This window comes from Pseudomonas sp. E1BtOHC1 (assembly GCF_058744285.1).
The window spans coordinates 341124-450687 of record NZ_CP196023.1 but is presented as its reverse complement, the minus strand read 5'-3'; the positions used below and the strand labels follow the sequence as shown (position 1 = coordinate 450687).

The window sequence follows — 109564 nt, the reverse complement described above, 5'->3', positions numbered from 1 at the left end:
GCTTGAGGTGGTCGATGCTGGCGCGCCAGGCCACCTTGACCGTGTCGGCTCGGCTTTCACGCTGGGGCGTCGTGCGGTTGTCCCACCAGGGGGAGTCGGGATCGGCCGCCAGCCGGGGCAGGGCGGCATCCACCACCCGGGCTTGGATCAAGGCGTCGAAGTAGGCGTCGCCGAGCTTTTCATGAAAGGTGGCGTCGGCCAGGTCGAACAGGAACTGGTTGAACAGGGTGGCATTGGTGGAGTCCAGGGGGTAGTCGCCCTGCCACTTTGCCAGTTGCTCCAGCAGTTTCAGTTCTTCGGGATCGCTGACCACTTCCCGCAGCACTGGCAGCAAGGGAGCCAGCAGACGCGGGCCGTAGGCGGTGGTGGTGCCCAATTGCAGTTTCTGGGTGTTTTCCAGGTCCCATTTCACGCTTTTGTCACTGAGCTGACGGTCCAGTTGCTGGCCCCGGTCGGCGAGGTTGTAGTAGCCGGGGATCTCCATGCCGGTCGGGGAGACGGGCTGGAAGTTGGCGGAGACGATATAGCCCCGGGCCGGGTTCTCTTCCTGTGGGTTGGCGCTGAAGGGGTAGAAGCCCTCCTTGTCAGCCATGGCGTTGCTGCCATCGAGAATGAACGCCGGTTTGGCCCCGGCCGGACGCTTGGGCAGCAGCGCCGCTGCCCACCAGCCGATATCACCCTTGGCGTTGGCCCAGACAATGTTCAGTCCGGGGGCGTGGACTTTGGCGGAGGCCGCGCGAACCTTGGCCAGGGTATCGGCGCGGTTGAGCTGGTAGAAACCATCGAGGATCGGGTTGGGGGTTTCCAGAAACCCCCACCACATGGCTATGGGGGCCTTGCCCACGGTGGTGCCGAGCATGTCGTTGATGATCGGGCCGTGGGGCGACTGGCGCAGGGTCAAGGTCACCGGCGCCTGGCCCTTGACCGCAATCTGTTGCTCGCTGCTGATCAGGTCGACCCATTTGTCATGGAACCAGACCTGGTTGGGATTCTCCGGGTTGACCTTCTCGGCGATCAGGTCGAGATCGTCGTTCTGGAACATGGTCAGGCTCCAGCCGAAATCCAGGTTGTGACCCAGGAAGGCGAAGGGCACCAGGGCCTGGTGATGGCCGTAGAGTTCGAAACCCGGAGCCGAAAGTTGCGCCTCGTACCACACCGACGGCAGGGAGTAGCGGATGTGTGGGTCGCCGGCCAGCAGTGGGCGTCCGCTCTTGGTCCGAGCGCCGGCCACGGCCCAGGCGTTGCTGCCTTCGAATTGCGGCAGTCCGGCCTCGCTCAGGGCTTGCAGGCTCAGGAGGGCGATCTGCCCCAGGTCCTGCCAGTCGACAGCGGCCAGTGGCAGGGACGGTTGCGGCTTGCCCTTGGCCAGCACGCCCTTGGGCTGCCAGTCGAGGTCGAAGACTTTCAGGTAATCGTTGCCCAACTGGTCGCGGATATAGGTCAGCAGCGGTTCGGTACGAAAGGCCATGGCGAAGCTGTAGGCCATGAAGCCGGCAACGCTGACGGTGTCTTCTGCCGTGAATGGCCGCTTGTGGATGCCCAGGACATCGAACTCCATGGGGCTGGCGTGACTGTCCTGATACTGGTTAATGCCGTCCAGATAGGCTTCCAGGGCCTTCCACGCGGGAGACTGACGGTCGAGCCCGGCCACATAGCTGTCGGCGCGCTCGCGGATGCGCAGGCTGCGGAACAGTTTGTCGGTGTCCAGCAGCTTGGGCCCCAGAACCTCTGCCAGTTCGCCCCGGGACAGGCGCCGCAGGACTTCCATCTGGAACAGCCGGTCCTGGGCGTGGACGTAACCCAGGGCGCGATACAGGTCGGCTTCGTTTTCCGCGCGGATATGGGGCACGCCGCGCTCGTCGTAACGCACAGTGACCGAGCCCTGCAGGCCGCGGACTTCCACCTGGCCCTGACGCGTCGGCTGCTTGCTGTAGAGATAGCCGACGACACCCGCCAGCAGGGCGAGGATCAGGACGGCAACGACGGTCAGGCTGCGTTTCATGCGGGCTCCTTGCTGTTGTTTTCAGTGCCGCCTTGGAAGAGCTGCAGAGATTTAGCACAAGTCATGGGCATCGCGCAGGAGGCAGTCCTTGAATAGGCGCGAATGCCTTTAATTGGCAGTGGCTGGCCAGGGACAGTAGCAGCCTACCGCCAGGGTGTGGGTGGCATTGATCTGGCGATGGTTCTCCAGCGCCTGGAGGATGGGCTCGATAAAGCTGTTGCTGGAGTTGCAGGTCAGGCCTTCGCTGTAGGGCCCGAAGTAGGCCAGCTTGCCGTTGCGATCCCAGATCGCCACCGCCGGACTGGCGGGAATCTGTTCGGCACCGGGCAGGCTGTCGAGGGTCTTCAGGCGGCCCAGGGTGGCAGGCAGTTGGCCGTGGCTGCCGGGCTTCTGCACGGAATAGAACTCCACGCCCCGCGGGCCATAGGCTTCGATCAGCTCGGCCAGGTGCTGCTGGTTGCCGACGTTGCAGGGGCAGGCCGGGTCCCAGAAGTGCACCAGGCGGATGGCGCCAGGGCCGGCCAGCTCGGCGGGCAGTTGCAGTGGGTCGCCGGAGAACACCGCCGTGTGTTCACTGAAGGCCCGCAGATAGCGTCCCTGGAACCAGTCGTAGGCGCACCACAGCACCACGGCGCAGATCAGGACGAGCAAGCTGGCAATCAGGGGCGTGCGGTAAGACTGGCGCATTAAGATCGGTCCTCGAAGGTCGCGTAGCTTGCCATGCTTGCCGCGACAGATGAATATCGCAGGCCTAGAAAGCCTGTTTTGTCCTCGGTACCCCCCCGTTTTGGAAAACTCCATGTCCGTGACCTTCGACCCCGACCACCTGCGCGCCAGTCTGCAACCCCTGGTGGCTGGGCAGCCCTTGTCGGTGGAGGCTCAGGCCTATCAGCGCTTCTATGGGCTGGACTTCGCCGGGCGTGCGCTGGTGCCACGCAGTCGCCTGGGGCGCTTTCACGTGGAGGGCTACGAGGTGGTCACGCAGGTGTGGTGGCCGGAACAGCCACAGGCAACGCTGTTTCTGTTCCACGGCTTCTACGACCACATGGGCTTGTACCGGCACGTGATCGAGTGGGCCCTGCAGCGCCGCTTCGTGGTGATTTCCTGTGACCTGCCCGGGCATGGCCTGTCCAGTGGCGAGCGCGCCAGCATCAATGATTTCGCGGTGTATCAACGGGTACTGCAAGGCCTGTTCGCCCAGGCGCGGTCCCTGGACTTGCCCCAGCCCTGGCACTTGTTCGGGCAAAGCACCGGTGGCGCGATCATCATGGATCACCTGCTCAACCAGGGCGCCGAGAGCCCGGCCCAGGGGCAAGTGGTGCTCCTGTCACCCTTGGTGCGACCTCGTGCCTGGGGTTGGTCGATGCTCAGCTATTACCTGCTGCGGCCATTTGTCAGTGGCATTGCCCGGCGCTTCAGCGAGAACTCCAACGATGCGGATTTTCTCGCCTTCCTTCAGGCCGACCCGTTGCAGCCACAACGTTTGCCCACTGCCTGGGTCGGCGCGCTGGCACGTTGGATCAAGCAGTTGGAAGCAGCTCCGCGCAGTTCAAGGCAGCCGCTGATCGTCCAGGGGCAGGCGGACATGACGGTGGATTGGGAGCACAACCTGCAAGTGATTCGCGGCAAGTTCACCGCACCTGAGGTCTTGATGCTGCCGGAGGCGCGGCATCACCTGGCGAATGAAATTCCCTTGTACCGCGATCAGTACTTCGCCTTTCTTACCCAGCACCTTTGATCCGCGTGCCCGGCCGCGCCGCCGTGCAGCCTGAGCCCAGGGGTCAGGGCGTGAGGCTGGAGGTGCTCTGGCCGACCGCCAGGCCGGCGCGAATCGCTGCCAGGGCTGCCTGGTAATAGGCCTTGCCCTCACTGGATTCGGCGAAGGTCGCGAATTCTTCCAGCTCGGTGTCGGACAGGTCCCGATAAACGTACAGCAGGGTGTTGTTCAGGTCGTTGCCGATCTGCTGCATCAATCGCTGGCGCTGACCGTTGAGCATGCCCTGGGCCTGCCCCCCTCCCAGCAGGCCGGGAATCATCTGGCTCAGGCTGTCTGCGGCGACTCCGGCGATCGCCAGGCTGACTTCCGCGCCGGCTTCCTTGGCCGGTAGCGCCTGGGCCAGGTGGCCGATGATCAATTGGCGGTTATCACTGACCTGCATCTTCGGCAGGCCCTGGGCATTCTTGGCCAACTGGTCGCGACGGGTGGCCAGCAATTCGGCGGCGACGATCTTGCGGCCCAGGGGCGACTGGAAGAAGGCCAGGGCGGGAGCGGGATTGGCGAGATGCTGGCGCAGTTGCTCTTCGGCGCGACGGTCCACGGCCTGGGGCGCGAAGCGCTGGTTGCTGTTGTCCACCAGGGCCTGGTAGACCGCTGGCGGCAAGCTGTTCTGGTAGCGCTGCTGGGCGGCGCTCAGGGCATCGTTGAAATGCGCGCGCTGTTCCGGCCAACCGGCGACCTTGTACAACTGGTCGTGGCTGTCTGCCCAGGCAGGCAAGGCGCAGAACATCAACAGTGAGAAAAGCAAACGGCGCATAAGGACTCCTGTCAGCAGGCGACTATTCTCCGGGGCAAGGCGATGGTTGTCGAGAATTCGTATCAGGATCGCCCGCTAAAGTAATGAGTGGAAAGTGCATTGGAAAAAAATGCGTAATCCTCCGCTCTGTGGCTCTGTCAGATTTATCTGATGCTGGATACTATGCGCGCCATGCAAATACCCTCTGATCATCCGCTGTTGTTGCGTATCGTCGACGACCTGGCCGCCTGTGGCTGGTCGCAGCAGAATGTTTTCCTGTCCGAGGGTCTGACCCTCGAACTGGCGGCTGAGTGCCGTAAACGTGCGATAGAAGGTGAGCTGGCGCCTGCGGCGGTAGGACGTGGCCCGGCTCAGGAAATACGCGAGGGTATTCGCGGCGACCATATCCAGTGGCTCGAGCCCGGCCAGGCCGAGGCTGTCGATACCTATCTGGGGTTGATGGACAGCCTGCGCGAGGCCCTCAATCGAGGCTTGTTTCTCGGGCTTGAGGACTTCGAATGCCACTTCGCAATGTACCCGCCGGGGGCATTTTACAAGCGCCACGTGGACCGCTTTCGCGATGATGATCGGCGCATGGTCTCGGCGGTGATCTACCTCAATGAGCAGTGGCTGCCCGATCACGGCGGGCAATTGCGCATGTACCTCAATGACCAGGGGCAATACGATGTGGTCCCTGTCGGGGGGCGGCTGGTGGTGTTTCTTTCCGGTGAAGTCCCCCATGAAGTCCTGCCCGCGACGCGGGATCGCCTGTCCCTGACCGGCTGGTTCCGGCGTCGTGGTAACGAGCCGTTCTGAATATGCACAAGATCCTGGTCAGCCGCTGCCTGTTGGGCCACCGCGTGCGCTACGACGGCGGTGCCAGCGGCCCGTTCGATCAACTGGCCGCCTGGCTGCAAGAGGGGCGGGTGGTTGCGCTGTGCCCGGAGGTGGCCGGCGGCTTGCCGACGCCACGGGCGGCGGCGGAGATTCCTGGTGGGCAAGGCGTCGATGTGCTTGAGGGCCGGGCACCGGTGATGACCACGGAAGGCGAAGATGTCAGCGCCGAATTCCTCTCTGGTGCTCGGCAGGCCCTGGAGTTGGTGGAAAAGCACGGGATCCGCATCGCCGTGCTCAAGGCCAACAGCCCGTCCTGCGGCAATGTGCTCACCTATGACGGCACCTTCAGCGGCATCAAGGTTCAGGGCGAGGGCGTGACTGCGGCGCTATTGCAGCGCCATGGCGTGCAAGTCTTCAGTGAGCTGCAGTTGCCCGAGGCTACTGCTGCCCTGGCCGCCCTGTAGCCGCAGCTTGCGGCGGCTATCGGGCAAGGATTACTGCCCGGCTTCAGCCTTGGGCGGTTTGCTCGCATCCATGCCGAACCACTTCTCCGACAGGGCCATCAGTCGCCCATCTGCCTTGATCCGCTGCAGGGCGCTGTCCAGGCTCGCCTGGAACGCCGGGTTGCCTTTCTGGAAGGGAATCGCCAGGCTCAGGGTCGGGCCCACCTTGGCTCCTTCCTTTACCGGCAGGCGACTGTCGCGAATGGCGTAGGGAATCAGCAGGCGGTCGCTGATGGCCGCGTCGATCTGTTTGTCCGCCACATCCTTGATCGGTTGCTGGGCATCGGCATAGCTGCGCAGGTTGATGCCTTCCACGGTCCGTGCCTGATCAACGAACTGGCTGCCCTGAGCCACGCCCAGCGCTTGCCCACGCAGGGCCTGGAGGGAAAACAGCGGGCGTTGTTCTTCCTTGCGCACGATCAACTGGGCACTGGAATAGCTGTAGGGCTCGCTGAAGTCGAAACGATCCTTGAGTTCCGGGGTCACTGCTATGTGGTTGATGGCCACGTCGAACTTGCCGCTCTCCACACCTGGCAGCAACTCGGCCGCCGCAGTCACCACGAAGTCCGCGCGCACGTCCAGTTCACTGGCCAGCAACTGCCCCAACTCCACCTCGAAACCGGTGAGTTTGCCGTCATCCTTGAAGTTGAAGGGCGGCGTATCGGCTTCCAGGGCGATGCGCAGTTCCCCGCGGTCATTGATGTCGTCCATCAGTTCGGCTTGAGCGTAAGTGCTCACAAGGGGCAGCAAAAGTAACAGGCCAGGCAGGAAACGCATGGTCACTCCTTGAATTTATATGAGCGATGCGCCGTTCAGGCTCGCTTTGCTAAGGTGTTGAGTGCCTTCGACAACGAATCGCCACGAAGTTGTCATAACCGTAAAAGATTTGCGGAAAAACTGGAGAAGATAATGAAAATTTTTATGTCGCGTGCTGCATTGGCCGGTCTGTTGCTGGGAGCTTCGATGCTGGCCGGCGCAGCGGAAATTCCTCGTACTGAGGCACCAGCGGGCGCCAAGGTGTTTATCGTTTCCCCGGCCGATGGGGCCACCGTCGACAAGACCTTCAAGGTCAAGTTCGGCGTTGAAGGCATCGCCCTGGCCCCTGCCGGCGACCAGACCGCCAACACCGGCCACCATCACCTGCTGATCGATGTCGAGCAACTGCCAGCGGAAAACCTGCCAATCCCGATGGATGCCAATCACCTGCATTTCGGCAAGGCGCAGACCGAAACCGAAGTGACCCTGACTCCGGGCAAGCACACCCTGCAGTTGGAGCTGGGTGACAAGAACCACGTGCCGTTCAACCCGGCAATCGTCTCCAAGAAGATCACAGTGACAGTGAAATAATCGTAAACGCGATAAAAAAGGGAGCCCAGAGGGCTCCCTTTTTTGTGCCGCCAAGACTTCTTAGAACAACACGCGGCAACGGATGGTGCCGTTGATGTGCTGCAGCTTCTCTTGCGCCAGGTCCGAGTACTCGGCGTCGACGTCGATCACCACGTAGCCGACCTTTTCGTTGGTCTGCAGGAACTGACCGGAGATGTTGATACCGTTTTCGGCGAAGACCTTGTTGATCTCGCTCATCACGCCCGGGATGTTCTCGTGGATGTGCAGCAGGCGGTGCTTGCCAGGGTGGGCAGGCAGCGCCACTTCCGGGAAGTTGACCGAGGAGACCGAAGTACCGTTGTCGCTGTACTTGACCAGCTTCTCTGCCACTTCCAGGCCGATGTTGGCTTGGGCTTCAGCGGTGGAGCCGCCGATGTGCGGAGTCAGGATCACGTTGTCCAGGCCGCGCAGCGGGCTTTCGAACTCTTCGTCGTTGGAGCGCGGTTCAACCGGGAACACGTCGATGGCTGCGCCGATCAGGTGCTTGTCCTTGATGGCATCCGCCAGGGCGTCCAGCTCGACCACGGTGCCACGTGCGGCGTTGATCAGGATGCCGCCTTTCTTGATGGCACGGATTTCCTTTTCGCCGATCATCCACTGAGTGGCCGCAGTTTCCGGCACGTGCAGGGTGACGATGTCGGACATGCCCAGCAGCTCGTGCAGGTTGCCCACCTGAGTGGCGTTGCCCAGTGGCAGCTTGGTCACGGTGTCATAGAAGAACACCTGCATGCCCAGACCTTCGGCCAGGACCGACAGCTGAGTACCAATGGAGCCGTAACCGACGATACCCAGCTTCTTGCCGCGGATTTCGAAGGAGTTGGCTGCGCTCTTGATCCAGCCGCCACGGTGGCAGGAAGCGTTTTTCTCAGGGATGCCACGCAGCAGCAGGATGGCCTCGGCCAGTACCAGCTCGGCGACCGAACGGGTGTTGGAGTAAGGCGCGTTGAACACCGCGATGCCGCGCTCGCGAGCGGCGGACAGGTCAACCTGGTTGGTGCCGATGCAGAAGCAACCCACTGCGACCAATTTCTTCGCGTGGTCGAAGATCTCTTCGGTCAGTTGAGTGCGGGAGCGAATACCGATGAAGTGTGCATCGGCGATCTTTTCCTTGAGCTGGGCTTCCGGCAGAGAACCGGTGAGGTACTCGATGCTGGTGTAGCCGGCGGCCTTGAGGACGTCGACAGCGGATTGGTGGACGCCTTCGAGGAGAAGGAACTTGATCTTGCTCTTATCGAGAGAAGTCTTGCTCATCTGCGTAAACCTGTGTCCCGGAGAAAAATGGCAGGGAAATGGACAGCTTGAGCTGACCTGGACGGCATGAAACCGCCACCGCAGAAAGGCCCTTGGGCACTCTCCTGCGGGGGCGGTATGCTAGCATACGCGCCCCGCTAAACACTCATTCCTGCGACGTGAAGCGTTCTCAGGATGACCATGAATTGTTCGAGAGTTCTGTCGATGACCAATCCTGCCCTGATTGATGAGCTGAAGACCCTGGTTGAGCCTGGCAAGGTGCTGACCGACGCTGACTCCCTGAATGCTTACGGCAAGGATTGGACCAAGCATTTCGCCCCGGCCCCCACGGCCATCGTTTTCCCCAAGACCACCGAGCAGGTCCAGGCCATCGTGCGCTGGGCCAATCAGCACAAGGTTGCGCTGGTGCCTTCGGGCGGGCGGACCGGGCTCTCGGCCGCTGCCGTGGCAGCCAACGGCGAAGTGGTGGTGTCCTTCGACTATATGAACCAGATTCTCGACCTGAACCTGACTGACCGCACTGCGGTGTGCCAGCCGGGGGTGGTCACCGAGCAACTGCAGAACCTGGCGGAAGAAAACGGTCTCTACTATCCAGTGGATTTTGCCTCTGCCGGCTCCAGTCAGATTGGCGGCAATATCGGCACAAATGCCGGCGGGATCAAGGTGATTCGCTACGGCATGACCCGCAACTGGGTGGCCGGCATGAAGGTGGTCACCGGCAAGGGCGACCTGCTGGAGTTGAACAAGGATCTGATCAAGAACGCTACCGGCTACGACCTGCGCCAGTTGTTCATCGGCGCGGAAGGCACTCTGGGCTTCGTGGTCGAGGCCACCATGCGCCTGGACCGGGCGCCGAAGAACCTCACCGCCATGGTGCTCGGCACCGCCGACTTCGACTCGATCATGCCGGTGCTGCACGCTTTCCAGAGCAAGCTCGACCTGACCGCCTTCGAATTCTTCTCCGACAAGGCCCTGGCCAAGGTCCTGGCCCGTGGTGATGTGCCGGCTCCATTCGAGTCCGACTGCCCGTTTTACGCCCTGCTGGAATTTGAGGCCACCACTGAAGAAGTGGCCAACCACGCCCTGGAAACCTTCGAGCATTGTGTCGAACAGGGTTGGGTGCTGGACGGGGTGATGAGCCAGAGCGAAACCCAGCTGCAGAACCTGTGGAAGTTGCGGGAATACATTTCCGAGACCATCTCCCACTGGACTCCGTACAAGAACGATATCTCGGTCACCGTTTCGAAAGTGCCGGCTTTCCTCAAGGAAATCGACGCCATCGTCGGCAAACACTACCCGGACTTCGAAATTGTCTGGTTCGGTCACATTGGCGACGGCAACCTGCACCTGAACATTCTCAAGCCGGACAACCTGAGCAAGGACGAGTTCTTCGCCAAGTGCGCCACGGTCAACAAGTGGGTGTTCGAAACCGTCGAGAAGTACAACGGTTCGATCTCCGCCGAGCATGGCGTGGGCATGACCAAGCGTGATTACCTGACCTACAGCCGCTCGCCGGTTGAGATCGAGTACATGAAGGCGGTCAAGGCAGTATTCGATCCGAACGGCATCATGAACCCGGGCAAGATCTTCGCTGCTTGAATGCAAGCAGCGCCCTGATGAAGCACAAGAGCAGGAGTCGGTAATGAGCTATCAGCACCAGTATGTCGACGGTACCCGGATTCATTTCCCTCTGGGCAAGGTGGTATGCATCGGTCGTAACTACGCCGAGCATGCCAAGGAGCTGGACAACCCGGTTCCCACTGAGCCCCTGCTGTTTATCAAACCCGGCAGTTGCGTGGTGCCGCTGGAAGGTGGTTTTGCCATTCCCACCGAGCGCGGCTCGGTGCACTACGAGGCGGAAATTGCCGTGCTGATCGGCAAGCCGCTGTCTACCAATCCCAGCCGCGAAGAAGTGCTGGACGCCATCTCAGGCTTCGCCCCGGCACTGGACTTGACCCTGCGGGACAAGCAGGCCGAGCTCAAGGCCAAGGGTCTGCCTTGGGAAATCGCCAAGTCGTTCGATGGTGCGGCGGTCATCGCGCCATTCGTGGTGGGCAGCAGTTTTGCCGACCTGAGCGATATCGGCATTCGCCTGACCATCAATGGTGAGGTGCGCCAGGACGGCAACAGCCGCGATATGCTCAATCCCATAGTGCCGATGATCCAGTACATGGCCGGCTGCTTTTCCCTGCAGGCCGGCGATGTGATTCTCACCGGTACCCCGGTTGGCGTCGGGCCGCTGAATGTCGGTGATGAGCTGGTGCTGGAACTGCCGGGCGTCAGTCGCTTCACCAGCAGCGTCCGTTGATCGGGAACTTTCTGCGAGGGCCCGGGAATCCGGGGCGCCTCGTAGAAAGCTCATGGCCTTTAACCGTTTTTTCACATTCGTTCCGGATAATTCCTAAGTTTATGGTTCGCCGATCTGAAAACTGCGTGCTATTAACTATGGCCGACCTCTGGAACTCTTGTGATGGACGCCGCTCCTCTGACTAAGCCTCTTGGCAATCGTCTGTCGCGTATTCGCCTGCGCATGCGCTGGTATTCCTGGCTGCTGCTGGCGGGGGTGATCTGCTATGGCGTTGCCAGCCTCATGCATTGGGACGACCGGGGAGCGCTCTGGGTGCAGGAGCGGTTTGTCAGTTCTTCCGAGCGCAGCGCCAGCATCTGGCTGCCCGGTTATCGCGTGGTCATCGATGCCAAGGCGCTGCCTGGCATGGAGCGTGATGAAGCCTCCGATCTTTCCTACAACCCACAGACCAAGACCCTGTTCTCAGTGATGGGCAAGCATCCGTTCCTGGCGGAACTGACCCTGCAAGGCGACGTTCTGCGCAAGATCCCCCTAGTGGGCTGGAGCAACCCGGAAGGGGTGGCCGTTCTGGAGAACGGGCTGCTGGCGATTGTCGACGAGCGCGAACATTCGCTGGTGATCGTCAAGGTCGATGCGGATACCAAAGAGCTGAATATCGCGGCTTTCCCCAAATACGACCTGGGCCCTTCGGAAGACCAGAACAAGGCTTTCGAAGCCATCGCCTGGAACCCGCGCAAGCAGCAGCTGCTGTTGGGAGAGGAGCGTCCACCGGCACTGTTCACCTGGAACAGCGATGGCAGTCAGGTGCTCACGGGCAGCAAGCAGAAGCTCTCCAGCGACGAACTCGACCTGCGCAACCTCTCGGCCTTGGGCATCGATCCGCGTACCGGTCATACCCTGGTGCTGTCCGCCGACTCCCATCTGCTGCTGGAGTTGGACGAGCAGGGTGAGCAAGTCAGCTTCATGGCCCTGCTCGGCGGCTTCAACGGCCTGCAGAACACCATTCCCCGGGCCGAAGGCGTGGCCATGGATGAGGCCGGCAACCTGTATATGGTCAGTGAGCCCAATCTGTTCTATCGCTTCGAGAAGCAATGATCTGCTGGTCCGGCGCCTTTGCCGGACCGTCGATTAAGCTTGAATTCAGACGGCTGTGATATTTCATCAGCCTGTCCTGATTTCGAGTTCGCCCGCAATGTTTCGTCTGACCCGCTTGCAACCTCTCTACCTGATCCTCTGCCTGATGGCCGTGCTGCTTGCCGCATTTGCCCATAACCATCGGTTGTGGCAGCGCGCCTGGTTCGATTGGCAATCCTACTGGCAAGTGACGACCCCCCATTCCCTGGGCCTGGGTGACTATCGAGTGGTGCTGGAGGCGCAGCCTATTGAGGGGCTGGATGAGGTTTCGGCGCTGACCTACGATCCGCTGCGCAACAGCCTGTTCACCGTGACCAACAAGAATTCCGAGCTGGTCGAGCTGTCCCTGGACGGGCAGGTCCTGCGGCGTATTGCTCTGCTGGGCTTTGGTGATCCGGAGGCAGTGGAGTTCATCAGCGCCAATACCTACGTGATCAGCGATGAGCGGCAGCACCGGTTGATCAAGATTCAGCTGGACGATGAAACCACCGTGGTGGATGCGGCAGAGGCGGAGCAGATCACGCTCGGCGTGCACCTTTCGGGGAACAAGGGCTTTGAGGGCCTGGCTTACGATTCACAAGGCCAGCGTTTGTTCGTCGCCAAGGAGCGCGACCCGATGCTGATCTATGAGGTGCAGGGCTTTCCCCATCACGATCCGGAAAAGTCCTACGGGGTGCATGTACTTAACAACCCCAAACGGGATGCCGGGCTTTTTGTCCGCGACCTCTCCAGCCTGCAATACGATGAGCGCAGCGGTCATCTGCTGGCCTTGTCGGACGAGTCGCGTCTGGTGGTTGAGCTGGACGTCGAAGGGCGCCCGCTGAGCACCCTGGCATTGGGCAAGGGCCGCCAAGGCCTGAGCAAGGCCGTGCCTCAGGCCGAAGGGATGGCGATGGATGACGACGGCACCCTGTATCTGGTGAGCGAACCGAACCTGTTCTACGTCTTCAAGAAACCGATGTAGGAGCTGGCTGGCCAGCGAAGAGGCTTGCAAAACCGCCTTCGCCCGTCCGCCGGCTCCTTCCCGCAGGGCTGGCTCAGGCCTTGAGGGTTTTTACCCCTTCGGCTGTACCCAGCAGCAGTACATCCGCAGGGCGCGCGGCGAACAGGCCATTGGTGACCACGCCGACAATCCCGTTGATCTGGCTTTCCAGCTCCACCGGGTTGGTGATCTGCATGTTGTGCACGTCGAGGATGATGTTGCCGTTATCGGTGATCACCCCTTCGCGGTACACCGGGTCGCCGCCCAGTTTCACCAGTTCGCGGGCTACGTGACTGCGGGCCATCGGGATCACTTCAACAGGCAGTGGGAAGTTGCCCAGGACCGGTACCAGCTTGCTGGCGTCGGCGATGCAGATAAAGGTCTTGGCCACGGCGGCCACGATCTTTTCCCGGGTCAGGGCTGCGCCGCCACCCTTGATCAGGTTCAGGTGCTCATCGCTCTCGTCGGCACCGTCGATGTAGAACTCCAGGTCGCTGACGGTATTGAGTTCGTACACGGGAATCCCGTGGCCCTTGAGGCGTGCGGCGGTGGCTTCGGAGCTGGCTACGGCGCCGTCGAAGGCGCCCTTGTGCAGGGCCAGGGCATCGATGAAGCAGTTGGCGGTGGAGCCGGTACCGACCCCGACGATGCTCTTGTCATCGAGTTTCGGGAGGATAAGGTCGACGGCGGCCTGGGCGACTGCCTGTTTGAGTTGATCCTGGGTCATGCGGGCTCCGAAGCGGGCAAGGGGGGCACAAAGGCCGGCATTATAGGCGCCGCGGCAGATCAGGTCATTGCCCGTTTGGCTTCTCGGCTCGTTCGGGGCGCGGCTAAAACCTCTGTATTCGTGTGGTCGTGCAGACAAACGCTGGGTTAGACTCCCTGGCCCTGCCCAACCCGCTCAGTGATGCTTTCCGATGCTCGAACAGTACGTCAAGAAGATCCTCACCTCGCGCGTTTATGACGTTGCCGTAGAAACCCCATTGCAGACTGCCCGCCAGCTCTCCGAGCGGCTGGGCAATCAGATCTGGCTCAAGCGTGAAGACTTGCAGCCGGTGTTCTCGTTCAAGATTCGTGGCGCCTACAACAAGCTGACCCAGCTCAGCGATGCCGAGCGCGCGCGCGGCGTGGTCACCGCGTCGGCGGGCAACCATGCCCAAGGCCTGGCCCTGGCGGCCAAGGTGCTGGGGGTCAAGGCCACCATCGTGATGCCCAAGACCACGCCGGAGATCAAGGTCGAAGGCGTGCGTTCCCGTGGCGGCAAGGTGGTGCTGCATGGCGACTCTTTCCCCGAAGCACTGGCCTATTCGCTGAAGCTGGTGGATGAAAAAGGCTACGTCTATATCCATCCTTACGACGATCCCCACACCATTGCCGGGCAGGGCACTGTGGCCATGGAGATCCTGCGTCAGCACCCGGGGCCGCTGGACGCGATTTTCGTGCCGGTGGGCGGTGGCGGGCTGATCGCCGGTATTGCCGCTTACGTGAAGTACCTGCGTCCTGAGATCAAGGTGATCGGTGTCGAGCCGGACGACTCCAACTGCCTGCAAGTGGCCATGGCTGCGGGTGAGCGGGTCGTGCTGCCGACGGTGGGCATCTTCGCCGACGGTGTGGCGGTGGCGCAGATCGGTCAGTACACCTTCGACATCTGCAAGGACTATGTGGATGAAGTGATTACCGTCAGCACCGACGAAATCTGTGCGGCAATCAAGGACATCTACGACGATACCCGCTCGATCACCGAACCTGCCGGCGCTTTGGGCGTGGCGGGGATCAAGAAGTACGTCGAGCAGCGCGGTATCACCGGGCAGACCCTGGTGGCCATCGATTCCGGGGCCAACGTCAATTTCGACCGCTTGCGCCACGTCGCCGAGCGCGCCGAGCTGGGCGAGGGCCGTGAAGCCATCATCGCCGTGACCATTCCCGAGAAACCGGGCAGCTTCAAGGCGTTCTGCGAAGCGGTGGGCAAGCGTCAGATCACCGAATTCAACTACCGGTACAACACCGGCAGCGAAGCCCACATCTTTGTCGGCGTTCAGACTCACCCGGAAAACGATCCGCGCAGTGCTCTGGTCGCCAGCCTGACCGATCAGGGTTTCCCGGTGATCGACCTGACCGACAACGAACTGGCCAAACTGCATATCCGTTACATGGTCGGTGGCCATGCGGAGAAGGTCAGCGACGAAGTGGTGCTGCGCTTCGAATTCCCGGAGCGTCCGGGGGCGCTGTTCAACTTCCTCAACAAGCTGGGCGGGCGCTGGAACATCTCCATGTTCCATTACCGTAACCATGGCGCGGCCGATGGCCGAGTGGTCGCCGGCCTGCAAGTACCGGCCGATGAGCGTCATCTGGTGCCGGCGGCCCTGGAGCAGATCGGCTATCCGTACTGGGATGAAAGCGATAACCCGGCTTATCAGCTGTTCCTCGGCTGAACGACTACGCTGAGGATCGGAGCCTTAAGGAAGCGAGAACATGGAAATACTGACCACGCTGAAGACGCTTCATGTGCTGGCTACCGTGCTGCTCTTGGGCAGTGCACTGGGCCTGGCGATCTGGGTCTGGCGCCTGCGCCGCCAAGGTGATGCGACGGTCTACAGCCGCGTGCTGCACCGTCCGGGGTTGTTCGGCTGGTTGCTGCTGGCGGTGGGCTTGCTGACCCTGCCATTCAGCGGCTGGTGGCTGGTGCATCTGGTGGGTTGGCCGCTGGGGCAGACCTGGGTTCTGGGCTCCAGTGTGCTCTACACCCTGGGGGCTCTGGCCTGGCTATGGCTGATGGTGCGCCTCAACCGTCTGCGTCAGGCCAAGGCCGCCAGTGGCCTGACCTTCACCCTGGTGCTGGCGATCTTCAGTGCGGTGTGTTTCGTCACCATTGCCGGTCTCATGGGCGCCAAGCCGGTCTAACCCTTAAGGATTGCCATGAAGGTTCTTCTGGTGGGGGCTACAGGGTTTGTCGGCCGTCATCTGCTGGCGGCGTTGCACGCCGCCGGCCATCAACTCATTGCCACCAGTCGCCATCGGCAAACCCGGAGTCTGCCTGGCGTGCAATGGCGGCAACTGGACCTCGATCGCCTGGGGCTTGAGCCGCAGCCTTTTGACTTGCCTGCTGATACCGACCTGTTGATCAATGCTGCCGGGCTGTTGAGCAATGATGCCCAGGCACTGACTCTGACTCAGGACCTGGGGACCCGTGCGCTGTTCGATCTGGCGGCAGCCCGGGGTGTACGGGTGTTGCAGATTTCCGCCTTGGGCGCCGGCCAGCAGCCGCAAGTGCCGTTTCTGGCGAGCAAGGCGGCTGCGGATGATTACCTGCTGCGCCTGGGTATTCCGGCCGTGGTGTTGCGGCCATCCCTGGTGCTTGGCGCGGGTGGCGCCAGCAGTGGCTGGCTGGCCCGGCTGTCGCCCTGGCCGCTGATTCCATTGTTGTCCGCCAAGGCCCGAATGCAGCCCCTGCATGTGGATGACCTGAGTGCTGCCGTGCTTGCGTTGATCGGGCAATGGCCTGCGCAGTCCATGGTGCTGCCGCTGGTTGGCCCTGAACGGATGACCATGGCGCAGTTGCTGGATCGTCTGCGTGCGGCCCAGGGCTGGGCCCCTGCGCGCTATTTCCAGTTGCCCTCAGTCGTCCTGGCGCTGGTCGCAAGGGTGGGGGAGCGCCTGGGCTGGCGGGCCCTGAACCGGCAGAGCCTGAGCATGGCCCGTTGCGACAACCTGGGGGACCCTGAAGTACTGGCGTCGGTCTGCGGTTATCACGCCGCGCCCCTGGCAGCCCGGCTGCAAGACTGGCCACAGGCCGCACAGAGCACTCAGTTGGCGCTGCGACCGCTAATGCTGGCGGTAATGGTGCTGATCTGGCTGGGTACTGCGGTGGTGTGTATCGGCCCTGGCTACGACTGGGGCTTGCGGATCATGGCCGAGGCCGGGGTGCAGGGCGCCTGGGCGGCATTGGCGGTGATCGTGGGATCGTTCTGCGACGCGGTGCTGGGTGTCGGTCTGCTGCTGCGGCGTTGGCGCCGGCGGGCTTTGCAGGCGCAGCTCGCACTGATGCTCGGCTATACCCTGATCATCAGTCTGATCCTGCCGCATTTCTGGTTTGACCCTTATGCCGCCGTGGCCAAGAACCTGGTGCTGATGGTGGCGACCCTATGGCTGTTGTGGACTGAACCCCGTCGATGAGCGCTTATCTGCTGTTGAAAACCCTGCATATCCTGTCCTCGACCGTTCTTTTCGGTCTCGGCGCGGGTTCGGCCTATTACGCACTGCGGGCCTGGCGCAGCGGCAAGCTGGAAGTGATTGCTGTGACATTCAAGCACTTGGTGTTCGCCGATTGGGCCTTTACTGCAACTACGGCGGTCTTCCAGCCATTGAGTGGGCTGGGATTGGTGCATCTGGCGGGTTGGCCGATCCAGCAAGCCTGGCTGATGTGGAGCCTGGGGCTCTATGTGTTGGCGGGCGTGTGCTGGTTGCCGGTGGTCTGGCTGCAGATCCGGGTGCACAAGATGGCTGAGCAGGCGCTGCGGGACGGCGTGCCGATGCCCTTGCGGGCAAACCTTTACATGCGCTGGTGGTTCGCCTTGGGCTGGCCGGCGTTTCTGGCCTTTATGGCGATTTTCTATTTGATGGTGGCCAAGCCGGTTTAGGAGCCTTCGCCGGCAAGCCGGCTCCTACGACCGCTTGTGCAGGAGCCGGTTGCCGCGAAGCGCTCAATCTCGCAGGCTGATCACCTGCCAGCCGCGTTTCAGAGCCTCGGCCCGCAGGTTTGGATCAGGGTCGACGGCCACTGGGGTGGCCACTTGCTCGAGCAGCGGCAGATCGTTCATCGAGTCGCTGTAGAAGTAGCTGCCTTCCAGGTCATGACCGGTTTCTTCCAGCCAGCGCTGCAGGCGGATGACCTTGCCTTCACGGAAGCACGGTACGTCGGTGCTGCGTCCGGTGTAGCGGCCGTCCTGCATTTCGCATTCAGTGGCGATCAGGTGTTCCACCCCCAGGCGCTCGGCGATCGGCGCCGTGATGAAGCGGTTGGTGGCGGTGATGATCACCAGCTTGTCGCCGGCCTCGCGGTGCTGGGCCAGCAGGGCCTGGGCCTTGGGCAGCAGGATGGGCTCGATGCAGTCGCGCATGTAGTCGCGATGCCATTGTTCGAGCACGGCCATCTCGGTGCGGCCGAGGATTTCCAGGCAGAAGTTCAGGTAGGCGGCGTTGTCGAGTTTGCCGGCCAGGTAGTCCTGGTAGAACTCGTCGTTGCGGGTCTTGTAGGCGACGGCGTCGAGGAAGCCCCGCTCGCACAGGTAGTCGCCCCAGGCGTGGTCGCTGTCGCCGCCCAGAAGCGTGTTGTCCAAGTCGAATAAAGCCAGGCGCATTGCAGTTACTCGCTGAAAAGTCGCGGAAAAAGGTGCCCAGAATACGGTCTTTTCACAAGAGTGCACATAAGGTAAGCAGCCTCGTTGCTGCATTCCCAAGCTTTGTGGAACAATGCGGCGACATGCGTTTGCGAGGTTGTAGCCGTGATCGACCCCGATGGTTTCCGCCCCAATGTCGGGATCATTCTGACCAATGATGCCGGACAGGTGCTATGGGCTCGCCGTATCAATCAAGATGCCTGGCAGTTTCCTCAAGGGGGCATCAACCCCGACGAGACGCCGGAAGACGCCTTGTATCGCGAGTTGAACGAAGAAGTAGGGCTGGAGCGCGAAGATGTGCAAATTCTCGCCTGCACCCGGGGCTGGTTGCGCTATCGTTTGCCGCAGCGTCTGGTCCGGACCCACAGCCAGCCGCTGTGCATCGGCCAGAAACAGAAATGGTTTCTCCTGCGCCTGATCTCCAACGAGCAGCGGGTGCGGATGGATTTGACCGGTAAACCGGAATTCGATGGCTGGCGCTGGGTCAGTTATTGGTATCCGTTGGGCCAGGTGGTGACATTCAAGCGCGAAGTGTATCGCCGCGCTCTCAAAGAGCTTGCCCCGCGCCTTTTAGTGCGCGACTGACGACGGAGTTCGACCCCGAGCCATGCTCAATACGCTGCGCAAGATCGTCCAGGAAGTTAACTCCGCCAAGGATCTCAAGGCGGCGTTGGGGATTATTGTATTGCGCGTCAAAGAGGCCATGGGCAGCCAGGTCTGCTCGGTCTATCTGCTGGACCCGGAAACCAACCGTTTCGTGCTGATGGCCACCGAGGGCTTGAATAAGCGCTCCATCGGCAAGGTCAGCATGGCTCCCAACGAAGGCCTGGTCGGTCTGGTGGGCACTCGGGAAGAACCTCTCAACCTGGAAAACGCTGCCGATCACCCGCGTTATCGCTATTTCGCCGAAACCGGTGAGGAGCGTTACGCCTCGTTCCTCGGCGCCCCGATCATTCACCATCGGCGCGTAGTGGGTGTTCTGGTCATCCAGCAGAAAGAGCGCCGCCAGTTCGACGAGGGCGAAGAAGCCTTCCTGGTGACCATGAGCGCGCAACTGGCCGGGGTGATCGCCCATGCCGAGGCCACCGGTTCGATCCGCGGCCTGGGGCGCCAGGGCAAGGGCATTCAGGAGGCCAAGTTCATTGGCGTGCCGGGCTCCCCCGGTGCCGCGGTAGGCAGCGCGGTGGTGATGTTGCCGCCGGCCGACCTGGACGTGGTGCCGGACAAATACATCACCGACATCGACGCCGAGTTGGGGCTGTTCAAGACCGCCCTGGAAGGGGTGCGCGCCGATATGCGGGCGTTGTCGGAAAAACTCGCGACCCAACTGCGCCCGGAAGAGCGCGCGCTGTTCGACGTCTACCTGATGATGCTCGACGACGCCTCCCTGGGCAGCGAAGTGAAGACCGTGATCAAGACCGGGCAATGGGCCCAGGGTGCGTTGCGCCAAGTGGTCACCGATCACGTCAACCGTTTCGAGTTGATGGACGACGCCTACCTGCGCGAGCGTGCCTCGGACGTCAAGGACCTGGGGCGACGGCTCCTGGCCTATCTGCAGGAAGAGCGCCAGCAGACCCTGGTCTACCCCGACAACACCATCCTGGTCAGTGAAGAACTGACCCCGGCCATGCTCGGCGAAGTGCCGGAAGGCAAGCTGGTGGGGCTGGTGTCGGTGCTGGGGTCGGGCAACTCCCACGTGGCCATCCTGGCCCGGGCCATGGGCATTCCCACGGTGATGGGCCTTGTCGACCTGCCGTACTCCAAGGTCGACGGCATCCAGATGATCGTCGACGGCTACCACGGTGAGGTCTACACCAACCCCAGTGACGTGCTGCGCAAGCAGTTCGCCGATGTGGTGGAAGAAGAGCGACAACTGGCCCAGGGCCTGGACGCGTTACGCGACCTGCCTTGCATCACCCCTGATGGCCACCGCATGCCGCTGTGGGTCAACACCGGCCTGCTGGCCGATGTGGCCCGGGCGCAGAAGCGCGGTGCCGAGGGCGTAGGCCTGTATCGCACCGAAGTGCCGTTCATGATCAACCAGCGCTTCCCCAGCGAGAAAGAACAGCTGGCGATCTATCGCGAGCAACTGGCGGCCTTCCATCCGCAGCCGGTGACCATGCGCAGCCTGGACATTGGCGGTGACAAGTCGCTGTCGTATTTCCCGATCAAGGAAGACAACCCCTTCCTTGGTTGGCGCGGCATCCGCGTGACCCTCGACCACCCGGAAATCTTCCTGGTGCAGGCCCGGGCGATGCTCAAGGCCAGCGAGGGCCTGAACAACCTGCGCATTCTGCTGCCGATGATTTCCGGTATCCATGAACTGGAAGAAGCCCTGCACCTGATCCACCGTGCCTGGGGTGAAGTCCGCGATGAAGGCACCGATGTGCCCATGCCTCCGGTGGGGGTGATGATCGAGATTCCGGCGGCGGTCTATCAGACCCGGGAACTGGCGCGCCAGGTGGACTTCCTCTCGGTGGGTTCCAACGACCTGACTCAGTACCTGCTGGCGGTGGACCGCAACAACCCGCGGGTCGCCGACCTCTACGACTACCTGCATCCGGCTGTGCTGCAAGCGCTGCAGAACGTGGTGCGTGACGCCCATGCCGAAGGCAAGCCGGTGAGCATCTGTGGCGAAATGGCCGGTGACCCGGCGGCTGCGGTGCTGCTGATGGCCATGGGTTTCGACAGCCTGTCGATGAACGCCACCAACTTGCCGAAAGTGAAGTGGATGCTGCGTCAGATCAACCTGAGCAAGGCCAAGGAACTGCTGGACGAGATGATGACCATCGACAACCCGCAAGTCATCCACAGCTCGCTGCAATTGGCGCTGAAGAAGCTCGGTCTGGCGCGGATGATCAATCCGGCTTCGAGCAAGACCCTGTAATCGAGGTGTTTTCTTCGCCGGCAAGCCGGCTCCTACGAAGGCCTGTGTAGGAGCCGGCTTGACGACGAACGCTTCACACCTTCAGCTCGACCTCTCCCAGGTGCCCGCCATAAGGGCCGAAACTGCGTTCCAGCAAATGCCGCGAACCGTCGGCGTTGACGATCAGCGCGGTACTGGCGCGAGTGCCGTAGCTGGGGCTGGCGATGAACACGCTGGACAGCAGGCTTTCAGTGGCCAACCCGACTCCAGTATCCGGCAGCTCGGCGAAGGGCGCGGTTTGCGGATCGCTCAGCAGCGCCAGCAGGGCCTGCGGTTGCGGATTGGGCAGCACTTCCTGCAGCGCGGCCTTGGCCTTGAGCAACTTGGGCCACGGCGTATCGAGTCCGGCATTGGACAGGCCGTAGACGCCGGGCTTGAGCAATTGCGGTTCCACATCCTGGGCGTTGTAGTGCCACAGTTGTTCTGCTGTGCCCAGCAACAGGTTGAAACCGGCGTACTCCACCGAGCGGCCCACCACATCGTGCAGATAGTCTTCCAGGGCCACGTCCCCGGCGAGAAAGCGCGCCACCAGTTCGCCCCGGGAGCGTCGTGCCGGGGGTTGATGAGGGTTGCGGATATTGGTCAGGGCGGCAAAGCGGCCATTGGCACCGACACCAAGCCAGGTGCCTCCCGCCTCCAGGTCGCGTCCGGCGTGGATCTGCGGCGACTCCGGCCATTGCCCCAGAGGCAGGCTGGGCCGGGCGTAGAATTCGTCACGGTTGGCCGCGACGATCAGTGGCTGAGCATGACCCGGCCGCCAGGCGAATACGATCAAGCACATTAAGGTGGCCCCCTGTGTGTTTTTGCCCACTTTACGCACAGATCCAATGGGTATCCATCGCCATCCAGTGGAGTCCGGGGCGGCGCATCCGTTACCATGCCGGTCTTATTTTCGGATGCTCCCATGGAATTTCTGCTCTATCTGCTGTTGGGCGCCTGCGCAGGCGTACTGGCCGGGCTGTTCGGCGTGGGCGGCGGGATCATCATTGTCCCGGTGCTGGTGTTCAGTTTTACCCTGCAAGGCTTCGATGCCTCGGTGCTGACCCATCTGGCGGTCGGTACCTCTCTGGCCAGCATCATCTTCACCTCGGTCAACGCCGTTCGCGAACACCATCGCCGTGGTGCGGTGCGCTGGCCAATCTTTGCGTGGATGGCCCTGGGCATTCTGCTGGGGGCCGGGTTCGGCGCGCTGACCGCCGAAGCGATTTCCGGCCCGCACTTGCAAAAAATCATCGGCGTCTTCGCCTTGGTGGTGGCCTTGCAGATGACCCTGGAGCTCAAGCCCAAGGCCAGTCGCCAGGTGCCCGGCAAGCTGGGTCTGGCGGCGGCCGGCGGGGTGATCGGCTGGGCCTCGGCGATCTTCGGCATTGGCGGCGGTTCGCTGACCGTGCCGTTTCTCACCTGGCGCAGCGTGCCGATGCAGCAGGCGGTGGCCACTTCATCGGCCTGCGGCTTGCCCATTGCCCTGGCCAGTGCCTTAAGTTTCATGATTCTGGGCTGGCATGATCCGCAGCTTCCGGCTCATAGTCTCGGCTACGTTTATTTACCGGCGCTGCTGGGCATCGCCCTGACCAGCATGGTGTTCGCCCGGATCGGTGCGCGCATGGCCCACACACTGTCGCCGCGACTGTTGAAGCGAATGTTTGCCGCGCTGCTGTTCTGCGTGGGGATCAGCTTCCTGTTCTGAACGGTGACGCAATCCTGGCTTAATCCTGGAGTGGCAATTTCGCCCGGGAATCTAGAGTTCTAACCCTTACGAGGAGTCGCAATGCTGCCTTACCCGCAGATTGATCCGGTAGCGCTGGCCATCGGCCCGCTGAAAATCCACTGGTACGGCCTGATGTACCTGATCGGCATTGGCGGTGCCTGGTTGCTGGCGTCGCGCCGGCTGAACCGTTTCGATCCGACCTGGAGCAAGGAAAAGCTCTCGGACATGGTGTTCTGGATGTCCATGGGGGTGATCGTCGGTGGGCGGCTGGGTTACGTGCTGTTCTACGACCTCAGTGCCTACCTGGCCAACCCAACCCTGATCTTCGAGGTATGGAAGGGCGGCATGTCGTTCCACGGCGGTTTCATCGGGGTAATGCTGGCGGCCTGGTGGTTCGGCAAGCGCAACAACAAGAGCTTCTTCGAGCTGATGGACTTCGTCGCGCCCATGGTGCCGATTGGCCTGGGGGCCGGGCGTATTGGCAATTTCATCAACGCCGAGCTGTGGGGCAAACCCACCGACGTGCCTTGGGCGATGATCTTCCCGCCGTTCAGCGATCCGGCGCAGTTGCCGCGGCATCCGTCGCAGTTGTATCAGTTCGCCCTGGAGGGCGTGGCGTTGTTCCTGATCCTGTGGCTGTTCTCGCGCAAACCCCGGCCGACCATGGCGGTTTCCGGTATGTTCGCCCTGTTCTACGGTATTTTCCGCTTTGTCGTCGAGTTCGTCCGGGTCCCGGATGCCCAGCTCGGCTACCTGGCTTTTGGCTGGCTGACCATGGGTCAGGTTCTCTGCGTGCCGATGATTCTCGGCGGCCTGGGCCTGATCTGGCTGGCTTATCATCGCGCTCCGGCCCAGAGCGCGGCGCAATAAATTCGAACCCCGGGGCGCCAGCCCCGGGTTCAAGGATGCAGGTAATTCATGAAGCAATATCTTGATCTGGTGGCCCACGTCATCAACAACGGCACCAAGCAGGCCAACCGCACCGGTGTGAACACCATCAGTTTCCCCGGGGCCATGCTGCGCTACGACCTCAAGGAAGGTTTTCCGGCCATCACCACCCGCAAGATGGCCTTCAAGTCGGCCATCGGCGAAATGGTCGGCTTCCTGCGCGGGGTGAACAACGCCGCCGAGTTCCGTGCCCTGGGCTGCAAGGTCTGGGATCAGAACGCCAACGAAAACGCCCAGTGGCTGGCCAACCCGTTCCGCCAGGGTGATGACGATCTGGGCGAGATCTATGGCGTGCAGTGGCGCAAGTGGCCGGCCTACAAGCAGATCAAGACCAGCAACCAGGCCGCCATCGACCTGGCGCTTAGCCAGGGCTACCGGCAGATCGCCGCAGGCGAGGAAGAGGGCCAGGGTTACGTGGTGCTGTACAAGGCCATCGATCAGGTCCGCCAGTGCGTTGACACCATCATCAACGACCCGGGCAGCCGGCGAATCCTGTTCCACGGCTGGAACTGCGCGCAGCTGGATGAAATGGCCTTGCCGCCGTGTCACTTGCTGTATCAGTTCCACCCCAATGTCGAGACCCGGGAAATCTCCCTGACCCTCTACATCCGCTCCAACGACCTGGGGCTGGGGACGCCGTTCAACCTCACCGAGGGCGCCGCGCTGCTGAGCCTGATCGGTCGCCTGACCGGCTACACGCCGCGCTGGTTCACCTATTTCATCGGTGATGCCCACGTCTACGAAAACCACCTGGACATGCTCAATGAGCAGCTCAAGCGCGAGCCGTTCCCGATGCCCAAGCTGGTGATTTCCGAGCGCGTGCCGGAGTTCGCCAAGACCGGCGTCTACCAGCCGGAATGGCTGGAGCTGATCGAACCGAGCGATTTCTCTCTGGAAGGCTATGAGCACCATGCGCCGATGACCGCGCCGATGGCGGTTTAAGTCTTTTAGCGCCTGCAACCAGGGGCCCCGAGGCCCCTGTCGATTTTCCCCGATGCCTTTATCGACCTTTGCCCGGGAGGTATTCCGGGCATCGTCGTGCCTGCCGGGCGACTAGCCTCTCAGGAGTGGTCCGGGAAAGCCTGGACGTCGTCCTTTTGATGTTGATCGCGAGCCCCTGAATGGAAGAACTCAATCGCAGCCTGTTCCTGGCCATCAATGCCAGCGCCGAGGCATCGCTGCCCATGCGTGAACTGGCGATCTTTATCGCCCAATGGGTGGTCCTTTGTGTCCCGCTGCTGCTCCTGGTGTTCTGGGTCTTTGGCGAGCGCCGGCAGAGAATGACCGTCCTGCTCGGGACCTCGAGCATTGTGGTCGCCCTGGCCTGCAATCTGCTGATCCGTGGCCTGTGGTTCCATCCGCGGCCCTTCATGCTGGAGTTGGGGCAGAATTTTCTCGCCCATGCGCCCGGAGCCTCTTTTCCCAGTGACCACGCCAGCGGCATGTTCGCCATGGCCTTTGCCCTGATCCTGGCGTCCCTGCGCAAGACCGGGCTGGCCATGCTGGCCCTGGCGGTGCTGGTGAGCTGGGCGCGGGTCTACCTGGGCGTGCATTTCCCCTTCGATATTCTTGGTGGTTGCCTGGTGGGGTTGTTCAGCGCGTGGCTGGTGCGTCTGGGCCTGGCCTGGCGGCAGCTGGATCAGCGGCTGCTGGATGTACTGGAGCTTGTATATCAGCGATTACTGGCGGTGGCGGGGCGCCGGGGTTCCTGAAACCACGGCGCCCAGCCTCAGGCTCAATGCCCGTGGCTGCGGCCGACATGGGACGGCTCGGCCTCGCTGGGGGCCACCGAGCCGCTGACTTCCAGACGCTGGAGGATGCCGCAGTGATCCAGGTCCGGCCCTTCGCTGCAGCGCTGGCGCAGGTCCAGCAGTTGCTCCTGGAGCACCAGTAGCCCGTCGATGCGCGCCTTGACGTGATGGATGTGCTCGTCGATCAGGGCATTGACGCTGGCGCACTGGCCTTCGGGGCTGTCCCGCAGGTTGAGCAGGCTGCGGATTTCTTCGAGGGTCATGTCCAGGCTGCGGCAGTTGCGGATAAAGGTCAGGCGCTCGGTGTGGGCCTGGGTGTAGAGGCGGTAGTTGCCTTCGCTGCGGGCCGGTTCCGGCAGCAGTCCTTCGCGCTCGTAGTAACGGATGGTCTCGACCTGACAGTCGGTGAGTTTCGCCAGTTCGCCAATCTTCATTGCCGTCGTCTCCGAATGGGTGCTTGACCCTATAGTGGCTACAGGGTGTTCACTTGGCAACAAGCACCTTTATTCGGACGCAACCCCCTATGAGCGACTCCATTCACAACCCGCGCAAGCCCGACGCCCAGCACGTCCATGCTGATCACGATCACGATCACGATCACGATCACGATCACGATCACGATCATAGCCATGGCCACTCCCATGCCCCTGTCTCTGCGGGCAAGCTGCAGCCGGTCAAGGCTCACGACCACGCCGCCCATGGCAGCTCCTGCTGCGGCTCCGCCGGCCCGGTGCTGTCCAAGGTCACCCTGAGCGAAACCCCGACTGCCGGTGCGCGTCTGAGCAGCTTCCGTATCGAAGCCATGGATTGCCCCACCGAGCAGACCCTGATCCAGAACAAGCTGGGCAAGCTGGCCGGGGTTCAGGCGCTGGAGTTCAACCTGATGAACCGTGTGCTGGGGGTGACCCACGACCTGCCGAGCACCGCGCCGATCATTGCGGCGGTCAAATCCCTGGGCATGCACGCCGAGCCTCTGGAGCAGGACGGCGCCGAAGTCGCACCTGCCGCAGCGCCGGTGAAGAAAGCCTGGTGGCCGCTGGCCCTGTCCGGTATCGGCGCGCTGGCCGCCGAAGTCATTCACTTCACCAATGCCGCACCCGACTGGGTCGTGGCGTTGGTGGCCCTGGTGTCGATCCTCAGCGGCGGCCTGGGCACCTACAAGAAGGGCTGGATCGCCCTGAAGAACCGCAACCTCAACATCAATGCCCTGATGAGCATCGCCGTGACCGGCGCCGTGCTGATCGGCCAATGGCCGGAAGCGGCGATGGTGATGTTCCTGTTCACCGTGGCCGAGCTGATCGAGGCCCGCTCCCTGGACCGGGCGCGCAACGCCATCAGCGGCCTGATGCAGATGACCCCTGAACAGGTCACGGTGCAGCAGGCGGATGGCAGTTGGAGCGAACTGGAAGCTAAAAGCGTCGAACTGGGCGCCCGAGTGCGAGTCCGCCCGGGAGAGCGCATCGGTCTGGACGGCGAGGTCGTGTCCGGCAGTTCCACCATCGACCAGGCGCCAATCACCGGTGAAAGCCTGCCGGTGGAAAAGACCGTGGGCGACAAGGTGTTTGCCGGCACCATCAACCAGGCCGGCTCCCTGGAATATCGCGTCACCGCCGCGGCCAACAACTCGACCCTGGCGCGGATCATCCACGCCGTGGAGCAGGCCCAGGGCGCTCGGGCGCCGACCCAGCGCTTCGTCGATACCTTCTCGAAAATCTACACCCCGGCGGTATTCGCCTTCGCCCTGGCCGTGGCGCTGATTCCGCCACTGTTGATGGGCGGCGTCTGGTTCGACTGGATCTACCGCGCCCTGGTGCTGCTGGTGGTGGCCTGTCCGTGTGCCCTGGTGATCTCCACCCCGGTGAGCATCGTCAGCGGCCTGGCGGCAGCGGCGCGCAAGGGCATCCTGGTCAAGGGTGGGGTCTATCTGGAGGGTGGCTACAAGCTCGACTACCTGGCCCTGGATAAGACCGGCACCATCACCCACGGCAAGCCGGTACAGACCGACTTCCTGCCCCTGGACCCGTTGGCGCAGGACACTGCCCCGGCCCTGGCCGCGAGCCTGGCGGGACGTTCCGACCACCCGGTGTCCCTGGCCATTGCCCAGGCGGCTGTGGATAAGCAGCTGGCGCTGCACGCTGTGGATAACTTCGAAGCCCTGACCGGGCGCGGAGTGCGCGGCGAAATCAACGGCCAGCTGTATCACCTGGGAAATCACCGCCTGGTGGAGGAGCTGGGCCTGTGTTCTCCGGCCCTGGAAGAAAAACTCTTCGCCCTGGAGAAGCAGGGCAAGACCGTGGTCCTGTTGCTGGACAGCAATGGCCCCCTGGCACTGTTCGCCGTGGCGGACACGGTCAAGGAGTCCAGTCGCGAAGCCATCCAGCAGTTGCATGAGCTGGGGATCAAGACCCTGATGCTCACCGGCGACAACCCCCACACCGCCCAGGCCATTGCGGCCCAGGTGGGCATCGATCAGGCCCGGGGCGACCTTTTGCCCACCGACAAGCTGCAAGCCATCGAGGCGTTGTACGCCCAGGGACATCGGGTGGGCATGGTCGGCGACGGCATCAACGACGCCCCGGCCCTGGCTCGGGCCGAGATAGGTTTCGCCATGGCCGCGGCGGGCACCGATACCGCCATCGAGACCGCGGATGTAGCCCTGATGGACGATGATCTGCGCAAGATTCCGGCGTTTATCCGCCTGTCGCGCCAGACCTCGGTGGTGCTCAAGCAAAATATCGCCCTGGCCCTGGTCATCAAGGCGATCTTTCTTGGGGTAACCTTTGCCGGACTCGCCACCATGTGGATGGCGGTGTTCGCCGACATGGGCGTCAGCCTGCTGGTGGTGTTCAACGGTCTGCGCCTACTGCGCAAATAAGCAATGAGAGAACCCTGTGCTGAGTGCCGAGCTGAAGGCTTTTTACATGGTCGCCCGCCTGGGCAGCATCACCCAGGCGGCGAAGAAGCTTGGCCTCAGTCAGCCGACGGTGACCACGCAGATCCGCAACCTGGAAAGCCAGTATTCGGTGGAACTGTTCTACCGCGGCGGTCGTCGCCTGAGCCTCAGCGATGAGGGCGCGCGTCTGCTGCCCATGGTCAAGGACCTGTTGCAGCAGGAGGCTGATATCGAGTTCTTCCTGCGCAACAGCGGCCAGGTGCAGGGCACATTGCGCATCGCCGCCACCGCGCCGTACTACATCCTCGATCTGGTGAAGACCTTCCGCGAGCGACTGCCCCAGGTCGAAGTGTCGGTGGAAATCGGCAACTCCCAGCAAGTCCTCGAAGCCCTGGAAGACTACCGGGTGGATGTGGCGGCCTCCTCGCAACTGCTGGAGGATGCGCGGCTGATCCGCCGGGTATTGGGCAGCGATCCGCTGGTGCTGGCGGTGCACCGCAACCACTCTCTGGCGGCGCTGGATCACGTGCCGCTCAATGCCCTGGCCGGGCATACCCTGTTGATGCGCGAACCCGGCTCCACCACCCGCAGCCTCACCGAAACCTTGCTCAAGGACGCCAACGTCAGCTTTGGCCCGCTGCTGGAGATCGGCAGTCGCGAATCGATCCGCGAGGCGGTGCTGCGCAATATCGGCATCAGCATCATTGCCCGTCAGGAAGTGCCCCACGATCCGCAACTGCGGGTGCTGACCATCGAGCATGCACCGCAGATCGTCGAGTACCTGTACTGCCTCAAGGAGCGCAAGAACGCGCGCCTGCCGGCGGCGTTTCTCGGATTGGCGCAGGAAATGGCTCCCGCCTGAAAGACCTGCATCGGTCAGATCAGCCAGCACATGCCTGACAAGTGAACCCAAATCCCTGAATACCACTATCGGTCGTTTTTGCCTTACTGCCATATGACCGACGCATTACAACTCTAGGATTTGCCTCATCTGCTAGATGAGGTCCGTCCATGAACCACTCCACTGCAACTGCCCTGAGCAACCCCGGCGCGCCGATGAAGGTGCGAGGCGTCCAGAAGCGCTTTGGCGCCTTCACCGCCCTGGACAACGTGTCCCTGGATGTCGCAGCCGGCGAGCTGGTGTGCCTGCTGGGCCCGTCCGGCTGTGGCAAGACCACGCTGCTGCGTTGCATCGCCGGCCTGGAGCGCCAGGACCAGGGCGAGTTGTACCTGGGGGATCGGGACGTTTCGCTGCTGGCGCCGCAAGCCCGGGACTACGGCATCCTGTTCCAGTCTTACGCGCTGTTTCCCAATCTCACGGTAGAAGCCAACATCGCCTACGGCCTGGCCGGTAGCGGCCGTGAGGAAGTGCGCAAGCGTGTGGCGCAAATGCTGGAACTGGTAGGGCTGACCGGCAGCGAGAAGAAATACCCCGGCCAGTTGTCCGGCGGCCAGCAGCAGCGCGTCGCCCTGGCCCGTGCCCTGGCGCCGTCACCGTCGCTGCTGCTGTTGGACGAGCCGATGTCGGCCCTGGACGCCCGGGTTCGCGAGCACTTGTGCACCGAGCTGCGTCAGCTGCAACGGCGCCTGGGGATCACCACCTTGATGGTCACCCACAATCAGGACGAGGCCATGTTGATGGCCGACCGCATCGCTGTCATGAACAACGGCAAGGTTGAACAGTACGCCACGCCCCAGGAAATCTACGATCGTCCGGCCACGCCCTTCGTAGCCGAGTTCGTTGGCCAGGGCAACTGGCTGCCCTTCAGCCGCAACAGCGACAGCCATGCCCAGGTCGGCGGAATGAATGTGCGCCTGGCCGACGGCTCGGCCAAGACCGCCTCGGGCCGGCTGTTCTGCCGTCCGGAGGCCATCAGCGTGAACCCGCTGGTGCATGAGGAAAACCTGTTTCCGGCCAAGGTCCGCGAGATCACTTTCCTCGGTAACCGCTGCCGCATGAGCTTCGAACTCAACCAACTGCCGGGGCATGCGCTGCTGGCTGAACTGGCACCGGAAGCCATGCCGCGTCTGGGGGCCCAGGACATCTGGGTCGCCTTGCCGCCGCGCAGCCTCCAGGTGTTTGCCTAAGATGAGCGTGCCAATGTCCCTGCCGCTACCTGCCAAGCGGGCGCGCCAGGCCTCTCGTGCCGAGATCGGCGACCGTATTTTTGTCGTCGGCGGCAAGGTTCTGCTCCTGCTCCTGCTGGGTGTAGCGGTGCTGTTGCCGCTGCTGGCGATCTTCTGGCGCGGTTTCAGTGCCGAAGCTGGACAGGGCGGTGGCTGGCTGGCGGCCCGTGAATTGGTGGCCAGCGCCAACTTCCACTGGTTGCTGGGCAACAGCCTGAAAGTCTCCCTCAGCGTGGCCGCCATCGTGGTGCCCCTGGCCTACCTGTTCGCCTACGCCCTGCAACGCACGCTGATTCCCGGCAAGGGCCTGTGGCGTGGCCTGTCGCTGTTGCCGTTGATGGCGCCGTCGATGCTGCCGGGCATTGCCCTGGTCTATCTGTTCGGCAATCAGGGGATGCTGCGTGGTCTGTTCGCCGAGAACATCTACGGCTTCTGGGGCATCGTCCTCGGCGAGGTCATCTACACCTTTCCCCATGCCCTGATGATCCTGCTCTCGGCCCTGTCCCTGGCGGATGCGCGGTTGTTCGATGCGGCGTCGAGCATGGGCGCCAGCCCCGCCAAGGCCTTTCGCAGCATCACTTGGCCGGCGACCCGGCAGGCGGTGTTCGCTGCGTTCTGCCTGGTGTTCACCCTGACCATCACCGACTTCGGTGTGCCGGTGGTGGTGGGTGGCGACTATCAGGTCCTGGCCCTGGAGGCCTACAAGGCGGTGGTGGGCCAGCAGCAGTTTGGCCGTGGCGCCCTGATCGGCATGGTGTTGCTGTTGCCGGCGTTGTTCAGTTTCGGCGTCGATGCCTGGTTGCGCCGCCGTCATGGCGATTCCATGAGCGGCCGCGCCCAGGTATTCAAACCGGCGCCGTCGCGGCTGCGCGACGCTTGCTACCTGGCTATCGTGCTGCTGATCTGCGCGGCCTTGTTGCTGGTGTTCGGCATGGCGGTGTATTCCTCCCTGGTGAAATTCTGGCCGTACAACCTGTCGCTGTCGCTGAACCACTACCAGTTCAACGACACCGCAGGGGGCGGTTGGCTGGCCTACCGCAACAGCCTGACCATGGCCCTGTGCACCGCGCTGATCGGCAGTGTGGTGATCTTCACGGGGGCTTACCTGATGGAGAAAACCAGTGGCCAGCGTGGCCTTAACCTGGCCTTGCGCATGCTCAGTTTCGTACCCATGGCGGTGCCCGGTTTGGTGCTGGGCCTGGGCTACGTGTTCTTCTTCAACCTCAACGGCAACCCGCTGCATGTGTTCTACGGAACCATGACTCTGCTGGTGGTGTGCACCATCGCCCACTACCTGACCACCGCACAGATGACCGCCACCACCGCCCTGCGCCAGTTGGATGCCGAGTTCGAGGCCGCCGCGCTGTCCCTCAAGGCGCCGCTGTACCGGCACTACCTGCGGGTTACCGTGCCGATCTGCCTGCCGGCGCTGCTGGACATCGTGCGTTACCTGTTCGTTTCGGCCATGACCACGGTGTCGGCGGCGATCTTCCTCTACAGCCCGGACACCATCCTCGCCGCCGTCGCTGTGCTGAACATGGACGACGCCGGCAACGTCGGCGGCGCTGCGGCCATGTCGACCCTGATCCTGTTCACCTCCGCCGGCGTTTCGCTGCTGCTGGCCTGGGCTTCCCGCGGGCTGTTGCGCCGCTCCCAGGCCTGGCGGCAGACCGCGCCGGGCCACTGATGCCTTGCTCACTCACCCTCTGATCTGCACTCACTAAGGAACCGCACCATGTTCAAGCCCCTGGCTCTTGCCGCTGCCGTCCTCTCTGCTGTCAGCCTGAACGCTTTTGCTGCGAAAACCGAACTGACGGTCTACACGGCCCTCGAAGCCGAGCAATTGAAGTCCTACAAGCAAGCCTTCGAAAAGGCCAATCCGGACGTGGAGATCAAGTGGGTGCGTGATTCCACCGGGATCATCACCGCCAAGCTGCTGGCGGAAAAAGCCCGGCCACAAGCGGACGCGGTCTGGGGCCTGGCGGCTTCCAGCCTGGCGATCCTCGATCAGCAGGGCATGCTGCAAAGCTACGCGCCCAAGGACCTGGGCAAGATCGGCCCGAACTATCGCGACGCCGCCAACCCACCGGCCTGGGTCGGCATGGACGTGTGGGCCGCGACCATCTGCTTCAACACCGTGGAGGCCGAAAAGCAGGGCCTGACCAAACCGGTGAGCTGGCAGGACCTGACCAAGCCCGAGTACAAGGGCAAGATCGTCATGCCTAACCCGGCGTCCTCGGGCACCGGCTTCCTCGATGTCAGCGCCTGGCTGCAGACCTTCGGTGAGAAACAGGGCTGGCAGTACATGGATGACCTGCACCAGAACATCGGCCAGTACGTCCACTCCGGCTCCAAGCCGTGCAAGCTGGCCGCCGCCGGTGAGTTCCCGATTGGTATTTCCTTCGAGTACCCGGCCGTGCAGCTCAAGCGCCAGGGCGCGCCGCTGGACATCGTCCTGCCCAAGGAAGGCCTGGGCTGGGAAATCGAAGCCACGGCGGTGATCAAGGGCACCCCTCATGAAGAGGCGGCGAAGAAGCTCGCCGACTTCTCCGCCAGCCCCGAAGCCATGGAGCTGTACAAGGAAAACTTCGCTGTCCTGGCCCAGCCCGGCATCGCCAAGCCGCAGACCGAACTGCCGGCCGACTACGAGCAGCGCCTGATCAAGAACGACTTTGCCTGGGCCTCGAAGAACCGCGACGAGATCCTCGCCGAATGGCGCAAGCGCTATGACGGCAAGTCGGAAAAGGTCGCCAAGCAGTAACCGATCAATCGCCTTCGCCGGCCAGCCGCTTCTACCGGGTTTGTAGGAGCCGGCTTGCCGGCGAAGGCGCTCCCCATCCAGGACACAACTCATGACCCATCACAGCGATCTGCTGATCGTCGGCGCCGGCATCCTTGGTCTGTCCCACGCCTACGCGGCTGCCAAGCGCGGTCTGCGGGTACAGGTATTCGAGCGCAGCGCCACGCCCCTGGGGGCTTCGGTGCGCAACTTCGGCCAGGCCCTGGTCACCGGGCAACCGCCGGGCATCATGCTGGAACTGGCCCGTGCCAGCCGCGATATCTGGGCCGACTGGCAACAGCTGGCGGGCCTGCCACTCAAACGCAACGGTTCCTACCTGTTCGCCCGCAGCGAAGCCGAGGAGCAGTTGCTCGAAGCCTTCTGCGCCGGCCGCGCGCGCGAGCACGGCTACCGCGTCGATCTGCTCCAGGGCGCAGCCCTGAATGATCTGTACGGCGGTCAATTCCGCCATCACCGGGCGGCGTTGCACGGTCTGGACGACCAGCAGTTGTATTCCCGGGAAGCCATCCCGATGCTGATCGACTACCTGCGCCGCGACCTGGGGGTGCAGTTCCACTTTTCGACCCTGGTGCGTGACATCGCGCCGGGGCAACTGCACAGCACCGCCGGCAGCTTCCACGCGCCACGCATCGTGCTGTGTTCGGGGCACGATTATCAGACCTTGCTGGCCGAGCAGATCGCCGCCTTGCAACCGCAGATCTGCCGCTTGCAGATGCTTCGCGCCCGGCCCCAGGTCAACCTGAACCTGCAACATGCGTTGCTCACCGGGCTCAGCTGCGTGCATTACGGCGCCTTTGCCGATCTGCCGGAAGCAGCCGCCGTGCAGGCGCAGATCCTGCGTGAAGCGCCGCACCTGCATGAGCACGGCATTCACTTGTTGATCAGCCCGACCCCCTATGGAGAGGTGATCATCGGCGATTCCCATGATTACGGCAGCGATCCGTCGCCTTTCAATGGCGAGCAGGTGGATGACTGGCTGATCGAGCTGGCCGAGCAGACCTTGGGCTGCAAGGTCCAGGTGGTGGAGCGCTGGCAGGGCGTCTATGGTGCTCGCGGGCCCGGACCGTTCTCCTTCCTGGAGGCCGCCCCCGGGGTCCATGTGGCCCTGATGCACACCGGGGTGGGCATGAGCGTCGGTCCGGCCATGGCCGAGGGCAATATCGCCCGGGTGCTGGAGGAAGCGTGATGAGTCGGCAGCAGGTGATTGATGAGGTTTTCGGCTTGTACGAGCGCTTTGGCGATCACGACTACATCGGCGAGCCGGTGTCGCAGATCGAGCATATGTCCCAGGCGGCGCAGTTGGCTCTGGCGGAAGGTTATGACGACGAAGTGGTGCTGGCGGCGTTCTTCCACGATATTGGGCATATCTGTCAGCAGGATGCCGAGAACATGCACGGTTTTGGCGTGGTCAGTCACGAGCGCCTGGGGGCGGACTATCTGCGTCGGGCGGGCTTCAGCGAGCGTCTGGCACAACTGGTGGAATACCACGTCCAGGCCAAGCGTTACCTGACCTTCAAGGAGCCGGGGTATTACCAGCGCCTGAGCGAGGCCAGTCGACGCACCCTGGAGTATCAGGGCGGGGTGATGAGCGCGGCAGAGGCGGCGGCCTTCGAGCTCGACCCGCTGTGTGCGGTGAGTTTGCGCATGCGCCACTGGGACGAGCAGGCCAAGGAGATGTGGGTGCCGGTGATGGACCTGCAGATCCTCAAGGACAAGGCCTTGGCGGTGTTGGCTTGAGCCCTTTCGCGGGCAAGCCGGCTCCTACAGAGCGCTGTAGGAGCCGGCTTGCCGGCGAAGGCGCTCTACGCCTGAACCAGCAAGGTTTCGGCCAGGGCCTCGATCTGCTCCTGACGCTCGGCCTGGCTCAGGCGCGCATGGGGATTGAGCGACGACCACTGCGGATGCGCCCGAGCCTTGCTCAGGGCTTCCGGTAATTTGCCCTCGCGCCAGCTCTTATCCTCCGGCGTGGCCAGACGGATGCTGTCCATGGCCGCATGCCCGCGCCGGTCCAGCGCCTGTACCAACTGCCGCTGACGCAACGCCAACAGCCGTAGCACGCTGTCGTCCACGGTCAATTCGCGCTGGCCCTTGAGCTTGCCCAGCAGGCGACTGCCGTAGCTGCGGGCGGTCTGCAGGGCGCCGCCGGCAATCGCTCCGGCCAACGCCGCGGCGCCTAGGGTCAAGCCACCTACCAACAGATCCACGCCGGCCCCGGCTGCCGCTCCCGCGGCGATCCCGCCACCGACACGCACCCCCAACTGCTTGAGGGTTTCCGGATTGAACAGGTCGTCGCCCCAACGTCCGTCCAACAGCGGCAGATCACTGGCCGAGGCGTCCTGAGGGCGGAAAGCGTAGAGCTTGAGCAGGGCTTCGACACAGCATTGCTCACGCTGACGGATGGCCTGACGGAGTTCGCCAATCGCCTGCTGCTCCTGTTGCGTGTCGCTGGCCACGCTGCGGCGGCAGGCGGCGCAGTCCACCAGCAGTTCGGCAATCAGCCGTGCCGCACTTTGCTGGCGCGCCAGGCGTTGTGCCTGCTGGTCGTCGATCAGCCGTTGCAGTGCCGGACGGGCATGCTCCAGCAGCAGGGACAGGCTCTCATACAGCCGTCGTTCGCCGTCTTCCGGCGGCGCCACGCTGTCGAAGCGCACCAGGGCATGCAATCCCAGGCGAGCCAGGGCTTCGCGCCAGTCGCCTTCGCGCTGTTCGTCGCTGCTGACGAAATTCAGCACCGGCAGCAGTGGCTTGCCACAGCCGCTCAGTACTTCAAGCTCATCCCGGTACTTGGCCAGCACCGGTTCCCGGGCGTCGATCACATAGAGCCCGGCGTCCGAGGCCAGCAGTTGGCGCAGGACCTTGGCTTCCTGCTCGAAGCGTTGCCGAGCCTCGCTGCCGTCGAGAAAGCGTGCCAGCCGGGCCGGGCCGTCCAGGCGTTCGCCGGGGCGTTCCAGGCGCTCCAGATAGTCCAGCAGGGCGATGGCGTCTTCCAGGCCCGGGGTGTCGTAGAGCTCCAGCAGGGGTTGGCCATCCACTGAGAGGCGAGCGCCTTCCACATGCCGCGTGGTGCTGGGGCGATGGGAGACTTCGCCAAAGCCCACGTCCCGGGTCAGGGTACGCAGCAATGAGGTCTTGCCGACGTTGGTGTGGCCGACCACCGCCAGTTTCAGTGCCCGGTGGCGTGGTTCAGTCATGACCGGTCTCCAGCCAGTTGAGGGGCGCGCAATCGGCGAACGGCAGCTCAAGTTGCTCCAGGGCAGCGTGCCAGTCGCCCAGGCGAGCCGAGTCCAGCGCTTGACCTGGAGGCGCTTGCAGCAGCCAGATTCGCGTCGCCGCAGCGTTGCGCGCCAGCTCGGCAATCAGCCCCAGGCTGCCGCGATCCGGCGAGCGCCGAGGGTCGCAGGCAATCACCAGGCGCGCCGGGGGAAAGCGGCTCATCTGCTCCAGCAGACGGTTGCGTGACTCTCGGTTGTCGAGGATGCCGGCGTCCTTGATGCTGTCTGGCAGTTGCGGTGGCCAGGAGCGCTGATGGTCCAGTTCGATGGCCACCAACAGCGCGCCGCTGCTGTCCTGGGCGCTGACGCCGGCTTCGACTCGATGCAGTTGCTCGGGGGCCGCGTCATTGACCCCAAGGCGTTCGCTGCTGGGCATCAGGCGTTCACGCAACTGGCTGTAGCCCGGCAACTTGAGGTCCAGTTGCAGGCGGGCCTGTCCGTGTTTCCAGCGCCAGCGGCAGAACAGCATCAGCAGCAGGCGCGGCAGCACGCCGTAGATCACCACTAGGACCACCAGCCAGATGGCCCAGGACTGACGGACCAGCTCGGTGTTGTAGACATCCCGGGTGCTGGCCTGGATGGTTGCCACACTCGGCGCGCCGAGGCCCAGGCCTCGGGGCAGGGCGCTGATGGCGTTGGTAATGGCAACGAAGGCATCGGCGCCCAGCAGGGTGCTTTCCCAGACAAAGCTGTAGCGGTGGGTGGTCAGCAGCAACAGCAGCATGACCACGGCGCTGAACAGGGCCAGGCACCACAGGCCGTTGACCAGGGCGCCCAGGGCCCAGCGATTGAGCTTGCGCCGCTGGAGCAACAGCAACAGGGCCGGTGGTAACTGCGCGGCTTTGGCGTCGCGGGAGAATTTTTCACTCAGCCATAGCCACAGCCGGCCCAGGCTGGCGCTGTGCTCGCCGGCGAACAGCAGGCCGATCAGCCAACTCAGCAGCAGGATCAGGTTCAGGCCCAGCAGACTGCCCAGTGCCCAGAACACATTGACCGGTTGCTGGGTGTTGCCCAGGGCGCTGAAGGCCAGGCCGGCGCCACTGAGTACGGCCAGCAGCGCCAGGGCAAGCAACGCCAGGCGTGCGCCTTGCAGCCAGTGCAGCAACGCGCTGTGCAGACCGTCGCGCTGGGCCAGCCACAGGGCACGGGTCTGGATGCGGGTCGCCAGGTCGCCGCCCTGGTTGCGGGCCAGGCGGTTGGCTTCCTGATCGTCCAGTGGCCCGGCGTGTTCCTCGCGCAGGCGCACGGTTTCGGTCAGCCACAGTCGTTGCAGGGGAGTCAGTGCAGTCACGCGTCATTCCATCGCTCAAAAGTGCGCTGAGCATAACTGCTGCAGCGGCGGTCGGGTGAAGTTGCCAGGCTTGGGCCCTCTGGTATCCTCGCCGGCATGAAAAAATCTCTCCCTCTCAGCCTGATCGCGGCCCTCGGTGAAAACCGCGTGATCGGCGTCGACAACAGCATGCCCTGGCACCTGCCGGGGGATTTCAAATACTTCAAGGCCACGACCCTGGGCAAGCCGATCATCATGGGGCGCAAAACCTGGGATTCCCTGGGCCGGCCCTTGCCGGGGCGGTTGAACATCGTGGTCAGTCGTCAGACCGATCTGGTGCTCGAAGGTGCCGAGGTCTATCCGTCTTTGGCGGCCGCGGTAGCGCGGGCCGAGGAGTGGGCTCTGGAGCAGGGGGCCGACGAGCTGATGCTGATTGGCGGCGCGCAGCTCTATAGCCAAGGCCTGGAGCAGGCGGATCGCCTGTATCTGACGCGGGTGGCATTGAGCCCGGAAGGCGATGCCTGGTTTCCAGCGTTCGATCTGGACCAATGGCAGTTGGTGTCGGATGTGCCGAATCCGCCGGAAGGGGATAAGCCGGCGTACAGCTTCGAGGTGTGGGAGAAGCGTTAAGCGCTTCGCCGGCAAGTCGGCCCCCGTAGGAGGGGGCTTGCCGGCGAAGAGGTCAATCAAGCCTGAGCCAGTTCCTCGTGCTCATCGGCGTCCAGCAATGCTTTGTCGGTTTGCTGCATCACCTGGCTGGTGATGGCGCCGGCCGTCATCGAACCGCTGACGTTCAGCGCGGTGCGGCCCATGTCGATCAGCGGCTCCACGGAAATCAGCAACGCCACCAACGACACCGGCAGGCCCATGGCCGGCAGCACGATCAGCGCGGCGAAGGTCGCGCCGCCACCCACGCCGGCCACACCCGCGGAACTCAAGGTCACGATGGCCACCAGGGTGGCGATCCACAGCGGGTCCAGCGGGTTGATGCCCACGGTGGGGGCAACCATCACCGCCAGCATGGCCGGGTACAGGCCGGCGCAGCCGTTCTGGCCGATGGTGGCGCCGAACGAGGCGGCGAAGCTGGCAATGGACTGGGGAATGCCCAGGCGCCGGGTCTGGGCTTCGATGCTCAGGGGAATGCTCGCGGCGCTGGAGCGGCTGGTGAAGGCGAAGGTCAGCACCGGCCAGACCTTGCGGAAGAAGCGCAGCGGGTTGATCCCGGCCAGGGCTACCAGCAGGCCGTGGACCACGAACATCAGGCCCAGGCCGAGGTAGGACACCACCACGAAACTGCCGAGCTTGATGATGTCCTGCAGGTTGGAACCGGCCACCACCTTGGTCATCAGCGCCAGCACGCCGTACGGGGTCAGTTTCATCACCAGGCGCACCAGACGCATCACCCAGGCTTGCAAGGTGTCGATGGCGTTGAGCACTTTCTGCCCTTTGTCGGCGTCATCCTTGAGCAATTGCAGCGCCGCTACCCCGAGGAAGGCGGCGAAGATCACCACGCTGATGATCGAGGTCGGCTTGGCCCGGGCCAGGTCGGCGAAAGGGTTCTGTGGGATGAACGACAGCAGCAACTGCGGCACGTTGAGGTCGGCAACCTTGCCCGCGTAATCGCTCTGGATCACTTGCAGGCGCGCCATTTCCTGGGTGCCGGCCACCAGCCCTTCGGCCGTCAGGCCGAACAGGTTGGTCAGGCCGATGCCCACCAGCGCCGCGATGGCGGTGGTGAACAGCAGGGTGCCGATGGTCAGGAAGCTGATCTTGCCCAGGGACGAGGCGTTGTGCAGGCGGGCCACGGCGCTGAGGATCGAGGCGAACACCAGGGGGATCACGATCATCTGCAGCAACTGCACGTAGCCATTGCCCACCAGGTCGAACCAGCTGATGGAGGCCTTGAGCACCGGGTTGCCGGCGCCGTAGAGGCTGTGCAGGGCGATGCCGAAGACCACGCCCAGCACCAGGGCCAGGAGGACCTTCTTGGCCAGGCTCCAGGTGGTGTGGCGGGTTTGTGCCAGGCCCAGCAGCAGGGCCAGGAACACCAGCAGGTTGAGGATCAGCGGCAGATTCATTGGGGCTCCGATAAGACTTGTGTCAATCGCGGCTCAGGGCGATTGCGAACCGGCAAGCCTAACAGCTTGAAATCTATTGAATTAATAACGATATCGCATGGCAACTGTCGTTTTTGGAATAAGCCGCTGACGCTCAGGCGCATGCGGTTGGCGCTCTCGGGACGCAAGCGGTCGCGTAGAGACGAGAACTGTCACAGGGATTTGTTAGCGTCGAACCTTTCACTCAGGGAGAAACCGCAGATGAAGTTCGCGCCGAAATTTCTAGCCGTTGCACTCTGCCTGGGCCTTGCCGGCCAGGCCTTCGCCACCGAGTTGAAGCACTGGCCGCAGGAGCAGGCCAAGCAACTGGACGCGATGATCGCGGCCAACGCCAACAAGGGTAACTTCGCGGTGTTCGACATGGACAACACCAGTTACCGCTACGATCTGGAAGAGTCCCTGTTGCCCTACATGGAAAACAAGGGGCTGATCACCCGCGAGACCCTCGACCCGTCGCTGAAACTGATTCCGTTCAAGGACACCGCCGAGCACAAGGAAAGCCTGTTCAGCTACTACTATCGCCTTTGCGAAATCGACGACATGGTCTGCTACCCCTGGGTGGCCCAGGTGTTCTCCGGCTTCACCCTCAAGGAGCTCAAGGGCTACGTCGACGAGCTGATGGCGTCCGGCAAGCCGGTGCCGAGCACTTATTACGACGGTGACGTGGTCAAGACCATCGAGGTCAACCCGCCCAAGGTCTTCACCGGCCAGACCGAGCTGTACAACAAACTGATGGAGAACGGCATCGAGGTCTATGTGATGACCGCCGCCTCCGAAGAGCTGGTGCGCATGGTCGCCTCCGATCCCAAGTACGGCTACAACGTCAAGCCGCAGAACGTGATTGGCGTGACCACCCTGCTCAAGGACCGCAAGACTGGCGCCCTGACCACCGCGCGTAAACAGATCACCGACGGCAAGTACGACGAGAAGGCCAACCTTGGTCTGGAGCTGACGCCTTACCTGTGGACCCCGGCCACTTGGATGGCGGGCAAGCACGCGGCGATCCTGACTTACATCGACGAGTGGAAGAAGCCGGTGCTGGTGGGTGGCGACACACCGACCAGCGACGGCTACATGCTGTTTCATGATGTGGACGTGGCCAAGGGTGGCATCCACCTGTGGATCAACCGCAAGGACAAGTACATGACCCAGCTCAACGGCATGATGGCCAAGCACGCCGCGGCCCAGGCCAAGGAAGGCCTGCCGGTGACGGCGGACAAGAACTGGGTCATCGTCAAACCCGAAGACATCCAGTAACCCGGCCCGCTGCACCGCCCCTCTGTAGGAGCCGGCTTGCCGGCGAACAGTCCTTTGGATCTGGCGTCGCCCTTGTGGACGCCTTCGCTGGCAAGCCAGCTCCTACGGTAAACCGGTCCGCCAAGCCGCCCTCATCCGTAGGCGTCGGCTTGCCGGCGAACAGGCCCTTGGATCTGGCGTCGCCCTTGTGGACGCTTTCGCTGGCAAGCCAGCTCCTACAAGGGGTGTCTGTCGTTCGGTGCGGAGCTGGCGTCCGCTATAGGCGGAGAATGTTTCAACTTGTGACTGCCGAAGCCCCTCTGCCATAATCGCGCCCGTTTCCACTCCTCCTGCCTGCTCTCCCTGTGCCGGGTTTGTCCCCGTCTGCACGTAATGGACTACGTTGTGAGCTATCTCTCGATCGAATTCGGCCTCTGCTTCATCCTGTTCTTCATTCTGTATTGGGGCCTGGGCTTCAGTCTGCGTCTGCAGAACGGCCTGCTGCTGGCCGCCAGCTACGCGATCCTCGCCAGCTTCAGCCTGAACTTCCTCTACATCCTGCTGGGCTACACGGCCCTGGTGTATCTGCTCGGTCTGTTGAGCCAGCGTTATCCCGGGCGGGGCTGGGTCAATGGCCTGATGTTGCTGCTGGTGCTCGGGGCTTTTTACCTGTTCAAGTACCAGGACTTCTTCACCAGCACGGTGCAGAGCGCCTTCGCCCAGTTTGGTGTGGAAGTGTCGCTACCGTTGCTGGAGGTGCTGTTGCCGGTGGGGCTGTCGTTCTATGCCTTCCACTCGGTCAGCTACCTGGTGTCGATCAACCGTCGCGAGCTGACGCCGGGCTCGCCCTTTGACCTGGCGCTGTACCTGGCGTTTTTCCCCAGCCTGATTGCCGGTCCCGTGAACCGGGCGATCCCCATGCTGGAACAGATCAACCCGCCGCAGTTGCGTCAGGTGCTGGAGCCGCAACGGGCCCTGGGCCTGATCGCCGTGGCGGTGGTCAAACTGTTCTTCCTCAGCTCCTGGCTGGCCAATGAATGGGTCGACCCGGTGTTCGACAGCCCGGTGGCCTTCTCGGCCGAGCAGATCCTGCGGGCGGTGTACGGCTATTCGTTCCTGATCTACTTCAACTTCAGCGGCTACACCGATCTGGTGACCGGTATCGCCCTGTTGCTGGGCTTTCGCCTGCCGTTGAACTTCAACTACCCCTATGCGGCGCGCAACCTCAAGGAGTTCTGGGGACGCTGGCACATCAGCCTGTCGACCTTTATCCGTGACTACGTGTATATCCCGCTGGGGGGCAACCGGGGGCCGGTGTGGCGCGGCAACCTGAACATGCTGCTGGCGATGCTGATCTCCGGCTTGTGGCACGGCGCCAGCGCCAACTTCATTATCTGGGGCGCGCTGCATGGCGTTGGCCTGGCGCTGTACAAACTGTGCAGCCCGTTGCTGGCCCGGGGGCCGAGCTGGATCGGCGCGGATCTGATGGCTCGCCTGCTGACCTTCCACTACGTGGCCTTTGCCTGGATCTTCTTCCGCTGCGCGACCTTGTCCGACGCCATGGACATGCTCAGTGGCCTGGGCGGCCTGTCCTTCAGCGGCCTGGCCGGCAGCGCCTTGAGCCTGTTGGGCTGCCTGTTGTTCGTCGCCTTCTACCCACGGATCGTGGCGCTGCTGCGCCGCCTGTTCGATGCGGCCACCGGCTTGCCGTGGCTGTTCTATCCAGTGCCGTTGGGGCTGTTCATCTGCGTGGTTATCTTCGCCTCACCGTCGGGCGTGCCGGGGTTCATCTATGCCAGTTTCTAACCGTTCGCCCTTGTCGGTCAGCTTCGGCAGCGCAGCCAAGGTGTTCTATGCCCTGGTGGTGACCAGCCTGTTGCTGGTGTGGTTCAACCAGCAGTCGATCCGTCTCTACTGCCAGCAGAAGTACCACGATGACTGCGAGATTCCGGGACTTTCGCAGAACCCGCAGTGGCGTTTTGGCGCGCAGCTCAACCAGGCCCTGGAAAATGCCCGGGTGGCCTTTGTCGGCAGCTTTGCCGCAACCGCCGACCTGAGCCTGGTGGCCCAGGCTGAAGCGGCCGCGGACGAAGAGCCTGCGCCGTTGCCGAAGGTCGCGGCCGCGCCAGAGCACCCGCCGCTGAGCACCGCTCACGCGGCCCCGGTCCATGTGGCTCCCCAGGCCCCGGTCCCGGTGCATCCGCAGCCAGTGGCCGTGGCTCCCGTGGTCAGCCATCCCCCCCAGGTCGAGCAGGGGCACGCGGCGCCGCTGATGGCCAGCCTGGCCACTGGGGATGAGGTGTTCTTCGTCGGTGATTCCCTGATGCAGGGCGTGGCGCCGCACATGGCCAACACCTTGCGCAAACGCTACAACGTCAAGAGCCTGAACCTCAGCAAGCAGAGCACCGGCCTTGCCTATCCAAGCTTCTTCAACTGGCCCAAGACCGTTGAGAGCACCTTGGCCAGCAATCCGAACATTCGCCTGATGGTGATCTTCCTGGGGCCCAACGATCCGTGGGACATGCCGGTGGTCAAGGGCAAGCCGTTCCTGCGCTTCAAGACCCCGGACTGGGAGGAAGCCTATCGCCAGCGCATCGATTCGATCCTCGACACCGCCCAGGCCCACAATGTGCAAGTGATCTGGGTCGGCCCGCCGAACATGGAGAAGCCCAAGCTGTCTACGGCCATGGCTTACCTGAGCGACCTGTACAAGAGCCAGATCGAGCAGTATCACCAGCATTTCGTTTCGGCCAACGAGATCCTTGGCTACCAGAGCGACGAATTTTCCTATTACCGCACCACCGGCGATGGCAAGAAGGTCAAGACCCGGGTCGACGACGGTATTCATTTCACCACCACTGGGCAGAAGCTGATCGCTGAGCGTGTGATCTCGCTGATCAACTTTCCCAGTCAACAATTGACGGAGCACTGATATGGGGCGACTGCAAGGCATTGCGCTGTTGCTGGGCATCACCTTGCTGAGCAGTTGCAGCCCGACCACCGAGGTCCAGGCCACACCGGCCTCGGCCCTGGCCAGGTCCGGAACCGGAGCGAAGAAGGTCGTGACCACTGGCAGCGACCCGAACCTGGCGTTGCTGGCACGCAAGTTCAGCACCTCCAACCGCACCCCCATCAACATTGTGCAACTGGGGGATTCCCACACCGCTGCCGACCTGTTCAGCGGTGAGGTGCGACGCCTGCTGCAAGCGCAGTACGGCGATGGCGGCATTGGTTTCGTGGCGGCAACACCGGTGCCCGGCACTCGCTATGAACGGGTGATCCTCGGGGCGGCCAAGCGTCAGTGGTCCCTGGTGTCGGCGCGTAACCAGCAGAGCACGCAGTTTCCCCTGGGGGGCTACCTGTCGCTGCCGATGACGCCGGGGGCTCGGGTGCATATCGCCGAGCGCCAGCCGAGCAACCAGCAGTACCGCATTTCCGCTCTGTACCAGGCGTCCAGCAACAACACCCTGACCGCCCGGGACAACCTCAACAAGAGCAGTCGCATGCTGGCCGCTACCGGTGGACAGTGGCGTTTCAGTCCGCCGTTCAACAACCTGACCCTGCCGCTGGACTTTAACGTGGCCAACAACCAGGGCCTGGCCCTGGGCGGCTGGAACATCCTCGGGCAGAAGAGTGCCGGGGTGATCTACTCCTCCCTGGGCATCAATGGCGCACGCCTGGATGTGCTGGACAAGTGGCAGCCCGGCTGGCTGGAAACCCTCAAGGCCCTGCGCCCGGACATGGTGGTGCTGGCCTACGGCACCAACGAGGCGTTCGATGACGATCTGGATCTGCAGCTGTACCGCAGTCAGTTGCAGGAAAAAGTCACGCTGCTGCGCAAGAACCTGCCCAAGACCGTGATCCTGCTGGTGGGGCCGCCGGACTCCATCAAGCGCCGCAATGCCGGGAGTTGTGCGGCATCGCAGCCGCAGCCGCTGCGGCAGATCGTGCAGATCCAGAAGGACGTGGCGAAGAACAGCCGCACGCTGTTCTGGGACTGGCAGGCGTTCATGGGCGGGGATTGTTCGATCAGCAAATGGCAGGGCAGCGACCTGGCGCGTAACGACCTGGTGCACCTGACCGCTGATGGCTATCGCAAGAGTGCCGATGGCCTGTACCGCTTCCTGCGCGGGCAGTTGGGCGAACGCATGCCCTGAGCCCCCGGCCACCGGCTTCAACGGTGGCGGCGCCACCACCCCGAATGCTGCTGTAGGAGCTGGCTGGCCAGCGAAGGCATCCGCAAGGGCGACGCAAGGCCAAAAAAATGCCCCGCACTTGGCGGGGCATTTTCATTTCAGGGCAATGCGATCAGAGGCCGTCGAGCATGGCCTTGTTGCGCACCGCACCCTTGTCGGCGCTGGTGGCCAGCAGGGCGTAGGCTTTCAGTGCCGTGGTCACCTTGCGTGGGCGTGCCTCCACCGGTTTCCAGCCTTTCTTGTCCTGCTCGACACGGCGGGCTGCCAGTTCCTCGTCGCTGACCAACAGGTTGATCGAGCGGTTGGGGATGTCGATCAGGACCTTGTCGCCGTCCTGCACCAGACCAATGGCGCCGCCGGCTGCCGCTTCTGGTGAGGCGTGGCCGATGGACAGGCCCGAAGTGCCGCCGGAGAAGCGGCCGTCGGTGAGCAGCGCGCAGTCTTTGCCCAGGCCCTTGGATTTCAGGTAGGACGTCGGATAGAGCATTTCCTGCATGCCCGGGCCGCCTTTCGGACCTTCGTAACGAATGATCACGATGTCGCCTGCTTTCACTTCGTCAGCGAGGATGCCGCGCACGGCGCTGTCCTGGCTTTCGAAGATCTTGGCGTTACCTTCGAAGACGTGGATCGACTCGTCGACACCGGCGGTCTTCACCACGCAGCCGTCCAGGGCGATGTTGCCGTAGAGCACGGCCAGGCCGCCTTCCTTGGAATAGGCATGTTCGACGCTGCGGATGCAGCCGTTTTCACGGTCGTCGTCGAGGCTGTCCCAACGGGTCGACTGGCTGAAGGCGGTCTGGGTCGGGATGCCCGCCGGGCCGGCCTTGAAGAAGTGATGCACGGCTTCGTCCGTGGTCTGGGTGATGTCCCACTGGGCGATGCCCTCGGCCATGGTCTTGCTGTGTACGGTGGGCAGGTCGGTGTGCAGCAGGCCGCCACGGGCCAATTCGCCGAGGATGCTGAAGATACCGCCGGCGCGGTGCACGTCTTCCATGTGGTACTTCTGGATGTTCGGCGCCACTTTGCACAGCTGTGGCACGTGGCGCGACAGGCGATCGATGTCCCGCAGGTCGAAGTCGATCTCGGCTTCCTGGGCAGCGGCCAAGAGGTGCAGGATGGTGTTGGTGGAACCGCCCATGGCGATGTCCAGGGTCATGGCGTTCTCGAACGCCTTGAAGTTGGCGATGTTGCGCGGCAGTACCGACTCGTCGTTGTCGCCGTAGTAGCGCTGGCACAACTCGACGATGGTGCGTCCGGCCCGCAGGAACAGTTCCTCACGGTCGCTGTGGGTGGCCAGGGTCGAACCGTTGCCCGGCAGGGCCAGGCCCAGAGCTTCGGTCAGGCAGTTCATGGAGTTGGCGGTGAACATGCCGGAGCACGAACCACAGGTCGGGCAGGCGCTGCGCTCGTACTCGGCAACCTTCTCGTCAGAAGCGCTGGAGTCGGCGGCGATGACCATGGCGTCCACCAGGTCCAGGCCGTGGCTGGCGAGCTTGGTCTTGCCGGCTTCCATCGGGCCGCCGGAGACGAAGATCACCGGGATGTTCAGGCGCAGGGCGGCCATCAGCATGCCGGGGGTGATCTTGTCGCAGTTGGAAATGCACACGATGGCGTCGGCGCAGTGGGCGTTGACCATGTATTCCACGGAGTCGGCGATGATCTCGCGGCTCGGCAGCGAATACAGCATGCCGTCGTGGCCCATGGCGATGCCGTCGTCCACGGCGATGGTGTTGAATTCCTTGGCCACGCCACCGGCGCGTTCGATCTCACGGGCGACCAGCTGGCCCAGGTCCTTCAGGTGCACGTGCCCCGGGACGAACTGGGTGAAGGAGTTGGCAATGGCAATGATCGGCTTCTTGAAGTCGTCATCTTTCATCCCCGTGGCGCGCCACAGTGCGCGGGCGCCGGCCATGTTGCGGCCGTGGGTGGATGTTTTCGAGCGGTAATCAGGCATGGAGCACTCCGGGCGGCTAATCAGGGAACAAATGGGGAGTGAGCTTCTATTGACCTCGGGAACACTCAGAAATGGCCGTGTGTCCGAAAGCTGCCGATGACGTCGCGGGATCGCCGCGCGCCTCAGCCTGAGCTCATAAACCCGCCGGGGGATGACTGGCGATGAATTTGCCGATTCTACACCGCTGGCGTCAGGAAGGAATGCCGTGGCCGCTCTGTGGCGTGCGATTGCCTGGATCTGACAGGGAGGCTGCCAGCCTGGCCGCTCCTGGTTTAGACTCGCCGCCCCTCGATCCCCTTCCAATGGAGCTGGAATGTCCGCGAACATGCGATCCCTGAGGTTCTACCTGGGCACTGGCCTGCTGCAGGGTCTGCTGCTGATGTGGCTGGTGCTCTACAGCGACTGGCCGGGCAGTGCCATGGCCGTGGTGGGCGCCGCGCTGCTGACGGGCGGCGGGTTCGTGCAACTGCTGGCCGGGCAACGCCGCCAGTGGCGCACCTGGCGAGCCGCCTTGCTGCTCGCCTTCGCGGCTGCGGTGCTGGTGCAGGCCTGCAGTGAATTGCCCTCCACCCGTGGGGTGATCTACAGCGTGGTGGTGCTCCTGCTGCTGATGACGCTGCTCAGCGCCACTTGGCTGCCGGGACGTGACGGTTTTAAACGACGGCTGTTGGGTGACGGAGCCTGGATGCTGGTGGCCCTTTCCGCTGCGTGGCTGGTGCAGGCGTTGTTCGATTTCTGGACCCACGAACACCATCTGGACCCCTTCAAGAGCGGGTTCCTGTCCTTGCGCTACTTCACCGGGCCACCCTTGGCATTCTCCTTTGTCCTGTACCTCAGGGATTTGTGCCGTTTGCGCGATCTTCAGACGCAAGCGCCCTGATAACGACGGTTGACCAGGCTGTTCAGGCCCAGGGCGGCAGCACTCAGCAGCAGAAAGCACAGGCCCAGCGCCGTCACCAGGTTGCTGCTGCTCAGGTTGATGAAGCCACTGATCAGGCCGCCACTGATAAAGATGATCATGTTGCCCGCCGAAGCCGAGGTTCCTGCGTTCTGCGGAAAAATGCCCATGGCCCGCGAGGTTGCCACCGGGCGGGTGATGGTGGTGCCGGCGGTGCAGATGATCATCGGCACCAGGACCGTGGCGACGGACCGCTCGAACGGCTGCAACAACAGCATCAGCAGGCCGGACAGGGCGATCAGCCCCAGGCCGGTGACGATCTGGGTGCTGGCTTGCAGGTAACGGTTCATCACCCCGGCGCCGATGCCGCCCAATACGTAGGCGGCTCCATACAGCAGCAGTGCCAGCGAGTACTGGTAGGGCGAGAGCTGCAACTGCTCCATGAAAATGATCGGTGAAACGACGATGAACGAGAAATGGCAGGCGAAGGCCAGTGCCGAGATCAGCCAGTAGCCGACGAACGACAGGTCGGCAAACACCAGCCGGTAGGCCGTGAAGATATTCCGCTGACGTGCCGCCGCCGTGCCTGGGGTGTTCTCCAGCAGGAAGCAGGCCTTGAGGATGACCAACAGGCTGAGGCCGACAAATACCTCGAAGCTGCCCTGCCAGCCCAGGTGGGCCTGCAGCCAGGTGCCTAACAGCGGTGACAGGGAAATGAAGAGACCGCTGGCGGTGACCATGGCGATGCGCAAGCGCTCCTGCTGCTTGCCGACGAACATGTCCTGCACCAGTGCCTGGGACAGCACGAAGCAGCCACAGCCGACTGCCTGGACCACGCGAAACAGCAGAAACCAGCTGTACTCACTGGCGGTCATGCAACCGAGCGCCCCGGCGATGGCCACGCTCATGCCTGCCAGTAGCAGCTTCTTTCGCCCTAGGGTGTCTGACAGCGGTCCGACCACCAACAGGGAAAATGACAAGCCAATGGCGAACAGGCTGATGGACAGCGCGATATCGACGCTGGAGGTCTGGAAGCGTTCGGCCAGGGCGGGAAAGGAGGGGAGGATGACGTCCAGCGGGAAAACCCCGAGCAGGGTCATGGTCAGCAGCAGGATGATCGCTGATGTCTTTTTCGCGGTGGCGGGGGAGTGGCCCATGGTGCGGCGTCTCGGTCCTTGAGAGGGGCCGAGAATCCAGTCGTGGCGTTGCAAAGTCAATCGGTGGCGCTGGCCATTCCCGCGCAGGGCGGGAATGGCCGTCGGCCCGGGCTCAGCTGTTGGGCAGCAGGCGGCAGGTGATGCTCTTGATGTAGCGGGTTTCCGGGATGGCTGGGTGCACCGGGTGATCCGGGCCCTGGCCGCCGCGTTCCAGCAGTTGGATATTGCGGTCCAGGTGGCGGGCACTGGTCAGCAGGATGTTCTGCAGGTCGTCCTCGGGCAAGTGCATCGAGCATGAGGCGCTGACCAGGATGCCGTCCTTGTTGAGCAGGCGCATGGCTTGCTCGTTCAGGCGGCGGTAGGCGCCTTCGCCGTTCTTCAGGTCTTTCTTGCGTTTGATGAAGGCGGGTGGGTCGGCAACGATCACGTCGAAGCGCTCTTCACTGGCTTTCAGCTCTTTCAGGGCTTCGAAGACATCGCCTTCGATGCAGGTCATTTTCTCGGCGAAACCGTTCAGCGCCGCGTTGCGCTCCACGCCATCAAGGGCGAAGGCCGAGGCATCGACGCAGAACACTTCACTGGCGCCGAACGCCGCGGCTTGCACACCCCAGCCGCCGATGTAGCTGTACAGGTCCAGCACGCGCTTGCCCTTGGCGTAAGGCGCCAGGCGGGCGCGGTTCATGCGGTGGTCGTAGAACCAGCCGGTTTTCTGGCCCTGGATCACCGGGGCTTCGAACTTCACGCCGTTCTCTTCCAGAGCAACCCACTCCGGTACCAGGCCGAACACGGTTTCGACGTAGCGGCTCAGGCCTTCGGCGTCACGGGCGGCGGAGTCGTTCTTGAACAGGATGCCGCTGGGCTTGAGCACCTGAGTCAGGGCCGCAATCACGTCGTCCTTGTGGGTTTCCATGGTCGCCGAGGCGATCTGTACCACCAGGATGTCGCCAAAACGGTCGACCACCAGGCCCGGCAGCAGGTCGGAGTCGCCGTAGACCAGGCGGTAGAACGGCTTGTCGAACAGCCGCTCGCGCAGGGACAGGGCCACGTTCAGGCGGTGCACCAGCAGCGACTTGTCCAGGGCCAGCTTGGCGTCCCGGGACAGCAGGCGGGCGCAGATCAGGTTGTTCGGGCTCATGGCAACCACGCCCAGAGGCTTGCCGCCGGCGGCTTCCAGTACCGCCTGGTCGCCTGCCTTGAAGCCGTGCAGAGGGGTGGCGGCTACATCGATTTCGTTGCTGTAGACCCACAGGTGGCCGGCGCGCAGGCGGCGATCGGCGTTGGCTTTGAGGCGCAGGCTTGGCAGGGACATGACGTCGCTCCGGAAAAAAGGGCGCGATTATACCCCTTCGCGGGGCCCAAGCGATGGCCAATGGACCTGCGGCCAGGGCCGTGTAACCAAGTCGCGGGGTAAAGTTCCTGTCCGTTCGCCCAACATTGTGTGGTTAGGGGTTAGAATCGCCGCCTCAGCCAGAGTGTGTACTTATGTCCCAAGAGCTATCAGCCGAACAGATTCAACAGGCCCTGCAAGGCATCAGCGTGCCGCCTCAACCGCAAATCATGGTGGATTTGCAGATGGAGCAGTACATGCCCGACCCCGACCTGGAAGTGATTGCCAAGCTGATATCCCAGGACCCGGGCCTGTCCGGCGCACTGCTGAAGATCGTCAACTCGCCGTATTACGGCCTGAGCAACAAGATCGCCTCGATCCAGCGCGCGGTGAATCTCTTGGGCAGCCGCTCGATCATCAATCTGATCAACGCGCAGTCGATCAAGGGCGAGATGAGTGACGAAACCATCGTCACCCTCAACCGCTTCTGGGACACCGCCCAGGATGTGGCCATGACCTGCCTGACCCTGGCCAAGCGCACCGGCTCCCAGGCGGTGGATGAAGCCTATGCCCTGGGGCTGTTCCACGACTGCGGCGTGCCGCTGATGCTCAAGCGTTTCCCCGACTACATGACCGTGCTGGAAGAGGCCTATGGCAGCGCCGGGCCGGAGCAGCGGGTGGTGGACACGGAAAACCGTGCCTTCAATACCAACCACGCGGTGGTGGGTTACTACACCGCCAAGTCCTGGCGCTTGCCGGAACATGTGACCAATGCCATCGCCAATCACCACAATGCCCTGGCGATCTTCAGCGACGAGTCCTCGCGCAACAGCCAACTGAAGAATCTGCTGGCGATCCTGAAGATGGCCGAGCACATCTGCGCGTCCTACCGGGTCCTGGGCAACCAGGTGGAAGATCACGAGTGGAACAGCATTGGCCATCTGGTTCTCGATTACGTCGGTCTGTCGGATTACGACTTCGAGAACCTCAAGGAAACCGTGCGCGAGCTGGGCGCACACTGATCGTTCATTTCGTGATGATTGCCAGGGGCGGATATGCCTGAATTACCTGAAGTCGAAACCACCCGGCGCGGGATCGCACCGCACCTGGAAGGCCAGAAGGTCAGTCGGGTCATCGTCCGTGACCGGCGTTTGCGCTGGCCGATCCCCGAGGATCTGGATGTGCGCCTGTCCGGGCAGCGCATCGTCCAGGTGGATCGTCGGGCCAAGTACCTGCTGATCAATGCCGAAGTCGGCACCCTCATCAGTCATCTGGGCATGTCGGGCAATCTGCGCCTGGTGGAAATTGGCCTGCCGGCGGCCAAGCACGAACATGTGGATATCGAACTGGAGTCGGGCCTGGCCCTGCGCTACACCGACCCGCGGCGGTTTGGCGCCATGCTCTGGAGCCTGGACCCGTTGAATCACGAGCTGCTGGCGCGCCTGGGACCGGAACCGTTGACCGACCTGTTCGATGGTGAGCGCCTGTTCCAGCTGTCCCGGGGACGTTCCATGGCGGTCAAGCCGTTCATCATGGACAACGCGGTGGTAGTGGGGGTGGGCAATATCTATGCGACCGAGGCGTTGTTCGCCGCGGGCATCGATCCGCGTCGTGAAGCCAAGGGCATTTCCCGGGCCCGCTATCTGCAGCTGGCGATCGAGATCAAACGCATCCTGGCGGCGGCCATCGAGCGCGGTGGCACCACCCTGCGCGATTTTATCGGCGGCGACGGTCAGCCTGGGTACTTCCAGCAGGAGCTGTTCGTCTACGGACGTGGCGGGGAGCACTGCAAGGTCTGCGGCACGGGGCTGCGGGAAATCAAGCTGGGCCAGCGGGCCAGCGTCTATTGCCCACGTTGCCAGAGCTGAGAAGCTTCGCCGGCAAGCCGGCTCCTACAGGTGTTTGTGGGAGCCGAAAGGGCGTCATATCACTCAAGCCTTGCCGGTGATCTTCCGGTACTTGGCCATCAACTCTTCTTCGGTTTCCGGACGCGCTTCGTCCAGTGGAATGCAATCCACCGGGCACACCTGTTGGCACTGTGGCTCGTCGTAGTGGCCGACGCACTGGGTGCACAGGTTCGGATCGATCACGTAGATCTCCTCGCCTTGAGAAATGGCCGCGTTGGGGCACTCGGGTTCGCAGACGTCGCAGTTGATGCAATCGTCGGTGATGATCAGGGACATGGGGGACTCCGGCCTGGGCGGCAGGCCCTGGCATGTAAAAACGAATGCGCGCAATTGTGCCGTATTGACGCCCGCAGTGCACGCGGGCGCGATGGCTGACGCCTGGCAAGGGCCCCTCTGCGGGGCCGCACGGCTTATTTCTTGAAGCGCAGGGTCAGTGCATCGGCGACGGCCGGATGGACGAACTTGGTGATATCACCGCCCAGGGCCGCGATTTCACGAACCAGCGTCGAGGAAATGAACGAGTAGCGCTCCGACGGAGTCAGGAACAGGCTTTCCACGTCCGGCGCCAGTTGGCGGTTCATGTTGGCCAGCTGGAACTCGTATTCAAAGTCCGAAACCGCTCGCAGGCCCCGCAGAAAGACATTGGCGTTCTGCTCCTTGGCAAAGTGCGCCAGTAGGGTGGAGAAGCCGACGACTTCAACGTTGGGCAGGTGCTTGGTCACCTCTTGCGCCAGTTCCACGCGTTGTTCCAGGGGGAACAGCGGGTTTTTCTTGGGGCTGGCAGCAACGGCGATGATCACGTGGTCGAACAGCCGCGAGGCGCGCTCGACCAGATCGCCGTGGCCCTTGGTAATAGGGTCGAAGGTACCTGGGTACAACACTCGGTTCATCGCGTCGTCCTGGCGGGAATCCGTTGGGGAGTCGGATGGTATCGCAGCCTTCCCGGTCGGCCAAGTCGCCTTTTAGGGAAGAAAGCACTATAGACGACGAAAATACACCGCTTTTTCACGCCGTTTTCAAGCGCTCCGCCAGGGCCGTGGCCAGTTGCGCCGTCAGGCCGTAGACCGACAGCTGTGGGTTGGCACCGATGCTGGTGGGAAACAACGAGCCGTCGTGGATCGACAGATTGCGCAGTTGATGGTGACGCCCGAGGCTGTCGGCCACGGCGTTCTTCGGGTCTTCGCCCATGGCGCAGCCGCCCATCACGTGGGCGCTGCCCAGGCGGGTGCGGTACAGCGCCAGGTCCAGGCCGTCGATCTGCGAGCGGACTTCATTCAGGGTCTTGGCGAAGCGGGCGTCGCTGTGCAGCGGCTTGACCGCCTTGGCGCCGCCGGCGAACTGGATCTCCGCCATGCTGTGGAAGGCCCGGCGCAGGCCGTCCCAGGCGTAGGGCGAGACCTGATAGTCGAGCGCCGGTGTGCCGTCGCTCCGCAGTTCGACGTTGCCGCCAGTGCTGTCGGGATGGAAGCCGTCCCGCAACAGGGCCAGCATGGCGTGGGTGTGGGGCAGTTGCTCCATGGACAACCCGCTCTGCGGCCCGAAACCGCCTAGCAGGGTACTGGCCAGGGCCGGTTGCAGGGGCGGCACTTCGAGTTTGTAGGACATCTTGCCGGTGGTGCCGTCCTGCCACTGGAAGTGGTCGGAGTAGATCGACTGGGGGGCGCCGTAGAACGGGTTGATCACCTCGTCGAACTGGCCGGCGGAGAAGTTTACCAAGTGCAGGAAGGTCCGCTTGCCCAGGCGCGAATGCGGGTCCGGGGCATCGGAGCGCAGCAGCAGGGCCGGACTGTTGATGCCGCCGCCAGCCAGCACGTAATGCTTGGCCTTGACGGTGATGGTTCGTCCCGTGGGCGCCACGCAACGGGCATCCATGGCCACACATTGCAGGCTGCTGACCTGGTCATCCTTGAGCTGCAGGCGATTGGCCCGGGCCAGGTACAGCAGCTCGCCGCCTTTCTCCAGGGTCGCCGGAATGGTGGTCACCAGCATCGATTGCTTAGCGTTGGTGGGGCAGCCCAGGCCGCAATAGCCCAGGTTCCAGCAGCCGCGGACGTTGCGCGGAATCACATGCCAGCTGTAGCCCAGGGCTTCGCAGCCCTTGCGGATCACGTCGTTGTTGGCATTGGGTGGCATGACCCAGGGCGCGACCCCCAGGCGCTGCTCCATCTTCTCGAACCAGGGCGCCATCTCGGCTGAGCTGTGGCCCACCACCCCGTGTTCCCGGGCCCAGTGTTCCAGGGTCGGGTCGGGAGTGCGGAAGCTCGATGTCCAGTTGATCAGCGTGGTGCCGCCCACGGCGCGGCCCTGGAGGATGGTGATGGCGCCGTCCTTGCTCATGCGCCCGATGCCTTCCTGATACAGGCTGGTATAGGCCTGGTCCTCCAGCATCTTGAAATCGTCGCTGGTCTTGAGCGGGCCTTCCTCGATCAGCAGCACCTTGTAGCCGGCGGCGCTGAGGATTTCGGCGGTGGTGCCACCCCCGGCACCGCTGCCGATGATGGCGACATCGGCTTCCAGGGTCAGGTCCTGCTCCAGCTGCGAGCCGTTGTAGGTTTTCCAGCCACGCTTCAGGCCTTCGCGGAACAGATCAGGTACGGGCATATTCGGTGCTCTCTTATTATGGATGGTGCGCCGGGACGAGTCGGATCAGACCTTGGGCGGCCCGGGGTAGCCGCAGTGGGCCCAGGATTCGGGGCGGGTGTACCAGGCCATCATCACCAGTTGCAGCAACGAGGCATGGCCCATGCGCAGCAGGGCCAGGAAGCTGTTTTCCCAGCGGCTGAGGAAGTTGCGGATGGCCTCGGCGCTGGCGTTTTCCCAACTGCCCCAGATCCCCGTCAGCGGGCCGCGGGTGACTGCCATGCCCAGCACATCGAACAACTGCTGGGTGAGCTTGAACATTTCCGGTGACAGGTGATTGAGGGCGTTGTCCAGGTTGGCCAGGGTGCCGTCGATGGCGGCGGGCATCTTGTCCGCCGCCACGGCGCCTTCAAGCATCACCGGGATCAGCGCCCGCAAAAACGGCAGGTCATTGCTGCGCAACAGGGTAAAACCGCTGGCGGGCGTGCTGGCGGAGCAACCGCTGAGGCTCGCGCCCAGCCCTGCGGTGGCCAGGAAAGCACTGGCGCAAAGGCTGATTTTCAGCAGGCCGCGCCGTGACAGCGCGGGTGTTTCAGACAGGCTAGGGGTCATTGTTGTTATTACCCGGCGATGTACTGGTTGAGGTTCTTTAGCGGATGAACAGCTTTTGAATGAGCTTCTGGATCGACTTGCCGTACGGCGGATAGATCAGGCGAGCTGCATTGAAGCGCTGCTTGATGAACACCCCCTTGGCCTTGCTGAAGGTCAGGAAGCCTTCATGCCCGTGGTAGTGACCCATGCCGGAAGGGCCGACGCCACCGAACGGCAGGTCATCCTGGGCCACATGCAGCAGGGTGTCGTTGAGGCACACGCCGCCGGAGTGGGTTTCGTTGAGTACCCGCTGCTGTTCGGACTTGTCGTAACCGAAGTAGTACAAGGCCAGGGGGCGCGGACGCTGGGTGATGTAGGCGAGGGCCTGGTCCAGGGTCTTGTAGGGCACGATGGGCAGGATCGGGCCGAAGATCTCGTCCTGCATCACGGTCATTTCGTCGGTGACATTCAATAGCAGGCTGTGGCCCAGGCGCCGCTCCTGGCTCTGTTCGAACAGCGACACCAACAGCGCGCCCTTGCTGGTGGCATCACTCAGGTAGCCGTTGAGCCGCGTCAGCTGGCGCTGGTTGATGATCGCGGTGTAGTCGGGGTTGTCCGCCAGGGTTGGGAAGAAACCGCGCACCACCTGGCGATAGGCTTCGACAAAGGCGCCGATTCGATCTTCAGGTACCAGCACGTAGTCTGGGGCGACGCAGGTCTGCCCGGCGTTCAGGGTCTTGCCGAAGGCGATACGTTCGGCAGCGTCCTTGAGGGGCACGGTGTGGGACACGATGGCCGGGGACTTGCCTCCCAGCTCAAGGGTCACCGGGGTCAGGTTCTCTGCCGCTGCGCGCATCACGTGCTTGCCAATACTGGTGGCGCCGGTGAACAGCAGATGGTCGAAACGCAGCTTGGAGAAGGCCATGCCCACTTCGGCTTCGCCCAGCACCACGCACACCAGATCCTCGGGGAACACCCGGGCCAGCAATTGTTTGAGCAACTGGCCGGTGGCCGGGGTGGATTCACTGAGCTTGAGCATCACCCGGTTGCCGGCGGCCAGGGCCCCTACCAACGGCCCCATGCACAGGTACAGCGGGTAGTTCCACGGCACGATGACGCCCACCACCCCCAGCGGCTGATAGACCACCTTGGCCGAGGCCGGCTGGAAGGCCAGGCCCACGGCGCGGCGAGAGGGCTTCATCCATTTTTTCAGGTGCTTGCTGGCGTAGTGGATGCCATGCAGGCTGGGCATCAGCTCGGCCAGCAGGGTTTCATCGGCGCTGCGGTTGCTGAAGTCCTGGCTGATGGCGTCGATCAGCGCCTGGCGTTCGGTGTCGAGCAGATTCTGCAGCGATTTGAGCCATTGTTGGCGTTGTGCGGCCGGTGGCATGGGATTGGCGGCGAAGGCCCGGCGCTGGGCCTCGAACAGCTCATGCAGCTCGTCCTGTTGCTCAAGGGAATCCTGCAGGTAAGCGATTTCGGCAGACATGGACGGGCTCCGGTTTTTATAGGGTGGCTAGTTTTTTAGAGCTTATGCTCTAAATTGTCAAATACCATCCGGTGCCGGTCGCGATTTATCCTCAGGGGGATAGAACGTAAGATGCACCTCAGCCTTCTGATTAAAGCCCACGCCCATGGCCCCACGCATAAAAACCCGTGAACGCATCGTTCAGTTCAGTCTTGAGCTGTTTAACCAACAGGGCGAGCGCAACGTCAGTACCAACCATATTGCGGCGCACATGGAGATTTCTCCGGGCAACCTGTACTACCACTTCCCCAACAAGCAGGCGATCATCGCCGTGCTGTTCGCCGAGTACGAGAGCCTGGTGGACAGCTTCCTGCGCCCACCCCCCGGGCGTGCGGTCACCGTGGAAGACAAGCGCTATTACCTGCAGGCGCTGCTGGCGGCCATGTGGCGCTATCGCTTCCTGCACCGCGACCTGGAGCACCTGCTGGACAGCGACGCCGAACTGGCGGCCCGCTACCGGCGCTTCTCCCAGCGCTGCCTGATCCAGGGCATGGCCATTTACGGGCGCTTCGTCGAGGCCGGGATCGTCGCCATGGACAAGGTGCAGATCGAGTCCCTGACCCTCAATGCCTGGATCATCCTCACGTCCTGGGTGCGCTTTCTGTGCACCACCCGGGAGAGCTCCACCCACCTGAGCGAGGAAGCCATCAAGCGCGGCGTCTATCAAGTGCTGGTGCTGGAAGCCGGTTTTGTCACCGACCAGGCCCGGGAAGCGGTCAACGGCCTGTTCGAAGAGTTTTACGTGCCCCTGGCCCAAGCCCTGGAAGAAGTGCAGTAGGATCAACCTCCGACTTATTCACAGGAGCCCGCTATGTCCCTCGCGCAGTTGATCAGCCCGCTTGCCCTGGACCAGAAGAAACAGCAGCCCGGTCTGGTGATTCTGGATTGTCGCTTTGCTCCGGAAGACCCGGATTACGGCCAGCGCAGTTACGCCGACGGGCATATCGCCGGGGCGCATTTCGCCGATCTGAACCGGGATCTGAGCGCGCCGGTGATCAAGGGCGTGACCGGCCGGCATCCGTTGCCGGAGCCGGCGCAGTTGGTGCTGCGCCTGCAGGCCTGGGGCATCGATAACGACAGCGAGATCGTGCTCTATGACGACGGCCCCGGCTCCTACGCCGCTCGCGCCTGGTGGTTGTTGGCCTGGTTGGGCAAGCGTGATGGCGTATTCATTCTCGATGGTGGCCTGAAAGCCTGGCATGCCGCCGGCCTGCCCCTGAGTCTGGATGCTCCGGCCGGCGTTCCCGGACACTTCAACGGTCAACCCGACCACAGTCTGTTGCTGGATGCCGAGCATTTGCGCAAGCGCCTGGGCCAGGCAGACCTGACCCTGCTGGATGCTCGTGGCCTGCCGCGTTTCCGTGGCGACGTGGAGCCCATCGATCCGGTGGCCGGGCATATTCCCGGTGCCCAATGTGCGGCATTCACCGACAACCTGGGCGAGGACGGGCACTTCCTTGCGGCCGACCAACTCAAGCAGCGTTTCGCGCAAAAGCTCGCCGGGCGCTCCCCGGAGCACTTGGTGGCTTACTGCGGCTCTGGCGTCACCGCCTGCCACAACCTGTTCGCCCTGTGCCTGGCCGGCTACCCCCTGGCGCGGTTGTACGCGGGTTCGTGGAGCGAATGGATCACCGATCCCCAACGGCCTGTCGCCACTGGCGACTGACGGGCAGCACTCTGCCGGCCTCTTCGTTGGCAAGCCAGCTCCTAGGGCCTGCAGGGCCACGCCGACCTGTAGGAGCGAGCTTGCTTGCGAAAGCCGCGCCGCCCTACAGAAGAACGGCGCTGCGGTAAGCCGCCGGCGCCACCCCATACACCTGCTTGAACTGCCGGCTGAGATGGCTTTGGTCGGCAAACCCCAACTGCGTCGCCACTTCCAGCGGCAGGCAGCCGTCGCGCAGCAAGGCGCGGGCCTTGGCAATGCGCTGCTGCATCAGCCAGGTGTGGGGCGGAATTCCGGTAGCCCGGCGAAACACCCGGGCAAAGTGGAACGGCGACAGGTTCACTGTCGCCGCCAACTCCTCCAACGACGGTGGCGCCGTCAACTGCGAGCGCAGCAATTCCTTGGCCTGCACAATCGCCCGGTGCTCTTGCCCGGGTTCGCCCAGCGCCCGGACCCCGGCATGACGCTGTAGCAGCAACAGCAGCATTTCCCGCCACTGGGTCTGTTGTTGCAGGGCGGTGGCCGGGCTTTCCAGCAGGTGGTGCAGGCGGGCAAAACCCTGCACCAGATCCGGGTCCCGATACAGGGTGGCGCCAAAGGCCGGCAGGCTGCCGCTGGGCAGTTCCAGTTCATCCAGCAAGCCGAGAATCTGCCGGTTGTCCGGGTAAAAGGCCCGATACAGCCAGCCGTCTTCGACGCCCTTGGCCCCGGTGTGCAATTCATCCGGGTTGATCAGCACCAGGGTGCCGCTGCCCGCCAGGTGCTCGGCCCCGCGATAGCGGTAGCGCTGGGCGCCGGCCATGATCATGCCGATCACGTAACCCTCGTGCACGTGGGGCACGAAGCGTTGTTCGATATAACGCGCGGCCAGCAATTCGACCCCGGCCAGGGGCGCGGTCTGCCAGAAGCGGATCGACTCCCGGGCGGACTTATCCATGGCGGCCCAGGCCGGTCAGCCATTGCGGAATGCGTTGTTCCAGGTAGTAGCTCGGGTGTTTCAGAGAGCCCCCGACAAAGCCCACGTGACCGCCTTTGGCCTGCAGTTCGAATTGGGTGCTGGCGGACAGTTCGCCGGCCTCGGGCAGGCTGTGGGGGAACACAAAGGGATCGTCCGCGGCCTGGATGATCAGGGTCGGGGTGCGGATCTCGCCGAGGAAATAGCGACTGGAAGCACGGCGGTAGTAGTCCTGGGCATCGGCAAAGCCATGCAGCGGCGCGGTGACCCGGCCATCGAAGTCCCAGAAGGTGCGCATCTTGGTCAGGGGGCCCAGTTGCGCCAGGGTCGCCAGGCCTTCATGGCGGCCGTCGTGCTGGAACTGGCGTTGCTTGTTCTTGATGTAGGCCAGCATCTCGCGCATGAAGTGGGCCTGATAGACCTTGGAGAACCCCTGGCCAATGCGGTCGGCGCACTGGTCCAGGCGAAACGGCACCGACACTGCCGTGGCCCCTTGCAGCGGGCTGGCGCTGCCGCTTTCCCCCAGGTACTTGAGCAGCACATTGCCCCCCAGGGAGTAGCCCACCGCGTACAGCGGTGCCTGGGGGCGCTGGGCTCGCAGATGGGCAATGGTCGAAGCCAGGTCTTCGCTGGCGCCGGAGTGGTAGCTGCGGGGCAGCAGGTTGGGTTCGCCGGAGCAGCCGCGCCAGTTCAGCGCCGCGCTGGCCCAGCCCTGGCTGGCCAGGGCCTGTTGCAGGCCGGCCACATAAGGTGAGTTGGAAGAACCGGTCAGCCCATGCAGCACCAGCACCAGTGGGGCCTCGGCGCTATGGGGGCCGTGCCAGTCAAGATCGAGAAAGTCGCCGTCATCCAGCCATAGACGCTCGCGCTGGCGCTCAAGGTGGGTAGTCGGGCGCCACAGCGGGCCCCACAGCGTCTGCAGGTGCGGGTTGCCAAGGCCGAAGGCGGGGGTGAAACGATCAGGTGAGTTGGGCACGGGGTGGGTCTCGATGCGGCGCAGCGCAGCCCGGGCGGGCTGCGCTCCTTGTTCCGGCCGAGCGTAAACAGGTTCTACGCGGGGCTGTCTGCCATACGTTGCCACAAGGAGTAATACACCTGCCCGGATTTTTGTTCACGGTGCAGGCGCCAGCTCCCGGGCAGGCCCAGGGTCGACGGTGCGGTTTCGCTTTCGGTGTAGATCCAGGCGTCGTCCGCCAGCCAGCCGCGCTCTTCCAGCAAAGCGCAGGCAGCGGGCAGCAGGTTCTGGTTGAACGGTGGGTCGAGGAACGCCAGGTCGAACGGCGTCGCCGGCTGGGTTTCCAGATAGCGCAGGGCGTCGGCGGTCTGCGCCTGGCCCACCGTGCAACGCAGGGTGCCCAGGTGCTCGCGCAGGCTGGAGATCGCCACGCTGCTGCTGTCCAGGGCCAGCCCCGTGGCGGCGCCACGGGACAGGGCTTCGAGGAACACTGCACCGCTGCCAGCGAACAGGTCGAGGACCTTGGCCCCGGCCACATAGGGCGCCAACCAGTTGAACAGGGTTTCACGCACCCGGTCGGGGGTCGGGCGCAACCCCGGCAGGTCGGGGAAGCTCAGCTTACGGCTGCGCCATTCGCCGCCGATGATGCGCAGCTGGCCCACGCCATTGTGCTGGTTGTGGACGGGCTTCTTGCTGGGACGGGCTGGACGGGCCATTAATGCTCCGGAACCCCGAGCGGCTGCTCGGCGGGTTTGTCAGTGGGGGGCGGCAACGGCTTTTGCGCGACGGTCGGGCCGGCGCTGACGATGACCATCTTGTCGACGCCGAGGTGCTTGTTCATGGCGGCCTTGACCTGTTCCACCGTCAGTTCCTGGGATTGACGCATGAAGTCTTCCAGGTAGCTCAACGGCAGATTATAGAAGCCCATGGCGCCCAGCTGGCCGACGATATCGGCGTTGCTGGCGGTGGACAGCGGGAAGCTGCCGGCCAGTTCGCGCTTGGCGTCGTCCAGCTCCTTTTGGGTCGGGCCGTTCTTCAGGTAGTCGGCAAACACGTCCTGCACCAGCTTCAGGGTGCCTTCGCTCATTTCCGCGCGGGTCTGCAGGTTGATCATGAACGGGCCGCGGGCCTGCATCGGGGAGAAGCCCGAGTAGACGCCGTAGGTCAGGCCGCGCTTCTCGCGGACTTCGCTCATCAGCCGGGTGCCGAAACCGCCACCGCCGAGGATCTGGTTGCCCAGGGACACGGCGGCGTAGTCCGGATCGTCACGGTCGATCCCCAGTTGCGCCAGCATCAGGTTGGTCTGGCTCGATGGGAACTCGATATGGCCGATGCTGGCCTTGGGTTCAGTGGGTTGCTCGATCTTCGCCAGGGCCGGGCCTTTGGGCAGGGCGGCGGAGACTTGTGCGGCAATCGCCTCGGCGTCGCTGCGGGACAGGTCGCCCACCAGAGCGATCACCACATTACCGGCGGTATAGGCCTTGGCGTGGAATGCTTGCAGTTGCGCCAGGCTAATGCTCGGAACGCTCTTGGCATTGCCTTCGCTGGCATGCGCGTAGGGATGGCTGCCGTACAGGCGCTGCATCAGCTCCAGGCTGGCCAGCTTGCCAGGGTTCTGCTTCTGGTACTCGAAACCGGCGAGCAACTGGTTCTTGATCCGCGCCAGGGAGTCGGCAGGGAAGGTTGGCTTGCCCACCACTTCGGCGAACAGCTTCAGGGCCGGTTCGCGTTTATCCACAGCGCTGAGGCTGCGCAGCGAGACCACGGCCATGTCTTTGTAGGCGCCGTTGCCGATATCCGCGCCCAGGCTTTCAAAGCCCCGAGCGATGGCGCCAACATCCTTGCCGGGCACACCTTCGTTGAGCATGGCGTTGGTCAGCAGGGCCAGGCCGGAAGTGTTGCCGTCCTGGCTGCTGCCGGCGGCGAAGATCAGGCGCATGTCGAACATCGGCAGCTCGCGGGCTTCGACGAACAGCACCTTGGCGCCTTCGGCAGTGCTCCAGGTCTGCACATTGAGGTTGCGGTGGCTGGGAGCCTTGCCATCCAGCTCGGCCAGGGACTGCAGCTTCTGGCTGGTCTTGGCGTTGTCCAGGGCCTGGCTGGCATTGCTCTCGCCGGAGCGCGACAGGTACAGGCCGCCGGCGGTGAGCAGGGCGACCAGGGCCAGGCCCAGCAGGACCGGTGAAGCATTCTTGCGCTTACTCATGAGCGGACTCCTCAGGCAGTACATGGGCCACGCTCATACGCTCCCGGGTGAAATAGGTGCGGGCGGCTTTCTGGATGTCTTCCGGGGTCACGCTTTGCAGTTCCGCAAGCTCGGTGTCCATCAACTTCCACGACAGGCCGACGGTTTCCAGCTGGCCGATGGCGCTGGCCTGGCTGGTGATCGAGTCACGCTCGTAGACCAGCCCGGCAATCACTTGGGCTCGGACCCGCTCCAGTTCCTCGGCGGACGGCGGGGTGGTCTTCAGCTGGTCCAGCAGGCGCCACAGCCCGGCCTCGGCCTGGGCGATGGTTTTCTTCTTCTGGCTGTTGGGGGTGGCCGAGAGCATGAACAGGCTGTCGCCCCGGCTGTAGGCGTCGTAGCTGCTCGAGCCGTTGGACAGCAACTCTTCGCCGCGCTCCAGCTGGGTCGGGATGCGGGCACTGTAGCCGCCGTCCAGCAGGGCCGAGGCCAGGCGCAGGGCGTTGACCGAACGCTTGTCTTCAGCCGTGGCGATGCTCGGCACGTTGAAGGCCAGCATCAGGCTCGGGAGTTGGGTCTTCACGTGCAGGGTGATCAGGCGCTCGCCGGGTTCGGCCAGCTCCAGGGGGATCTTCGCCGGTGGCACGTCGCGTTTGGGGATGGCGCCGAAGTAGCGCTGGGCCAGGGTCTTGACCTCATCCGGGGTGACGTCGCCCACCACCACCAGGGTGGCGTTGTTCGGCACGTACCAGGCTTGGTACCAGTGGCGCAGTTCCTCGACCTTCATCCGGTTCAGGTCGGCCATCCAGCCGATGGTCGGCGTGTGGTAGCCGCTGGCGGGGTAGGCCATGGCCTTGAAACGCTCATAGGCCTTGGACATCGGCTTGTCGTCGGTGCGCAGGCGGCGTTCTTCCTTGATCACTTCGATCTCGCGGGTGAACTCGTCGGCCGGCAGGCGCAGGCTGGCCATGCGATCGGCTTCCAGCTCCAGGGCCACGCCCAGGCGGTCCCGTGCCAGGACTTGGTAATAAGCGGTGAAGTCGTCGCTGGTGAAGGCGTTCTCTTCGGCGCCCAGGTCCCGCAGGATCAGGGAGGCTTCGCCCGGGCCGACCTTCTCGCTGCCCTTGAACATCATGTGTTCCAGGGCGTGGGACAAACCGGTCTGGCCCGGGGTTTCGTAGCTGGAGCCGACCTTGTACCAGACCTGGGACACCACTACCGGTGCACGATGGTCTTCGCGGACCACCACTTTGAGGCCGTTGTCGAGGGTGAATTCGTGGGTGGGTTGCGGGTCGGCAGCCAGGGCTGCAAGGGGCAGACAAACTGTGCTGAGCAGCAGGCCTGCGGCGCGGCGGGCTAGAGCATTCATTCGTTTTTAAACCTGTTGGGCTGCCCGCGTGTTCTTAGCGTCAGCGGGCGAGGAGGTGCTAGGATACTGATCCGTTTTACTGGCGGCCACGCCTATCAGGCTTGCACGGATCAGAGTGTGCTTGAGCAGGTTGTATGAGTTACCGGCAAAAAGCCTTGATTTGTCAGCTAAACTTCGACTTTTCGCCGATTTTGCCGTTCCAGTCCTTAAGTAAAATCGATCCTTGAAGTGCTTTTGGGCATTTCGACAACATGTTGCGCGTGAACAAGCTGGATGAAACACAGTCTGTTCTGCATCGAATATTTATTTACCGAAGCGCCCACTGGCGCATCGCTACCTTGAGATAGCCGTCTCCATGTTTGGTTCCAACGACGACAAAAAGACCCCAGCCGCGGCTGGCGAGAAGAAAGGCCTGTTCGGATGGCTGCGCAAAAAGCCGCAGGAACCCGTCGTCGAACAGCCGCAAGTGCCTGTCGAGCCGGCGTCGGCTCCTGCCATTGAATCCGCACCCAGCATCGCCCCGGCCGAACCGGTGGTGCTGCCGATCGCCGAACCGGTGTTGCAACCCCGGGTCGAGGCTGAGCCGGTAGCGGCCGCCGTGCCTGAGCTGCCGTTGACCCCACCCACGGAGCACAAGCCCTGGCCGCCTCTGCCGGTGGCGGAAGAGCCGGTGGCACTGGTGGAGGACGCTCAGGCGGAACATGTCACTCCACCGATTCCAGCCCTGACCGCTGCGCTTGAACCGCTGGTCGAAGCCCCGGTTGTCGCCCCGGCTCCGGTGTTCGAAGCGCAAACCCCGGTAGCACCGGTATTCGTTGCGCCGGAGCCTGTTGCTCCTGCTCCTGCTCCTGCTCCTGCTCCTGCTCCTGCTCCTGCTCCTGCTCCTGCTCCTGCTCCTGCTCCTGCTCCTGCTCCTGTAGCCGAGCCGGTTGCCGTGGCTGCGCAGGCCGAGCCCGTCGCCGAGCCTGTTCGCTCCAGTGAAGAGAGCAAGGTCGGTTTCTTCGCCCGGTTGAAGCAGGGCCTGTCCAAGACCAGTGCCAGCATCGGCGAAGGCATGGCCAGCCTGTTCCTGGGCAAGAAAGCCATTGATGACGAACTGCTGGAAGACCTGGAAACCCGTCTGTTGACGGCTGACGTCGGGGTCGAAGCGACTTCGGTGATCATCCAGAACCTGACCCAGAAGGTGGCGCGCAAGCAGCTCACCGACTCCGACGCGCTGTACGCCTCGTTGCAGGCTGAACTCACCGGCATGCTCAAGCCGGTGGAGCAGCCGCTGAAAATCGTCGCCCAGAACAAGCCCTTCGTGATCCTGGTGGTGGGTGTCAACGGCGCCGGCAAGACCACCACCATCGGCAAGCTGGCGAAGAAGCTGCAGCTGGAAGGCAAGAAAGTCATGCTGGCGGCCGGCGACACTTTCCGCGCCGCGGCGGTGGAGCAACTGCAAGTCTGGGGCGAGCGCAACAAGATCCCGGTCATCGCCCAGCACACGGGTGCCGATTCCGCCTCGGTGATCTTCGACGCCGTCCAGGCTGCCAAAGCCCGTGGTATCGATGTGCTGATCGCCGACACGGCGGGGCGCCTGCACACCAAAGACAACCTGATGGAAGAGCTGAAGAAGGTTCGCCGGGTGATCGGCAAGCTCGATGCCGACGCGCCCCACGAGGTGTTGCTGGTGCTGGACGCCGGTACCGGCCAGAACGCCATCAACCAGGCCAAACAGTTCAACCAGACCGTGGAGTTGACCGGTCTGGCCCTGACCAAGCTCGATGGCACCGCCAAGGGCGGGGTGATCTTCGCCCTGGCCAAGCAATTCGGTCTGCCGATCCGTTATATCGGGGTCGGTGAAGGCATCGATGATTTGCGTATTTTTGAAGCAGAACCCTTTGTCCAGGCACTGTTTGCCGAGCGGGAGCGTTCATGATTCGTTTCGAACAGGTCGGTAAGCGCTATCCCAATGGCCACGTTGGCCTGCATGAGCTGAGCTTTCGCGTCCGTCGCGGCGAATTCCTGTTTGTCACCGGCCATTCCGGCGCCGGTAAAAGCACCTTGCTGCGCCTGCTGCTGGCCATGGAGCGCCCGACTACCGGCAAATTGCTGCTGGCGGGCCAGGACCTGGGGCAGATCAGCAATGCACAGATCCCTTTCCTGCGGCGGCAGATCGGCGTGGTGTTCCAGAATCACCAGTTGCTGTTCGATCGCACGGTCTTCAACAACGTCGCGCTGCCGCTGCAGATCCTTGGTCTGTCCAAGGCGGAAATCGCCAAGCGCGTGGATTCGGCCCTGGAGCGGGTGGCCTTGTCGGACAAAACCGATCTCTACCCGGGTGATCTGTCCACCGGTCAGCAACAGCGCGTGGGTATTGCTCGGGCCATCGTCCATCGTCCAGCTCTGCTGCTGGCGGACGAACCCACGGGTAACCTCGACCCGCGTCTTGCGGCGGAAATCATGGGCGTGTTCGAAGACATCAACCGCCTGGGCACCAGCGTGCTGATCGCCAGTCACGACCTGGCGCTGATCGCCCGCATGCGTCACCGCATGCTGACCCTGCAACGCGGCCGATTGATCGGCGACGGGGAGGCCGGCGTATGAGTGCCACACGTACCCCTAAAGTGGCGGAGCGCGTAGCGCCCAAGGCATCCGAAGCACCGCCACCGAAGAAAAAACGCGACGAGGATGACGGTCCGGATTTCGGCACCCTGCTACACGCCTGGATCGAAAGCCATCGTGCCAGCTTGCTGGACAGCCTGCGGCGCCTGGGCAAACAACCCATCGGCAGCTTCTTTACCTGTCTGGTGATGGCCGTGGCCCTGAGCTTGCCCATGGGGCTGTCGTTGCTGCTCAACAACGTCGAGCGCCTGGGCGGCTCCTGGCAGCGGGCAGCGCAGATTTCGCTGTACCTGGATCTGGGGGCTTCTGCCAGCGAGGGCGAGAAGCTTGGCGAAGAGATCAAGGGCCTGCCCGGTGTGGCGGATGCCGAGTTCATCAGCAAGGAAAAGGCTCTGGAAGAGTTCCAGCAGCAGTCCGGTTTGGGTGAGGCTTTGCGCGAGCTGCCCCACAACCCGCTGCCGGGCGTAGTGCTGGTAACCCCGAACGAAGTGGACAAGGCAACCTTGGAGGCCTTGCGCCAGCGGTTGTCGGAAATGCCCAAGGTGCAACTGGCGCAGTTGGACCTGGTATGGGTCGAGCGGCTGGCGGCCATCCTCAAGCTGGGGGACCGCTTTGTCTTCGGCCTGACGGTGCTCCTGGTTTCTGCATTACTTTTGGTGATAGGCAATACCATTCGTCTTCATATTGAAAACCGCCGCACAGAGATAGAAGTGATTAAACTCGTCGGCGGCACAGACAGCTATGTGCGACGTCCCTTCCTTTATATGGGCGCGCTGTATGGCTTCGGTGCGGGGATTCTGTCCTGGGGCGTACTGGCGTTCGGCTTGAACTGGCTGAACGACGCGGTGATCGGCTTGGCCGGCTTGTACGGCAGTGATTTTGCCCTTGCGGGGGTGCCGGTTGCCGATGGTCTATCGCTCTTGCTTGGTGCGGTGCTGTTGGGTTATATCGGTGCGTGGATTGCGGTGGCCCGCCACCTGAGGGAGCTGGCACCGAAGTAATGTCTTTTTGCTTGTATTGACCTTTCAGAATATTTGGGAACTTGTTTCGCGGTTTCCGGTCAATTTTCGCAGTGCTGAACTGCACGAGTTATGTGAGTCGGAGGTTTTTTCGTATGACCACTTCTTTGCAACCTGCTTACGCATTGGTTCCAGGCGCAAACCTGGAGGCTTATGTGCACACGGTGAACAGCATTCCATTGCTGACGCCCGAGCAGGAGCGTGAACTGGCCGAGAGTCTCTACTATGAGCAGGATCTTGAGGCGGCTCGGCAGATGGTGCTCGCCCACCTGCGTTTTGTCGTACATATCGCCCGTAGCTATTCCGGCTATGGGTTGGCCCAGGCTGACCTGATCCAGGAAGGCAACGTTGGCCTGATGAAAGCCGTGAAACGCTTCAATCCGGAAATGGGTGTGCGTCTGGTGTCCTTTGCGGTGCACTGGATCAAGGCGGAAATTCACGAGTTCATCCTGCGTAACTGGCGGATTGTGAAAGTTGCGACCACCAAGGCTCAGCGCAAGCTGTTCTTCAACCTGCGTAGCCAGAAGAAACGTCTGGCCTGGCTGAACAACGAAGAAGTGCATCGCGTGGCTGAGAGCCTGGGCGTGGAGCCCCGCGAAGTGCGGGAGATGGAAAGCCGTCTGACCGGCCAGGACATGGCCTTCGATCCGGCTGCTGAAGCGGATGACGACAGCGCCTTCCAATCGCCGGCCAACTACCTGGAAGATCATCGCTACGACCCGGCGCTGCAGCTGGAAGATGCCGATTGGAGCGACAATTCCACCAACAACCTGCACGAAGCGCTGGAAGTGCTGGATGAGCGCAGCCGTGACATCCTCTACCAGCGCTGGCTGGCAGAAGAGAAAGCCACGCTGCATGACCTGGCGCAGAAGTACAACGTTTCGGCCGAGCGTATCCGCCAGCTGGAAAAGAGCGCGATGAACAAGCTGAAACTGTCCATCGCCGCTTGAGATTGCCAGGCACCACGCAAAACGCCCCGATCAACTCGGGGCGTTTTTGTTTGTGCGGTTGTCGTAGGAGCCGGCATGCCGGCGAATCCCCAGCCCAGCACCCAACTCGAACATGCTCAAGAAGAGCCGGCGCAAAGCCAGATCCGGGTTACTCCGCCCAGGGCGCCCTGCGCGACTCGTTCAGCCGATTCAGGTAATCGGCGCCACCCAACTGGCTCATCTGCCGCCGAACCCAGCCCGCCCGCTGCATCACGTAAGTGCTGGGCCGTGCTGCGCTCCACACCCTTGGATTGGGCAGGACAGCGGCCAGCAAGCTGGCTTGCTGGCGCGACAGGTTGGCCGCGCTGACACCGAAGTGATGGCGCGCCGCGGCTTCTGCCCCGAATACCCCTTCATCCCATTCGACACTGTTGAGGTAGACCTCAAGAATCCGCTGCTTGGGCCAGAACACCTCGATCAGCGCGGTGAACCAGGCTTCCAGCCCCTTGCGCAGGTAGCTGCGGCCGGACCAGAGGAACAGGTTTTTCGACACTTGCTGGCTCAAGGTGCTGGCGCCACGGATCGAGCCGCCCCTTTCGTTGTGGATCAACGCTGCCTGGATTGCATCGATATCGAAGCCCCAGTGCTCGGAGAATTTCTGATCCTCGCCGGCGATCACCGCCACCTTGAGGTTGTCGGAGATTTCATCCCAAGGCTTCCAGGTGCGCTGCAGGTCGATGGGATCGTTGTCGATCCAGGACTCGACCTTGCGTTCCACCATCAGGGCGGTGCCCGGTGGCGGCACGAAACGGAACAGCAGCACCAGCAGCACGCTGCCGACCACGAACCACATCAAGGCTTTTACAAGGCGACGAAACAGATAACGCAGCATAGAGATGGCTTGGCCGAACCCGTTGAGCGCGCCATTATACAGACCCTTTGCGCTGAATCTGACTGGAGTTCCTCATGTTGCGTGGCTTCCTGATGTTGGCCGCTTTCTTCGGTTTCACCGGGGTCGCCCTCGGCGCCTTTGCCGCTCACGGTCTGAAAAACCGCCTGAGCACCGAGTACCTGGCTATTTTTCATACAGGGGTCACTTACCAGTTGGTGCATACCCTGGCGCTGTTCGGCGTCGCCTTGCTGGCGGCCCATATTCCAGGGCGGCTGGTGACTTGGGCCGGCGTTGCGTTCACCCTGGGCATTCTGCTGTTCTCCGGTAGCCTGTATCTGCTGACCCTGAGCGGCATCAGCAAGTTGGGCATCATCACTCCCTTCGGTGGTCTGGCGTTCCTCATTGGCTGGTTCCTGCTGGGCCTTGCCGCCTGGCGCTTGCAAGGTGCCGGCTGACGCTTGTAGCTGACCTTTAGGTCATGATCGGGCTAGAATGCTGGCCCCTAAAAATGATGGCGGCCTTGGCATGCGCATTCAGTTGAACGGTGAATCCTTTGAACTGCCCGACGGCTCGACCGTTGCGGCCCTGCTGAGCCATCTTGAACTGACCGGACGGCGGATCGCGGTGGAACTCAATCTGGATATCGTTCCGCGCAGCCAGCACGCCGAGACCGCTCTCAACGAGGGCGACCAGGTGGAAGTGGTCCACGCCATCGGCGGCGGCTAGTCACTGGCGTCAATCGCGCTGCCACTTACCTGTGCAGCGCTCTGGCCCGGCTCCGGGCCTCTTCCATGGAAGAAGCGTTCACCGGCCCCGGAATGAGGGCTCCAGCGCCCCGGGCCTGAAAAAGAATTCTGCAAGAACCTCACCCCAACAGAGGATTTCCGATGAGCAACGTTCGTAGTGACAAGCCTTTCGTCCTGGCCGGTCGGACGTACCAGTCGCGTTTGCTGGTAGGCACCGGCAAGTACCGCGACATGGAAGAAACCCGCCTGGCCATCGAGGCCTCGGGTGCCGAGATCGTCACCGTCGCCGTGCGCCGGACCAATATCGGCCAGAACCCGGGCGAACCGAACCTGCTGGATATCCTGCCGCCGGATCGCTACACCATCCTGCCCAATACCGCCGGCTGCTATGACGCCGTGGAAGCCGTGCGCACCTGTCGCCTGGCCCGCGAACTGCTGGACGGCCACAACCTGGTCAAGCTGGAAGTTCTGGCCGACCAGAAGACCCTGTTTCCCAACGTACTGGAAACCCTCAAGGCCGCCGAAGTGCTGGTCAAGGAAGGTTTCGACGTGATGGTCTACACCAGCGATGACCCGATCATCGCTCGCCAACTGGCGGAAATGGGCTGCATCGCGGTCATGCCCCTGGCGGGCCTGATCGGCACCGGGCTGGGGATCTGCAACCCGTACAACCTGCAGATCATCCTCGAAGAAGCCAAGGTCCCGGTGCTGGTGGATGCCGGTGTCGGTACCGCCTCCGACGCCACCATCGCCATGGAGCTGGGCTGTGAAGCGGTGCTGATGAACTCGGCCATCGCCCATGCGCAGCAACCGGTGCTGATGGCCGAAGCCATGAAACACGCAATTGTCGCGGGCCGCCTGGCGTACCTCGCCGGTCGCATGCCGAAGAAACTCTATGCCAGCGCCTCCTCGCCGCTGGATGGTCTGATCAAGTAAGAGCCATTGATGACTGAATCAAACGACACGCCAATCGAGCCGGAAGCCGGCGACGAGCGCCAACACCGCCGTATCAAGAGTTTCGTGATGCGCGCCGGGCGCATGACCGAAGGCCAGCAACGTGGCCTGGACCAGGGCGCGCCGCTGTACGTGCTGCCCCTGGCCGATGCCCCAGTGGATTACGACCAGGTGTTTGGCCGTTCGGCGCCGCGCTCCCTGGAAATCGGCTTTGGCATGGGCCACTCGCTGCTGGAAATGGCGGCGGCGGCCCCGGAGCAGGATTTCATTGGTGTGGAAGTTCACCGTCCGGGCGTCGGTGCGCTGCTCAATGGCGTGCTGACTCAGGGCCTGACCAACCTGCGGGTCTACGATTGCGACGCCATTGAAGTGCTCAATCGCTGCATCGCTGACAACAGCCTGGATCGGCTGATGCTGTTCTTCCCCGATCCGTGGCACAAGAGCCGGCACCACAAGCGCCGCATCGTCCAGGCCTCCTTCGCTGAGCTGGTGCGCAGCAAGCTCAAGGTTGGCGGCATTCTGCACATGGCCACCGACTGGGAGCCCTATGCCGAATACATGCTGGAAGTGATGAACGTCGCTCCGGGTTACCGCAACCTGGCCGAAGACGGCAAGTGCGTACCGCGCCCGGCCGAACGTCCGATCACCAAGTTCGAGCGTCGCGGCGAGCGCCTGGGTCATGGCGTGTGGGATCTGAAGTTCGAAAAGCTGGCCTGAGCCACGCGGACCCGCTGTTGTAGGAGCTGGCCGGGCGGCGTTCCGCTTGCCGGCGAAGAGCCCCGCAAGGACGCCTTCGCCAGCAAGCTGGCTGCTACAGGGCTTTGATGAAACTGACCGGCACCTGGTCGGTCAGCCACACCCCATTCTCTGCCTGATAGAAGGTGAAGCCCTGAGCCTGCATGGCCTGGGCGTCGATCTGCAGGATCACCACCTTGCCGTAACGCTGGCCCACGGCCTTGGCGGTTTCGATTTCCTGGGACAGGTGCACGTGGTGCCGTGAACCCGGGATCAGCCCTTTCTCATTGATCGAATCCATGAAGCGCGTGGCGGTGCCGTGGTAGAGCACGGCAGGCGGTTGCTTTGCCTCAAGCTGCAATTGCACGGTCTTGTTGGAATGCCCCTGAACGGCACGTATCCGCTGGCCGTCAGCCGAGAGGGCGAAGCGCTTCTTGTCGTTGCCTTCGACGACCAGCTCGATCAGTTCCCGGCTCAGTTGCCGGCCATCTCTGGCCGCACCCTCGATCAGCTGGCCGATATCCCCCCAGCCTTCACTGTCCAGCTCAAGGCCGATGGCCTGGGGCTCGTGGCGCAGCACGTAGCTGAGGAACTTGCTGGTTTCCTCGATGACTTTCTTGCTCATGTTCTTCCTTGATAACGGGGGCAGCCGTTGGATTGCGCTCGCCGGCAAGCCGGCGAAGGGGCCCTGCGAATCAGCGACGATCAGCGACCACGCCAATCAGCACCAGCACCACCAGCAGCACCGGCGCCAGGCTGTAGTTGTTGAACTGGCTCAGGCCGCGGACGATCCACGGCGTGGCATAGATCAGCGCCAGCCCGCTGCCTACCATGCACAGCAGGGCCATCAGCGGTACGCGCAGGGCACCGGCTATGCCGCCCAGGCGTTGCTCGACCCAGCCCTTGATGTCCGCGCCGAACAGCACCAGCAGGCAGCCCACCAATGCCAGGGCGATTTCCGAGAGGTTGCTGCGACTCCAGCGGGACACGGTGGCAAGCAGATCGAGTACCAGATCCATGTGATTTCCTTAGATCAGAAAGTATTGCAGCAGGTCATTGAGGAAGAGTTGCCCGCGGGCCGTGGCCGCCAGGCGTGACGGTTCGACCTGCAACAAGCCGCTTTGTTCGGCCTGGCGCCGACCTTCGGCAAGACTGGCCAGATCCAGGCCAGTGCGTTGGGCGAATAGCGCCGCGTCCACACCGTCGGTAAGGCGCAGGGCGTTCATCAGGAACTCGAACGGCAGCTCCTCGTTGCTCAGGGCCTTCTCGCCGGCCTTGAACGGCTTGGCCGGGTTCAGGTAATCCTTGGGCAGGCGGGTCTTCCAGGTGCGCAAAATGCGCCCGTCCGGGTGGCTGAGCTTGCCATGGGCACCGGCACCGATGCCGATGAAGTCGCCGAAGCTCCAGTAGTTCAGGTTGTGCCGCGCAGCGCGCCCGGGTTGGGCGTAGGCCGAGACTTCGTACTGGGCGTAGCCATGCTCGGCCAGCAGTGCCTGGCCGGCTTCCTGGATATCCCACAGGGTGTCGTCCTCCGGCAGCACCGGCGGCTGGTTCCAGAACACCGTGTTGGGCTCCAGGGTCAGCTGGTACCAGGACAGGTGGGTCGGCTTCATGGCGATGGCTTGGCGCAGATCGCCCAGAGCATCCTCCAGGGACTGATCCGGCAAGCCGTGCATCAGGTCCAGGTTGAAGTTGTCGAACCCGGCCTGGCGTGCCATGCCGGCGGCGCGTATCGCTTCGTCACCGTTGTGGATGCGGCCCAGGGCCTTGAGCTTCTGTTCCTGGAAGCTCTGGATGCCGATAGACAGGCGGTTGATCCCCAGGGCGCGATAGGCGGTGAATTTCTCTTGCTCGAAAGTCCCGGGGTTGGCTTCCAGGGTGATTTCGATGTCGCTGGCAAACGGGATGCGCTGTTCCACGCCCTTGAGCAAGCGGCCCAGGGCTTGGGCGCTGAACAGGCTCGGGGTGCCGCCGCCGAAGAAGATCGAACTCAGCTCGCGGCCATGGACAGCGTGCAGGTCCAGGTCGAGGTCGGCCAGCAGGGCGTCGACGTACTCTTCTTCCGGCAGCGTCGGGCTGGCGGCGTGAGAGTTGAAGTCGCAATAGGGGCATTTGCGTACACACCACGGGATGTGGATGTACAGCGCCAGGGGCGGCAATTGGGGCAGCGCCGCCCGGGGCGTTTGCGCGCCGCCGAGAATCAGCGGCGACGCGGATCGGTCTTGGCTCATTTCAGGCCCAGGCGTTGCCGCAGAATGGCCATGGCGCGGGCGCGGTGGCTGAGCTGGTTTTTCTCCACGGGGCCCAGTTCGGCGCTGGAGCAGTCACGTTCCGGCACCCAGAACAGCGGATCGTAGCCGAAACCGTGTTCGCCACTGGCGACAGTGAGGATGCGCCCGTGCCACAGGCCTTCGCAGAGGATCGGCAGTGGATCGTCGGCGTGCCGCACCAGGGCCAGGACGCAGACAAACTGCGCGCCGCGCTGCGCTTCGGGTACGTCCTTCAAGGCTTCGAGCAACTTGGCGTTGTTCGCCGCATCGTCCTTGCCGTCGGCATAGCGCGCCGAGTAGATGCCCGGCGCGCCGCCGAGGAAGTCCACCGCCAGGCCCGAGTCGTCCGCCAGTGCCGGCAGGCCGGAAATACGCGCGGCATTGCGCGCCTTGAGGATGGCGTTTTCGACGAACGACAGACCGGTTTCTTCCGGCTCGACGCTGCTGAACTCGCCGATCGAGCGCAGTTGCACCGAGGCGCCGAGCATGGCCTGGAGTTCTTTGAGTTTGCCGGCGTTGTGGCTGGCCAGTACGAGTTGCGTGAGGTTCATTATTCGCCCGGGAATAGCTCTTGGTTGAAGCTGAAGCTGTTGGTGTCACCACCCGTTTGCACAGTGATGGTGAACGTACGGTTTTCCTGCTGTTCCACCGGGAACTGGGCGATGTAGTAGATCGCGCCCTGTTCGGTGATCTGGCGGAACTTCAGCGGGATGCTCTTGCTGGTCAGGTCCTTGACCGTACCGCTGACCTGGCCGAGCAGCGGTTTGCCGTCCTTGATCAGGGACACGTTGATCACGCCCTGGTTCTTGCTGCGGATCAGCTCCGCCGCCCTGGCGATGTCAGGCTGCAGGTAGGTGGAGTTGAAGGTGTTGTAGTGCACGGTGATGTCGCCAAAGACTTCCTGGCGCTCGCCCTTGATCGGGTCCGCGGCCAGGGCGCTGAGGCTCAGGCAGGCGGCCAATAGAAATGTAACCAGACGTCCCATGGTGGTTCTCCTCGATGCAACGTGGTTTATACCGCGACCTTGTGATCCTGCAGGCCGGGACTGCTGACGCGGTAGATGCCGATCTCTCCCAACAGATTAGGCCATAGCTTACTGGCCCACCCGTGGCGGTGTTGTTGATCGACGGCAAGTCGGTTGATCACCCGGGCTTCACGCTCGCGGCACAGCTCTTCGAAGTCCTCGAAGGTGCAGAAGTGGATGTTCGGCGTGTTGTACCAGGTGTACGGGAGGAATTCCGAGACCGGCATCCGACCCTTGCTGGCCAGGTACCAGCGGCAGCGCCAGTGGCCGAAGTTGGGGAAGGTGATGATGCACTGGCGGCCGACCCGGAGCATTTCGTCGAGGATCTTGTCCGGGTAGTGCACGGCCTGCAGGGCCTGGGTCATGACCACGATATCGAAGCTGTTGCTGGCGAAGTTGCCCAGGCCCTTGTCCAGGTCCTGCTCGATGACGTTGATGCCCTTGGCCACGCACTCGGCGATGTTGTCCGGGTCGTTTTCCAGGCCGTAGCCGGTGACTTGCTTGTGTTCCTGCAGCCAGCTCAGCAGCTCGCCGTTACCGCAGCCCAGGTCGAGGACGCGGCTGCCGGCGGGGATCCATTCCTGGATGATTTCCAGATCGGCTCTCATCGTGTCCTCACAAGGTAATGCGGTTCATGTAGTGACTAAACGCCTGCAGGTAGCGCGGGATCGGGATCAGGAAGGCGTCGTGCCCCTGGGGTGCGTCGATCTCCAGGTAGCAGACGTCCTTGCGTGCCGCCATCAGCGCGTCCACCAGCTCCCGGGAACGGGCAGGGGAGAAGCGCCAGTCGGTGGTGAAGGACATCACGCAGAACTTGGCGGTGGCATGGGCGAAGGTCTTGGCCAGGTCGTCGTCGCAGTTCGCCGCCGGGTCGAAGTAGTCCAGGGCCTTGGTCATCAGCAGGTAAGTGTTGGCGTCGAAACGCCCGGAGAACTCCTCGCCCTGATAGCGCAGGTAGCTTTCCACCTGGAACTCGACGCTGTGGAAGTCGTAGTTGAGCTTCTCGCTCTTGAGGCCACGGCCGAATTTCTCGCCCATGGAGTCATCGGACAGGTAGGTGATGTGCCCCACCATCCGCGCCAGCATCAGCCCGCGCTTGGGGATCACCCCTTGTTCCTGGAACGAGCCGCCGTGGAATTCCGGGTCGGTGAGAATCGCCTGGCGCGCCACTTCGTTGAAGGCGATGTTCTGCGCCGAGAGCTTGGGCGCCGAAGCAATGGCCAGGCAGTGCCGTACCCGGTCCGGGTAGGTGATGGTCCATTGCAAAGCCTGCATGCCGCCCAGACTGCCGCCGATCACTGCGGCCCACTGGCTGATGCCCAAGCGATCCGCCAGGCGCGCCTGGCTATGGACCCAGTCTTCTACAGTCAATACCGGGAAGTCGGCGCCGAAGGGCTTGCCGGTGTCCGGATTGAGGCTGCTGGGGCCGGTGGAACCGTTGCAACCGCCGAGGTTGTTGAGGCTGACCACGAAGAACTTGTTGGTGTCGATGGGCTTGCCAGGGCCGATGCAGCTGTCCCACCAACCGGGTTTGCGGTCGTCGACGCTGTGGTAGCCGGCGGCGTGATGATGGCCGGACAGGGCGTGGCAGATCAGCACCGCGTTGCTGGCGCTGGCGTTGAGCTCACCATAGGTTTCGTAGATCAGGTCGTAGGCCGGTAGCGCGCGTCCGCAGGCCAGGGCCAGAGGATCGCTGAAGTGCGCTATTTCTGGCGTGACCAGACCAACAGAATCGGGGGGAAAGGCAGTTGGCATCGACCCTGCTCTCATTTAAATGAGGCGTAAGTCTAAAGACCGCTGCTCCCAGCGGCAAGCAAAGCCCGGGGCTGTGTTTGGTTGGGAAAAATGGCGCGGGAGGTTCGCTGGCAAGCCAGCTCCTACCGCGGACCTGGGGCGCAGGAGCCAGCTTGCCGGCGAATCAGACGGGGCGCCCCAGCCCCGGCAGATCCGGCAGCTTTTTCGGCGCTTGCAGGCGCACGCGCTTCTGCCGATTCAATTCGCCACTGACCAGGCTGACGTTGCTCTTGGGAATACCGAAAGCCTTGGCCAGGAACGCCATCAAGTGAGCGTTGGCCTTGCCTTCCACAGGCGGGGCGGTGAGGCGGATCTTCAACCGCTCCCCATGCAGGCCAGCGAACTCGTCGCTGCTGGCCTTGGGTTGCAGGTGACAATCGAGGATCAGATCGTCACCGTCCCAGCGGAAATAGCTCATCAGATCAGCCCGAACAACTCAGGGGGCATGAAGGTGTAGAACGCCATGCGTGGAATCAGCCACTGCTGCACCAGCTGAATCACGATGAAGGCCAGGATCGGCGAGATGTCCAGGCCGCCCAGGTTGGGCACGATGCGCCGGAACGGGGCCAGCAGCGGCTCGCTGATCTGGTAGGCCAGTTCTGCGCCCGGGCTCTGGCTGCCAGGAGCGACCCAGGACAGGATCACGCTGATGATCATGGCGAAGAACCAGATCTTCAGGAACAGCGCGAAGATGCCGATTGGCGCCCACAGCAGCAGTCCCAGGGCATTGAAGGAGATGTGGCTGAGGGTAAGGATGATGGCGAACAGCGCCATTTGTACGATCAGGGCCAGGACCAGCGAGGACATGTCGAGCCCGAACATGCTGGGGATCACCCGGCGCAGGGGCTTGAGCAGTGGCTGGGTGGCACGCACGATGAACTGGCAGATAGGGTTGTAGAAGTTCGCCCGTACCACTTGCAGCATGAAGCGCAGCAGGACCACCAGCAGGTAAAGGCTGCCCAGGGTCTGAATCACAAAAATGGCAGCGTCGTTGAGTCCGAACATTATCGATTCCTTTGTAGGGGCGAGTTAACGACCGAGTTGTTCGGCCATTTCGGCCGAGCGGTGCGCGGCGGCACCCAATGCTTTTTCCACCAGGGCTTCAAAGCCGTTGGCCTGGAACGATTTGATCGCGGCTTCCGTGGTGCCGGCCGGTGAAGTCACGCGGCGGCGCAGCTCGGCGGCGTCGACGTCACTGGACACCGCCATGTGGGCCGCCCCCAGGGCAGTCTGCAGGGTCAGTTGGGCGGCGGTTTCCCGAGGCAGGCCGAGCTTTTCGCCAGCGGCGGTCATGGCTTCGATCAGCAGAAAGAAATACGCCGGACCGCTGCCGGATACTGCGGTCACTGCGTCCAGTTGCTGCTCTTGATCCAGCCACAGGGCGATGCCCACGGCGGACAGCAGTTCCTCGGCCTGATGGCGCTGCTCGGGGCTGACCTGGGCGGTGGCATACAGGCCGCTGACGCCCTGGCGCAGCAGTGCCGGGGTGTTGGGCATGCAGCGCACGATCGGTTGCTCGCCGAGCCAGTGGTTCATGCTGGCGCAGGTGATGCCGGCGGCGATGGAAACCACCAGTTGGTGGGGCTGCAGGCTCGGGCGCAGGGCTTCGCACACGGCTTTCATGGCCTGGGGCTTGACCGCCAGGACGATCACGTCGACGCCGGCGATGGCTTCGGCGTTGTCGGCGAATACCTGGATGCCGTGTTCGGCAGCCACCTTGGCCCGGGTTTCGGCGCCGGGGTCACTGGCACGGATCTGTGCTGCCTCAAGGCCTTTGGCCCGCAGGCCACCGATGAGGCTGGCCGCCATGTTGCCGGCACCGATAAAAGCGATACGAGTCGTGTTCATGACAGGTCCTTATGAGAGGTCAGTGTCAGTCGCATCAGGACTGACTGTAGTCGCGGGCACCAAACAGCGCGGTACCGATCCGCACCCAGGTGGCGCCTTGGGCGATGGCCGCTTCGAGATCGTGGCTCATGCCCATGGAAAGGGTGTCCAGGGGCAGCTTGAGGCTGTCCCGCAGTTGGTTGTTCAAGGCCTGCACCGCAGCGAAGGCGGCTTCCTGGGCGGTACGGTCCTCGGTGGGCTCGGGAATCGCCATCAGCCCACGCAGTTGCAGGCGTGGCAAGGCGCTGATGGCGCTGGCCAGGGCCGGCAGGTCGGCCGGAGCACAGCCGGACTTGCTGGCTTCGCCACTGACATTCACCTGGATGCAGATGTTCAGCGGCGGCAGCTCGGCAGGGCGTTGCTCGGACAGGCGTTGTGCGATTTTCAAGCGATCCACGGAATGCACCCAGGCAAAATGCTCGGCAATGGCGCGAGTCTTGTTCGACTGAATGGGGCCGATGAAGTGCCAACTCAAGGGCAGGTCCGCCAGTTCCTGCTGTTTGCCCAGGGCTTCCTGCAGGTAGTTCTCGCCGAAGTCCCGTAGGCCGGCGGCATAGGCTTCGCGCAGGGCGGCGGCGGGTTTGGTCTTGCTGACGGCCAGCAGCAGGACGCTGTCCGGGGCACGCTGTACGGCCTGGCAGGCGCTGCGGATACGCTCGGCTAGCCGGGCAATGTTGTCTGCTATCGTGGACATTCGATTTCGTCTCAAAAGTACCGGCGACCGGGAGCCTGTGACCTTGGCCGCCAACCGCCGCATGAATCCACCAGACCCTGATTATCGACCGGCCCGAGCATCGCTCGAGGGCCGCGCGGGTCATTGCCCGGGATAGCGGGCGGGTCTGAAGCTCGCGGCATTCTACTGGAATTGGGGGGCACTATGGACATCACCGAACTCCTGACCTTGAGCGTTTCCCGGGGCGCTTCTGACCTGCATCTGTCTGCCGGGCTGGCGCCGATGTTGCGCATTGATGGCGATATTCGTCCGCTCGACAGCCCGGCTCTGGATGCACAGCAGGTGCTGGCCCTGATGCATGGCCTGATGAGCGAGCCACAGCGGCAGGCGTTCGCCAGCCAGCAGGATCTGGACTTCGCCTACGAACTGCCGGGCGTGGCGCGGTTCCGGGTCAATGCCTTCCAGCATGCTCGGGGAGCGGGGGCGGTGCTGCGCTTGATTCCGTCACGGGTGCAGAGCCTGGAGGCGTTGGGACTGGGGCAAGTGTTTCAGCAGATTGCCGAGGCGCCCCGAGGGCTGGTGCTAGTCACCGGGCCCACCGGCAGCGGCAAGTCCACCACCCTGGCGGCGATGATCGATCACCTGAACCAGCATCGGCAGCAGCACATCCTCACCCTTGAAGACCCCATCGAGTTCATTCATCCGCAGAAAAGCTGTCTGATCCACCAGCGTGAAGTGCCGCGCGATACCCGCAGTTTCGCCACCGCCTTGCGTGCGGCGCTGCGCGAAGACCCTGACGTGATTCTGCTGGGAGAGTTGCGTGACCTGGACAGCATTCGCCTGGCCCTGACTGCCGCCGAAACCGGGCATCTGGTGTTCGCCACCCTGCACACTTCATCCGCGGCCAAGAGCATCGACCGGCTGGTGGACGTGTTCCCGGGGGAAGAAAAGGCCCTGGTGCGCTCGATGCTGGCCGAGTCGCTGCAGGCGGTCATTGCCCAGGTGTTGCTGAAGAAGATCGGCGGTGGTCGGGTGGCGGCGCACGAAATCATGCTGGGCAATGCGGCGATCCGTAACCTGATCCGCGAGGACAAGGTGGCGCAGATGTATTCGGCGATCCAGACCGGTGGAGCCCAGGGCATGCGCACCCTGGACATGAGTCTCAAGGCATTGCTGGGGCAGGGGCTGATCAGTCGAGAGCAGGCGCGGGAGCAGGCACGGATGCCGGAGAGCTTTTGACAGGGCTGGAAATGCAATCGCCGGCAAGCCGGCTCCTACAGGTGGGCGTAGGAGCCGGCTTGCCGGCGAATGGGCGAATCAGCAGATTAGCGCTGCACGACCCGCAGAGGCGCGTGTTCCTTGGGCAGGACCCGCTTGGCAACCACGTAGTGGCTCTGCCAGTAGGGTTTCTTCAGGGTGTCGATGGTCACCGCCTTGCCGCGCCGCGGGGCATGGATAAAGCGGTCTTCGCCCAGGTAGATGGCGACGTGGTTGACCTTGCGGCTCTTGATGTTGAAGAACAGCAGATCGCCCGGCTTCAAGTCCTTGCGCTCGACCTTCTGTCCGTGGCCGCTGGCCATGGCGTTGGAGGTGCGTGGCAGGTCCACGGCGGCGACGTCATTGAAGGCGTAGCGCACCAGGCCGCTGCAATCGAAGCCTTTACTTGGGCTGCTGCCGCCCCAACGATAGGGGGTGCCCAGTACATTGACCGCACGGCTGAGGACAGTAGTGCTTGGCCGGCCGGCGTTGTTGGCCACCAGCTTGCTGTCGGCCTTGCTCAGGCGGGTGGGGTGTTTGATGGTGGTCTTGTTCTTGGCGGTGACCGTCGAAACATGGGATTTCGGGGTGTAGCCATTAACGTTGGGAAGTCGTTGCTCACGGTTGGTGGCGTGGGCGGCCAGTGGCATTAATAGGCAAATGGTTAGCCATGTCTTGAAAAATGGTCGCATTAGGCAAGGCTCTTATTTGGTTTGCGCGCAACTTTATAACAGCTTTCAGGTCACTTCCGTGGCCGTTTGTCGATTCAACCTTGGGGTCAACTTCGGCAAAGAGGTGGCAACTTGACGCAGAAAACCGTCAGAAGTCAGGCAGTACAAGGCTTTGACGGAACAGAAGGTAACATTGTCCACACGTCGAAAGCCTGTAAAAAAGTCACAAAGTTTTTAAGAATATTTATCTATCACCCAGTAAGAGGCTCTTAATGAACACCTATCGTCAGGATGCATCCACCCATGACACCCACAGCAAGGTAATCGGTTACCTGTTGTGGATTTTCGGTTTTACCGGCGCTCACCGCTTCTATTACGGCAAGCCGGTGACCGGGACCATTTGGTTCTTCACCTTCGGTCTATTGGGCATTGGCTGGCTGATCGACTTGTTCCTGATCCCGTCCATGGACCGGGAAGCGGACCTTCGGTTCACCGCAGGTCCTGTGGAATACAGCGTGGCCTGGATTCTACTGACCTTCCTCGGAGTCTTCGGCGTACACCGCATGTACCAGGGCAAGTGGCTGAGCGGGGTGATCTACCTGTTCACCGGCGGCCTGTTCTTCCTGGGAGTGCTGTACGACTTCTGGACCCTGAACGATCAGGTCTCCCTGGAAAACGCCAAATGCCGCTGACGGATCAAGCCGGCCCCACGTAGGAGCCGGCTCGCCGGGTGAACACAGGCGCTGCGGGCCTCAGCCCTGATAGCTGATATGCCCATCCACCAGGGTGTAACGCACCGTCCCCGGCAGGCTATGGCCGAGGAACGGGCAGTTCTCGCCCTTGGACAGCCAGCGCTCGCCGGCCACGGTGGAGCTGGCCGGGTCGAACAGCACCAGGTCCGCTGCACCACCTTCCACCAGCTTGCCCGCCGGCAGGCGCAATGCCTCGGCCGGACCGGCGCTGAGGCGCGCCAGCAGGGTCGGCAGGTCCAGCAAACCGTCCTGAACCAGGGTCAGGGCCAGTGGCAGCAGCAGCTCGACGCTGCTGATGCCCGGCTCAGTGGCACCGAATGGCGCCAGCTTGGCATCGCGTTCATGGGGCTGGTGATGGCTGGAGATGGCTTGCACCACCCCGGACTTCACCGCCTCACGCAGGGCATCACGATCGGCCCGCGAACGCAGCGGCGGTTGCACGTGATACAGGCTGGAGAAGTCGATCAGCGCCTCATCGGTCAGGATCAGCTGATACAGCGCCACATCGGCGGTCACTGGCAGGCCGCGGGCCTGGGCCTGGGCAATCAGTTCCACGCCCCGGGCGCTGGTCAGTTGGCTGAAGTGAGCACGCACGCCGCTTTGTTCCACCAGCAGCAGGTCCCGGGCCAGGGCCACGGTTTCCGCGCTTTCGGGAATCCCCGGCAAGCCGAGGAAACTCGCGGTGGGGCCTTCGTGGGCCAGGCCGCCTTCGGCCAGGTCGCGGTCCTGGGAGTGGAAGATCACTGTCAGGTCGAAGGTGGCGGCATATTCCAGGGCACGGCACAGGGTGCGGGTGCTGCGGAAGCCTTCAAGGCCATTGCCGAAGGCCACGCAGCCGGCGTCGCGCAGGGCAATCAGCTCGGCCAACTGTTCGCCTTCCAGGCCCTTGCTCAAGGCCCCGATGGGGAAGACTTTGCTGTTGCCGGCTTCCCGGGCGCGGTCGAGGATCAGTTCGGCCACGGCCGAGGTATCCAGTACCGGTTTGGTACGCGGCGGGCAGCACAGGCTGGTGACGCCACCGGCAGCGGCGGCGCGGGTTTCGCTGGCAATGCTGCCCTTGCGGCTGTAGCCCGGCTCGCGCAGGGCGACGCTCAGGTCCACCAGGCCGGGCGCGGCCACCATGCCCTTGGCGTCGATGCTAGTGACGGCATTGAAGCCGCCGGGCGCGGCGCCGATGGCAACAATCTTGCCGGCTTCCAGGTGTAGATCGGTGGTTTGATCCAGGCCACTGCTTGGATCGATGACGCGGGCGCCGAGAATGCTGAGCTTCACTGGGCGTTCTCCTGCTCGAATTGTCGCTGGGCGGTCTGCCCGCTCATGGCCATGGACAGTACCGCCATGCGCACTGCAATGCCGTAGGTCACCTGGTTGAGGATCACCGAGTGCGGACCGTCGGCCACCGCCGACTCGATCTCCACACCGCGGTTGATCGGGCCCGGGTGCATGACGATGGCGTCGGGCTTGGCCCCGGCCAGGCGTGCGGTGGTCAGGCCGAACAGGCGGTAGAACTCGCCTTCGCTGGGCAGCAGACCGCCCTGCATGCGTTCACGCTGCAGGCGCAGCATGATCACCACGTCCACATCTTTCAGGCCTTCGGTCATGTCGGTGTAGACCTTGACCCCGTACTGTTCGATGCCGATGGGCAGCAGGGTTTTCGGTGCGATCACGCGAATGTCCGGGCAGCCGAGGGTCTTGAGCGCCAGCATGTTGGAGCGCGCCACCCGCGAGTGCAGGATGTCGCCGACGATGGCCACCGAGAGGTTCTCGAAGCCGCCCTTGTGTCGGCGGATGGTCAGCATGTCGAGCATGCCCTGGGTCGGGTGGGCGTGACGGCCGTCGCCGCCGTTGATGATCGCCACCTGGGGGCACACGTGTTCGGCGATGAAGTGTGCGGCGCCGGAATCGCCGTGGCGTACCACGAACATGTCGGCGGCCATGGCTTCCAGGTTGCGCAGGGTGTCCAGCAGGGTTTCACCCTTGCTCGCCGAGGAGGTCGAGACGTTCAGGGTGATCACGTCCGCCGACAGGCGCTGTGCCGCCAGTTCGAAGGTGGTGCGGGTACGGGTGGAGTTCTCGAAGAACACGTTGCACACGGTCTTGCCGCGCAGCAGCGGGACTTTCTTTACCGCCCGGGCGCCGACTTCGAGGAAGGAGTCGGCGGTGTCGAGGATTTCTGTCAGCAGCTCGCGGTTCAGGCCGTCGAGGGACAGGAAATGGCGCAGCTGGCCCTGATCGTTGAGCTGCAGCGGGCGCTTGGCGTCTAGAGGCGTCATCGCAATGGACTCTTAAAAGGGCGAGTTAGAGGGCGAGGTCTTGGAGCTCGAGTTGAAGCGGCGCAGGACCGGACAATTTTACCCGCTCGTGGGCGGCCAGCGACAGGGTTGCACCCACCACATTCGGACGAATCGGCAGCTCGGCGGCGTTCAGGTCCAGTAGGCAGACCAGGGTCACGCTGGCCGGGCGGCCATAGTCGAACAGCTCGTTGAGGGCCGCGCGGATGGTCCGGCCGCTCATCAGCACGTCGTCGATCAGCACCAGATGCTGACCCTCGATCTCGAACGGCAGCTCCGAAGGGCGAACTTGCGGGTGCAGGCCGTTCTGGCTGAAGTCGTCACGGTAGAAGGACACATCCAGGGTGCCCAGGGGCGCGTCGCTGCCCAGGGCTTCCAACAGGGCCTGGGCCACCCAGACGCCACCGGTACGGATACCGATGAAGCGCGGCTCGCTGATGGCGCGCTGGGTCAGGTGGGCGTTGAGATCAGCGGCCATCTGGCTGATCAGGGCGGCGGGATTGGGCAGGCTCATGGTGGCTCCTTCGTGGGCTCGCGCCTGCTGCCGGGCAGCAGGGCACGGGAACTTACGGCTGGTGTTGGGCCAGGAGGCGCGCAGCTTGGGGCCGCGCATCTTCAGGATTCTGGGTCTCAGGTATTCAACAGCGTGGCGTTTTCGTCGAGCCAGCCCTGCAGTAGCAGGGCCGCGGCGATGGCGTCCACCGGGTTGTCGCGGTAGCTGCCTTTCTGCCCGCCCCGGGCCAGGCGTTCGCCCTTGGCCTCGAAGGTGGTCAGGCGTTCATCGTGGGTATAGAAGGGCACGTTGAAGCGGCCGTTCAGGCGCCGGGCGAACTTCTCGGCGCGCAGGCACATGTCGCTGGGGCTGCCGTCCATGTTCAGGGGCAGGCCCACCACCACGGCGTCGGGTTTCCATTCCTCGATCAGGGCTTGCACCTGATTCCAGTCGGGCACACCGTTCTGCGCCTTCAAGGTACACAGCTCCCGGGCCTGGCCAGTGATGGCCTGGCCCACGGCGACGCCGATCTGCTTGGTGCCGTAGTCGAAGCCGAGGATCAGTCGCAAGGCCATCAGGCGTGCCCCGCCTGGCTGGTGAGCAGGCTGAGGTTGACCCCCAGGTGCCGGGCGGCGGCTTCCAGGCGCAATTCGCTGCTGGTGTTGAACAGGATGTCGGCGTCGAAGGGGCAGGTCAGCCAGGCGTTGTCCGCCAGTTCGGCTTCCAGCTGCCCGGCTTCCCAGCCGGCATAGCCCAGGGCGATCAGGCTCTTGGCCGGGCCCACGCCGTCGGCGATGGCGAACAGCACATCCTGGGAGGTAGACAGGGACAGCCCTTCGAACTCCACCGTGGCCTGGTAGATCGGGCCGTTGGGGTGCAGGACAAAGCCGCGATCGGTCTGCACCGGGCCGCCGCTGAAGATCGGCACATGCTGGCACAGCAGCGACGGTTCTTCGTCGGGGCGCAATTGTTCAAGGATATCGGCCAGGCTCAGGTCCAGGGGCCGATTGATCACCAGGCCCATGGCGCCGCTGGCATTGTGCTCGACGATATAGGTCAACGTCTGGGCAAAATTCGGGTCGGCCATATGCGGCATGGCGATCAGGAAGTGATGCTTGAGATAGCTGGGGCTGACATTTTTCATGAGCGCTAGTGTGGCGGTGGCGGGCCCGGCTGACAAGCGCAACCCTGTGCAGGCGCTGGCTTGCCAGCGAATGCGGCATTGAGGTTTGTTTCGGTCTGGCGTGCCTCTTCGCCGGCAAGCCGACTCCTGCGGGGAGCGTTGGCGTTTATGCCTGCCCGGCGGGGGGATCAGTTGCTGGACAGTTTGTCGCCCCGGGCGAAGCGCCAGGTGCGGATGATTTCCAGGCGGTCGATGTCCGACAGGTCGCCGGTAAAGGGCGCGAACGGCGCCGCCAGGCGCACGATGCGTTGGGCGGCCTGGTCCAGCAGCGGCTGGCCGGAGGACTCCAGCACCAGCACTTCGTACAGGGAACCGTCGCGGTTGATCGAGACCATCAGCCGCAAATTGCCGTAGATCTGCTTGCGCCGGGCTTCCTCGGGGTAGTTGAGGTTGCCGATGCGCTCGACCTTCTTGCGCCATTCGTCCTTATACCAGGCGCCCTTGTCGCGCATGGTGGAGGCGGCGCTCAGGCGGTGGATGCGCGGGCGTTTGGCATACAGCTGCTGTTCGTTGGCCAGTTCGGCTTCCAGGCTGGAAATCTCGCTGGACAGTTGAGAACTGTCGAAGCTCGGGGTGTCGGCCTTGGGCGTCGGGTCCTTCTTGACCTCTTCACGCTGGGTCACGGTCTTTTTCGGCTTGGGCGCCGTCGTGGCGACGGCGGCCTTGGGCGCGGCTTCCTTGACTTCAGGTTTGACCGACGGCGGCGGCACGACCTTTTTCACCGAGTTGTCCTGGAAGGGGGCGACTTCGGTGGTTTTCGGAATGGCCTTCTTGTCCAGGGTGCCGCTGCCTTCCTGGTTGTCCTGGGCGAGGAAATCGGCCTTCTTCGGCTTGGTCTCGCTCTTGAAGGTGGCCAGGGTGATTTCCAGGGTCTTGCTGATCGCTTTGGGTTCGGCGAAGGAAAAGCCCAGGCCGAGGATCAGTGCCAGGTGCAGGAGCGCCGCCAGGAACAGGGTAAATCCCAGGCGATCGGCCGCGCGCACGCCGCTATGGGCCAGCTCGGGGGGCAGATCGGACGGGAGGCTCATCGACGGTTCGACATCACAGGAGGCATTACACAACCAACATCACGGTTTCACAGGCGGCGCATGATAACGCAATGTTGGTTGGTGCTTGGTTGTTCTACATCACTTGGCTTTGAGCTTCTGATCGATGGCATCCATCAGCAGTGCGCCGATGTTGGTGCCGAAGGCATTGTCGATTTCACGGATGCAGGTGGGGCTGGTGACGTTGATTTCCGTCAGGTGCTCGCCGATCACGTCGAGGCCGACGAATAGCAGACCCTTGGCCCGCAGGGTCGGGCCGACCTGGGCGGCAATCCAGCGGTCCTTGTCGCTCAGTGGGCGGGCTTCGCCACGACCGCCAGCGGCCAGGTTGCCACGGGTTTCACCGGCCGCCGGGATGCGCGCCAGGCAGTAATCCACCGGTTCGCCGTCGATCATCAGGATGCGCTTGTCGCCGTCCTTGATGGCTGGCAGGTAGGCCTGGGCCATGATCTGCTGGCTGCCGAGCATGGTCAGGGTTTCCAGGATCACCGACAGGTTCGGGTCGCCGGCGCGGTGACGGAAGATCGAGGTGCCGCCCATGCCGTCCAGGGGCTTGAGAATCACATCGCCATGCTGGGCTGCGAACTCGCGCAATACATCGGCGCGACGGCTGACCACGGTGGGTGGGGTGCACTGGGGGAACAGCGTGGCAAACAGCTTTTCATTGCAGTCACGCAGGCTCTGGGGCTTGTTCACCACCAGCACGCCGGCGCTTTCGGCCTGTTCCAGCAGGTAGGTGGAGTAGACGAACTCCATGTCGAAGGGCGGGTCCTTGCGCATCAGGATCACGTCCAGATCGCTCAAGGGGCAGTCGATCTCGGCATCCAGCTCGAACCATTTCTGCGGGTTGGCGAAGACTTGCAGCGGACGCATGCGGGCCCGGGCCACGCCGGCGCCCTGGTACAGGTCGCGCTGCTCCATATAGAAGAGGGTCCAGCCGCGCTCCTGGGCGGCCAGCAGCATGGCCAGCGAGCTGTCCTTCTTGTAGGAGATACTGGCGATAGGGTCCATGACAATCCCGACGCGAACGCTCATGGGTGGATTCCTTTAAGAAAATGAGTGGAAGCAAGGCAAAAAAAGTGGCGTCAGAGTGGCGCTGACAGGGGCCTGGGTCAAGGAAAAACCACTGCCTGGCGTGGTCCATAGATTGCAGGGGGGAGAGTGTGCTAAAAAGGCTCGCATGCCGGGCCGAAGCCTTGAAGTTCAAGGGTTTGGGGCGTTGGCCAGCGGTACCGGATCAAATCATTCGCTGGGGCGATGGCAGAGCAGATATGGAACAGCATTCCAATGCCTTGAAGGTGATGGTGATCGACGATTCGAAGACGATTCGCCGCACGGCCGAAATGCTGTTGAAGAACGTCGGCTGTGAAGTCATTACCGCAGTGGACGGCTTCGAAGCGCTGTCGAAGATCGTCGACCACCACCCCGGAATCATTTTCGTCGACATCATGATGCCGCGGCTCGACGGTTATCAGACCTGTGCGCTGGTGAAGAATCACAGCGCGTTCAAGTCCATTCCCGTGATCATGCTGTCCTCCAAGGACGGCCTGTTCGACAAGGCCAAGGGGCGCATCGTCGGCTCCGATCAGTTTTTGACCAAACCCTTCAGCAAGGAAGAACTGCTGAGCGCAATCAAGGCCCACGTTCCGGACTTTGTCGCGCTTGCGCCACAGTAGACACGCACAACGGCGTCCGGCCAGCGGGCTGCGCGCCTATACCGTATGGGGAAGACCATGGCTCGTATTCTGATCGTCGATGACTCGCCGACTGAAATGTACAAACTCACCGGCATGCTGGAAAAGCACGGCCATGAAGTGCTCAAGGCCGAGAACGGTGCCGACGGCGTGGCCCTGGCCCGGGAAGAAAAACCCGACGCCGTGCTGATGGACATCGTCATGCCCGGTCTCAATGGCTTCCAGGCCACCCGCCAGTTGACCAAGGATGCCGAGACCAGCCACATCCCGGTGATCATCATCACCACCAAGGATCAGGAAACCGACAAGGTCTGGGGCACCCGCCAGGGCGCCAAGGACTACCTGACCAAGCCGGTGGACGAAGAGACTCTGATCAAGACCCTGAACAACGTCCTGGCCGGCTGACCGCCCCGGCCATGAGCGAATCCCAGACCGCCTTCGAGCTGCTGCTGGAGATCGACCAGCGCTGTCGCCTGCTGGCCGCCGACCTGCCGTCCCAGGAAACCCGCCAGCACAGTTGGAGCGGTATCGGTTTTCGCCTGGGCGAGCACTGGTATGTCGCGGCCATGGGCGAGATCAGCGAAGTCCTGCACGAGCCGCGTTACACCCTGCTGCCCGGGGTCAAGCCCTGGGTCAAGGGCGTGGCCAACCTGCGCGGACGCCTGCTGCCGATCATGGACCTGTGCGGTTTTTTCGGTCATGAACTGTCGCCCCTGCGCAAGCAGCGGCGAGTGCTGGTGGTGGAGTACAAAGAACTGTTCGCCGGCCTGCTGGTGGATGAGGTAGCCGGCCTGCAGCACTTTGCCCAGGACAGCCTGGAGCCCGGCCTTGGCGGGTTCTGCGACGCAGCGATCAATCCCTACCTGCAAGGGCAGTTTCGTCGTGATCAGGTCTGGCAGGTGTTCAGCCCCTTTGCCCTGGCCCGTTCTCCCGAGTTCCTGGAGGTGGCGGCGTGAATGCTTGCCCGGTGCCTGTGCAGCCCTTTTGCAGTGCCATGGCAGGCTCGTGCCTTCCTGGATCAACCCATGCTGCCCTGGCGATGCGTGCGTCCCGGGGACCCGAATGCGGGACCGCCCGCTCGCCACAGGCCTGATCGATGACCAAAGCCAAAACCGGAAAGCCCCTGGAAGGCTCCCGCAGTCGCTCGCAGATCATCGTGCTGTTCATCGCACTGATCGTGTTCATCATGCTGCTGTTCGCCAACTTCGCTTACCTCAATACCCAGGCCACCTACGACAAGCAGTACATCGGCCATGCCGGCGAGCTGCGGGTGCTGTCCCAGCGCATCGCCAAGAACGCCACCGAGGCGGCGGCGGGCAAGGCCGCGGCGTTCAAGCTGCTGGGAGATGCGCGCAACGACTTTGCCCAGCGCTGGGGCTATCTGAAGAAGGGCGACCCGGCCACTGGCCTGCCCGGCGCCCCGGTGGTCCTGCGTCAGGAAATGCGCGCCGTGCAGCTGGACTGGGAAAAACTGCTGAAGAACACCGACGCGATCCTGGCCAGCGAACAGACGGTGCTGTCCCTGCATCAGGTGGCCGCGACCCTGGCGGAAACCGTGCCGCAGTTGCAGGTGGAATACGAAAAGGTGGTGGAGATCCTGCTCCAGCGCGGCGCCCCGGCTGCCCAGGTGGCCATGGCCCAGCGCCAGTCGCTGTTGGCTGAACGGATTCTCGGTGCGGTGAATACGGTGCTGGCCGGCGACGAAAACGCCGTGCAGGCCGCCGATGCCTTTGGCCGTGATGCCGCGCGTTTCGGCCAGGTGCTCAACGGCATGCTGCAAGGCAACCCGGGATTGAAGATCAGCCAGGTCGAAGACCCCGACGCCCGGTCTCGTCTGGCGGAGATTTCCGAACTGTTCGAGTTCGTTTCCGGTTCCGTGGACGAGATTCTCGAAACCTCTCCCGAGCTGTTCCAGGTGCGCGAGTCGGCGAGCAACATCTTCAGCCTGTCCCAGACCCTGCTGGACGAAGCTTCGTTGCTGGCCACCGGCTTCGAGAACCTGGCCGGCAGCCGCAAGTTGGACACCATTGGTGGCTACGTCCTGGGCCTGCTGGCGCTGGCGTCGATCATTCTCATCGGCCTGGTGATGGTCCGTGAAACCAACCGCCAACTGCGGGAAACCGCCGAGAAGAACGAGCGCAACCAGAACGCGATCATGCGTCTGCTGGACGAGATCGAGGACCTGGCGGACGGCGACCTGACGGTGACCGCCTCGGTCACCGAGGACTTCACCGGCACCATTGCCGATTCCATCAACTATTCCGTCGACCAACTGCGGGACCTGGTGGCCACCATCAACCTCACTGCCGGTCAGGTGGCCGGTGCGGTGCAGGAAACCCAGGCCACCGCCATGCAACTGGCGGAAGCCTCGGAACACCAGGCGCAGCAGATTTCCGAAGCCTCCACGGCGATCAACGACATGGCGCAATCCATCGACCAAGTCTCGGCCAACGCCGCGGAATCCTCGGCGGTGGCCGAGCGCTCGGTGGAGATCGCCAACAAGGGCAACGAGGTGGTGCACAACACCATCCACGGCATGGACAACATTCGTGAACAGATCCAGGACACTGCCAAGCGCATCAAGCGCCTGGGTGAGTCCTCCCAGGAAATCGGCGATATCGTCAGCCTGATCGACGACATTGCCGACCAGACCAACATCCTGGCCCTCAACGCGGCGATCCAGGCCTCCATGGCCGGGGATGCCGGGCGCGGTTTTGCCGTGGTGGCCGATGAAGTGCAGCGGCTGGCGGAGCGTTCCTCGGCGGCCACCCGGCAGATCGAGACCCTGGTGCGGGCGATCCAGACCGACACCAACGAAGCGGTGATCTCCATGGAGCAGACCACCACCGAAGTGGTGCGCGGTGCGCGTCTGGCCCAGGACGCCGGTGTGGCCCTGGAAGAAATCGAGGGCGTATCCAAGACCCTGGCGGCGCTGATCCAGAGCATCTCCAATGCGGCCCAGCAACAGACCTCCTCGGCCGGACAGATTTCCCTGACCATGAACGTGATCCAGCAGATCACCTCGCAAACCTCGTCCGGCTCCACCGCGACCGCCGAGAGCATCGGCAACCTGGCGAAGATGGCCAGCCAACTGCGTCGCTCTGTGTCCGGCTTTACCCTGCCGGCGACCCGGGGACCGGCCCCGAATGACAACCGCTGACGCTGGGAACCCGTTTGCGATCTGGCGAGCACAGAAGGTTTTGACTGGAGTGGTTATGGTTGACCGGCATGACTATGTGGCCCTGGAATGGGTCAAGGGCGAAATTGCCGAGACCTTGAAACAGGCCTATCAGGCACTGGAGCACCTGGCGGACGAGCCCCAGGCCCTGGATGCCCTCGGCCAGTGCCTGGAGGGGATTCATCAGGTCCATGGCAGCCTGCAGATGGTGGAGTTCTACGGTGCCGCGCTGCTGGCCGAGGAAATGGAGAAACTCGCCCTGGCCCTGCAGCAACAGCGGGTAGCCCAGCGTGACGAAGCCCTGCGCCTGCTGCGCCAGGCCATCAGCCAGTTGCCCCAGTACCTGGACCGGGTGCAGAGCGCGCGGCGCGACCTGCCGTTGGTGGTGCTGCCGCTGCTCAACGACCTGCGCAGCGCCCGAGGTGAAAGCCTGCTTTCGGAAACCAGCCTGTTCAGCCCGCAATTGCCCAGCCTGCCGCCTCTTTCCGACAAGGTCCTGATGGCCCTGGAACCCCTGGAGTTCCCGACCCAGTTGCGCAAGCTGCGACACATGCTGCAGACCGCGCTGGTGGACCTGCTGCGTGAACAGGACGCCGAAAGTTGCCTGGGCCATATGGCCAAGGTCTTCGAGCGCCTGGAGGCCCTGTGCCAGGATGCGCCGCTGGCGCCTTTGTGGCATATCGCCTCGGCCCTGGTGGAAGGCATGCGCCAGAACGAGATCGCCAACAGCCCGGCGGTGCGCAGCCTGCTCAAGGACGCCGAAAAGGAGCTCAAGCGGCTCCTGGAGCAGGGCATGCCCGGCATCAACCAGGCGGCTCCCGCCGAGTTGCTCAAGAGCCTGTTGTTCTACATCGCCAAGGCGCGCCATCCCACCCCATTGATGCTGACCATGAAAGAACGTTACGGACTGGACGACGCCTTGCCCGACAGCGCGGTGGTCGACGAGGAACGGGCCCGCATGGCCGGCCCCGATCGCGACGCCATGCGTTCGGTGCTGGCAGCGTTGTGCGACGGCCTGGTGCGGGTCAAGGAGCGCCTCGATCTGTTCGTGCGCAGCGATCGCCAGCACGCCGGCGACCTGGACAGCCTGCTGTCGCCGCTGCGGCAGATCGCCGACACCCTGGCGGTGCTGGGGTTCGGCCAGCCGCGCAAGGTGATCATCGACCAGTTGGCGGTGGTCCAGAGTCTGGCTCAGGGCCAGCGGGCGCCGGACGACGCGGTGTTGATGGACGTGGCCGGTGCCCTGTTGTATGTCGAGGCGACCCTGGCCGGGATGGTCGGCACTGTGGAGCCGGAGAGTCGTGAAGAAAGCCGTCTGCCCACCACCGACCTGACCCAGATCCACCAACTGGTGATCAGGGAGGCGCGGCTCTGCCTGCAGCAGGCCAAGGACCTGATCATCGAGTGCATCGAAGGTGACTGGGAGCGCGAGCCGCTGATTTCGGTACCGGAGCTGCTGACCCAGGTGCGCGGTGCCCTGGCGATGATTCCGCTGCCCCGTGCGGCCAGCCTGATGGAAGCCTGCAACCAGTTCATCATCGAGCATCTGCTGCTGGCGCAACCCCGCCCTGACTGGCAGCAACTGGACCACCTGGCTGACGTGATCACTAGCCTGGAGTACTACCTGGAGCGCTTGAGCGAGGACCATGAAGCCCCGGGGGAAAAGATCCTCGACGTTGCCGAGCAAGGTCTGGCCGCCCTCGGTTACGTACCGGTGGAACAGGTGCCGTTGCTGGATCAGCCCCTGAGTCCCAACGAGGCCCAGGTCATGCAGGACCTGGATGATCCCCAGATGGTGCAGTCCCTGGGGGATGTGCTGGCGGTGCCGGTATCGGCCCTCAACCCGCCGGCCCTGATCACCCCGGGCAGTCTGCTGCCGCCACCTCGGGACGAGGAGCCCGTGGACGACGAACTGCGGGAAGTGTTCCTCGAAGAAACCGAGGAAGTGCTGGAAATGCTCCGCGAGTACCTGCCGCGCTGGGCGGCCGATCCCCAGGGCAAGTCCGCCCTGAGTGAGTTGCGCCGGGCCTTTCATACCCTCAAGGGCAGCGGCCGCATGGTGCGAGCGCTGGTGCTGGGGGAGTTGGCCTGGGCGGTGGAGAACCTCCTCAATCGAGTACTGGAACATAGCGTGGCCCCCGGTACTGAGGTCCTGCAGCTGGTGGAGGACACGCTGCAGCTGTTGCCTGAGTTGATCGCCGAATTCGCCGTCCAGGCTCAGCGTCAGCGCGATGATGTCGATCGCCTGGCGGCGCGTGCCCATGCCCTGGCCAAGGGCGCCGAGGAGCCCGCCAATGTGCCGCTGGACGACGCCCTCGACCCGCAGTTGCTGGAGATTTTCCGCACCGAGGCCCAGACCCACCTGGACAGCCTCAACCGCTTTCTCGATCAGGCCGCCGAGCACGTGCCGCTGCAGGCCAGCGATGAACTGCAACGTGCCCTGCACACCCTCAAGGGCAGCGCCTCCATGGCCGGAGTGCTGCCTATCGCCGAGCTGGCCGGGCCCTTCGACCAACTGGCCCGCGAGTACCGGGCGCACCTGATTCCCCTGGACCTGGACGAAGTGGAACTGTTGCTGGAGGCCGAAGGCCTGCTGCGCCGTGGCCTGCGGCAGCTGGACAGTGATCCGCTGGCGCCCATCGACGGTGCCCGTTCATTGGTCGGTCGCGCCCTGGCGCTGCTGGGGGAGCGTCTGGAGGCACTGCTCAACGCCCCGGACAGTGCCCCCCGGGCCAAGCGCGATCCGCAACTGATCAATAACTTTCTAGCCCAGGGCATGGACATCCTGCTGGATGCCGAAAGCCTGTTGCGGCGTTGGCAGCAGCATCCCGGCGAGCGCCAGGAGCTCAGCGCCTTGCTGGATGAACTGACCACCCTCGGCGAAGGCGCGCACCTGGCCGACCTGCATCCGGTGGATGAGCTGTGCGAGGCCCTGCTCGATCTCTATGGCGCCGTGGAGGAAAGCAGCCTGGCGGTCAGCGAGGGCTTCTTCCAGGAAGCCGAAAGCGCCCATGAAGCCTTGATCAACATGCTCGACGAACTGGCGGCGGGCCAGGAAGTCAGCCCGCGGCCGGAGCGGGTCGAGGCCCTGCGCGCACTGCTGCACCAGGGCCTCGATCCGTCCGCTACCGGTTTGATCAGGAGCGATGGCAGTCGCGTCTTGAGTATCAGCGAGCTGGGGGCGGCCACCGCTCGCCTGGAGCAGGTTTCAGCTCCTTCGCAAGCCGATGACGAGATCGTCGAAATCTTCCTCGAAGAAGCGGTGGATATCCTCGAAAGCGCCGATCAGGCCCTGCAGCGCTGGCTGGCCGATCCCGAAAATGCTGCACCGCTGTCGTCCCTGCAGCGGGACATGCATACCCTCAAGGGCGGTGCGCGCATGGCCGAAGTGGCCCCGGTGGCAGAGTTGGCCCATGAGCTGGAGTCGCTGTACGAGGGGCTGGTGGACCGACGCTACAGCCACAGTCAGCATCTGGGCCTGCTATTGCGCAGCAGCCATGAGCAATTGGCGCTGCTGCTGGAGCAATTGCAGGGGCAGCGGCCGCTGGACGATTCCCGGGCCCAGGTCGATGCCGTGCGGGCCTACCGGCAGCAGGCTGCGAGCCCTGCGGAGCCGGCGCCGAGCGCGGCGCAGGAAGACAGTGCCGGTCAGGACCCGGAGCTGCTGGAGATCTTCCTCGAAGAGGGCTTCGACATCATCGACAGCTCCGCCGCGGCCCTGGGTCGCTGGCAGGCCGACCCCCAGGCCCGCCAGGAAGTGGAAACCCTGCTGCGGGACCTGCACACCCTCAAGGGCGGTGCGCGGATGGTGGAAATTGCCCCCATCGGCGATCTGGCCCACGAGCTGGAATTTCTCTGCGAAGGCCTGTCCGCCGGCCTGCTGCAACCCAGCCCGGCGCTGTTCACCCTGTTGCAGAAAAGTCACGATCGCCTGGCGCAGATGCTCGACGCCGCCCGGGCCGGCCAGCCCATCGAGGCGGCGCAGAAGCTCATCGATGCCATCCACGACCTGAGCCATCCCCGTGTGCCGTCCACGCCTGGTGTGCCAAGCCCGTTGCCGGCGAGCAAGCCCGAGCCTGTTGCACCCGCTCCGGAAGCGGCGGCAGCCGGGGACATGGTCAAGGTATCGGCGGAGTTGCTGGACGATCTGGTGAACCTGGCCGGGGAGACGTCGATCTTCCGTGGCCGCATCGAACAACAGGTCAACGATGCCCGAGTGGCCCTCGGCGAGATGGAAACCACCATCGAACGGATGCGCGACCAACTGCGCCGCCTGGACACCGAGACCCAGGGACGGATTCTCAGCCGCCAGCAGGTGGAGGCCGAGCGCCTGGGCTACGAGGAGTTCGACCCCCTGGAAATGGATCGGCACTCGCAGTTGCAGCAGCTGTCTCGGGCCCTGTTCGAGTCGGCTTCGGACTTGCTGGATCTCAAGGAAACCCTCGACCGGCGCAACCATGACGCCGAGAACCTGTTGCAGCAGCAGGGGCGCATCAATACCGAATTGCAGGAAGGCCTGATGCGCACCCGCATGGTGCCTTTCGAACGCATGGTGCCAAGGCTCAAGCGCATCGTGCGCCAAGTGGCCGAAGAGTTGGGCAAGGACGTGGCATTCGTGGTGGGCAACGCCGAGGGGGAAATGGACCGCAACGTCCTCGAACGCATGGTCGCGCCCCTGGAGCACATGCTGCGCAACGCCGTGGACCACGGCCTGGAATCCGTCGAGGCGCGGCTTGCCGCCGGCAAGCCGCGACAGGGGCGGATCACCCTCGACCTGTCCCGGGAGGGCGGCGACATCATCTTCGACATGCGCGACGACGGTGCCGGGGTGCCCCTGGAGGCGGTGCGCAACAAGGCCATCAAGCGCGGCCTGCTGGACCCGCAGGCGCCCATCAGCGACCGCGAGGTGCTGCAGTTCATCATGCAACCGGGCTTCTCCACCGCCGAGAAGATCACCCAGATCTCCGGGCGCGGCGTGGGCATGGACGTGGTCCATGAAGAAGTGCGCCAACTGGGCGGCAGCATGAGCATCGATTCGGTTGCCGGCCAGGGGGTGCATTTCCGTATTCGTTTGCCATTCACCGTTTCGGTCAACCGGGCATTGATGGTGCAGTGCGCCGACGAGCAGTACGCCATCCCGCTGAACACCGTGGAAGGCATAGTCCGGGTCCTGCCGGGTGAGTTGGACGCCTATTACCAACTCGACCCGCCGCGCTATGAATACGCCGGCCAGCGTTATGACCTGTGCTACCTGGGGGAGCTGCTGCACACCGTGCCGCGACCCAAGCTCCTGGGCCAGGTACTGCCGTTGCCGGTGCTGCTGGTGCATTGCAACGAGCAGCGCATCGCGGTGCAGGTGGACACCACGGCCGGCACCCGGGAGATCGTGGTCAAGAGCCTGGGGCCACAGTTCGCGGCGGTGCAGGGCCTGTCCGGCGCGACCATTCTTGGCGATGGCCGGGTGGTGCTGATTCTCGACCTGCTGGCGCATATCCGCGCACAGCAGTTGCAGGCGCCCGTGCCGCGTCCGGCCGGGGAGGAGGCGGTCAGCGAGGTGGAGCCGCCGCGGCCGATGCTGGTGCTGGTGGTGGACGACTCGGTGACCGTGCGCAAGGTCACCAGCCGCTTGCTGGAGCGCCACGGCATGAACGTGCTCACCGCCAAGGATGGAGTCGATGCCATGGCGGTGCTGGCCGAGCACACCCCGGACCTGATGCTGCTGGATATCGAGATGCCGCGCATGGACGGTTTTGAAGTGGCGATCCAGGTGCGCAACGACCCCCGTCTGCAGCGCTTGCCGATCATCATGATCACCTCCCGGACCGGTCAGAAACACCGCGACCGGGCCATGGCCATTGGCGTCAACGACTACCTCGGCAAGCCTTATCAAGAGTCGGTGTTGCTGGAAAGCATCGCCCTGTGGAGCAAGAACCATGCTTGATCACCGCTCCAGCACCCTCACCGGGCTGCTGCTGCCCCTGGCCGACCGCACCCTGATCCTGCCCAACGTGGCCGTGGCCGAGTTGATCGACTATCAGCAGGGCACCTTCGACCTGGATTCACCGCCCTGGTACCTGGGCCGGGTGCTGTGGCGCGAGCGGCGGATTCCGCTGATCAGCTTCGAGTCGGCCTGCGGCGGCAGGACCGTGATTGGCGAGCGGGCTCGCATCGTTGTGCTCAATGCCCTGGGTGGGCGCCCGGAACTGAAGTTCATCGCCTTGCTGGTGCAGGGCATTCCCCGCTCCTGCAAGCTCGACAGCCAACTGAGCTATGTCGACGTGCCCCTGGCGCCCCTGGAGAAAGCGGCAGTACAGGTGGCCGAGCTGGTGGCCAAGGTGCCGGACCTGCAGGCGCTGGAAGAGTTGCTGGTGGAGGCCCTTCAGGGGCTGTTCGCCGGCAAGCCGGCTCCTACCCAACACCGCCTGTAGGCGCTGGCTTGCCAGCGAACGCAGCGCCTCAGGCCGTACGCAACCTGTCCCGCACTTCCATCAGCGCATAGCCCAGCAGGTTCAGGCCGCGCCATTGTTCCGGCCGGCTGGCCTTGGCGTCGTCGGCGGCCAGGCCGATGCCCCAGATCCGGTCCACCGGGCTGGCTTCCACCAGCACCTGATCCCGGGTGGACCGCAAGTACTCACCCAGGGCCGAGTGCTGGCTGAACTTGGCCAGGTTGCCGCGCACCACGATGTCGAAGCGCGCCTCAGTCCAGCGGGCGTCGTCGAAGCCGCGCACCTCACGCCCCAGTTGCTTGACGTCAGCGGGTGTCACCGCCTTGAGAATTCGCCCGTGGGTTTCCCGGTCGTCGAACAGCAAGGCCTTGCCGGCCATCATGAAGTGCTCGGCGCTGGGATAGTGGATGCCCTCGATCTCGAAACCAGCGTCAAACCACTGGCTGAAGCAACTCGGGGAAATGCGCCCGTCCCGGGTCGGCTGGTGCCCCCAGAACATCAGGTAGTCGGGCTTCAGGCCGTGCGTGATCTGTTCCAGCAACGCCTGGTTCGAGCGAATCGGTGTGTCCATGCTGACTCTCATCATTGTCTGCTCAGGCCATGGGTTGGCCGGTCCGGTGGGCATTGTGTACCGAGAGCGAGAAACGGCGCCATTGGCGTGGCAATCGTTACGCTCAGCGTAACTATCCAGCGCCGGGCTTGATTGATGCCCCAGGGTTTCACTCCTATGGTGACTGCCACGACAGCGAACCCGTGGAGTGAGCATGACAACAACAATATCCCCCGACGCGCGCTGGTCGCGGCGGCGCAGCGAAAAGCAGCGGCGCCTCGAACAGGTGCGGGCCATCGCCGATGGCGTGGTGTTGCCGAGCGACAAGATTGTCGCTGCCCTGGAAGCCCTGATCCTGCCCGGCGACCGGGTGGTGCTGGAGGGCAATAACCAGAAGCAGGCGGACTTTCTGTCTCGGTCCCTGGCCAAGGCCGACCCGGCCAAGCTGCATGACCTGCACATGATCATGCCCAGCGTCGGTCGTGCCGAGCACCTGGACCTCTTTGAGCGCGGCATCGCCCGCAAGCTGGACTTCTCCTTCGCCGGCACCCAGAGCCTGCGCATCAGCCAGTTGCTGGAGGACGGGCTGCTGGAAGTCGGCGCCATTCATACCTACATCGAACTCTATGCGCGGCTGGTGGTGGATCTGATCCCCAATGTGGTGCTTTCCGCCGGGTTCATGGCCGACCGCGCCGGCAACATCTACACCGGCCCCAGTACCGAGGACACGCCCGCGCTGATCGAGCCGGCGGCCTTCAGCGACGGCATTGTCATCGTCCAGGTCAACCAGTTGGTGGATGACGTCAGCGAACTGCCCCGGGTGGATATTCCCGCGTCCTGGGTGGATTTCGTGGTGGTGGCCGACAAACCGTTCTACATCGAACCGCTGTTCACCCGCGATCCGCGGCATATCAAGCCGGTGCACGTGCTGATGGCGATGATGGCGATCCGCGGCATCTACGAAAAACACAATGTGCAGTCGCTGAACCACGGCATCGGTTTCAACACCGCGGCCATCGAGCTGATCCTGCCCACCTACGGCGAATCCCTGGGGCTCAAAGGCAAGATCTGCCGCAACTGGACCCTCAATCCCCATCCGACCCTGATCCCGGCCATCGAAAGCGGCTGGGTGCAAAGCGTGCATTGCTTCGGCACCGAACTGGGCATGGAGAACTACATCGCTGCGCGCCCGGACGTGTTCTTTACCGGCCGCGACGGTTCCCTGCGTTCCAACCGGATGTTCTGCCAACTGGCCGGGCAATACGCGGTGGACCTGTTTATCGGCGCCACCTTGCAGGTCGATGGCGATGGCCATTCCTCCACCGTGACCCGTGGCCGTCTGGCCGGTTTCGGCGGGGCACCGAACATGGGCCACGACCCGCGCGGGCGGCGTCACGGTACTCCGGCCTGGCTGGACATGCGCGTCGACCAGAGCGATGCGCCCCAGGCCATGCTGGAACGGGGCAAAAAGCTGGTGGTGCAGATGGTGGAAACCTTCCAGGAAGGCGGCAAGCCGACCTTTGTCGAAACCCTCGACGCAGTGGAAGTCGCGCGCAAGAGCGGCATGCCCCTGGCGCCGATCATGATCTACGGCGACGACGTTACCCACCTGCTGACCGAGGAAGGCATCGCCTACCTGTACAAGGCCCGCTCCCTGGAAGAACGCCAGGCGATGATTGCCGCCGTGGCCGGGGTGACCGCCATCGGCTTGCGCCACAACCCCAAAGACACCGCCCGCATGCGCCGTGAAGGGCTGATCGCCTTGCCCGAAGACCTCGGCATCCGGCGCACCGATGCGAGCCGCGAGCTTCTGGCAGCGAAAAGCGTCGCCGATCTGGTGGAGTGGTCGGGTGGCCTGTACAACCCGCCCGCCAAGTTCAGGAGCTGGTAATGCACGCATTCAACCTGCAATCACACACCCTGAGTCTGGCCGAACGCCTGGCGGACCTGGCGGTGGACGCGCTGATCGATGAGGCGGACCTGTCGCCCAAGCCGGCCCTGGTGGACCGTCGCGGCAATGGCGCCCATAGCGACCTGCACCTGGGCTTGATGCACGCTTCGGCCTTGTCACTGTGGCCGGCCTTCAAGGAAATGGCCGAAGCGGCGCTGGAGTTCGGCGAAGTCGGCCTGCCCTTGCGCGAAGCCTTGGGCCGTATTGGCCGCGAAGGCGAGCAGGCCATGCTCGCCACCACGGCGGGGGTGAACACCCATCGCGGAGCGATCTGGGCCCTGGGCCTGCTGGTGGCTGCGGCCGCGCTGGAACCCCGATCCACAGGGGCCGGCAGCGTTGCGCTGCGGGCCGCGCGTCTGGCCCTGCTGGAGGATCGTTATGCACCACGGCCCTTGAGTCATGGCGCCCAGGTGGCGCTGCGCTACGGCGTGCGCGGCGCTCGGGAAGAAGCCCAGCAAGGCTTCCCCGCGGTGCTGCAACGGGGGCTGCCCCAGCTCAAGCACAGTCGTGCCCAGGGCCACGGCGAACAGAACGCCCGGCTCGATGCCTTGCTGGCGATCATGAGCCGGCTGGCGGACACCTGCGTGCTGTATCGCGCCGGTGAACAGGGCTTGCAGGCCATGCAACAGGGCGCCCAGGCGGTGCTCGATGCGGGCGGCAGCGCCAGCCTCGCCGGTCGTCGGCGTTTGCATGAGCTGGACCTGCAACTGCTGACCTTGAATGCCTCGCCCGGCGGTGCCGCTGATTTGCTGGCGGCCAGCCTGCTGTTGGACCGGATCGAATCCGCCGACGCCTTTATCCAGGGAGCGCTGTAATGGAAACCTTGTCTTTTGAATTCCCCGCCGGCCAGCCTGGCCGTGGCCGCGCCCTGGTGGGCTGTGTCGGCTCCGGTGACCTGGAAGTGCTGCTGGAGCCGGGCCAGCCCGGCAAGCTGACGATCCAGGTGCAAACCTCGGTCAACGGCAGTGCTTCGCGCTGGCAGCACCTGTTCGAACGCATGTTCGACGGCCAGACGCCACCTGCGCTGCTGATCGACATCCATGATTTCGGCGCCACTCCCGGGGTGGTGCGCCTGCGCCTGGAACAGGGCTTCGAGGAGATCGGCCATGACTGACAGCGCAGGTTTGTTGAGCAAGCACAGCTTCGTCGAACTGGGCGCCCGGCAGCGGGCCCGGGCCTTGCTGGATGCCGGCAGTTTTCGCGAGCTGCTGGACCCGTTCCAGCGGGTCATGTCGCCCTGGCTGGCGCGTCAGGGCGTGGTGCCCCAGGCCGACGACGGCGTGGTAATCGCCAAGGGCAGCATCGCCGGTTTGCCGGTGGTGATAGCCGCCATCGAAGGCGCGTTCCAGGGCGGCAGCCTGGGTGAAGTGGGCGGGGCGAAGATCGCCGGGGCCCTGGAACTGGCCGCCGAGGACAACCGCAACGGCATCCCGACCCGCGCCGTGCTGCTGCTGGAAACCGGTGGCGTGCGCTTGCAGGAAGCCAACCTGGGGCTGGCGGCGATTGCCGATATCCATGCGGCGATCGTCGATTTGCGTCAGTACCAGCCAGTGATCGGTCTGGTGGCCGGTAGCGTCGGCTGTTTTGGCGGCATGTCGATTGCCGCCGGGCTGTGCAGTTATCTCGTGGTCACCCAGGAAGCGCGCCTGGGGCTCAACGGCCCGCAAGTGATCGAACAGGAAGCCGGGCTTGAGGAATACGACTCCCGGGACCGGCCGTTCATCTGGAGCCTGACCGGCGGCGAGCAGCGTTTCGCCAGTGGCCTGGTGGACCGTTACGTGGCCGACGATGTGGCGCAGATCCAGGCTCAGGTCCGCGAGTTGCTGGCCCTTGGCTTGCCCGAGCGGCAACGCAGCCGCGAGGCCGATCTCTACCTGCAACGTCTGGCCCGCCTGGACACGGCACCGCAGATCGATGCGGCGACGGTTCGCGATCTGTATCAAGGAGACCGCTCATGAGTGCTTGTTCCCTGAGGGGCCTGAACTGGCTCCAGGCCTTGAGTGGCAGCGCCGCTCCGGTTGCCGGCCTGCCGCCATCGTTGCGGGTGGCCGACGCCGAACTGGGTGGCCAGCCGGCCCGCTTTATCGCCGTGGTGGCCGACCCGGACAATCGTTTTCCCCGCGCCCGCCAGGGTGAAGTCGGACTGCTGGAAGGCTGGGGCCTGGCCAAGGCCGTGGAGGAGCTGATCAGCACTGACCGCGATCAGCCGCACAAGCGAGCGCTGATCGCCATTGTCGATGTGCCGAGCCAGGCCTATGGCCGTCGTGAAGAGGCCCTGGGCATCCATCAGGCCCTGGCCGCCGCTGCCGACAGCTACGCCCGGGCGCGGCTGGCCGGGCACCCGGTGATTGCCCTACTGGTGGGCAAGGCCATGTCCGGGGCCTTTCTGGCCCACGGTTATCAGGCCAACCGTTTGATCGCCCTGCGCGATCCCGGGGTGATGGTGCATGCCATGGGCAAGGCGTCGGCGGCGCGGGTCACCCTGCGCAGTGTCGAGGAGCTGGAAGCCCTGGCCGCCAGCGTGCCGCCCATGGCCTATGACATCGACAGCTACGCCAGCCTCGGGCTGCTCTGGGAAACCCTCTCGGTCAGGCAGATCGAACAGCCGACGGTGGAGGATCTGACGGTCGTCCAGGAATGCCTGCTGGCGGCGATTGCCGATGTGCGGGCCAAGGGGGCCGACCTCGGCAGTCGCCTGGGTGCGGTGAACCGGGCGGCGTCGAGCCGGGTCCGCCAATTGCTGCGGGAACAGTGGTGAACGGGCTCGGTCCTTGGCTGCCCCACGATCTGCTCTGGGGCATGACCCCCGGGCAGCTGGCGGCCGATGCTCCGGACTGGGCCTTTGCGGTATTGGAGGCAGGGCAGCCGGTGGTGGTGCGGCGGGCCCTGGCCGCCCCCGGGCTGATCGCCGTGGGGCTGCGGGGCACGTCTCGGGAGCAGCGCTATCCGGCGCTGCTGGCGCTGGAGTCGGTGCAGCGGGGCGTGCGTCCTGAGGATCTGTGCCATGTGCCTTTTTCACAGCCCTGGCCGGCGCTCCGGGCGCTGCAGCAACTGCGCAGCGCACTGGACGCTCTGGGCCTGGCTTGGGGCGTCAGTGGCAGCGCCGGTTTCGAGCTGGCCTCTGGAGTCCAGGCGTTGCATCAACTGAGTGATCTGGATCTGATCCTGCGCACCGACGAGCCTTTTACCCGGCTCCGGGCCTGTGAGTTGCTGGGGCTGCTGGACAGCGTCGGTTGCCCGGTGGACCTGCAATTGCAGGTGCCGGCCGGGGCCCTGGCTTTGCGCGAGTGGGCGGGATCGGCGCAACGCGTGCTGCTCAAGAGTGCCCGGGGCGCCAGGCTGGTGAGCGATCCCTGGTGCGCCCTGGAGTGTGCCGCATGAGTAGCTTGCTGGTGTTTCCCGGCCAGGGCGCGCAGCAGCCGGGGATGCTCCGGCGCTTGCCGCAGACTCCTGAGGTGCTGGCTTGCCTGCAAGAAGCCTGCGAGGTGCTGGGCGAGGATGCTCTGACTCTGGATTGCGCAGAGGCCCTGGCCACTACCCGCGCAGTGCAGTTGTGCCTGCTGATCGCCGGGGTGGCTAGCGCCCGGACCCTGCTGCGCTCGGAAGCCACGGTGAACTATGTAGCGGGCCTGTCCATTGGCGCCTATCCGGCGGCGGTGGTGGCCGGGGCCCTGGAGTTCGCCGACGCCTTGCGGCTGGTGAGCCTGCGGGGCGAACTGATGCAACAGGCTTATCCACAGGGTTATGGCATGACCGCGTTGATCGGCCTCGATCTGGGCGCGGTGGAAGGGCTGCTGGCCCAGGTTCACAGCCCGCAGAGGCCGGTGTACCTGGCCAATATCAATGCCGACAACCAGGTGGTGATCGCCGGCAGCGATGCGGCGATGCACGCCGTGGCCGAATTGGCCCGGGGTTGCGGGGTCGGTGTGGCCAGGCGCCTGGCCGTCAGCGTGCCGTCCCATTGCCCGTTGCTGGAACAACCGGCCCGGACCCTGGCCGCCGCTTTTGCCGCGGTGTCTTTGCAGGTGCCCAGGCTGGGCTACCTGAGTGGCAGTCGGGCGCGGCCGATGCGCTCGGTGGAGCAGCTGCGTGACGACCTGGCCTTCAACATGTGCCGGGTCGTGGATTGGCGCGGCACCGTACAAAGCGCCTACGAGCGCGGGGTGCGCCTGCAGATCGAGCTGCCGCCTGGTGCGGTGCTCACCGGACTGGCACGCCGGGTGTTTGAACAAGGTTCGGTGATCGCCTTCGACGGCGCGCGCCTGGACACCTTGCAGGCGCTGTTGCGTGAGGAGGGAAGCCGCGACCGATAGAGCACCGACTCAGGCTGACGAAGCACAAAAACAACAACTTCGACGATGCACTTTGAGGACAACAACAATGATTATCTACGGTGTGGCCTTGCTGGCGATCTGTACGCTGGCGGGCGTGATTATCGGTGACATGCTCGGCGTGTTGCTGGGAGTGAAGTCCAACGTCGGTGGGGTCGGTATCGCCATGATCCTGCTGATCTGCGCGCGCCTGTGGATGCAAAAGCGCGGCGGCATGACCAAGGATTGTGAGATGGGCGTCGGCTTCTGGGGTGCCATGTACATCCCGGTGGTGGTGGCCATGGCCGCCCAGCAGAACGTGGTCACCGCGTTGCACGGCGGGCCCGTCGCCGTGTTGGCCGCCATAGGTTCGGTGGTGCTCTGCGGTTGCACCATTGCCTTGATCAGCCGGACCCACAAAGGCGAGCCATTGCCGGCCGAGCCGTTGGAGCCGGGCGCTGACGCCGCTCCGGCAGGGGGGCGCTGACATGTGGGATCTGATCGAGAAAGGCCTGGAACACAATGGTCTGGTCACGGCCTTCGCTTTCGTCGGGGTGATCATGTGGATCTCGGTGCTGCTGTCCAAGCGCCTGACATTCGGCCGCATTCACGGCTCGGCGATCGCCATTGTCATCGGCCTGGTGCTGGCCTGGGTCGGCGGCACCGTGACCGGTGGACAGAAGGGCCTGGCGGATCTGGCATTGTTCTCCGGTATCGGCCTGATGGGCGGGGCTATGCTGCGGGACTTTGCCATCGTCGCCACGGCCTTTGAGGTGCAGGCCACCGAGGCTCGCAAGGCTGGGATGATCGGTGCAGTGGCGCTGCTCCTGGGCACGGTGCTGCCGTTCATTGTCGGTGCGAGCATTGCCTGGGCTTTCGGTTACCGTGATGCGGTGAGCATGACCACCATCGGCGCGGGGGCCGTGACCTACATCGTCGGCCCGGTGACTGGCGCGGCCATTGGTGCCAGCTCCGATGTGGTGGCTTTGTCGATTGCCACGGGCCTGATCAAGGCCATCCTGGTGATGGTGGGCACGCCGATGGCGGCGCGCTGGATGGGCCTGGACAATCCACGTTCGGCGATGGTCTTTGGCGGTCTGGCCGGCACGGTCAGCGGGGTGACAGCGGGGCTTGCGGCAACCGACCGGCGGCTGGTGCCTTACGGCGCCTTGACGGCAACCTTCCACACCGGCCTGGGTTGCCTGCTGGGGCCGTCGCTGCTGTTCTTCATCGTCCGCGGCCTGGTGGGATAACCCCCTGTAGGAGCCGGCTTGCCGGCGAACAGGCCCCTGAGACGTGCGCCGCTCTTGCGGACGCCTTCGCTGGCAAGCCAGCTCCTACGGGCGCGCGGTGTCAGGACGGGGCTTGGCGGTTGGCGTACATCCGGCATTCGGCCAGCAGTGCCAGCAGGTTCGGGTCGCGTTCCTTGGCCTTGAGAAACACCACGCCGATATGTTGCTGCAGGCGGTAGCGCGCCTGCAGCGGTATCAGTTTCACGCGGTTCTCGTAGACGGCCGCGATCCTCCCCGGCAGCAAGGCGTAACCCACCCCTGAGCTGACCATGCTCAGCAAGGTGAAGATGTCGTTGACCTGCATCGCTACCTTGGGTTCGAACCCCGCCTGCTTGAACACCCGCACCCCGTCCTGATGGGTGGCAAAGCCCTGGGTCAGAGTGATGAAGGTGGCATCCCGTACGTCCGCCAGGTCCACTTCGTGCTGCTGGGCGAAGGGCGAATCGGCGGGGGTGGCAAGGAAAATATCGTCGGAAAACAGTGGCAGTTGTTCGCAGTCCGGGTCGTTGACGCTGTCGTCCAGGGAAATCAGGATGGCGTCCACTTCCATGTTCTTGAGCTTGTACAGCAGGTCGATGTTGGAGCCCAGGATCAGGTCGATGTTCAGTTCGCTGCGGCGCAGCTTCAGGCCCATGATCAACTGCGGCACGGTTTTCACCGTCAACGAGTAAAGCGCGCCGAGCTTGAAACGTTCTGCCGAGAAGCCCGCTGCTTCACGGGTCAGGCGCACGCTCTCGACCACGTCCTGGACCAGTTTCTGGGCCCGCTCTTCCAGTACGAAGGCGCTTTCCAGCGGCGTCAGATTGCGCCCCTCGTGCTTGAACAGCGGGCAGCGCAGAGCGCTTTCCAGGGAGTGGATGGCCCGGTGCACGCTGACATTGCTGGTCTGCAACTCGGCGGCGGCGCGGGCCAGATTGCCGGTGCGCATGAAGGCCAGAAACACTTCGAGCTTTTTCAGGGTCAACTCTTCGTCGATGAGCATGGTCCGGACTCTGATGATGAGGGGCTGATGATGCCCGATGAGTCAGGGCGTGGCCGCTGGTTTTTTATTGGCCGCGCCCGAATAGACATATTGCGCTTTCAAGCTGCAGGCCTGAGCCTTGCGTGTTTTTTCAATGTTTCAAGGGTGAGCGACAGATGTATCACGGAGAAAGATTCAACGCCTGGACCCACTTGCTGGGAGCGATCGCCGCATTCGTCGGCGGGATCTGGCTGGTGGTGATGGCCAGTCTCGATGGCGACCCGTGGAAGATCGTCGGTGTGGCGATCTATTCCTTCACCTTGCTGGTGCTCTACAGCGTGTCCACGGTCTACCACAGCGTGCGTGGGCGGGCCAAAGGCATCATGCAGAAGGTCGATCACTTTTCCATCTACCTGCTGATTGCCGGCAGTTACACGCCGTTCTGTCTGGTGACCCTGCGAGGGGTCTGGGGCTGGACCCTGTTCGGGATTGTCTGGGGGCTGGCGCTGATCGGCATCCTCCAGGAGATCAAGCCGCGTTCCGAGGCGCGGATTCTGTCCATCGTGATCTACGCGGTCATGGGCTGGATCGTGCTGGTGGCGGTCAAGCCGCTGCTGGCGGCTTTGGGCCTCGCCGGTTTTGCCTGGCTGGCCTCGGGTGGGGTGCTGTACACCGTGGGCATCATCTTCTTTGCCCTGGATAGCCGACTGCGCCATGCCCACGGGATCTGGCACCTGTTTGTGATCGCCGGCAGCCTGCTGCACTTCATCGCCATCCTGTTCTACGTCCTGTAGGAGCCGGGCGGTTGTAGGAGCCGGCTTGCCGGCGAAGGGGCCTTCGGGATTTGCGCCGGGCTTGTGGGCGCTTTCGCTGGCAAGCCAGCTCCTACAAGGGACGGTCGAGTTGGGCTTGGGCCTGGCGGGAGAATATCTCCAGCAGGCTGGCCAGGGTGTGGGGCGGCGGTTCGGCGGCGCGGGTCACGGCGTACAGGGTGATGGGCAGGGGCGGGCTCAGGGGACGGATGGCGGTGCTGGCCGGTGAAGCGCCCAGGGCGGTGAAGGGGTCGATCAAGGCCAGCCCGGCACCGGACTCCACCATGGCCCGGGCCAGGGAGTAGGTCTGTACGGCAATGCTCACCCGAGGCGGCGGTTCCACGGTCTTGAGGTAGCTGTCGAGCCGGGCCGACAGCGGATCGGTGCTGCTCAGGCCAATCAGCGGTGCATCCGCCAATTCCATCAGGGCCAGTGGCTGGCCCCGGGTTGGCTCAGGCCAGTAGTCCAGCGGTGCCAGGGCCACCAGTACGCCCTGGGCCAGGGCCTGCCCGTTCAAGCCGG

At 63.6% G+C, this 109564-nt stretch carries 109 protein-coding genes (2 of these 109 only partly in view); 61 read left to right on the top strand and 48 right to left on the bottom strand.

The features are described 5' to 3' along the window. Positions 1-2002: the 5' portion of a penicillin acylase family protein gene (locus tag ACSSVC_RS02095; protein ID WP_492611948.1), read on the bottom strand. The gene continues 407 nt to the left of window position 1, outside the view; the window shows 2002 of its 2409 coding nt (coding positions 1-2002); its start codon is at positions 2000-2002; its stop codon lies off the left edge, out of view. A gap of 108 nt (positions 2003-2110) precedes the next feature. Further along, entirely contained in the window at positions 2111-2689 is a 579-nt protein-coding gene (locus ACSSVC_RS02090) for a DUF6436 domain-containing protein (protein WP_492611947.1), read from the bottom strand. 112 nt (positions 2690-2801) lie between these two features. Here ACSSVC_RS02090 and bipL point away from each other — a divergent pair, with 112 nt between their 5' ends. Continuing rightward, entirely contained in the window at positions 2802-3740 is a 939-nt protein-coding gene (gene bipL / locus ACSSVC_RS02085) for a phospholipase BipL (protein WP_404937866.1), read from the top strand. 43 nt (positions 3741-3783) lie between these two features. Here bipL and ACSSVC_RS02080 read toward each other — a convergent pair whose 3' ends face one another. After that, positions 3784-4536, bottom strand: a complete 753-nt coding sequence (locus ACSSVC_RS02080) for a DUF2059 domain-containing protein (protein WP_346633293.1) — start codon at positions 4534-4536, stop codon at positions 3784-3786. Between the two features lie 162 nt (positions 4537-4698). Here ACSSVC_RS02080 and ACSSVC_RS02075 point away from each other — a divergent pair, with 162 nt between their 5' ends. Together ACSSVC_RS02075 and ACSSVC_RS02070 are read left to right on the top strand one after the other, a co-directional pair. After that, positions 4699-5331 (top strand): 2OG-Fe(II) oxygenase, encoded by a 633-nt coding sequence (locus ACSSVC_RS02075; RefSeq protein ID WP_346633432.1) that lies wholly within the window; start codon positions 4699-4701, stop codon positions 5329-5331. Positions 5332-5333: 2 nt separating this feature from the next. Beyond that, positions 5334-5816, top strand: a complete 483-nt coding sequence (locus ACSSVC_RS02070) for a 2-thiouracil desulfurase family protein (RefSeq protein WP_346633292.1) — start codon at positions 5334-5336, stop codon at positions 5814-5816. 30 nt (positions 5817-5846) lie between these two features. Here the strand turns inward: ACSSVC_RS02070 and ACSSVC_RS02065 are convergent, their stop codons facing one another. Continuing rightward, the gene (locus ACSSVC_RS02065; RefSeq protein ID WP_346633291.1) at positions 5847-6632 is read right to left on the bottom strand and encodes a transporter substrate-binding domain-containing protein; all 786 of its coding nucleotides are present in this window, start codon (positions 6630-6632) and stop codon (positions 5847-5849) included. A gap of 132 nt (positions 6633-6764) precedes the next feature. Here ACSSVC_RS02065 and ACSSVC_RS02060 point away from each other — a divergent pair, with 132 nt between their 5' ends. Beyond that, positions 6765-7202 carry a DUF4399 domain-containing protein gene (locus ACSSVC_RS02060; RefSeq protein ID WP_346633290.1) on the top strand — a complete coding sequence of 146 codons (438 nt, stop codon included), beginning with the start codon at positions 6765-6767 and terminating at the stop codon, positions 7200-7202. A 60-nt stretch (positions 7203-7262) separates the two neighbouring features. Here the strand turns inward: ACSSVC_RS02060 and serA are convergent, their stop codons facing one another. Next, positions 7263-8492 carry a phosphoglycerate dehydrogenase gene (serA, locus tag ACSSVC_RS02055; RefSeq protein WP_011064084.1) on the bottom strand — a complete coding sequence of 410 codons (1230 nt, stop codon included), beginning with the start codon at positions 8490-8492 and terminating at the stop codon, positions 7263-7265. A 204-nt stretch (positions 8493-8696) separates the two neighbouring features. Between serA and ACSSVC_RS02050 the strand changes: the two genes are divergently transcribed. The 4 genes from ACSSVC_RS02050 to ACSSVC_RS02035 all read left to right on the top strand — a co-directional run bounded on the left by ACSSVC_RS02050 (position 8697) and on the right by ACSSVC_RS02035 (position 12898). After that, the gene (locus ACSSVC_RS02050) at positions 8697-10091 is read left to right on the top strand and encodes an FAD-binding oxidoreductase (RefSeq protein ID WP_346633289.1); all 1395 of its coding nucleotides are present in this window, start codon (positions 8697-8699) and stop codon (positions 10089-10091) included. 43 nt (positions 10092-10134) lie between these two features. Then, complete coding sequence (locus ACSSVC_RS02045) at positions 10135-10800, top strand: fumarylacetoacetate hydrolase family protein (RefSeq protein WP_346633288.1); 666 nt, start codon at positions 10135-10137, stop codon at positions 10798-10800. Between the two features lie 162 nt (positions 10801-10962). Further along, a complete protein-coding gene (locus ACSSVC_RS02040; RefSeq protein ID WP_283988105.1) occupies positions 10963-11895 on the top strand; it encodes an SdiA-regulated domain-containing protein in 933 nt (310 codons plus the stop codon). Positions 11896-11992: 97 nt separating this feature from the next. Then, positions 11993-12898 (top strand): SdiA-regulated domain-containing protein, encoded by a 906-nt coding sequence (locus tag ACSSVC_RS02035; RefSeq protein ID WP_346633287.1) that lies wholly within the window; start codon positions 11993-11995, stop codon positions 12896-12898. A 73-nt stretch (positions 12899-12971) separates the two neighbouring features. Here the strand turns inward: ACSSVC_RS02035 and rpiA are convergent, their stop codons facing one another. After that, positions 12972-13643, bottom strand: a complete 672-nt coding sequence (gene rpiA / locus ACSSVC_RS02030; RefSeq protein WP_346633286.1) for a ribose-5-phosphate isomerase RpiA — start codon at positions 13641-13643, stop codon at positions 12972-12974. A 190-nt stretch (positions 13644-13833) separates the two neighbouring features. Between rpiA and ilvA the strand changes: the two genes are divergently transcribed. Genes ilvA through ACSSVC_RS02010 form a run of 4 tightly spaced genes read left to right on the top strand, consistent with a single transcriptional unit; the run spans position 13834 to position 17553 of the window. Continuing rightward, positions 13834-15348: a threonine ammonia-lyase, biosynthetic gene (ilvA, locus tag ACSSVC_RS02025; RefSeq protein ID WP_346633285.1), complete on the top strand. Its 1515-nt coding sequence runs from the start codon at positions 13834-13836 to the stop codon at positions 15346-15348. 40 nt (positions 15349-15388) lie between these two features. Further along, a complete protein-coding gene (locus ACSSVC_RS02020) occupies positions 15389-15817 on the top strand; it encodes a DUF2269 family protein (protein ID WP_346633284.1) in 429 nt (142 codons plus the stop codon). 15 nt (positions 15818-15832) lie between these two features. After that, the gene (locus ACSSVC_RS02015) at positions 15833-17089 is read left to right on the top strand and encodes an SDR family oxidoreductase (RefSeq protein WP_492611946.1); all 1257 of its coding nucleotides are present in this window, start codon (positions 15833-15835) and stop codon (positions 17087-17089) included. After that, positions 17086-17553 (top strand): DUF2269 family protein, encoded by a 468-nt coding sequence (locus ACSSVC_RS02010; RefSeq protein ID WP_346633282.1) that lies wholly within the window; start codon positions 17086-17088, stop codon positions 17551-17553. Before ACSSVC_RS02015 ends, ACSSVC_RS02010 begins: the two co-directional genes overlap by 4 nt. 63 nt (positions 17554-17616) lie before the next feature. Here the strand turns inward: ACSSVC_RS02010 and ACSSVC_RS02005 are convergent, their stop codons facing one another. After that, positions 17617-18273 (bottom strand): histidinol-phosphatase, encoded by a 657-nt coding sequence (locus ACSSVC_RS02005; protein WP_102862126.1) that lies wholly within the window; start codon positions 18271-18273, stop codon positions 17617-17619. A gap of 144 nt (positions 18274-18417) precedes the next feature. Between ACSSVC_RS02005 and ACSSVC_RS02000 the strand changes: the two genes are divergently transcribed. After that, positions 18418-18897: an RNA pyrophosphohydrolase gene (locus ACSSVC_RS02000; RefSeq protein ID WP_011064073.1), complete on the top strand. Its 480-nt coding sequence runs from the start codon at positions 18418-18420 to the stop codon at positions 18895-18897. Between the two features lie 22 nt (positions 18898-18919). Further along, positions 18920-21199: a phosphoenolpyruvate--protein phosphotransferase gene (gene ptsP / locus ACSSVC_RS01995; RefSeq protein WP_346633281.1), complete on the top strand. Its 2280-nt coding sequence runs from the start codon at positions 18920-18922 to the stop codon at positions 21197-21199. A gap of 73 nt (positions 21200-21272) precedes the next feature. Here ptsP and ACSSVC_RS01990 read toward each other — a convergent pair whose 3' ends face one another. Then, entirely contained in the window at positions 21273-22019 is a 747-nt protein-coding gene (locus tag ACSSVC_RS01990; protein ID WP_346633280.1) for an NRDE family protein, read from the bottom strand. A gap of 123 nt (positions 22020-22142) precedes the next feature. Here ACSSVC_RS01990 and ACSSVC_RS01985 point away from each other — a divergent pair, with 123 nt between their 5' ends. From ACSSVC_RS01985 to ACSSVC_RS01970, 4 genes are all read left to right on the top strand, one after another. Next, positions 22143-22925, top strand: a complete 783-nt coding sequence (locus ACSSVC_RS01985) for a sulfite exporter TauE/SafE family protein (protein ID WP_346633279.1) — start codon at positions 22143-22145, stop codon at positions 22923-22925. Between the two features lie 81 nt (positions 22926-23006). Then, entirely contained in the window at positions 23007-23816 is an 810-nt protein-coding gene (lgt, locus tag ACSSVC_RS01980; RefSeq protein ID WP_253128521.1) for a prolipoprotein diacylglyceryl transferase, read from the top strand. Positions 23817-23864: 48 nt separating this feature from the next. Beyond that, complete coding sequence (locus ACSSVC_RS01975) at positions 23865-24836, top strand: thymidylate synthase (RefSeq protein ID WP_102881199.1); 972 nt, start codon at positions 23865-23867, stop codon at positions 24834-24836. 179 nt (positions 24837-25015) lie between these two features. Next, positions 25016-25606, top strand: coding sequence for an undecaprenyl-diphosphatase (locus ACSSVC_RS01970; protein WP_346633278.1), 591 nt, complete (start codon positions 25016-25018; stop codon positions 25604-25606). 23 nt (positions 25607-25629) lie between these two features. Here ACSSVC_RS01970 and cadR read toward each other — a convergent pair whose 3' ends face one another. Then, complete coding sequence (gene cadR, locus ACSSVC_RS01965) at positions 25630-26079, bottom strand: Cd(II)/Pb(II)-responsive transcriptional regulator (protein WP_092308673.1); 450 nt, start codon at positions 26077-26079, stop codon at positions 25630-25632. A gap of 89 nt (positions 26080-26168) precedes the next feature. On the opposite strand from cadR, the gene ACSSVC_RS01960 reads away from it, so the two are divergent. From ACSSVC_RS01960 to ACSSVC_RS01930, 7 genes are all read left to right on the top strand, one after another. After that, complete coding sequence (locus ACSSVC_RS01960; RefSeq protein ID WP_492611945.1) at positions 26169-28520, top strand: heavy metal translocating P-type ATPase; 2352 nt, start codon at positions 26169-26171, stop codon at positions 28518-28520. A 16-nt stretch (positions 28521-28536) separates the two neighbouring features. Then, the gene (locus ACSSVC_RS01955) at positions 28537-29400 is read left to right on the top strand and encodes a LysR family transcriptional regulator (protein ID WP_492611944.1); all 864 of its coding nucleotides are present in this window, start codon (positions 28537-28539) and stop codon (positions 29398-29400) included. Between the two features lie 149 nt (positions 29401-29549). After that, complete coding sequence (locus ACSSVC_RS01950; protein ID WP_346633275.1) at positions 29550-30626, top strand: putative 2-aminoethylphosphonate ABC transporter ATP-binding protein; 1077 nt, start codon at positions 29550-29552, stop codon at positions 30624-30626. A 1-nt stretch (position 30627) separates the two neighbouring features. Continuing rightward, positions 30628-32352: a putative 2-aminoethylphosphonate ABC transporter permease subunit gene (locus ACSSVC_RS01945; protein ID WP_404937857.1), complete on the top strand. Its 1725-nt coding sequence runs from the start codon at positions 30628-30630 to the stop codon at positions 32350-32352. A gap of 48 nt (positions 32353-32400) precedes the next feature. Beyond that, positions 32401-33426: a putative 2-aminoethylphosphonate ABC transporter substrate-binding protein gene (locus ACSSVC_RS01940; protein WP_402892742.1), complete on the top strand. Its 1026-nt coding sequence runs from the start codon at positions 32401-32403 to the stop codon at positions 33424-33426. A gap of 91 nt (positions 33427-33517) precedes the next feature. Beyond that, positions 33518-34651 carry a TIGR03364 family FAD-dependent oxidoreductase gene (locus ACSSVC_RS01935; protein ID WP_446439373.1) on the top strand — a complete coding sequence of 378 codons (1134 nt, stop codon included), beginning with the start codon at positions 33518-33520 and terminating at the stop codon, positions 34649-34651. Continuing rightward, positions 34651-35202: a phosphonate degradation HD-domain oxygenase gene (locus ACSSVC_RS01930; protein ID WP_492611943.1), complete on the top strand. Its 552-nt coding sequence runs from the start codon at positions 34651-34653 to the stop codon at positions 35200-35202. The genes ACSSVC_RS01935 and ACSSVC_RS01930 overlap by 1 nt, the downstream gene beginning before the upstream one ends. Positions 35203-35267: 65 nt before the next feature. Here ACSSVC_RS01930 and ACSSVC_RS01925 read toward each other — a convergent pair whose 3' ends face one another. Both ACSSVC_RS01925 and ACSSVC_RS01920 read right to left on the bottom strand, forming a co-directional pair. Further along, entirely contained in the window at positions 35268-36656 is a 1389-nt protein-coding gene (locus ACSSVC_RS01925; RefSeq protein WP_492611942.1) for a GTPase/DUF3482 domain-containing protein, read from the bottom strand. Further along, on the bottom strand, positions 36649-38028 hold the full coding sequence (locus ACSSVC_RS01920) for a DUF2868 domain-containing protein (RefSeq protein ID WP_346633269.1): 1380 nt from the start codon (positions 38026-38028) through the stop codon (positions 36649-36651). The genes ACSSVC_RS01925 and ACSSVC_RS01920 overlap by 8 nt, the downstream gene beginning before the upstream one ends. Positions 38029-38124: 96 nt before the next feature. On the opposite strand from ACSSVC_RS01920, the gene ACSSVC_RS01915 reads away from it, so the two are divergent. Next, entirely contained in the window at positions 38125-38637 is a 513-nt protein-coding gene (locus tag ACSSVC_RS01915) for a dihydrofolate reductase (RefSeq protein WP_346633268.1), read from the top strand. Between the two features lie 56 nt (positions 38638-38693). On the opposite strand, the gene ACSSVC_RS01910 is transcribed toward ACSSVC_RS01915, so the two are convergent. Then, positions 38694-40085: an L-cystine transporter gene (locus ACSSVC_RS01910; RefSeq protein ID WP_404937854.1), complete on the bottom strand. Its 1392-nt coding sequence runs from the start codon at positions 40083-40085 to the stop codon at positions 38694-38696. Between the two features lie 240 nt (positions 40086-40325). On the opposite strand from ACSSVC_RS01910, the gene ACSSVC_RS01905 reads away from it, so the two are divergent. The 4 genes from ACSSVC_RS01905 to ACSSVC_RS01890 all read left to right on the top strand — a co-directional run bounded on the left by ACSSVC_RS01905 (position 40326) and on the right by ACSSVC_RS01890 (position 45517). Next, positions 40326-41381 (top strand): HAD family hydrolase, encoded by a 1056-nt coding sequence (locus ACSSVC_RS01905; RefSeq protein ID WP_402892729.1) that lies wholly within the window; start codon positions 40326-40328, stop codon positions 41379-41381. Positions 41382-41765: 384 nt separating this feature from the next. Further along, on the top strand, positions 41766-43166 hold the full coding sequence (locus ACSSVC_RS01900) for an MBOAT family O-acyltransferase (RefSeq protein WP_446439371.1): 1401 nt from the start codon (positions 41766-41768) through the stop codon (positions 43164-43166). Further along, on the top strand, positions 43153-44292 hold the full coding sequence (locus ACSSVC_RS01895) for an SGNH/GDSL hydrolase family protein (RefSeq protein WP_346633264.1): 1140 nt from the start codon (positions 43153-43155) through the stop codon (positions 44290-44292). The genes ACSSVC_RS01900 and ACSSVC_RS01895 overlap by 14 nt, the downstream gene beginning before the upstream one ends. A gap of 1 nt (position 44293) precedes the next feature. Beyond that, a complete protein-coding gene (locus ACSSVC_RS01890) occupies positions 44294-45517 on the top strand; it encodes an SGNH/GDSL hydrolase family protein (protein ID WP_346633263.1) in 1224 nt (407 codons plus the stop codon). A gap of 151 nt (positions 45518-45668) precedes the next feature. On the opposite strand, the gene ilvD is transcribed toward ACSSVC_RS01890, so the two are convergent. Next, positions 45669-47510, bottom strand: coding sequence for a dihydroxy-acid dehydratase (gene ilvD / locus ACSSVC_RS01885; RefSeq protein ID WP_346633262.1), 1842 nt, complete (start codon positions 47508-47510; stop codon positions 45669-45671). 313 nt (positions 47511-47823) lie between these two features. Between ilvD and ACSSVC_RS01880 the strand changes: the two genes are divergently transcribed. Next, positions 47824-48390 (top strand): hypothetical protein, encoded by a 567-nt coding sequence (locus ACSSVC_RS01880; protein ID WP_346633261.1) that lies wholly within the window; start codon positions 47824-47826, stop codon positions 48388-48390. Here the strand turns inward: ACSSVC_RS01880 and ACSSVC_RS01875 are convergent. Beyond that, the gene (locus tag ACSSVC_RS01875) at positions 48372-49565 is read right to left on the bottom strand and encodes an MFS transporter (RefSeq protein WP_346633260.1); all 1194 of its coding nucleotides are present in this window, start codon (positions 49563-49565) and stop codon (positions 48372-48374) included. The genes ACSSVC_RS01880 and ACSSVC_RS01875 overlap by 19 nt on opposite strands. Before the next feature lie 112 nt (positions 49566-49677). Then, positions 49678-50874, bottom strand: a complete 1197-nt coding sequence (locus ACSSVC_RS01870; protein WP_346633259.1) for a class I SAM-dependent rRNA methyltransferase — start codon at positions 50872-50874, stop codon at positions 49678-49680. A gap of 227 nt (positions 50875-51101) precedes the next feature. Here ACSSVC_RS01870 and ACSSVC_RS01865 point away from each other — a divergent pair, with 227 nt between their 5' ends. Then, a complete protein-coding gene (locus tag ACSSVC_RS01865) occupies positions 51102-51914 on the top strand; it encodes an HDOD domain-containing protein (protein ID WP_185073746.1) in 813 nt (270 codons plus the stop codon). Between the two features lie 33 nt (positions 51915-51947). Further along, on the top strand, positions 51948-52760 hold the full coding sequence (mutM, locus tag ACSSVC_RS01860) for a bifunctional DNA-formamidopyrimidine glycosylase/DNA-(apurinic or apyrimidinic site) lyase (protein ID WP_346633258.1): 813 nt from the start codon (positions 51948-51950) through the stop codon (positions 52758-52760). A 63-nt stretch (positions 52761-52823) separates the two neighbouring features. Here mutM and ACSSVC_RS01855 read toward each other — a convergent pair whose 3' ends face one another. The 5 genes from ACSSVC_RS01855 to ACSSVC_RS01835 form a co-directional block, all read right to left on the bottom strand. Further along, positions 52824-53075, bottom strand: a complete 252-nt coding sequence (locus ACSSVC_RS01855; protein ID WP_011064042.1) for a YfhL family 4Fe-4S dicluster ferredoxin — start codon at positions 53073-53075, stop codon at positions 52824-52826. A gap of 134 nt (positions 53076-53209) precedes the next feature. Beyond that, complete coding sequence (gene coaD, locus ACSSVC_RS01850) at positions 53210-53689, bottom strand: pantetheine-phosphate adenylyltransferase (RefSeq protein ID WP_003195136.1); 480 nt, start codon at positions 53687-53689, stop codon at positions 53210-53212. 115 nt (positions 53690-53804) lie between these two features. Next, on the bottom strand, positions 53805-55400 hold the full coding sequence (locus tag ACSSVC_RS01845) for a GMC family oxidoreductase (RefSeq protein ID WP_492611941.1): 1596 nt from the start codon (positions 55398-55400) through the stop codon (positions 53805-53807). 45 nt (positions 55401-55445) lie between these two features. Further along, a complete protein-coding gene (locus ACSSVC_RS01840) occupies positions 55446-55991 on the bottom strand; it encodes a twin-arginine translocation pathway signal protein (RefSeq protein WP_346633256.1) in 546 nt (181 codons plus the stop codon). Between the two features lie 37 nt (positions 55992-56028). Continuing rightward, positions 56029-57459: a coniferyl aldehyde dehydrogenase gene (locus tag ACSSVC_RS01835; protein WP_346633255.1), complete on the bottom strand. Its 1431-nt coding sequence runs from the start codon at positions 57457-57459 to the stop codon at positions 56029-56031. Between the two features lie 145 nt (positions 57460-57604). On the opposite strand from ACSSVC_RS01835, the gene ACSSVC_RS01830 reads away from it, so the two are divergent. Further along, positions 57605-58276, top strand: coding sequence for a TetR/AcrR family transcriptional regulator (locus ACSSVC_RS01830; RefSeq protein ID WP_161758648.1), 672 nt, complete (start codon positions 57605-57607; stop codon positions 58274-58276). A 33-nt stretch (positions 58277-58309) separates the two neighbouring features. Further along, entirely contained in the window at positions 58310-59164 is an 855-nt protein-coding gene (locus tag ACSSVC_RS01825; protein ID WP_492611940.1) for a sulfurtransferase, read from the top strand. A 103-nt stretch (positions 59165-59267) separates the two neighbouring features. On the opposite strand, the gene ACSSVC_RS01820 is transcribed toward ACSSVC_RS01825, so the two are convergent. The 5 genes from ACSSVC_RS01820 to ACSSVC_RS01800 all read right to left on the bottom strand — a co-directional run bounded on the left by ACSSVC_RS01820 (position 59268) and on the right by ACSSVC_RS01800 (position 64625). After that, positions 59268-60098, bottom strand: a complete 831-nt coding sequence (locus tag ACSSVC_RS01820) for an AraC family transcriptional regulator (RefSeq protein WP_492611939.1) — start codon at positions 60096-60098, stop codon at positions 59268-59270. Continuing rightward, positions 60091-61092 (bottom strand): hydrolase, encoded by a 1002-nt coding sequence (locus ACSSVC_RS01815; protein ID WP_346633252.1) that lies wholly within the window; start codon positions 61090-61092, stop codon positions 60091-60093. Before ACSSVC_RS01815 ends, ACSSVC_RS01820 begins: the two co-directional genes overlap by 8 nt. A gap of 74 nt (positions 61093-61166) precedes the next feature. Continuing rightward, a complete protein-coding gene (rsmD, locus tag ACSSVC_RS01810) occupies positions 61167-61787 on the bottom strand; it encodes a 16S rRNA (guanine(966)-N(2))-methyltransferase RsmD (protein WP_404937849.1) in 621 nt (206 codons plus the stop codon). Beyond that, positions 61787-63277 (bottom strand): M16 family metallopeptidase, encoded by a 1491-nt coding sequence (locus tag ACSSVC_RS01805; RefSeq protein ID WP_404937848.1) that lies wholly within the window; start codon positions 63275-63277, stop codon positions 61787-61789. Before ACSSVC_RS01805 ends, rsmD begins: the two co-directional genes overlap by 1 nt. Continuing rightward, positions 63270-64625, bottom strand: a complete 1356-nt coding sequence (locus ACSSVC_RS01800) for a M16 family metallopeptidase (protein WP_346633249.1) — start codon at positions 64623-64625, stop codon at positions 63270-63272. The genes ACSSVC_RS01805 and ACSSVC_RS01800 overlap by 8 nt, the downstream gene beginning before the upstream one ends. A 355-nt stretch (positions 64626-64980) precedes the next feature. Here ACSSVC_RS01800 and ftsY point away from each other — a divergent pair, with 355 nt between their 5' ends. The 4 genes from ftsY to rpoH all read left to right on the top strand — a co-directional run bounded on the left by ftsY (position 64981) and on the right by rpoH (position 69201). Continuing rightward, positions 64981-66546, top strand: coding sequence for a signal recognition particle-docking protein FtsY (ftsY, locus tag ACSSVC_RS01795; RefSeq protein WP_492611938.1), 1566 nt, complete (start codon positions 64981-64983; stop codon positions 66544-66546). Then, positions 66543-67214, top strand: a complete 672-nt coding sequence (ftsE, locus tag ACSSVC_RS01790; RefSeq protein WP_011064030.1) for a cell division ATP-binding protein FtsE — start codon at positions 66543-66545, stop codon at positions 67212-67214. Before ftsY ends, ftsE begins: the two co-directional genes overlap by 4 nt. Next, the gene (ftsX, locus tag ACSSVC_RS01785; RefSeq protein WP_346633247.1) at positions 67211-68233 is read left to right on the top strand and encodes a permease-like cell division protein FtsX; all 1023 of its coding nucleotides are present in this window, start codon (positions 67211-67213) and stop codon (positions 68231-68233) included. The genes ftsE and ftsX overlap by 4 nt, the downstream gene beginning before the upstream one ends. A 113-nt stretch (positions 68234-68346) precedes the next feature. Beyond that, positions 68347-69201 (top strand): RNA polymerase sigma factor RpoH, encoded by an 855-nt coding sequence (gene rpoH / locus ACSSVC_RS01780; protein ID WP_068575472.1) that lies wholly within the window; start codon positions 68347-68349, stop codon positions 69199-69201. A 148-nt stretch (positions 69202-69349) separates the two neighbouring features. On the opposite strand, the gene mtgA is transcribed toward rpoH, so the two are convergent. Continuing rightward, positions 69350-70072: a monofunctional biosynthetic peptidoglycan transglycosylase gene (gene mtgA / locus ACSSVC_RS01775; protein ID WP_492611937.1), complete on the bottom strand. Its 723-nt coding sequence runs from the start codon at positions 70070-70072 to the stop codon at positions 69350-69352. 74 nt (positions 70073-70146) lie between these two features. Between mtgA and ACSSVC_RS01770 the strand changes: the two genes are divergently transcribed. The 4 genes from ACSSVC_RS01770 to trmB all read left to right on the top strand — a co-directional run bounded on the left by ACSSVC_RS01770 (position 70147) and on the right by trmB (position 72489). After that, a complete protein-coding gene (locus ACSSVC_RS01770) occupies positions 70147-70527 on the top strand; it encodes a DUF423 domain-containing protein (protein ID WP_346633245.1) in 381 nt (126 codons plus the stop codon). Positions 70528-70597: 70 nt separating this feature from the next. Beyond that, positions 70598-70798, top strand: coding sequence for a sulfur carrier protein ThiS (thiS, locus tag ACSSVC_RS01765; RefSeq protein WP_011064025.1), 201 nt, complete (start codon positions 70598-70600; stop codon positions 70796-70798). Between the two features lie 161 nt (positions 70799-70959). Further along, positions 70960-71754 carry a thiazole synthase gene (locus ACSSVC_RS01760; RefSeq protein ID WP_007921204.1) on the top strand — a complete coding sequence of 265 codons (795 nt, stop codon included), beginning with the start codon at positions 70960-70962 and terminating at the stop codon, positions 71752-71754. A gap of 9 nt (positions 71755-71763) precedes the next feature. After that, entirely contained in the window at positions 71764-72489 is a 726-nt protein-coding gene (trmB, locus tag ACSSVC_RS01755) for a tRNA (guanosine(46)-N7)-methyltransferase TrmB (protein WP_346633244.1), read from the top strand. Positions 72490-72583: 94 nt separating this feature from the next. On the opposite strand, the gene ACSSVC_RS01750 is transcribed toward trmB, so the two are convergent. The 11 genes from ACSSVC_RS01750 to ACSSVC_RS01700 form a co-directional block, all read right to left on the bottom strand. Next, complete coding sequence (locus tag ACSSVC_RS01750) at positions 72584-73132, bottom strand: RNA 2'-phosphotransferase (RefSeq protein ID WP_346633243.1); 549 nt, start codon at positions 73130-73132, stop codon at positions 72584-72586. Between the two features lie 70 nt (positions 73133-73202). Continuing rightward, the gene (locus ACSSVC_RS01745) at positions 73203-73526 is read right to left on the bottom strand and encodes a DUF3392 domain-containing protein (RefSeq protein WP_011064021.1); all 324 of its coding nucleotides are present in this window, start codon (positions 73524-73526) and stop codon (positions 73203-73205) included. Positions 73527-73535: 9 nt separating this feature from the next. After that, positions 73536-74738: a radical SAM family heme chaperone HemW gene (gene hemW, locus ACSSVC_RS01740; protein WP_346633242.1), complete on the bottom strand. Its 1203-nt coding sequence runs from the start codon at positions 74736-74738 to the stop codon at positions 73536-73538. Next, positions 74735-75331 (bottom strand): RdgB/HAM1 family non-canonical purine NTP pyrophosphatase, encoded by a 597-nt coding sequence (gene rdgB, locus ACSSVC_RS01735; RefSeq protein ID WP_492612547.1) that lies wholly within the window; start codon positions 75329-75331, stop codon positions 74735-74737. Before rdgB ends, hemW begins: the two co-directional genes overlap by 4 nt. Further along, positions 75328-75762 carry a DUF4426 domain-containing protein gene (locus ACSSVC_RS01730; protein ID WP_492611936.1) on the bottom strand — a complete coding sequence of 145 codons (435 nt, stop codon included), beginning with the start codon at positions 75760-75762 and terminating at the stop codon, positions 75328-75330. The genes rdgB and ACSSVC_RS01730 overlap by 4 nt, the downstream gene beginning before the upstream one ends. Positions 75763-75788: 26 nt before the next feature. Continuing rightward, positions 75789-76409 (bottom strand): methionine biosynthesis protein MetW, encoded by a 621-nt coding sequence (gene metW, locus ACSSVC_RS01725; RefSeq protein ID WP_123726659.1) that lies wholly within the window; start codon positions 76407-76409, stop codon positions 75789-75791. A gap of 7 nt (positions 76410-76416) precedes the next feature. Further along, complete coding sequence (metX, locus tag ACSSVC_RS01720) at positions 76417-77556, bottom strand: homoserine O-succinyltransferase MetX (RefSeq protein ID WP_346633240.1); 1140 nt, start codon at positions 77554-77556, stop codon at positions 76417-76419. Positions 77557-77719: 163 nt separating this feature from the next. Beyond that, a complete protein-coding gene (locus ACSSVC_RS01715; protein ID WP_404937845.1) occupies positions 77720-78013 on the bottom strand; it encodes a DUF167 domain-containing protein in 294 nt (97 codons plus the stop codon). Then, a complete protein-coding gene (locus ACSSVC_RS01710; RefSeq protein WP_123726657.1) occupies positions 78013-78600 on the bottom strand; it encodes a YggT family protein in 588 nt (195 codons plus the stop codon). The genes ACSSVC_RS01715 and ACSSVC_RS01710 overlap by 1 nt, the downstream gene beginning before the upstream one ends. Positions 78601-78624: 24 nt before the next feature. Beyond that, positions 78625-79443, bottom strand: coding sequence for a pyrroline-5-carboxylate reductase (gene proC / locus ACSSVC_RS01705; protein WP_346633238.1), 819 nt, complete (start codon positions 79441-79443; stop codon positions 78625-78627). 34 nt (positions 79444-79477) lie between these two features. After that, complete coding sequence (locus ACSSVC_RS01700; RefSeq protein ID WP_404937844.1) at positions 79478-80176, bottom strand: YggS family pyridoxal phosphate-dependent enzyme; 699 nt, start codon at positions 80174-80176, stop codon at positions 79478-79480. A 183-nt stretch (positions 80177-80359) separates the two neighbouring features. On the opposite strand from ACSSVC_RS01700, the gene ACSSVC_RS01695 reads away from it, so the two are divergent. Continuing rightward, positions 80360-81394: a type IV pilus twitching motility protein PilT gene (locus ACSSVC_RS01695; RefSeq protein ID WP_346633236.1), complete on the top strand. Its 1035-nt coding sequence runs from the start codon at positions 80360-80362 to the stop codon at positions 81392-81394. An 86-nt stretch (positions 81395-81480) separates the two neighbouring features. Here the strand turns inward: ACSSVC_RS01695 and ACSSVC_RS01690 are convergent, their stop codons facing one another. Then, entirely contained in the window at positions 81481-82104 is a 624-nt protein-coding gene (locus tag ACSSVC_RS01690) for a C40 family peptidase (RefSeq protein WP_346633235.1), read from the bottom strand. A 251-nt stretch (positions 82105-82355) separates the two neighbouring features. Between ACSSVC_RS01690 and ACSSVC_RS01685 the strand changes: the two genes are divergently transcribed. Then, a complete protein-coding gene (locus ACSSVC_RS01685; protein WP_492611935.1) occupies positions 82356-82775 on the top strand; it encodes an NINE protein in 420 nt (139 codons plus the stop codon). Between the two features lie 60 nt (positions 82776-82835). Here the strand turns inward: ACSSVC_RS01685 and ACSSVC_RS01680 are convergent, their stop codons facing one another. The 7 genes from ACSSVC_RS01680 to gshB all read right to left on the bottom strand — a co-directional run bounded on the left by ACSSVC_RS01680 (position 82836) and on the right by gshB (position 88883). Then, a complete protein-coding gene (locus ACSSVC_RS01680) occupies positions 82836-84107 on the bottom strand; it encodes a dihydroorotase (protein ID WP_346633234.1) in 1272 nt (423 codons plus the stop codon). Further along, entirely contained in the window at positions 84104-85108 is a 1005-nt protein-coding gene (locus tag ACSSVC_RS01675) for an aspartate carbamoyltransferase catalytic subunit (protein ID WP_011064007.1), read from the bottom strand. Before ACSSVC_RS01675 ends, ACSSVC_RS01680 begins: the two co-directional genes overlap by 4 nt. A 25-nt stretch (positions 85109-85133) precedes the next feature. After that, entirely contained in the window at positions 85134-85640 is a 507-nt protein-coding gene (gene pyrR / locus ACSSVC_RS01670; protein ID WP_346633233.1) for a bifunctional pyr operon transcriptional regulator/uracil phosphoribosyltransferase PyrR, read from the bottom strand. A 116-nt stretch (positions 85641-85756) separates the two neighbouring features. Further along, the gene (ruvX, locus tag ACSSVC_RS01665) at positions 85757-86194 is read right to left on the bottom strand and encodes a Holliday junction resolvase RuvX (RefSeq protein ID WP_346633232.1); all 438 of its coding nucleotides are present in this window, start codon (positions 86192-86194) and stop codon (positions 85757-85759) included. Continuing rightward, positions 86194-86763, bottom strand: a complete 570-nt coding sequence (locus ACSSVC_RS01660; protein WP_102862072.1) for a YqgE/AlgH family protein — start codon at positions 86761-86763, stop codon at positions 86194-86196. The genes ruvX and ACSSVC_RS01660 overlap by 1 nt, the downstream gene beginning before the upstream one ends. 167 nt (positions 86764-86930) lie before the next feature. Continuing rightward, on the bottom strand, positions 86931-87830 hold the full coding sequence (locus tag ACSSVC_RS01655) for a TonB family protein (RefSeq protein WP_346633231.1): 900 nt from the start codon (positions 87828-87830) through the stop codon (positions 86931-86933). Between the two features lie 99 nt (positions 87831-87929). Next, positions 87930-88883, bottom strand: coding sequence for a glutathione synthase (gshB, locus tag ACSSVC_RS01650; protein ID WP_346633230.1), 954 nt, complete (start codon positions 88881-88883; stop codon positions 87930-87932). 236 nt (positions 88884-89119) lie between these two features. On the opposite strand from gshB, the gene pilG reads away from it, so the two are divergent. The 6 genes from pilG to ACSSVC_RS01620 all read left to right on the top strand — a co-directional run bounded on the left by pilG (position 89120) and on the right by ACSSVC_RS01620 (position 99148). Continuing rightward, complete coding sequence (gene pilG / locus ACSSVC_RS01645; protein WP_025131048.1) at positions 89120-89524, top strand: twitching motility response regulator PilG; 405 nt, start codon at positions 89120-89122, stop codon at positions 89522-89524. A 57-nt stretch (positions 89525-89581) separates the two neighbouring features. Beyond that, on the top strand, positions 89582-89947 hold the full coding sequence (pilH, locus tag ACSSVC_RS01640) for a twitching motility response regulator PilH (RefSeq protein WP_011064000.1): 366 nt from the start codon (positions 89582-89584) through the stop codon (positions 89945-89947). Between the two features lie 11 nt (positions 89948-89958). Then, complete coding sequence (locus ACSSVC_RS01635) at positions 89959-90498, top strand: chemotaxis protein CheW (protein WP_253128481.1); 540 nt, start codon at positions 89959-89961, stop codon at positions 90496-90498. A 140-nt stretch (positions 90499-90638) separates the two neighbouring features. Further along, a complete protein-coding gene (locus tag ACSSVC_RS01630) occupies positions 90639-92702 on the top strand; it encodes a methyl-accepting chemotaxis protein (RefSeq protein WP_346633229.1) in 2064 nt (687 codons plus the stop codon). 55 nt (positions 92703-92757) lie between these two features. Beyond that, on the top strand, positions 92758-98661 hold the full coding sequence (locus ACSSVC_RS01625; RefSeq protein ID WP_492611934.1) for a hybrid sensor histidine kinase/response regulator: 5904 nt from the start codon (positions 92758-92760) through the stop codon (positions 98659-98661). After that, entirely contained in the window at positions 98654-99148 is a 495-nt protein-coding gene (locus ACSSVC_RS01620; protein WP_492611933.1) for a chemotaxis protein CheW, read from the top strand. The genes ACSSVC_RS01625 and ACSSVC_RS01620 overlap by 8 nt, the downstream gene beginning before the upstream one ends. Positions 99149-99176: 28 nt before the next feature. Here the strand turns inward: ACSSVC_RS01620 and ybiA are convergent, their stop codons facing one another. Continuing rightward, positions 99177-99737: a riboflavin biosynthesis intermediates N-glycosidase gene (ybiA, locus tag ACSSVC_RS01615; RefSeq protein ID WP_346633226.1), complete on the bottom strand. Its 561-nt coding sequence runs from the start codon at positions 99735-99737 to the stop codon at positions 99177-99179. A 193-nt stretch (positions 99738-99930) separates the two neighbouring features. Between ybiA and mdcA the strand changes: the two genes are divergently transcribed. The 9 genes from mdcA (at position 99931) to madM (ending at position 107230) form a co-directional block, all read left to right on the top strand. Next, a complete protein-coding gene (mdcA, locus tag ACSSVC_RS01610; protein ID WP_346633225.1) occupies positions 99931-101607 on the top strand; it encodes a malonate decarboxylase subunit alpha in 1677 nt (558 codons plus the stop codon). Then, on the top strand, positions 101607-102482 hold the full coding sequence (locus ACSSVC_RS01605) for a triphosphoribosyl-dephospho-CoA synthase (protein WP_346633224.1): 876 nt from the start codon (positions 101607-101609) through the stop codon (positions 102480-102482). The genes mdcA and ACSSVC_RS01605 overlap by 1 nt, the downstream gene beginning before the upstream one ends. Continuing rightward, positions 102482-102781 (top strand): malonate decarboxylase subunit delta, encoded by a 300-nt coding sequence (locus ACSSVC_RS01600; protein ID WP_047289704.1) that lies wholly within the window; start codon positions 102482-102484, stop codon positions 102779-102781. The genes ACSSVC_RS01605 and ACSSVC_RS01600 overlap by 1 nt, the downstream gene beginning before the upstream one ends. Continuing rightward, positions 102774-103625: a biotin-independent malonate decarboxylase subunit beta gene (locus ACSSVC_RS01595; protein WP_346633223.1), complete on the top strand. Its 852-nt coding sequence runs from the start codon at positions 102774-102776 to the stop codon at positions 103623-103625. The genes ACSSVC_RS01600 and ACSSVC_RS01595 overlap by 8 nt, the downstream gene beginning before the upstream one ends. Next, positions 103622-104425, top strand: coding sequence for a biotin-independent malonate decarboxylase subunit gamma (gene mdcE / locus ACSSVC_RS01590; protein ID WP_492611932.1), 804 nt, complete (start codon positions 103622-103624; stop codon positions 104423-104425). Before ACSSVC_RS01595 ends, mdcE begins: the two co-directional genes overlap by 4 nt. After that, positions 104422-105048: a malonate decarboxylase holo-ACP synthase gene (locus ACSSVC_RS01585; protein WP_492611931.1), complete on the top strand. Its 627-nt coding sequence runs from the start codon at positions 104422-104424 to the stop codon at positions 105046-105048. Before mdcE ends, ACSSVC_RS01585 begins: the two co-directional genes overlap by 4 nt. Further along, entirely contained in the window at positions 105045-105980 is a 936-nt protein-coding gene (gene mdcH / locus ACSSVC_RS01580) for a malonate decarboxylase subunit epsilon (RefSeq protein WP_446439358.1), read from the top strand. Before ACSSVC_RS01585 ends, mdcH begins: the two co-directional genes overlap by 4 nt. A 67-nt stretch (positions 105981-106047) precedes the next feature. Beyond that, positions 106048-106464: a malonate transporter subunit MadL gene (gene madL / locus ACSSVC_RS01575; RefSeq protein WP_123726637.1), complete on the top strand. Its 417-nt coding sequence runs from the start codon at positions 106048-106050 to the stop codon at positions 106462-106464. 1 nt (position 106465) lies between these two features. Next, positions 106466-107230, top strand: a complete 765-nt coding sequence (gene madM / locus ACSSVC_RS01570) for a malonate transporter subunit MadM (RefSeq protein WP_123726636.1) — start codon at positions 106466-106468, stop codon at positions 107228-107230. A gap of 100 nt (positions 107231-107330) precedes the next feature. Here madM and ACSSVC_RS01565 read toward each other — a convergent pair whose 3' ends face one another. Next, a complete protein-coding gene (locus tag ACSSVC_RS01565) occupies positions 107331-108251 on the bottom strand; it encodes a LysR family transcriptional regulator (protein WP_346633218.1) in 921 nt (306 codons plus the stop codon). A gap of 155 nt (positions 108252-108406) precedes the next feature. Between ACSSVC_RS01565 and trhA the strand changes: the two genes are divergently transcribed. After that, the gene (gene trhA, locus ACSSVC_RS01560; RefSeq protein ID WP_346633217.1) at positions 108407-109024 is read left to right on the top strand and encodes a PAQR family membrane homeostasis protein TrhA; all 618 of its coding nucleotides are present in this window, start codon (positions 108407-108409) and stop codon (positions 109022-109024) included. A gap of 91 nt (positions 109025-109115) precedes the next feature. Here the strand turns inward: trhA and ACSSVC_RS01555 are convergent, their stop codons facing one another. Continuing rightward, positions 109116-109564, bottom strand: the 3' end of a protein-coding gene (locus tag ACSSVC_RS01555; protein WP_346633216.1) for a LysR family transcriptional regulator. It continues 457 nt past the right edge of the window; only the last 449 of its 906 coding nucleotides appear in the window; the start codon falls outside the window, past its right edge; it ends in the stop codon at positions 109116-109118.

Coding starts and splice junctions, on each gene's coding strand:
- ACSSVC_RS01675 (WP_011064007.1), bottom strand. CDS start 85,108: ATGACGCCTCTAGACGCCAAGCGCCCGCTGCAGCTCAACGATCAGGGC.
- thiS (WP_011064025.1), top strand. CDS start 70,598: ATGCGCATTCAGTTGAACGGTGAATCCTTTGAACTGCCCGACGGCTCG.
- ACSSVC_RS02090 (WP_492611947.1), bottom strand. CDS start 2,689: ATGCGCCAGTCTTACCGCACGCCCCTGATTGCCAGCTTGCTCGTCCTG.
- hemW (WP_346633242.1), bottom strand. CDS start 74,738: ATGAGCCAAGACCGATCCGCGTCGCCGCTGATTCTCGGCGGCGCGCAA.
- ACSSVC_RS01805 (WP_404937848.1), bottom strand. CDS start 63,277: ATGAGTAAGCGCAAGAATGCTTCACCGGTCCTGCTGGGCCTGGCCCTG.
- ACSSVC_RS02045 (WP_346633288.1), top strand. CDS start 10,135: ATGAGCTATCAGCACCAGTATGTCGACGGTACCCGGATTCATTTCCCT.
- ftsY (WP_492611938.1), top strand. CDS start 64,981: ATGTTTGGTTCCAACGACGACAAAAAGACCCCAGCCGCGGCTGGCGAG.
- ACSSVC_RS01700 (WP_404937844.1), bottom strand. CDS start 80,176: ATGTCCACGATAGCAGACAACATTGCCCGGCTAGCCGAGCGTATCCGC.
- ACSSVC_RS01975 (WP_102881199.1), top strand. CDS start 23,865: ATGAAGCAATATCTTGATCTGGTGGCCCACGTCATCAACAACGGCACC.
- ACSSVC_RS01595 (WP_346633223.1), top strand. CDS start 102,774: ATGACTGACAGCGCAGGTTTGTTGAGCAAGCACAGCTTCGTCGAACTG.
- ACSSVC_RS01835 (WP_346633255.1), bottom strand. CDS start 57,459: ATGTCTGCCGAAATCGCTTACCTGCAGGATTCCCTTGAGCAACAGGAC.
- ACSSVC_RS01905 (WP_402892729.1), top strand. CDS start 40,326: ATGAAGTTCGCGCCGAAATTTCTAGCCGTTGCACTCTGCCTGGGCCTT.
- gshB (WP_346633230.1), bottom strand. CDS start 88,883: ATGAGCGTTCGCGTCGGGATTGTCATGGACCCTATCGCCAGTATCTCC.
- metX (WP_346633240.1), bottom strand. CDS start 77,556: ATGCCAACTGCCTTTCCCCCCGATTCTGTTGGTCTGGTCACGCCAGAA.
- metW (WP_123726659.1), bottom strand. CDS start 76,409: ATGAGAGCCGATCTGGAAATCATCCAGGAATGGATCCCCGCCGGCAGC.
- ACSSVC_RS01985 (WP_346633279.1), top strand. CDS start 22,143: ATGGAATTTCTGCTCTATCTGCTGTTGGGCGCCTGCGCAGGCGTACTG.
- ACSSVC_RS02075 (WP_346633432.1), top strand. CDS start 4,699: ATGCGCGCCATGCAAATACCCTCTGATCATCCGCTGTTGTTGCGTATC.
- ACSSVC_RS01870 (WP_346633259.1), bottom strand. CDS start 50,874: ATGTCCCTGCCAAGCCTGCGCCTCAAAGCCAACGCCGATCGCCGCCTG.
- ACSSVC_RS01620 (WP_492611933.1), top strand. CDS start 98,654: ATGCTTGATCACCGCTCCAGCACCCTCACCGGGCTGCTGCTGCCCCTG.
- ACSSVC_RS02010 (WP_346633282.1), top strand. CDS start 17,086: ATGAGCGCTTATCTGCTGTTGAAAACCCTGCATATCCTGTCCTCGACC.
- pilG (WP_025131048.1), top strand. CDS start 89,120: ATGGAACAGCATTCCAATGCCTTGAAGGTGATGGTGATCGACGATTCG.
- mutM (WP_346633258.1), top strand. CDS start 51,948: ATGCCTGAATTACCTGAAGTCGAAACCACCCGGCGCGGGATCGCACCG.
- ACSSVC_RS01600 (WP_047289704.1), top strand. CDS start 102,482: ATGGAAACCTTGTCTTTTGAATTCCCCGCCGGCCAGCCTGGCCGTGGC.
- ACSSVC_RS01970 (WP_346633278.1), top strand. CDS start 25,016: ATGGAAGAACTCAATCGCAGCCTGTTCCTGGCCATCAATGCCAGCGCC.
- ACSSVC_RS01625 (WP_492611934.1), top strand. CDS start 92,758: ATGGTTGACCGGCATGACTATGTGGCCCTGGAATGGGTCAAGGGCGAA.
- ACSSVC_RS02060 (WP_346633290.1), top strand. CDS start 6,765: ATGAAAATTTTTATGTCGCGTGCTGCATTGGCCGGTCTGTTGCTGGGA.
- ACSSVC_RS02080 (WP_346633293.1), bottom strand. CDS start 4,536: ATGCGCCGTTTGCTTTTCTCACTGTTGATGTTCTGCGCCTTGCCTGCC.
- rsmD (WP_404937849.1), bottom strand. CDS start 61,787: ATGGCCCGTCCAGCCCGTCCCAGCAAGAAGCCCGTCCACAACCAGCAC.
- ACSSVC_RS01695 (WP_346633236.1), top strand. CDS start 80,360: ATGGACATCACCGAACTCCTGACCTTGAGCGTTTCCCGGGGCGCTTCT.
- ACSSVC_RS01990 (WP_346633280.1), bottom strand. CDS start 22,019: ATGTGCTTGATCGTATTCGCCTGGCGGCCGGGTCATGCTCAGCCACTG.
- mdcA (WP_346633225.1), top strand. CDS start 99,931: ATGACAACAACAATATCCCCCGACGCGCGCTGGTCGCGGCGGCGCAGC.
- ACSSVC_RS02035 (WP_346633287.1), top strand. CDS start 11,993: ATGTTTCGTCTGACCCGCTTGCAACCTCTCTACCTGATCCTCTGCCTG.
- ACSSVC_RS02015 (WP_492611946.1), top strand. CDS start 15,833: ATGAAGGTTCTTCTGGTGGGGGCTACAGGGTTTGTCGGCCGTCATCTG.
- ACSSVC_RS01915 (WP_346633268.1), top strand. CDS start 38,125: ATGAAAAAATCTCTCCCTCTCAGCCTGATCGCGGCCCTCGGTGAAAAC.
- trmB (WP_346633244.1), top strand. CDS start 71,764: ATGACTGAATCAAACGACACGCCAATCGAGCCGGAAGCCGGCGACGAG.
- ACSSVC_RS01565 (WP_346633218.1), bottom strand. CDS start 108,251: ATGCTCATCGACGAAGAGTTGACCCTGAAAAAGCTCGAAGTGTTTCTG.
- ACSSVC_RS01840 (WP_346633256.1), bottom strand. CDS start 55,991: ATGACCCCTAGCCTGTCTGAAACACCCGCGCTGTCACGGCGCGGCCTG.
- madL (WP_123726637.1), top strand. CDS start 106,048: ATGATTATCTACGGTGTGGCCTTGCTGGCGATCTGTACGCTGGCGGGC.
- ACSSVC_RS01935 (WP_446439373.1), top strand. CDS start 33,518: ATGACCCATCACAGCGATCTGCTGATCGTCGGCGCCGGCATCCTTGGT.
- ACSSVC_RS01875 (WP_346633260.1), bottom strand. CDS start 49,565: ATGGGCCACTCCCCCGCCACCGCGAAAAAGACATCAGCGATCATCCTG.
- ACSSVC_RS02050 (WP_346633289.1), top strand. CDS start 8,697: ATGACCAATCCTGCCCTGATTGATGAGCTGAAGACCCTGGTTGAGCCT.
- ybiA (WP_346633226.1), bottom strand. CDS start 99,737: ATGGACACACCGATTCGCTCGAACCAGGCGTTGCTGGAACAGATCACG.
- ruvX (WP_346633232.1), bottom strand. CDS start 86,194: ATGGCCTTGCGACTGATCCTCGGCTTCGACTACGGCACCAAGCAGATC.
- ftsX (WP_346633247.1), top strand. CDS start 67,211: ATGAGTGCCACACGTACCCCTAAAGTGGCGGAGCGCGTAGCGCCCAAG.
- ACSSVC_RS01890 (WP_346633263.1), top strand. CDS start 44,294: ATGGGGCGACTGCAAGGCATTGCGCTGTTGCTGGGCATCACCTTGCTG.
- ilvD (WP_346633262.1), bottom strand. CDS start 47,510: ATGCCTGATTACCGCTCGAAAACATCCACCCACGGCCGCAACATGGCC.
- madM (WP_123726636.1), top strand. CDS start 106,466: ATGTGGGATCTGATCGAGAAAGGCCTGGAACACAATGGTCTGGTCACG.
- ACSSVC_RS01925 (WP_492611942.1), bottom strand. CDS start 36,656: ATGACTGAACCACGCCACCGGGCACTGAAACTGGCGGTGGTCGGCCAC.
- ACSSVC_RS01855 (WP_011064042.1), bottom strand. CDS start 53,075: ATGTCCCTGATCATCACCGACGATTGCATCAACTGCGACGTCTGCGAA.
- mdcE (WP_492611932.1), top strand. CDS start 103,622: ATGAGTGCTTGTTCCCTGAGGGGCCTGAACTGGCTCCAGGCCTTGAGT.
- ACSSVC_RS01745 (WP_011064021.1), bottom strand. CDS start 73,526: ATGGATCTGGTACTCGATCTGCTTGCCACCGTGTCCCGCTGGAGTCGC.
- bipL (WP_404937866.1), top strand. CDS start 2,802: ATGTCCGTGACCTTCGACCCCGACCACCTGCGCGCCAGTCTGCAACCC.
- ACSSVC_RS01895 (WP_346633264.1), top strand. CDS start 43,153: ATGCCAGTTTCTAACCGTTCGCCCTTGTCGGTCAGCTTCGGCAGCGCA.
- ACSSVC_RS01825 (WP_492611940.1), top strand. CDS start 58,310: ATGTCCCTCGCGCAGTTGATCAGCCCGCTTGCCCTGGACCAGAAGAAA.
- ACSSVC_RS02020 (WP_346633284.1), top strand. CDS start 15,389: ATGGAAATACTGACCACGCTGAAGACGCTTCATGTGCTGGCTACCGTG.
- rpiA (WP_346633286.1), bottom strand. CDS start 13,643: ATGACCCAGGATCAACTCAAACAGGCAGTCGCCCAGGCCGCCGTCGAC.
- ACSSVC_RS01635 (WP_253128481.1), top strand. CDS start 89,959: ATGAGCGAATCCCAGACCGCCTTCGAGCTGCTGCTGGAGATCGACCAG.
- ACSSVC_RS01950 (WP_346633275.1), top strand. CDS start 29,550: ATGAACCACTCCACTGCAACTGCCCTGAGCAACCCCGGCGCGCCGATG.
- ptsP (WP_346633281.1), top strand. CDS start 18,920: ATGCTCAATACGCTGCGCAAGATCGTCCAGGAAGTTAACTCCGCCAAG.
- ACSSVC_RS02005 (WP_102862126.1), bottom strand. CDS start 18,273: ATGCGCCTGGCTTTATTCGACTTGGACAACACGCTTCTGGGCGGCGAC.
- ACSSVC_RS01770 (WP_346633245.1), top strand. CDS start 70,147: ATGTTGCGTGGCTTCCTGATGTTGGCCGCTTTCTTCGGTTTCACCGGG.
- ACSSVC_RS02065 (WP_346633291.1), bottom strand. CDS start 6,632: ATGCGTTTCCTGCCTGGCCTGTTACTTTTGCTGCCCCTTGTGAGCACT.
- rpoH (WP_068575472.1), top strand. CDS start 68,347: ATGACCACTTCTTTGCAACCTGCTTACGCATTGGTTCCAGGCGCAAAC.
- cadR (WP_092308673.1), bottom strand. CDS start 26,079: ATGAAGATTGGCGAACTGGCGAAACTCACCGACTGTCAGGTCGAGACC.
- ACSSVC_RS01940 (WP_402892742.1), top strand. CDS start 32,401: ATGTTCAAGCCCCTGGCTCTTGCCGCTGCCGTCCTCTCTGCTGTCAGC.
- lgt (WP_253128521.1), top strand. CDS start 23,007: ATGCTGCCTTACCCGCAGATTGATCCGGTAGCGCTGGCCATCGGCCCG.
- ACSSVC_RS01730 (WP_492611936.1), bottom strand. CDS start 75,762: ATGGGACGTCTGGTTACATTTCTATTGGCCGCCTGCCTGAGCCTCAGC.
- ACSSVC_RS01800 (WP_346633249.1), bottom strand. CDS start 64,625: ATGAATGCTCTAGCCCGCCGCGCCGCAGGCCTGCTGCTCAGCACAGTT.
- ACSSVC_RS01685 (WP_492611935.1), top strand. CDS start 82,356: ATGAACACCTATCGTCAGGATGCATCCACCCATGACACCCACAGCAAG.
- ACSSVC_RS01760 (WP_007921204.1), top strand. CDS start 70,960: ATGAGCAACGTTCGTAGTGACAAGCCTTTCGTCCTGGCCGGTCGGACG.
- ACSSVC_RS01660 (WP_102862072.1), bottom strand. CDS start 86,763: ATGAAAAATGTCAGCCCCAGCTATCTCAAGCATCACTTCCTGATCGCC.
- trhA (WP_346633217.1), top strand. CDS start 108,407: ATGTATCACGGAGAAAGATTCAACGCCTGGACCCACTTGCTGGGAGCG.
- ACSSVC_RS02040 (WP_283988105.1), top strand. CDS start 10,963: ATGGACGCCGCTCCTCTGACTAAGCCTCTTGGCAATCGTCTGTCGCGT.
- pilH (WP_011064000.1), top strand. CDS start 89,582: ATGGCTCGTATTCTGATCGTCGATGACTCGCCGACTGAAATGTACAAA.
- ACSSVC_RS01960 (WP_492611945.1), top strand. CDS start 26,169: ATGAGCGACTCCATTCACAACCCGCGCAAGCCCGACGCCCAGCACGTC.
- ACSSVC_RS02070 (WP_346633292.1), top strand. CDS start 5,334: ATGCACAAGATCCTGGTCAGCCGCTGCCTGTTGGGCCACCGCGTGCGC.
- proC (WP_346633238.1), bottom strand. CDS start 79,443: ATGAACACGACTCGTATCGCTTTTATCGGTGCCGGCAACATGGCGGCC.
- ACSSVC_RS01750 (WP_346633243.1), bottom strand. CDS start 73,132: ATGAGCAAGAAAGTCATCGAGGAAACCAGCAAGTTCCTCAGCTACGTG.
- ACSSVC_RS01945 (WP_404937857.1), top strand. CDS start 30,628: ATGAGCGTGCCAATGTCCCTGCCGCTACCTGCCAAGCGGGCGCGCCAG.
- ACSSVC_RS01820 (WP_492611939.1), bottom strand. CDS start 60,098: ATGGATAAGTCCGCCCGGGAGTCGATCCGCTTCTGGCAGACCGCGCCC.
- coaD (WP_003195136.1), bottom strand. CDS start 53,689: ATGAACCGAGTGTTGTACCCAGGTACCTTCGACCCTATTACCAAGGGC.
- serA (WP_011064084.1), bottom strand. CDS start 8,492: ATGAGCAAGACTTCTCTCGATAAGAGCAAGATCAAGTTCCTTCTCCTC.
- ACSSVC_RS01690 (WP_346633235.1), bottom strand. CDS start 82,104: ATGCGACCATTTTTCAAGACATGGCTAACCATTTGCCTATTAATGCCA.
- ACSSVC_RS01845 (WP_492611941.1), bottom strand. CDS start 55,400: ATGCCCGTACCTGATCTGTTCCGCGAAGGCCTGAAGCGTGGCTGGAAA.
- ilvA (WP_346633285.1), top strand. CDS start 13,834: ATGCTCGAACAGTACGTCAAGAAGATCCTCACCTCGCGCGTTTATGAC.
- ACSSVC_RS01910 (WP_404937854.1), bottom strand. CDS start 40,085: ATGAATCTGCCGCTGATCCTCAACCTGCTGGTGTTCCTGGCCCTGCTG.
- ACSSVC_RS01710 (WP_123726657.1), bottom strand. CDS start 78,600: ATGTTCGGACTCAACGACGCTGCCATTTTTGTGATTCAGACCCTGGGC.
- ACSSVC_RS01830 (WP_161758648.1), top strand. CDS start 57,605: ATGGCCCCACGCATAAAAACCCGTGAACGCATCGTTCAGTTCAGTCTT.
- ACSSVC_RS01630 (WP_346633229.1), top strand. CDS start 90,639: ATGACCAAAGCCAAAACCGGAAAGCCCCTGGAAGGCTCCCGCAGTCGC.
- ACSSVC_RS01880 (WP_346633261.1), top strand. CDS start 47,824: ATGTCCGCGAACATGCGATCCCTGAGGTTCTACCTGGGCACTGGCCTG.
- ftsE (WP_011064030.1), top strand. CDS start 66,543: ATGATTCGTTTCGAACAGGTCGGTAAGCGCTATCCCAATGGCCACGTT.
- pyrR (WP_346633233.1), bottom strand. CDS start 85,640: ATGAGCCTGCCCAATCCCGCCGCCCTGATCAGCCAGATGGCCGCTGAT.
- ACSSVC_RS01930 (WP_492611943.1), top strand. CDS start 34,651: ATGAGTCGGCAGCAGGTGATTGATGAGGTTTTCGGCTTGTACGAGCGC.
- ACSSVC_RS01655 (WP_346633231.1), bottom strand. CDS start 87,830: ATGAGCCTCCCGTCCGATCTGCCCCCCGAGCTGGCCCATAGCGGCGTG.
- ACSSVC_RS01715 (WP_404937845.1), bottom strand. CDS start 78,013: ATGAGCTATTTCCGCTGGGACGGTGACGATCTGATCCTCGATTGTCAC.
- mtgA (WP_492611937.1), bottom strand. CDS start 70,072: ATGCTGCGTTATCTGTTTCGTCGCCTTGTAAAAGCCTTGATGTGGTTC.
- mdcH (WP_446439358.1), top strand. CDS start 105,045: ATGAGTAGCTTGCTGGTGTTTCCCGGCCAGGGCGCGCAGCAGCCGGGG.
- ACSSVC_RS01605 (WP_346633224.1), top strand. CDS start 101,607: ATGCACGCATTCAACCTGCAATCACACACCCTGAGTCTGGCCGAACGC.